Origin of the sequence: Bacillus sp. FSL W8-0183 (genome assembly GCF_038006825.1) — a bacterium.
Taxonomy (GTDB): Bacteria; Bacillota; Bacilli; order Bacillales; family Bacillaceae; genus Bacillus; species Bacillus altitudinis.
The window spans coordinates 2,990,001-3,105,343 of the sequence record NZ_JBBOVY010000001.1 but is presented as its reverse complement, the minus strand read 5'-3'; the positions used below and the strand labels follow the sequence as shown (position 1 = coordinate 3,105,343).

At 40.7% G+C, this 115,343-nt stretch carries 113 protein-coding genes, 1 tRNA gene, 2 rRNA genes, 5 pseudogenes and 1 riboswitch (2 of these 122 cut by a window edge); of the genes and pseudogenes, 75 read left to right on the top strand and 46 right to left on the bottom strand.

The features are described 5' to 3' along the window. Positions 1-468 carry the 5' portion of an NAD(P)/FAD-dependent oxidoreductase gene (locus NSQ64_RS16515; RefSeq protein WP_039168948.1) on the bottom strand. It extends 600 nt beyond the left edge of the window, so 468 of the gene's 1,068 nt are visible here — the first part of the coding sequence; it begins with the start codon at positions 466-468; its stop codon lies off the left edge, out of view. 255 nt (positions 469-723) lie between these two features. Here NSQ64_RS16515 and NSQ64_RS16510 point away from each other — a divergent pair, with 255 nt between their 5' ends. From NSQ64_RS16510 to erpA, 3 genes are all read left to right on the top strand, one after another. Beyond that, entirely contained in the window at positions 724-960 is a 237-nt protein-coding gene (locus NSQ64_RS16510) for a YuzB family protein (RefSeq protein WP_008346813.1), read from the top strand. A 270-nt stretch (positions 961-1,230) separates the two neighbouring features. Continuing rightward, positions 1,231-2,085 (top strand): diaminopimelate epimerase, encoded by an 855-nt coding sequence (dapF, locus tag NSQ64_RS16505; protein ID WP_268383119.1) that lies wholly within the window; start codon positions 1,231-1,233, stop codon positions 2,083-2,085. A gap of 73 nt (positions 2,086-2,158) precedes the next feature. Further along, the gene (gene erpA, locus NSQ64_RS16500; RefSeq protein WP_017358921.1) at positions 2,159-2,521 is read left to right on the top strand and encodes an iron-sulfur cluster insertion protein ErpA; all 363 of its coding nucleotides are present in this window, start codon (positions 2,159-2,161) and stop codon (positions 2,519-2,521) included. 231 nt (positions 2,522-2,752) lie between these two features. On the opposite strand, the gene NSQ64_RS16495 is transcribed toward erpA, so the two are convergent. The 3 genes from NSQ64_RS16495 to NSQ64_RS16485 form a co-directional block, all read right to left on the bottom strand. Then, positions 2,753-3,649 carry a DUF2268 domain-containing protein gene (locus tag NSQ64_RS16495; protein ID WP_268383123.1) on the bottom strand — a complete coding sequence of 299 codons (897 nt, stop codon included), beginning with the start codon at positions 3,647-3,649 and terminating at the stop codon, positions 2,753-2,755. After that, the gene (locus NSQ64_RS16490) at positions 3,649-4,401 is read right to left on the bottom strand and encodes a MerR family transcriptional regulator (RefSeq protein WP_205474858.1); all 753 of its coding nucleotides are present in this window, start codon (positions 4,399-4,401) and stop codon (positions 3,649-3,651) included. Before NSQ64_RS16490 ends, NSQ64_RS16495 begins: the two co-directional genes overlap by 1 nt. Positions 4,402-4,519: 118 nt before the next feature. Next, positions 4,520-4,936: a hypothetical protein gene (locus NSQ64_RS16485; RefSeq protein ID WP_268383128.1), complete on the bottom strand. Its 417-nt coding sequence runs from the start codon at positions 4,934-4,936 to the stop codon at positions 4,520-4,522. A gap of 202 nt (positions 4,937-5,138) precedes the next feature. Here NSQ64_RS16485 and NSQ64_RS16480 point away from each other — a divergent pair, with 202 nt between their 5' ends. Further along, positions 5,139-5,345 (top strand): hypothetical protein, encoded by a 207-nt coding sequence (locus tag NSQ64_RS16480; RefSeq protein ID WP_008346803.1) that lies wholly within the window; start codon positions 5,139-5,141, stop codon positions 5,343-5,345. Between the two features lie 46 nt (positions 5,346-5,391). Here the strand turns inward: NSQ64_RS16480 and yumC are convergent, their stop codons facing one another. Beyond that, positions 5,392-6,390, bottom strand: coding sequence for a ferredoxin--NADP reductase 2 (gene yumC, locus NSQ64_RS16475; RefSeq protein WP_039181175.1), 999 nt, complete (start codon positions 6,388-6,390; stop codon positions 5,392-5,394). A gap of 390 nt (positions 6,391-6,780) precedes the next feature. Between yumC and NSQ64_RS16470 the strand changes: the two genes are divergently transcribed. The 4 genes from NSQ64_RS16470 (at position 6,781) to NSQ64_RS16455 (ending at position 9,405) form a co-directional block, all read left to right on the top strand. After that, the gene (locus NSQ64_RS16470; protein WP_160758061.1) at positions 6,781-7,998 is read left to right on the top strand and encodes an NAD(P)/FAD-dependent oxidoreductase; all 1,218 of its coding nucleotides are present in this window, start codon (positions 6,781-6,783) and stop codon (positions 7,996-7,998) included. A gap of 135 nt (positions 7,999-8,133) precedes the next feature. Next, on the top strand, positions 8,134-8,259 hold the full coding sequence (locus NSQ64_RS16465; protein ID WP_008346797.1) for a YuiA family protein: 126 nt from the start codon (positions 8,134-8,136) through the stop codon (positions 8,257-8,259). 81 nt (positions 8,260-8,340) lie between these two features. Next, positions 8,341-8,661, top strand: a complete 321-nt coding sequence (locus NSQ64_RS16460; RefSeq protein ID WP_003212933.1) for a YuiB family protein — start codon at positions 8,341-8,343, stop codon at positions 8,659-8,661. 99 nt (positions 8,662-8,760) lie between these two features. Continuing rightward, a complete protein-coding gene (locus NSQ64_RS16455) occupies positions 8,761-9,405 on the top strand; it encodes a 3D domain-containing protein (RefSeq protein ID WP_341017333.1) in 645 nt (214 codons plus the stop codon). 40 nt (positions 9,406-9,445) lie between these two features. On the opposite strand, the gene NSQ64_RS16450 is transcribed toward NSQ64_RS16455, so the two are convergent. Beyond that, on the bottom strand, positions 9,446-9,922 hold the full coding sequence (locus NSQ64_RS16450) for a divergent PAP2 family protein (RefSeq protein ID WP_024719744.1): 477 nt from the start codon (positions 9,920-9,922) through the stop codon (positions 9,446-9,448). 326 nt (positions 9,923-10,248) lie between these two features. Between NSQ64_RS16450 and NSQ64_RS16445 the strand changes: the two genes are divergently transcribed. Further along, the gene (locus tag NSQ64_RS16445; RefSeq protein ID WP_008346787.1) at positions 10,249-11,739 is read left to right on the top strand and encodes a leucyl aminopeptidase; all 1,491 of its coding nucleotides are present in this window, start codon (positions 10,249-10,251) and stop codon (positions 11,737-11,739) included. A 139-nt stretch (positions 11,740-11,878) separates the two neighbouring features. After that, entirely contained in the window at positions 11,879-13,207 is a 1,329-nt protein-coding gene (locus tag NSQ64_RS16440; protein WP_024719743.1) for a Na+/H+ antiporter family protein, read from the top strand. A 47-nt stretch (positions 13,208-13,254) separates the two neighbouring features. Here the strand turns inward: NSQ64_RS16440 and NSQ64_RS16435 are convergent, their stop codons facing one another. The 3 genes from NSQ64_RS16435 to NSQ64_RS16425 all read right to left on the bottom strand — a co-directional run bounded on the left by NSQ64_RS16435 (position 13,255) and on the right by NSQ64_RS16425 (position 16,444). Beyond that, a complete protein-coding gene (locus tag NSQ64_RS16435; RefSeq protein WP_041091835.1) occupies positions 13,255-13,851 on the bottom strand; it encodes a biotin transporter BioY in 597 nt (198 codons plus the stop codon). 116 nt (positions 13,852-13,967) lie between these two features. Further along, on the bottom strand, positions 13,968-15,104 hold the full coding sequence (gene ald / locus NSQ64_RS16430; protein ID WP_017358929.1) for an alanine dehydrogenase: 1,137 nt from the start codon (positions 15,102-15,104) through the stop codon (positions 13,968-13,970). 110 nt (positions 15,105-15,214) lie between these two features. After that, positions 15,215-16,444 (bottom strand): PucR family transcriptional regulator, encoded by a 1,230-nt coding sequence (locus NSQ64_RS16425; protein ID WP_008345900.1) that lies wholly within the window; start codon positions 16,442-16,444, stop codon positions 15,215-15,217. A gap of 407 nt (positions 16,445-16,851) precedes the next feature. Between NSQ64_RS16425 and NSQ64_RS16420 the strand changes: the two genes are divergently transcribed. The 8 genes from NSQ64_RS16420 to NSQ64_RS16385 all read left to right on the top strand — a co-directional run bounded on the left by NSQ64_RS16420 (position 16,852) and on the right by NSQ64_RS16385 (position 28,226). After that, on the top strand, positions 16,852-17,145 hold the full coding sequence (locus NSQ64_RS16420) for a WXG100 family type VII secretion target (protein WP_003213769.1): 294 nt from the start codon (positions 16,852-16,854) through the stop codon (positions 17,143-17,145). 95 nt (positions 17,146-17,240) lie between these two features. After that, positions 17,241-17,480 (top strand): EsaB/YukD family protein, encoded by a 240-nt coding sequence (locus tag NSQ64_RS16415; RefSeq protein WP_008345897.1) that lies wholly within the window; start codon positions 17,241-17,243, stop codon positions 17,478-17,480. A 14-nt stretch (positions 17,481-17,494) separates the two neighbouring features. Next, positions 17,495-18,808, top strand: coding sequence for a type VII secretion protein EssB (gene essB, locus NSQ64_RS16410; RefSeq protein ID WP_008345895.1), 1,314 nt, complete (start codon positions 17,495-17,497; stop codon positions 18,806-18,808). 51 nt (positions 18,809-18,859) lie between these two features. After that, positions 18,860-23,335 (top strand): type VII secretion protein EssC, encoded by a 4,476-nt coding sequence (gene essC / locus NSQ64_RS16405; protein WP_341017328.1) that lies wholly within the window; start codon positions 18,860-18,862, stop codon positions 23,333-23,335. Further along, on the top strand, positions 23,332-26,229 hold the full coding sequence (gene esaA, locus NSQ64_RS16400; RefSeq protein ID WP_341017326.1) for a type VII secretion protein EsaA: 2,898 nt from the start codon (positions 23,332-23,334) through the stop codon (positions 26,227-26,229). The genes essC and esaA overlap by 4 nt, the downstream gene beginning before the upstream one ends. Then, positions 26,210-26,707, top strand: coding sequence for a type VII secretion protein EssA (gene essA, locus NSQ64_RS16395; protein WP_341017324.1), 498 nt, complete (start codon positions 26,210-26,212; stop codon positions 26,705-26,707). The genes esaA and essA overlap by 20 nt, the downstream gene beginning before the upstream one ends. A 97-nt stretch (positions 26,708-26,804) precedes the next feature. Further along, complete coding sequence (locus NSQ64_RS16390) at positions 26,805-27,548, top strand: (S)-benzoin forming benzil reductase (RefSeq protein WP_341018350.1); 744 nt, start codon at positions 26,805-26,807, stop codon at positions 27,546-27,548. A 144-nt stretch (positions 27,549-27,692) separates the two neighbouring features. Continuing rightward, positions 27,693-28,226, top strand: a complete 534-nt coding sequence (locus NSQ64_RS16385; protein ID WP_007500462.1) for an HD domain-containing protein — start codon at positions 27,693-27,695, stop codon at positions 28,224-28,226. Here the strand turns inward: NSQ64_RS16385 and NSQ64_RS16380 are convergent. Beyond that, positions 28,223-29,707, bottom strand: a complete 1,485-nt coding sequence (locus NSQ64_RS16380; protein ID WP_045034544.1) for an esterase/lipase family protein — start codon at positions 29,705-29,707, stop codon at positions 28,223-28,225. The two genes, NSQ64_RS16385 and NSQ64_RS16380, sit on opposite strands and share 4 nt — an antisense overlap. A gap of 180 nt (positions 29,708-29,887) precedes the next feature. Here NSQ64_RS16380 and NSQ64_RS16375 point away from each other — a divergent pair, with 180 nt between their 5' ends. The 9 genes from NSQ64_RS16375 (at position 29,888) to NSQ64_RS16335 (ending at position 36,270) form a co-directional block, all read left to right on the top strand. Further along, positions 29,888-30,124 carry a YuzF family protein gene (locus tag NSQ64_RS16375; protein WP_003213721.1) on the top strand — a complete coding sequence of 79 codons (237 nt, stop codon included), beginning with the start codon at positions 29,888-29,890 and terminating at the stop codon, positions 30,122-30,124. A gap of 184 nt (positions 30,125-30,308) precedes the next feature. Next, positions 30,309-31,412 carry an AI-2E family transporter gene (locus tag NSQ64_RS16370; protein WP_039168924.1) on the top strand — a complete coding sequence of 368 codons (1,104 nt, stop codon included), beginning with the start codon at positions 30,309-30,311 and terminating at the stop codon, positions 31,410-31,412. 68 nt (positions 31,413-31,480) lie between these two features. Continuing rightward, positions 31,481-31,702 carry a spore germination protein gene (locus NSQ64_RS16365; RefSeq protein ID WP_008345880.1) on the top strand — a complete coding sequence of 74 codons (222 nt, stop codon included), beginning with the start codon at positions 31,481-31,483 and terminating at the stop codon, positions 31,700-31,702. 101 nt (positions 31,703-31,803) lie between these two features. Further along, positions 31,804-32,025 (top strand): spore germination protein, encoded by a 222-nt coding sequence (locus NSQ64_RS16360; RefSeq protein ID WP_008345878.1) that lies wholly within the window; start codon positions 31,804-31,806, stop codon positions 32,023-32,025. Between the two features lie 95 nt (positions 32,026-32,120). After that, the gene (locus tag NSQ64_RS16355) at positions 32,121-32,369 is read left to right on the top strand and encodes a YueH family protein (protein WP_008345876.1); all 249 of its coding nucleotides are present in this window, start codon (positions 32,121-32,123) and stop codon (positions 32,367-32,369) included. A 27-nt stretch (positions 32,370-32,396) separates the two neighbouring features. Further along, on the top strand, positions 32,397-32,804 hold the full coding sequence (locus tag NSQ64_RS16350; protein WP_007500468.1) for a YueI family protein: 408 nt from the start codon (positions 32,397-32,399) through the stop codon (positions 32,802-32,804). A 60-nt stretch (positions 32,805-32,864) separates the two neighbouring features. Beyond that, a complete protein-coding gene (locus NSQ64_RS16345) occupies positions 32,865-33,416 on the top strand; it encodes a cysteine hydrolase family protein (RefSeq protein ID WP_046526549.1) in 552 nt (183 codons plus the stop codon). 17 nt (positions 33,417-33,433) lie between these two features. Continuing rightward, complete coding sequence (locus NSQ64_RS16340; protein ID WP_007500472.1) at positions 33,434-34,903, top strand: nicotinate phosphoribosyltransferase; 1,470 nt, start codon at positions 33,434-33,436, stop codon at positions 34,901-34,903. Between the two features lie 140 nt (positions 34,904-35,043). Then, positions 35,044-36,270, top strand: a complete 1,227-nt coding sequence (locus NSQ64_RS16335; protein ID WP_035701209.1) for an EAL and HDOD domain-containing protein — start codon at positions 35,044-35,046, stop codon at positions 36,268-36,270. 36 nt (positions 36,271-36,306) lie between these two features. On the opposite strand, the gene NSQ64_RS16330 is transcribed toward NSQ64_RS16335, so the two are convergent. Beyond that, positions 36,307-36,660: a hypothetical protein gene (locus NSQ64_RS16330; RefSeq protein ID WP_019744042.1), complete on the bottom strand. Its 354-nt coding sequence runs from the start codon at positions 36,658-36,660 to the stop codon at positions 36,307-36,309. Positions 36,661-37,165: 505 nt separating this feature from the next. On the opposite strand from NSQ64_RS16330, the gene degQ reads away from it, so the two are divergent. The 6 genes from degQ (at position 37,166) to NSQ64_RS16300 (ending at position 42,041) form a co-directional block, all read left to right on the top strand. Further along, the gene (gene degQ / locus NSQ64_RS16325; protein ID WP_003213123.1) at positions 37,166-37,306 is read left to right on the top strand and encodes a degradation enzyme regulation protein DegQ; all 141 of its coding nucleotides are present in this window, start codon (positions 37,166-37,168) and stop codon (positions 37,304-37,306) included. Between the two features lie 151 nt (positions 37,307-37,457). Continuing rightward, positions 37,458-38,372, top strand: coding sequence for a polyprenyl synthetase family protein (locus tag NSQ64_RS16320; RefSeq protein ID WP_341017317.1), 915 nt, complete (start codon positions 37,458-37,460; stop codon positions 38,370-38,372). Next, a complete protein-coding gene (gene comX, locus NSQ64_RS16315) occupies positions 38,369-38,536 on the top strand; it encodes a competence pheromone ComX (protein WP_108611760.1) in 168 nt (55 codons plus the stop codon). Before NSQ64_RS16320 ends, comX begins: the two co-directional genes overlap by 4 nt. A gap of 57 nt (positions 38,537-38,593) precedes the next feature. Further along, complete coding sequence (locus NSQ64_RS16310) at positions 38,594-40,906, top strand: ATP-binding protein (protein ID WP_319078320.1); 2,313 nt, start codon at positions 38,594-38,596, stop codon at positions 40,904-40,906. Positions 40,907-40,986: 80 nt separating this feature from the next. After that, entirely contained in the window at positions 40,987-41,628 is a 642-nt protein-coding gene (locus NSQ64_RS16305; protein ID WP_007500477.1) for a response regulator transcription factor, read from the top strand. A 23-nt stretch (positions 41,629-41,651) separates the two neighbouring features. After that, a complete protein-coding gene (locus NSQ64_RS16300; RefSeq protein WP_017358943.1) occupies positions 41,652-42,041 on the top strand; it encodes a hotdog fold thioesterase in 390 nt (129 codons plus the stop codon). 90 nt (positions 42,042-42,131) lie between these two features. On the opposite strand, the gene mnhG is transcribed toward NSQ64_RS16300, so the two are convergent. Genes mnhG through NSQ64_RS16265 form a run of 7 tightly spaced genes read right to left on the bottom strand, consistent with a single transcriptional unit; the run spans position 42,132 to position 47,908 of the window. Continuing rightward, positions 42,132-42,506, bottom strand: coding sequence for a monovalent cation/H(+) antiporter subunit G (gene mnhG, locus NSQ64_RS16295; RefSeq protein ID WP_003213369.1), 375 nt, complete (start codon positions 42,504-42,506; stop codon positions 42,132-42,134). Further along, on the bottom strand, positions 42,490-42,771 hold the full coding sequence (locus NSQ64_RS16290; RefSeq protein WP_008345849.1) for a Na(+)/H(+) antiporter subunit F1: 282 nt from the start codon (positions 42,769-42,771) through the stop codon (positions 42,490-42,492). The genes mnhG and NSQ64_RS16290 overlap by 17 nt, the downstream gene beginning before the upstream one ends. Beyond that, on the bottom strand, positions 42,771-43,250 hold the full coding sequence (locus tag NSQ64_RS16285; protein ID WP_008345848.1) for a Na+/H+ antiporter subunit E: 480 nt from the start codon (positions 43,248-43,250) through the stop codon (positions 42,771-42,773). The genes NSQ64_RS16290 and NSQ64_RS16285 overlap by 1 nt, the downstream gene beginning before the upstream one ends. A gap of 6 nt (positions 43,251-43,256) precedes the next feature. Continuing rightward, positions 43,257-44,735, bottom strand: a complete 1,479-nt coding sequence (locus NSQ64_RS16280; RefSeq protein ID WP_058336867.1) for a Na+/H+ antiporter subunit D — start codon at positions 44,733-44,735, stop codon at positions 43,257-43,259. Next, complete coding sequence (locus NSQ64_RS16275; RefSeq protein WP_003213576.1) at positions 44,728-45,069, bottom strand: Na(+)/H(+) antiporter subunit C; 342 nt, start codon at positions 45,067-45,069, stop codon at positions 44,728-44,730. The genes NSQ64_RS16280 and NSQ64_RS16275 overlap by 8 nt, the downstream gene beginning before the upstream one ends. Next, positions 45,069-45,500 carry a Na(+)/H(+) antiporter subunit B gene (locus NSQ64_RS16270; protein WP_008345843.1) on the bottom strand — a complete coding sequence of 144 codons (432 nt, stop codon included), beginning with the start codon at positions 45,498-45,500 and terminating at the stop codon, positions 45,069-45,071. Before NSQ64_RS16270 ends, NSQ64_RS16275 begins: the two co-directional genes overlap by 1 nt. After that, on the bottom strand, positions 45,497-47,908 hold the full coding sequence (locus NSQ64_RS16265; protein ID WP_341017311.1) for a Na+/H+ antiporter subunit A: 2,412 nt from the start codon (positions 47,906-47,908) through the stop codon (positions 45,497-45,499). Before NSQ64_RS16265 ends, NSQ64_RS16270 begins: the two co-directional genes overlap by 4 nt. 218 nt (positions 47,909-48,126) lie before the next feature. Between NSQ64_RS16265 and NSQ64_RS16260 the strand changes: the two genes are divergently transcribed. Then, positions 48,127-48,336: a hypothetical protein gene (locus tag NSQ64_RS16260; protein ID WP_019744044.1), complete on the top strand. Its 210-nt coding sequence runs from the start codon at positions 48,127-48,129 to the stop codon at positions 48,334-48,336. Positions 48,337-48,610: 274 nt separating this feature from the next. On the opposite strand, the gene NSQ64_RS16255 is transcribed toward NSQ64_RS16260, so the two are convergent. From NSQ64_RS16255 to malK, 7 genes are all read right to left on the bottom strand, one after another. Then, positions 48,611-49,948 (bottom strand): 2-hydroxycarboxylate transporter family protein, encoded by a 1,338-nt coding sequence (locus NSQ64_RS16255; RefSeq protein ID WP_017367956.1) that lies wholly within the window; start codon positions 49,946-49,948, stop codon positions 48,611-48,613. 179 nt (positions 49,949-50,127) lie between these two features. Continuing rightward, positions 50,128-51,087, bottom strand: a complete 960-nt coding sequence (locus NSQ64_RS16250) for an ABC transporter permease (RefSeq protein ID WP_008345835.1) — start codon at positions 51,085-51,087, stop codon at positions 50,128-50,130. Beyond that, the gene (locus tag NSQ64_RS16245) at positions 51,088-52,134 is read right to left on the bottom strand and encodes an ABC transporter permease (RefSeq protein ID WP_025207902.1); all 1,047 of its coding nucleotides are present in this window, start codon (positions 52,132-52,134) and stop codon (positions 51,088-51,090) included. Further along, on the bottom strand, positions 52,127-53,662 hold the full coding sequence (locus tag NSQ64_RS16240) for an ABC transporter ATP-binding protein (protein ID WP_341017309.1): 1,536 nt from the start codon (positions 53,660-53,662) through the stop codon (positions 52,127-52,129). Before NSQ64_RS16240 ends, NSQ64_RS16245 begins: the two co-directional genes overlap by 8 nt. 159 nt (positions 53,663-53,821) lie before the next feature. After that, positions 53,822-54,904 carry a BMP family lipoprotein gene (locus NSQ64_RS16235; RefSeq protein WP_017358951.1) on the bottom strand — a complete coding sequence of 361 codons (1,083 nt, stop codon included), beginning with the start codon at positions 54,902-54,904 and terminating at the stop codon, positions 53,822-53,824. Between the two features lie 395 nt (positions 54,905-55,299). After that, on the bottom strand, positions 55,300-56,007 hold the full coding sequence (locus NSQ64_RS16230) for a response regulator (RefSeq protein ID WP_024719723.1): 708 nt from the start codon (positions 56,005-56,007) through the stop codon (positions 55,300-55,302). Further along, on the bottom strand, positions 56,000-57,601 hold the full coding sequence (gene malK / locus NSQ64_RS16225; protein ID WP_017367953.1) for a malate sensor histidine kinase MalK: 1,602 nt from the start codon (positions 57,599-57,601) through the stop codon (positions 56,000-56,002). Before malK ends, NSQ64_RS16230 begins: the two co-directional genes overlap by 8 nt. 185 nt (positions 57,602-57,786) lie before the next feature. Between malK and NSQ64_RS16220 the strand changes: the two genes are divergently transcribed. Next, on the top strand, positions 57,787-58,344 hold the full coding sequence (locus NSQ64_RS16220; RefSeq protein WP_017367952.1) for a YufK family protein: 558 nt from the start codon (positions 57,787-57,789) through the stop codon (positions 58,342-58,344). Between the two features lie 44 nt (positions 58,345-58,388). On the opposite strand, the gene NSQ64_RS16215 is transcribed toward NSQ64_RS16220, so the two are convergent. The 3 genes from NSQ64_RS16215 to NSQ64_RS16205 form a co-directional block, all read right to left on the bottom strand. After that, the gene (locus NSQ64_RS16215) at positions 58,389-58,799 is read right to left on the bottom strand and encodes a thiol-disulfide oxidoreductase DCC family protein (protein ID WP_017358953.1); all 411 of its coding nucleotides are present in this window, start codon (positions 58,797-58,799) and stop codon (positions 58,389-58,391) included. An 18-nt stretch (positions 58,800-58,817) separates the two neighbouring features. Then, positions 58,818-60,719 (bottom strand): transglycosylase domain-containing protein, encoded by a 1,902-nt coding sequence (locus tag NSQ64_RS16210; RefSeq protein WP_024719722.1) that lies wholly within the window; start codon positions 60,717-60,719, stop codon positions 58,818-58,820. A gap of 108 nt (positions 60,720-60,827) precedes the next feature. Beyond that, complete coding sequence (locus NSQ64_RS16205; protein WP_220482436.1) at positions 60,828-62,006, bottom strand: MFS transporter; 1,179 nt, start codon at positions 62,004-62,006, stop codon at positions 60,828-60,830. Between the two features lie 218 nt (positions 62,007-62,224). Here NSQ64_RS16205 and kapD point away from each other — a divergent pair, with 218 nt between their 5' ends. Continuing rightward, complete coding sequence (kapD, locus tag NSQ64_RS16200; RefSeq protein ID WP_008345814.1) at positions 62,225-62,842, top strand: 3'-5' exonuclease KapD; 618 nt, start codon at positions 62,225-62,227, stop codon at positions 62,840-62,842. Here kapD and NSQ64_RS16195 read toward each other — a convergent pair. Continuing rightward, positions 62,839-63,231 carry a kinase-associated lipoprotein B gene (locus tag NSQ64_RS16195; RefSeq protein WP_144665868.1) on the bottom strand — a complete coding sequence of 131 codons (393 nt, stop codon included), beginning with the start codon at positions 63,229-63,231 and terminating at the stop codon, positions 62,839-62,841. The genes kapD and NSQ64_RS16195 overlap by 4 nt on opposite strands. Positions 63,232-63,324: 93 nt before the next feature. On the opposite strand from NSQ64_RS16195, the gene NSQ64_RS16190 reads away from it, so the two are divergent. Continuing rightward, entirely contained in the window at positions 63,325-63,501 is a 177-nt protein-coding gene (locus tag NSQ64_RS16190) for a hypothetical protein (RefSeq protein WP_008345810.1), read from the top strand. On the opposite strand, the gene NSQ64_RS16185 is transcribed toward NSQ64_RS16190, so the two are convergent. Next, the gene (locus NSQ64_RS16185) at positions 63,502-64,794 is read right to left on the bottom strand and encodes a sensor histidine kinase (RefSeq protein WP_008345807.1); all 1,293 of its coding nucleotides are present in this window, start codon (positions 64,792-64,794) and stop codon (positions 63,502-63,504) included. Positions 64,795-64,927: 133 nt separating this feature from the next. Then, on the bottom strand, positions 64,928-66,103 hold the full coding sequence (locus tag NSQ64_RS16180; protein WP_212360827.1) for a MalY/PatB family protein: 1,176 nt from the start codon (positions 66,101-66,103) through the stop codon (positions 64,928-64,930). Between the two features lie 83 nt (positions 66,104-66,186). On the opposite strand from NSQ64_RS16180, the gene NSQ64_RS16175 reads away from it, so the two are divergent. Beyond that, entirely contained in the window at positions 66,187-66,447 is a 261-nt protein-coding gene (locus NSQ64_RS16175; protein ID WP_039169729.1) for a DUF1871 family protein, read from the top strand. On the opposite strand, the gene NSQ64_RS16170 is transcribed toward NSQ64_RS16175, so the two are convergent. Further along, positions 66,444-67,268: an alpha/beta fold hydrolase gene (locus tag NSQ64_RS16170; RefSeq protein ID WP_017358960.1), complete on the bottom strand. Its 825-nt coding sequence runs from the start codon at positions 67,266-67,268 to the stop codon at positions 66,444-66,446. The genes NSQ64_RS16175 and NSQ64_RS16170 overlap by 4 nt on opposite strands. A gap of 178 nt (positions 67,269-67,446) precedes the next feature. Here NSQ64_RS16170 and NSQ64_RS16165 point away from each other — a divergent pair, with 178 nt between their 5' ends. From NSQ64_RS16165 to yugI, 3 genes are all read left to right on the top strand, one after another. Then, a complete protein-coding gene (locus tag NSQ64_RS16165) occupies positions 67,447-67,947 on the top strand; it encodes an Lrp/AsnC family transcriptional regulator (RefSeq protein WP_007500517.1) in 501 nt (166 codons plus the stop codon). Continuing rightward, positions 67,948-69,141: an aminotransferase gene (locus NSQ64_RS16160; RefSeq protein WP_039169726.1), complete on the top strand. Its 1,194-nt coding sequence runs from the start codon at positions 67,948-67,950 to the stop codon at positions 69,139-69,141. 198 nt (positions 69,142-69,339) lie between these two features. Next, positions 69,340-69,732, top strand: coding sequence for a S1 domain-containing post-transcriptional regulator GSP13 (gene yugI, locus NSQ64_RS16155; protein ID WP_024719717.1), 393 nt, complete (start codon positions 69,340-69,342; stop codon positions 69,730-69,732). Positions 69,733-69,799: 67 nt separating this feature from the next. Here the strand turns inward: yugI and NSQ64_RS16150 are convergent, their stop codons facing one another. Continuing rightward, positions 69,800-70,036: a DUF378 domain-containing protein gene (locus tag NSQ64_RS16150; protein ID WP_008345792.1), complete on the bottom strand. Its 237-nt coding sequence runs from the start codon at positions 70,034-70,036 to the stop codon at positions 69,800-69,802. A 144-nt stretch (positions 70,037-70,180) separates the two neighbouring features. Between NSQ64_RS16150 and NSQ64_RS16145 the strand changes: the two genes are divergently transcribed. The 5 genes from NSQ64_RS16145 (at position 70,181) to NSQ64_RS16125 (ending at position 75,085) form a co-directional block, all read left to right on the top strand. Continuing rightward, entirely contained in the window at positions 70,181-71,344 is a 1,164-nt protein-coding gene (locus NSQ64_RS16145; RefSeq protein WP_017358962.1) for an iron-containing alcohol dehydrogenase, read from the top strand. A gap of 119 nt (positions 71,345-71,463) precedes the next feature. Continuing rightward, the gene (locus NSQ64_RS16140) at positions 71,464-72,636 is read left to right on the top strand and encodes an iron-containing alcohol dehydrogenase (protein ID WP_058336858.1); all 1,173 of its coding nucleotides are present in this window, start codon (positions 71,464-71,466) and stop codon (positions 72,634-72,636) included. Positions 72,637-72,762: 126 nt separating this feature from the next. Further along, positions 72,763-74,118, top strand: coding sequence for a glucose-6-phosphate isomerase (locus tag NSQ64_RS16135; RefSeq protein WP_024719715.1), 1,356 nt, complete (start codon positions 72,763-72,765; stop codon positions 74,116-74,118). 317 nt (positions 74,119-74,435) lie between these two features. Further along, a complete protein-coding gene (locus NSQ64_RS16130) occupies positions 74,436-74,654 on the top strand; it encodes a spore germination protein (protein WP_025207892.1) in 219 nt (72 codons plus the stop codon). A 29-nt stretch (positions 74,655-74,683) separates the two neighbouring features. Next, on the top strand, positions 74,684-75,085 hold the full coding sequence (locus tag NSQ64_RS16125) for a YugN-like family protein (RefSeq protein ID WP_024719713.1): 402 nt from the start codon (positions 74,684-74,686) through the stop codon (positions 75,083-75,085). On the opposite strand, the gene NSQ64_RS16120 is transcribed toward NSQ64_RS16125, so the two are convergent. After that, positions 75,082-76,068 (bottom strand): potassium channel family protein, encoded by a 987-nt coding sequence (locus NSQ64_RS16120; RefSeq protein WP_041091818.1) that lies wholly within the window; start codon positions 76,066-76,068, stop codon positions 75,082-75,084. The two genes, NSQ64_RS16125 and NSQ64_RS16120, sit on opposite strands and share 4 nt — an antisense overlap. A gap of 126 nt (positions 76,069-76,194) precedes the next feature. On the opposite strand from NSQ64_RS16120, the gene NSQ64_RS16115 reads away from it, so the two are divergent. The 6 genes from NSQ64_RS16115 to NSQ64_RS16090 all read left to right on the top strand — a co-directional run bounded on the left by NSQ64_RS16115 (position 76,195) and on the right by NSQ64_RS16090 (position 80,373). Further along, the gene (locus tag NSQ64_RS16115) at positions 76,195-76,419 is read left to right on the top strand and encodes a hypothetical protein (protein WP_160758042.1); all 225 of its coding nucleotides are present in this window, start codon (positions 76,195-76,197) and stop codon (positions 76,417-76,419) included. 81 nt (positions 76,420-76,500) lie between these two features. After that, on the top strand, positions 76,501-77,175 hold the full coding sequence (locus NSQ64_RS16110; RefSeq protein WP_341018345.1) for a zinc metallopeptidase: 675 nt from the start codon (positions 76,501-76,503) through the stop codon (positions 77,173-77,175). Positions 77,176-77,223: 48 nt separating this feature from the next. Further along, complete coding sequence (locus NSQ64_RS16105) at positions 77,224-78,516, top strand: hemolysin family protein (RefSeq protein WP_024719710.1); 1,293 nt, start codon at positions 77,224-77,226, stop codon at positions 78,514-78,516. A 136-nt stretch (positions 78,517-78,652) separates the two neighbouring features. Then, positions 78,653-79,054 (top strand): secondary thiamine-phosphate synthase enzyme YjbQ, encoded by a 402-nt coding sequence (locus NSQ64_RS16100; protein WP_007500538.1) that lies wholly within the window; start codon positions 78,653-78,655, stop codon positions 79,052-79,054. Positions 79,055-79,068: 14 nt separating this feature from the next. Then, entirely contained in the window at positions 79,069-80,100 is a 1,032-nt protein-coding gene (locus NSQ64_RS16095) for an NAD(P)H-dependent flavin oxidoreductase (RefSeq protein WP_341017300.1), read from the top strand. A 24-nt stretch (positions 80,101-80,124) separates the two neighbouring features. Further along, entirely contained in the window at positions 80,125-80,373 is a 249-nt protein-coding gene (locus tag NSQ64_RS16090; protein ID WP_017358966.1) for a hypothetical protein, read from the top strand. Positions 80,374-80,394: 21 nt separating this feature from the next. Here the strand turns inward: NSQ64_RS16090 and NSQ64_RS16085 are convergent, their stop codons facing one another. Further along, on the bottom strand, positions 80,395-81,135 hold the full coding sequence (locus tag NSQ64_RS16085) for a protein-glutamine gamma-glutamyltransferase (RefSeq protein ID WP_008345763.1): 741 nt from the start codon (positions 81,133-81,135) through the stop codon (positions 80,395-80,397). A 156-nt stretch (positions 81,136-81,291) separates the two neighbouring features. Between NSQ64_RS16085 and NSQ64_RS21030 the strand changes: the two are divergent. From NSQ64_RS21030 to NSQ64_RS16060, 8 genes and pseudogenes are all read left to right on the top strand, one after another. Further along, positions 81,292-82,341: pseudogene (locus NSQ64_RS21030) on the top strand (cache domain-containing protein); the annotation flags it as partial. Continuing rightward, positions 82,333-83,283 (top strand): methyl-accepting chemotaxis protein, encoded by a 951-nt coding sequence (locus NSQ64_RS21025; RefSeq protein ID WP_370529240.1) that lies wholly within the window; start codon positions 82,333-82,335, stop codon positions 83,281-83,283. The pseudogene NSQ64_RS21030 and the gene NSQ64_RS21025, both read left to right, overlap by 9 nt. 126 nt (positions 83,284-83,409) lie before the next feature. Then, a pseudogene (locus tag NSQ64_RS21020) lies at positions 83,410-84,453 on the top strand (HAMP domain-containing protein); the annotation flags it as partial. Beyond that, complete coding sequence (locus NSQ64_RS21015; protein ID WP_445684657.1) at positions 84,448-85,398, top strand: methyl-accepting chemotaxis protein; 951 nt, start codon at positions 84,448-84,450, stop codon at positions 85,396-85,398. The pseudogene NSQ64_RS21020 and the gene NSQ64_RS21015, both read left to right, overlap by 6 nt. A gap of 179 nt (positions 85,399-85,577) precedes the next feature. Next, positions 85,578-86,615 (top strand): annotated as a pseudogene (locus NSQ64_RS21010) (HAMP domain-containing protein); the annotation flags it as partial. Continuing rightward, positions 86,607-87,554 (top strand): methyl-accepting chemotaxis protein, encoded by a 948-nt coding sequence (locus NSQ64_RS21005; protein ID WP_370539194.1) that lies wholly within the window; start codon positions 86,607-86,609, stop codon positions 87,552-87,554. The pseudogene NSQ64_RS21010 and the gene NSQ64_RS21005, both read left to right, overlap by 9 nt. Positions 87,555-87,719: 165 nt before the next feature. Further along, positions 87,720-89,708, top strand: a complete 1,989-nt coding sequence (tlpB, locus tag NSQ64_RS16065) for a methyl-accepting chemotaxis protein TlpB (RefSeq protein ID WP_341017295.1) — start codon at positions 87,720-87,722, stop codon at positions 89,706-89,708. 90 nt (positions 89,709-89,798) lie between these two features. Then, positions 89,799-90,323 carry a type 1 glutamine amidotransferase domain-containing protein gene (locus NSQ64_RS16060; protein WP_008344162.1) on the top strand — a complete coding sequence of 175 codons (525 nt, stop codon included), beginning with the start codon at positions 89,799-89,801 and terminating at the stop codon, positions 90,321-90,323. A 55-nt stretch (positions 90,324-90,378) separates the two neighbouring features. Here the strand turns inward: NSQ64_RS16060 and NSQ64_RS16055 are convergent, their stop codons facing one another. Continuing rightward, on the bottom strand, positions 90,379-91,368 hold the full coding sequence (locus NSQ64_RS16055) for a Gfo/Idh/MocA family protein (protein WP_024719702.1): 990 nt from the start codon (positions 91,366-91,368) through the stop codon (positions 90,379-90,381). Positions 91,369-91,568: 200 nt separating this feature from the next. On the opposite strand from NSQ64_RS16055, the gene NSQ64_RS16050 reads away from it, so the two are divergent. From NSQ64_RS16050 to NSQ64_RS16035, 4 genes are all read left to right on the top strand, one after another. Then, positions 91,569-91,961: a hypothetical protein gene (locus tag NSQ64_RS16050; protein WP_341017292.1), complete on the top strand. Its 393-nt coding sequence runs from the start codon at positions 91,569-91,571 to the stop codon at positions 91,959-91,961. Positions 91,962-92,026: 65 nt separating this feature from the next. Then, positions 92,027-93,169, top strand: coding sequence for an AI-2E family transporter (locus NSQ64_RS16045; RefSeq protein ID WP_024719700.1), 1,143 nt, complete (start codon positions 92,027-92,029; stop codon positions 93,167-93,169). A 124-nt stretch (positions 93,170-93,293) separates the two neighbouring features. Next, positions 93,294-94,127 (top strand): undecaprenyl-diphosphate phosphatase, encoded by an 834-nt coding sequence (locus NSQ64_RS16040; protein ID WP_024719699.1) that lies wholly within the window; start codon positions 93,294-93,296, stop codon positions 94,125-94,127. Between the two features lie 171 nt (positions 94,128-94,298). Next, positions 94,299-94,772 (top strand): hypothetical protein, encoded by a 474-nt coding sequence (locus tag NSQ64_RS16035; protein ID WP_007500557.1) that lies wholly within the window; start codon positions 94,299-94,301, stop codon positions 94,770-94,772. Between the two features lie 40 nt (positions 94,773-94,812). Here NSQ64_RS16035 and NSQ64_RS16030 read toward each other — a convergent pair. After that, positions 94,813-95,304: pseudogene (locus NSQ64_RS16030) on the bottom strand (biotin synthase BioB); the annotation flags it as partial. Positions 95,305-95,873: 569 nt separating this feature from the next. Continuing rightward, positions 95,874-96,236 (bottom strand): DUF1433 domain-containing protein, encoded by a 363-nt coding sequence (locus NSQ64_RS16025; RefSeq protein WP_171465694.1) that lies wholly within the window; start codon positions 96,234-96,236, stop codon positions 95,874-95,876. Positions 96,237-96,843: 607 nt separating this feature from the next. On the opposite strand from NSQ64_RS16025, the gene NSQ64_RS16020 reads away from it, so the two are divergent. Then, positions 96,844-96,916, top strand: a tRNA-Ala gene (locus NSQ64_RS16020). 608 nt (positions 96,917-97,524) lie between these two features. After that, positions 97,525-97,692, top strand: a pseudogene (locus NSQ64_RS16015) (peptidoglycan-binding domain-containing protein); the annotation flags it as partial. 174 nt (positions 97,693-97,866) lie between these two features. Here the strand turns inward: NSQ64_RS16015 and NSQ64_RS16010 are convergent. Both NSQ64_RS16010 and NSQ64_RS16005 read right to left on the bottom strand, forming a co-directional pair. Beyond that, positions 97,867-98,427: a hypothetical protein gene (locus NSQ64_RS16010; protein WP_268383171.1), complete on the bottom strand. Its 561-nt coding sequence runs from the start codon at positions 98,425-98,427 to the stop codon at positions 97,867-97,869. Positions 98,428-98,824: 397 nt separating this feature from the next. Then, positions 98,825-99,292 carry a hypothetical protein gene (locus tag NSQ64_RS16005; protein WP_268383174.1) on the bottom strand — a complete coding sequence of 156 codons (468 nt, stop codon included), beginning with the start codon at positions 99,290-99,292 and terminating at the stop codon, positions 98,825-98,827. A 441-nt stretch (positions 99,293-99,733) separates the two neighbouring features. On the opposite strand from NSQ64_RS16005, the gene NSQ64_RS16000 reads away from it, so the two are divergent. Then, positions 99,734-100,723 (top strand): tetratricopeptide repeat protein, encoded by a 990-nt coding sequence (locus NSQ64_RS16000; RefSeq protein ID WP_445684648.1) that lies wholly within the window; start codon positions 99,734-99,736, stop codon positions 100,721-100,723. Next, positions 100,723-100,860 carry a hypothetical protein gene (locus tag NSQ64_RS15995; protein WP_186325117.1) on the top strand — a complete coding sequence of 46 codons (138 nt, stop codon included), beginning with the start codon at positions 100,723-100,725 and terminating at the stop codon, positions 100,858-100,860. The genes NSQ64_RS16000 and NSQ64_RS15995 overlap by 1 nt, the downstream gene beginning before the upstream one ends. Positions 100,861-101,302: 442 nt before the next feature. Here NSQ64_RS15995 and cudC read toward each other — a convergent pair whose 3' ends face one another. Next, the gene (gene cudC / locus NSQ64_RS15990) at positions 101,303-101,860 is read right to left on the bottom strand and encodes a choline uptake/conversion transcriptional regulator CudC (protein ID WP_025207856.1); all 558 of its coding nucleotides are present in this window, start codon (positions 101,858-101,860) and stop codon (positions 101,303-101,305) included. Positions 101,861-102,066: 206 nt separating this feature from the next. Here cudC and betB point away from each other — a divergent pair, with 206 nt between their 5' ends. Further along, positions 102,067-103,536: a betaine-aldehyde dehydrogenase gene (gene betB / locus NSQ64_RS15985; protein ID WP_041507663.1), complete on the top strand. Its 1,470-nt coding sequence runs from the start codon at positions 102,067-102,069 to the stop codon at positions 103,534-103,536. A 27-nt stretch (positions 103,537-103,563) separates the two neighbouring features. Continuing rightward, on the top strand, positions 103,564-104,772 hold the full coding sequence (locus NSQ64_RS15980; protein WP_007500606.1) for an iron-containing alcohol dehydrogenase: 1,209 nt from the start codon (positions 103,564-103,566) through the stop codon (positions 104,770-104,772). Positions 104,773-104,813: 41 nt separating this feature from the next. On the opposite strand, the gene NSQ64_RS15975 is transcribed toward NSQ64_RS15980, so the two are convergent. Then, positions 104,814-105,293, bottom strand: a complete 480-nt coding sequence (locus NSQ64_RS15975; RefSeq protein ID WP_341017281.1) for a DinB family protein — start codon at positions 105,291-105,293, stop codon at positions 104,814-104,816. 205 nt (positions 105,294-105,498) lie between these two features. On the opposite strand from NSQ64_RS15975, the gene NSQ64_RS15970 reads away from it, so the two are divergent. Continuing rightward, positions 105,499-106,029, top strand: a complete 531-nt coding sequence (locus NSQ64_RS15970; protein WP_301231811.1) for a hypothetical protein — start codon at positions 105,499-105,501, stop codon at positions 106,027-106,029. 11 nt (positions 106,030-106,040) lie between these two features. Beyond that, on the top strand, positions 106,041-107,588 hold the full coding sequence (locus tag NSQ64_RS15965) for a flotillin family protein (RefSeq protein WP_008344044.1): 1,548 nt from the start codon (positions 106,041-106,043) through the stop codon (positions 107,586-107,588). Between the two features lie 36 nt (positions 107,589-107,624). On the opposite strand, the gene ftsW is transcribed toward NSQ64_RS15965, so the two are convergent. The 3 genes from ftsW to NSQ64_RS15950 are packed head-to-tail and all read right to left on the bottom strand — an operon-like array spanning position 107,625 to position 110,586. Further along, positions 107,625-108,752 carry a putative lipid II flippase FtsW gene (gene ftsW / locus NSQ64_RS15960; protein ID WP_445684647.1) on the bottom strand — a complete coding sequence of 376 codons (1,128 nt, stop codon included), beginning with the start codon at positions 108,750-108,752 and terminating at the stop codon, positions 107,625-107,627. A 5-nt stretch (positions 108,753-108,757) separates the two neighbouring features. After that, on the bottom strand, positions 108,758-109,912 hold the full coding sequence (gene rodA / locus NSQ64_RS15955) for a rod shape-determining protein RodA (protein WP_008344041.1): 1,155 nt from the start codon (positions 109,910-109,912) through the stop codon (positions 108,758-108,760). Positions 109,913-109,926: 14 nt separating this feature from the next. Further along, positions 109,927-110,586 (bottom strand): DUF1232 domain-containing protein, encoded by a 660-nt coding sequence (locus tag NSQ64_RS15950; RefSeq protein ID WP_268356902.1) that lies wholly within the window; start codon positions 110,584-110,586, stop codon positions 109,927-109,929. A 149-nt stretch (positions 110,587-110,735) separates the two neighbouring features. Between NSQ64_RS15950 and NSQ64_RS15945 the strand changes: the two genes are divergently transcribed. Then, the gene (locus NSQ64_RS15945) at positions 110,736-111,290 is read left to right on the top strand and encodes a GNAT family N-acetyltransferase (protein WP_024719667.1); all 555 of its coding nucleotides are present in this window, start codon (positions 110,736-110,738) and stop codon (positions 111,288-111,290) included. Between the two features lie 240 nt (positions 111,291-111,530). On the opposite strand, the gene thiT is transcribed toward NSQ64_RS15945, so the two are convergent. Further along, the gene (thiT, locus tag NSQ64_RS15940) at positions 111,531-112,106 is read right to left on the bottom strand and encodes an energy-coupled thiamine transporter ThiT (RefSeq protein ID WP_007500615.1); all 576 of its coding nucleotides are present in this window, start codon (positions 112,104-112,106) and stop codon (positions 111,531-111,533) included. A 96-nt stretch (positions 112,107-112,202) separates the two neighbouring features. Then, positions 112,203-112,305, bottom strand: a riboswitch (TPP riboswitch). A 436-nt stretch (positions 112,306-112,741) separates the two neighbouring features. On the opposite strand from thiT, the gene NSQ64_RS15935 reads away from it, so the two are divergent. Continuing rightward, positions 112,742-114,290 (top strand): 16S ribosomal RNA (locus tag NSQ64_RS15935). A 182-nt stretch (positions 114,291-114,472) separates the two neighbouring features. Further along, positions 114,473-115,343 (top strand): 23S ribosomal RNA (locus NSQ64_RS15930) (it continues 2,060 nt past the right edge of the window). Together the 16S and 23S rRNA genes form the textbook arrangement of a ribosomal RNA operon.

Genomic DNA, 115,343 nt, shown 5'->3' with positions numbered 1-115,343 from the left:
CAGCTCTACCCCGCTAAGTCCAGCACCGACGATACCAACCGTTGCACCTGCACTCAAATTGTTTAATTTGTTATACGTATGTCTTGACTGATCAATGGTTTGAATGCTGTATGTATGTTCTTTCGCACCAGGGACATTGTGATACTTGTCCTCACAGCCGAGTCCGATTACCGTATCATCATATGGAATAGGTTCACGGTCGCTAAATAAGATCTGTTTGTTTTCAATATCAATTTTTTCTACTTCCCCGTATTGAATATCCAGCTTTGGATGCTCTGGAAAAGATACTCGAATGTGATGATCAGAGATCGTTCCAGCAGCAAGTGCATAATATTCTGTTTTTAAACAGTGGTAAGGATTTCGATCAATTAATGTGATAGTAACATCATCAGGTAATTGATTTGGCAATAAGCGGTGGAGAACCCGCATATTCCCGTAACCTCCGCCGATCAAGACTAAATTTTTCATGACGATTCTCCTTTTCCCCCTAGACATTGAAAAACACTTATACTAAAAAACTTTAAGTTAAAATACCAAATAAAATTATATCGAATTTACTGTGAAACCACAATAATTGTTTCAAAATAACCTACATATTCATTACTTAGTCCTAAATAGTAAAACATTTTACGGGGAATAGGCGTAACGATTTATTGAAGCTCATGTTTTGACTAATAGAAGGAATTTCGGTAGGATAGTAAGGCAAATGTGAGGTGAAGCACAGTGTTTCCACTGATCGAATTTTGTGTAAGTAATCTTGCACAAGGGTCTCAAGAAGCAAAAGAGAAACTTGAAAAAGACCCAAACTTAGATGTAATGGAATACGGTTGTTTAAGCTACTGCGGCAAATGTATGGACTCCCCATTTGCCCTTGTGAATGGAGAATTTGTTTCTGGAGAAAATGCAGAGCAGCTAGTTGAGCGTATTTATGCTTTTATAGAGGAAAACGACATGTTTTAAATGCACCACATGGGTCATGAGGTGCATTTTTTTCATATATTCAGTTTCCATTTTTCAGGAGAAAATGTAGAAAGCGCATCCAATATGTTATGCTAATAAAATATCATCAAAATGAAGCATCACACGAGAGAAAAAGAGACATATGCATAATAAAAGCCCTTTGCCATGGCAGCAAAGAGCTTCTATGTATGAAAAACGGGGGATGATAAGATTGTCTCCTGAATCGACTCCTTTTATACTATAAAGAAACAACATTTTTGGAGGACGCTCATGACATCATTTCAATTCACGAAAATGCACGGACTAGGAAACAATTATATATACGTCAATCAGATGAAGGAACAGCTTCCAGAAGAGCAGCTGTCAGAGATAGCGATCCGCGTTTCTTCTGTTTATACAGGTGTCGGTTCAGACGGAATGATCCTCATTTGCCCATCAGATGTTGCGCCTGTGAAGATGCGCATTTTCAACAATGATGGATCAGAGGGGAAAAACTGCGGTAACGGTCTGCGTTGCGTTGCAAAATATGTGTATGAGCATCAAATCGTAACAGACACAACGTTCCAGATTGAGACATTGTCAGGACTTGTTGAAGCGACCGTTCATGTGCAGGATGGTCACGTTCAGTTAGTGACAGTAGATATGGGTAAACCTCGTTTTGAAAAAGAAGCGATGCCGATGCTTGGTGAACCGGCCAGTACAACGATTAATGAACCGCTTGATTTTGGCACGACGACCTTAAATGGAACAGCTGTTTCAATGGGGAATCCCCATATTGTTTTCTATTTAGAAGACATTGAACAGGCGCCGCTTGATTCACTTGGGCCAATTATTGAAAAGCATGACATGTTTCCAGAAGGCGTCAATGTAGAATTTGTGGAACGAGTCAGTGAAACGGAACTGCATTTTCGCGTGTGGGAAAGAGGATCAGGGATTACGCAAGCGTGCGGAACAGGAGCATGTGCTGCGGCTGTATCAACGATTGTGAATGGACATGCGAAAAAAGAAACGGATATGACCGTTCATCTAGCTGGCGGAGACCTCATCATTCGCTGGAAAGACAATGACCATGTGCTGATGACAGGACCTGCTGAAACGATTTGTGACGGCACATTTTATCTCTAAACCATTTATTTGAGAAAAGGCAAAATCACGTTTATAATTGAAAAGAAACATCCAGTCAAAAGGAGGGATGATCGTGAGTACACCAGTAACGATTACAGAAGCTGCTGCATTGCAGATTAAAGATATGATGAAAGAACATGAAGAAGAAAATGCGTTCCTGCGAGTGGGCGTAAAAGGCGGCGGCTGCAGCGGTCTTTCATACGGGATGGGCTTTGACCATGAAGTCTCAGAGAAAGACACGCAGTTCGAACAGCAGGGCATCAAGGTCCTTGTCGACTCCGAAAGCCTTGACATCATGAACGGCACCATCATTGATTTCAAACAATCACTAATGGGCGGCGGTTTCACGATTGACAATCCGAACGCGATTGCTTCATGCGGATGCGGTTCTTCGTTCAGAACAGCGACGAATACCGGTACGCCGGAAGAGTGTTAGAATTTCAGTATCAATGAATTCTGTAAATCTATTTTGAATAAAAACCTCCTCAATTAGATTATAAATTTGAGGAGGTTTTTTTATGTTCTTTTTTAAAGGTGCTTAAAATTCTAGCAAGGTTTTCAACAAGTCTATTTGAAATGATTAGATATAGCATGAACATACAGTATGTTTCGTACGATAATTAGAATTCATTATTACACCGATTTGCTTTGAAATTCATTAAAATGTTTAGCTGAAAAATAATCCGCAATTTTTTAAAATTTCATTTGTATCAAGTACGGTTGCTTTTTCAATTCCTACATTATTCATTTTCATAAAAGATTGTACAGCTTGATAACCTACTGCATAGCCTGCAAAGGGTGATAATCCGACAGGTTGATATCCTTGTTCTTTTGCAATGTTATCACCAAACATATAACTACTGACCTCAGCAAACCCTTTCGTATATAAAGCGTCTTTAATCACTTCTTTTGAATATTCTAAGTCCTGTTGATCAAAAGAAGTGACCCAAGGTCCTAGCATCTTTTCACCATAAAGTTCTTTTGCAAATGATTCAGCTAAACCTTCTATAATTAAGTAATCTCCAACCGTTACATTTCCGTAATCCCATTCAAAATAGGAAAAACGAATATTATGATGGAATTCATGCGCAATTAGAGCAGGGATCCGTGGGATGTTATAAGAGTTCGGATATATTGAGCATTGGATAAATCCCGGAATTCCTCCAAAGCCACAATACCCTTTTTGTTGTTCTAGCTTTTTCGGATCAGCTATATATAGACCAAATCTCAATTCATCAGAATTTATATGAAGGTTGTGTTTTTTGATAAAATTCATACAATAGTTCAAGGTGGTATTTGCCATTTGAAGAGCTTGAATTTCTTGTAGTTTTTTTAACGCTTGTTTACCAGTTTGTGTTTGTGATACATCAAGATAGCCAAGCATATTGGTTGCCATGATGACATCATAGCCATTTTTTTGTGTAGCTTTTAACGGAACGTTTATCATATTCCACATCTTTTCAAAAGGCCTCATCATGTTGTATCGAAAAAAGTGTTCTTTATTTTCTTTTAGCGAAAACAATTTTTCGTATTGAGCGATTGTATCTTCAATGATGATGTTCATCAGCTGGGACCTCTTTTCTGTTGATCAGCAAATACTTTCATGGCTTCACTCATGAATGAAGCCAAGCCCTCACCATATTGATCTATATTTTTTGTAAATCGTTCATCTTGAATATAAAGTTGACCTAATCCATAAAATGCCTCGAGGGAGTATTGAGTAAAGTGATTATTTAAAAATTCATACCATTCTTTGATGGCGGCTTGTACCTCTTTGGATTGAGGAGTGAGGTTGCGGAGGGATGCTAAGTTATGAAAAACTCTATCCCATCTCAAAGATAAATCATGTTGTTCATCTTTCGACAATCGACTTAATTTGAAGTTCACGTTATCAATGGACTGATTCCCCCAGCGACAGCGAGCTTCTTCTTCATATTGGTTGAATTTCATGTTCATTCCCTTGAACCTCTCTTTATTTGTTAGGTGAATTTCTCCCGTTATATGTTTTAGCGTCTTATCAATATTTTCAATCATTCTATCGAGAGTATTTCGTTTTTCCATCAACATTTTTCGTTGTAATATAAATGCTTCATGTTTATCAAATGACGGATTGTTTATGATTTCTTTTATTTCCTTTAAGTTAAATCCCAGTTCTCTGAAAAATAATATTTGCTGTAGTGTTTCAAGGTTTTCTTCTGAATAAAGCCGGTAACCAGCATCCGTGACTTCTTTTGGGGCCAACAAACCAATTTGATCATAATGATGAAGTGTACGAATACTAATATCAAACAATTCAGCGACTTCTTTTACTTTCATATTCAACACATCTCCTTATGATATTCACTATAAAGTATGACGTTACGTGAGGGTCAATAGAAAGGGATCAATGAAGGTGTAAAAAATGAAAAAAAGACACTCATTCAGCGTCTCTTTCTCAAATTGCTTCTTCTATTTTCAATAGTTCTTTATCCAAGACATCCACCAACTCTTCAGTGCTAAACAAATAAATCACCACTTCTTTATTGCCATCTTCCACATGGACTTCAACCTCAATTTTTATATTGGCCGGTTCTCCAAGATACACCACTTCAAAAGTGCCCATTTTTTTCGTTTCATTGTTTTTATTCATTTTTTGAACGTTGGTGAGTATCTGTTTGATTTCTTGATCACTCAAACCAGAATCCAAAACCGAAGTGGATACACGCTTTAAAAAAGGTTCTAGCTGATCAACATCCATATTCAATCCGGCAGCGAATTGAGCATAGTGTTTGTTATAGTCTTTTGCGAACACTTCTACTGAGCCGCCAATCATCAGTAACAAGCTTAAACTAATCATGAAACGCTTTATCATCTTTCCACCTATCCTTCATTACGATCTTCTACTTCCTATATCGGCTGAACCAATCAAACCTTCATTGATTCCATTCCTTCTTAAACAATTTGTAAATCGCTCAATTTTGTTACAGCTTGTCCTCACAACTGGCTATTTCCACTCGAAAAGAGTATCATGAGAACCAAACATAAACTGTCATCAGAAAAGAGGTTGCTGAGGTTTGAGTGAACAAATCAATTGCAGGAACTGTCATGAACTGATTCCGTATCGTTCGAAAACATGTCCATCTTGCGGGATAGACAAGCCGCTTCCGAAAAAGGAACGTGTGAAGGATCGGGTGATTTTGGTTGTGGCAGGAATTGTTGTAGTGTTACTCGCTGCAATGGTACTTGGAATGGCGAATGCCTATATTGGGATTTTTAAATAAACAAAAAAGGAGTTCCGCAGATGGAACTCCTTTTTTTGATCCGTTCTTATTTATTTTCAAATAAGCTTGTGGAATGAAGCGGCTGTACACGAGCTTTCGGGTCCATGTAAGCTTTCGCGTTGTTCACAGCAGTTGGTGCTTCACCAAATCCGCTTGCAATCAATTTGACTTTTCCTTCATACGTACAGATGTCTCCTGCCGCATAGAAGCCTTCGATATTGGTTTCCATTGTGGATTTGACCACGATAGAGTTCTTTTCGATTTCAAGGCCCCATTGTTTGATTGGTCCAAGGGAGGAAACAAAACCGAAGTTGACGATCACGTCATCCACATCTAGTACTTGTTTTTTATCGCCTTTCACTTCTTCAAGCACAATTTGTTCAATGCGGTCTTCCCCAATGAGCTCAGTTGGCACAAATGGTGTCAGCACATTGACTTTCGAGTTGTGCAAGTTTTCTACACTGTGCTCATGTGCACGGAATTTATCACGACGGTGAATAATCGATACTTCTTTTGCGATTGGCTCAAGCATCAGTGCCCAGTCAACCGCAGAGTCTCCGCCGCCAAGAACAGCAACACGTCTGCCAGCGAATTGGTTCAAGTCATTGATGAAGTAATGCAGGTTGCTTCCTTCAAATGATTCTGCTGTATCTAGCTCAAGCTTTCTCGGTTGGAATGCACCGTTACCAGCTGTAATGATGATCGTTTTTGAATAATGAACCTCTTGGTTCGTAACGAGTTTGAAGATACCATCTGCTTGTTTTTCAACCGTTTCCACAGCTTGCTCTAAGCAAATGGTTTGATCAAATTTATCCATTTGTTCCTTTAAATTATCAACTAATTCTTGTGCGCGGATTTTTGGGAAACCAGCCACATCATAAATGTATTTTTCAGGGTAAAGAGCGGATAGTTGACCGCCGAGCTGAGGAAGGCTTTCAATGATTTTCACACTTGCCTGTCTCATGCCCCCGTAAAACGCAGTAAACAATCCGACTGGGCCGCCCCCGATAACGGTAATGTCATATACCTTAGAATCTTCTTGCATTCCTTAATCCTCCCAAATGAAAATTGTTATCACTATATCATATCATACCACATATCGTCGTTTGACTTGTTTTGAAAAACTTGTCGTTTTTTGATGCCGATGCTGTGAAAAGGGGAAAAAAGAGAGAAAGACCGTTTATCCTAAGGATTTTCAGTTTAAAGCCTTGAAAAAAGGAGCAGAACTCGCTATTATTGTTAAGGGAACTAAATATTAATTTTTTATGAATTTTTGTCGGATACGGTCAAATGCTTTCGTTTTTTGTAGGTGAAAGTTCAGATTTTCACATACTTATTTTTTTGTTTAAATTTCATAAAATGCCGCAAAGCGGTTGAGAATAACGATATGTAATTCTTTATCCGTTTTACAGCAAATTTAAAAAAGGTGGATGTGATTCCAGTGAATAAACCGAAAATCGTTGTATTAGGTGCAGGTTATGGCGGATTAATGACTGTAACAAGATTAACAAAACAGCTTGGCACAAATGATGCGGACATTACTCTTGTGAACAAGCATAATTATCATTACGAAACAACATGGTTACATGAAGCAAGTGCAGGTACTCTTCATCATGACCGTTGTCGTTATCAAATTAAAGATGTGATTAACAGTTCCCGTGTCAACTTTGTACAAGCAACAGTTGAAAGCATTAATAAGGAAGAGAAGAAAGTTGTGACATCAGATGGCGAACTTTCTTATGACTACCTTGTTGTTGCGCTTGGTGCTGTTCCTGAAACATTTGGTATTGCAGGACTGAAAGAATATGCATTCTCAATCTCTAACATCAACTCTGCTCGTCAGCTTCGTGAGCACATTGAACTTCAATTTGCGACATATAATACGGAAGCTGAAAAGCGTCCAGAGCGTCTGACAATCGTTGTCGGCGGTGCAGGCTTCACAGGTATTGAGTTCCTTGGTGAGCTTGGAAACCGTGTACCTGAGCTTTGCAAAGAGTATGATATTGATCAAAAAGACGTGCGTATTATCTGTGTAGAAGCTGCACCAACAGCTCTTCCAGGATTTGATCCTGAATTGATCGACTATGCGATGAACTACCTTCAAGGTAAAGGTGTTGAGTTCAAAATCGGTACAGCGATCAAAGAATGTACGCCTGAAGGCATCATTGTTGGAAAAGACGATGATACAGAAGAAATCAAAGCTGAAACTGTTGTATGGGCTGCTGGTGTACGTGGTAACCCAATCGTTGAAGAAGCTGGATTTGAAAACATGCGCGGCCGCGTAAAAGTGTCTCCAGATCTTCGTGTACCAGAAAATGAAGATGTATTCATCATCGGTGACTGCTCATTAATCATCAATGAAGAAATTAATCGTCCATACCCACCTACTGCACAAATTGCGATGCAACAAGGTGAAACAGTAGCGAAAAACCTTGCAGCACTAGTAAAAGGTGGCACGCTTGAAAGCTTTAAGCCAGACATCAAAGGAACAGTTGCTTCTCTTGGTGAACACGACGCTGTAGGTGTTGCGTTTGGTAAAAAACTTCAAGGAACAAAAGCTTCTGCAATGAAAAAAATCATCGACAACCGTTCATTATTCATGGTTGGCGGACCAGGACTTGTTCTGAAAAAAGGAAAATTCAAGTTCTTCTAAACCGATATAGACAAAAACGTGTATCCCTGTGGTACACGTTTTTTAATGTTTTACGGAATATTTTCTCACTTGGTACTGGACAGAAAAATATGTTATGATGAATTATCAGAAAATTTAGATTAAGGAGTGAGCAATATGAATGCACAAACGAAAGAAAAAAAGTCAACTTGTCAGTATTGTTCAGGAAAAGGATACTTTCAGTTATTGCTCGGCGGATCAGAAACATGTGAGGAATGTAAAGGGACAGGAAAGAAGCATTAATCTTACGGCTTTTTCCATTGATTGACTTCATCTCTATTTCCAAGTTAAACTAATGATGGGATATTTGGGGGTGGAGATGAAGTGATCAGTTTACCAGTCGTTATCATTTCAGTTATTTTATTTTTCGTGTTATTCTTTGGCATTGGCTTTTTGCTGAATATGCTGCTGAGAATGTCATGGATTATGGCAATTTTATATCCAATTGTATGCCTTTTCATTATCAATAATCAAAAGATGATTGCTTATGTAAGAGAACCAGGCATTGCTTTTTCCGGGATAGGAGACCGCATCGTTTCTCTTGCTGCGGCAGATATCATTATTTTATTAAGTGGTTTGATTGGTGCCATTGCCTCAGGTTTTGTCATCAATGCTCTTCGTAAAAGAGGCTATCAAATGTTTTAACTCACTTGTCTATACGCAAGTGGGTTTTTTTGTTTCTCCTTTGCATAGTTTCCATTTTGTTTGGAAACAAATAGATGGGTAGAGGAGTGACAAATAGAAATGAAAACATGGATGAAACGATTGTTCATGACAGCTCTGTTTATGCTTGCCTTGATGACAAGCTTTACGGGCATATCTGGCGTAGAACCAAGTGATTTAGCTGCATGGGTGAAAGAGACCGATGCCGGTAAGCACGTATCTTCTTTTTTAAAGCATCCAAAAAGGCAGACGATGGCGGTGAAAAGTGACGATTTGCGTGCTGTTTCTCTCGAAGAAGCATTTAATTGGAACGATTATCCGAAGCAAAAGGTTGTCGCCACAGGTTATACAGCAGGTGTAGAATCAACAGGTAAGACGAAAGAACATCATGCATATGGCATTACATATTCAGGCGTCAAAGTAAAACGTGATTTATATTCAACCGTGGCAGCGGACCCATCTGTCTTTCCGATAGGAACTGTCCTGTTTATCCCCAATTATGGCTATGGTGTAGTCGCAGATACTGGGAAAGCGATTAAAGGTCATAAGCTTGATTTATATTATGAAACGGTTGATGATGTGTATAGAGAATGGGGTAAAAAAGTGCTGGACGTTTATGTGATTAAAAAGGGTGAAGGAACGCTGACAGAAAAAGACTTAAATCAGTTGAATGAAGCAGAATCGATGCAAGTGTTCCGGCAGCAGTATCAAGCCAATAAAGAATAAAAAAGCTTTGGATCTCAAAAGGTCCAAAGCTTTTTCGTTTCTACATGAAGTAATAATCTAAGATGAGTGTGAGCAAAATTCCTGTTAAGCCGCCGAAGAAGACTTCAATCGGCTTATGCCCAAGAAGCTCTTTCAATTTCTTTTGCTTCTCTTTTTCTTCCGCACTTGGGAAGTTCTTTGCCTCGGCAACAAACCGGTTAAAATCTGTGACCAGTTTGTTCAGGACAGTTGCCTGTTCTCCTGCCTGTCTGCGAACACCTGTCGCATCAAACATCGTAATAATGGCAAAGATGGCGGAAATGGCAAAAATAGATGTTCCTAGCCCGTGCTCTAAAGCAACTGCTGTTGAGAGTGCTGTTACTGCTGCGGAGTGTGAACTTGGCATTCCGCCTGTGCTTGTAATGAGCGACCAATCTAGTCGTCTAGAAATGATAAATTGAATCGGTACTTTTACAAATTGTGCAAAAAAGATGGCTGCAAGGCTGGCAAGCAGCGGAAAATTCGTCAGTACGCTCATGAACAAGAAACATCCTCTCTTTAAGAAAAAATAACGTGCGAAATGATAAAGTATTTACCCTAGTAAGATAAAAAAATGATGGCAGTAAGAACTGTTGCCAAGTCCATGTTCATTATAACATTAAAGAAAGTAGATGTGGAACGAGGAGACCATGGACAGGCTGCTATTGATCGCTGCCGCTTTTTCATGATGCCCTTCCGCGTGCCAAAATATAAATGTTCTTCAAGGGAAGACAGGCTGGCAATGATCGTATCAGCACATAAATTTTGATATAATAGAAGTTCCAATGTGAAATATGGAGTTCATTGAAGGAGCGTGTGATAAATATGTTTTTCTCGACAAATGAGTTGCAACATAAAGATACACTGGCCATCGGACTTTTTCAAAAGAGCCAATTATCAGGAAAAGCAAAAGAAATGGATGAGTTACATGGAGGAAGAATCACTGAATTATTAAAAGAAGGCGATATTTCGTCTAAGCGAAATCAGCTTTCGAAATTTTTCCCATCCCCTGAAACCGGCATTAAACGCATTTATTTTGTCGGGCTTGGGAAGGAGTCAGATTACACGTTTGAAGAGGCAAAGGAAGTGTTTGCACATTTATTTAAAAAGCTTCATCAAGATAAAAAGCAAGCAGTTTCGGTTTTGCTTGATACATTCACAGGAAAGGATCTGCCTGTTCAAGATGCAGCCCATGCCCTTTCTGAAAGCTGCCTTTTAGCTACATATGAATTACAAGATTTTAAACATAAAACGAATGAACCGGATCGCTTTATCGAATTTGTTTATGCAACAACGGATCATGATGCTGCCGAAATTCAGGCAAGTTTGAAAGTGGGCGAAGTCTACGGACAATCGGTCAATTCGGCTCGTACACTTGTGAATATGCCGCCGAACATGCTCACGTCCTCTGATCTTGCATCCTATGCGGCAGAGCTTGCTTATAAATATGAATTCGAGATTGAAATTTTAGATAAAGAACAAATGGAAGAGCTCGGAATGGGCGGTATTCTAGCCGTTAATAGAGGCTCAACAGAACCACCGAAGCTGATTGTATTGAAATATCAAGGCAAGGAAGAATGGACAGACGTCATCGGCCTTGTCGGTAAAGGTATTACGTATGATACAGGTGGGTATTCCTTAAAGCCAAGAGCAAGTATGGTGGGGATGAAAACTGATATGGGCGGCTCAGCCTCTGTTTTAGGCGCAATGGAAATCATCGGTGAACTTCGTCCAGAGCAGAATGTCATTGCGGTCATCGCCTCAACAGATAATATGGTCTCAGCAGATGCGATGAAGCCAGATGATGTCATTGTCTCACTAAGCGGCAAAACAATCGAAGTGCTTAACACGGATGCAGAAGGTCGGCTTGTTTTAGCAGATGGTGTGACCTATGCGAAGCAGCATGGTGCCTCTGTGCTTGTGGATGTTGCGACATTAACAGGCGGTGTCATTGTAGCACTTGGGAATGAGACAACAGGCGTGATGACCAATAACGATGAACTGTATGCCCAGTTTAAAGAGGCATCAGAAGAATGTGGGGAAATGATTTGGCAGCTGCCAATCACCGAAAAAGATAAAAAACGAGTAAGAAACAGCAAAATGGCTGATCTGAATAACTCACCAGGTCGTGATGGTCATGCGATCATGGCAGGTGCATTCATTGGGGAATTCGCTGAAGACACCCCTTGGGTTCACTTAGATATTGCAGGAACAGCCACGACAGAAAAACCTTCATGCTTTGGACCAACAGGAGCAACAGGCGTGATGGTCAGATCATTAGCAACATTTGTGGAACGATTTGAACCGAAGAAATAAAGACAGAAGCTCTGCCAGTTGGCAGAGCTTTTTATGTAGGACATACGCCATTTGACGAAGTAAATTTTCTATGGTAACATACGTTGGTACTTTAATTATCTACTACATTAGTAAACTAAAGGATTTCGGAGGTTTCACCATGAATGCAGTTGTTTTAGCGGTTGTTTTAATGTTGATATTAAGCTTGCTGCGGGTCAATGTCGTGATTGCGTTGGCACTTGGCGCTTTAGCGGGCGGACTTGCAGGTGGATTAGGTCTAGGGGGAACAGTTCAAGCGTTCACTGACGGTCTTGGCGGAAATGCGACAGTGGCGATTAGTTACGCACTATTAGGTGCATTCGCAGCCGCACTGACGAAAACGGGTCTTCCTGATGCCATGGTCGAAGGAGCTGTGAAGCTTCTTGGAAAAGAAGGCGATTCAAGAAGAAAAACATTATCAAAAGTGCTCATTATTCTGGTCATTTTGATTGTATCTTGTTTTTCTCAAAACGTTGTTCCTGTTCATATTGCCTTTATTCCGGTCTTAATCCCGCCATTATTAAAGGTGTTTAACGAGCTTCAAATTGACCGCAGACTGCTAGCATGTGTGATGACTTTCGGACTTACTGCACCATATATTTTACTTCCGGTCGGTTTTGGACAGATTTTTCACGGAATGCTTCGTGACAACATGAAAGATGCAGGTTTAACAGTGAATTTAGCAGACATTCCGTATGCGATGCTGATTCCTGTAGGCGGCATGGTTGTTGGCTTGATCGTTTCACTCTTTGTCTATCGTAAGCCAAAAACATATGAGAATCGTGACATTACGGATGTAGAAAAATCAGCATATACAAAAAAGAGCTTATTCTTTGCTGGACTTGCGATCCTTGTATCACTTATTGTTCAGTTATATCTCTCTCAAAGCCTTGGAGTCGAAGGGATGATCTTCGGTGCGCTTGCAGGCTTGCTTGTCTTGTTTGTAACTGGAATGATGAAACGTGATGAAGCAGATGCGCTGATTACATCTGGCATGAACATGATGGCATTTATCGGATTTGTCATGCTTGTTGCAGCTGGATTTGCCAATGTTTTAACGAAAACAGGAGATATTGAATCTCTCGTCAAGGCGTCTTCTCAATTTATCGGAAACAGCCAAAGCTTAGCGGCTATTTTAATGCTATTGGTGGGTCTGCTAGTGACAATGGGCATTGGCTCATCATTTGCAACGATTCCGATTATTACGACGATCTTTGTCCCGCTTTGTTTACACTTAGGATTCAGCCCGATGGCGACTATTGCGATTATTGGTTCAGCTGCGGCGGTAGGAGATGCAGGTTCACCTGCAAGCGACAGTACACTTGGACCAACATCTGGACTGAATATGGATGGACAGCATCACCATATTTGGGGTACATGTGTCCCAACATTCGCCTTTTATAATATCCCGCTCGTCTTGTTCGGCTGGCTTGCGGCAATTATGCTATAAATGAAAAAAGGTTCCTTACTCATAGAGTAAAGGAGCCTTTTCTGATATTAGGAAGCTGTTTGTTCTTTTCGAAAGGATGTGGCTTTTGAAACTGATCGATAAATTTTAGGTGCCAGCATCGCAAGGAGGATGGTCAGCGCGTAGTCTTTTACCATAAACCACATCATGAAGAACCATGTGGTTTGATAAGAGATTGGTGCGTTCAGCCATACATTTAATGCGATGTACGTATAAGTTGTCCCGATCACATACATCACGGTCGTTCCTGCAATGGCTGCAAATAAAAAGCGGCCAAAACCAGGGTTTTGTCTTTTTTCAAGAATGAATCCGGCAAGCCATGCAGCAGGAATGTATGATAACACAAAGCCACCGCTTTTTCCTAAAATAACGCCTAGACCCGCCGAGAACTGTGCGAATACAGGTGCACCAGCGATCCCAACAAGAGCATAGACAATCATGGCCAATGCGCCAAGTCGTCTGCCCAGCAAAAGACCAGCAAGCACACAAAAAAACGGCTGCATCGTAAGTGGGATTCCGCCGACCTGTAAAAATGGCACAATGGATGTGATATTGGCTCCGATAGCCATGAGTGCAGCAAACATCCCGACGAGCACAAAGTCAGCTGTTCTTGTCTTCTTTTGCATGATATTTCCCCCTGTCTTATCTGTACAAATAGATTAAGGGGAAGAGGTTCTTTTGTCAACTTATTTTTATTTTAGGTTAACAATAAAACCCGCCCCTGAAAAGGGCGGGCTAGATATTAAGCTTCGGTCATGGAAGAGGTTTCAAGGGCTTTACTAACAGGCACATAATCATAGCCGAGATCACGAGCGACAGCTTCATAGGTGATATGTCCATTCATCACATTGACGCCTTCAGCAATCGCCTTGTTTTCTTTGATCGCTTTTGCAGCGCCTTTATTTGCAATCTGCAGTGCGTATGGGACCGTGACATTTGTTAAAGCAACTGTCGATGTTCTCGGAACCGCTCCTGGCATATTGGCAACAGCATAATGTAAAATGCCGTGCTTTTCATAAGTAGGCTGATCATGTGTTGTGATATGATCGATTGTTTCCACAATCCCGCCTTGGTCAATGGCTACATCGACAATGACAGAACCAGGCTTCATTTGTTTCACCATTTCTTCTGTGACAAGGGTTGGTGCTTTAGCACCTGGGATGAGAACCGCACAAATGAGCAGGTCTGCCTCGCTCACTGAATCTGCAATGTTAACAGGATTAGACATTAACGTTTTCATTTGATGACCAAACTGATCGTCCAGCTGACGTAATCGTTCCGCATTTACATCAATAAGGGTGACATCTGCGCCAAGTCCGATCGCCATTTTCGCTGCATTTGTTCCAACGACACCGCCGCCAATAATGGTGACTTTCCCTCTCGATACTCCTGGCACGCCGGCGAGCAAAATGCCTTTTCCGCCTTTTGGCTTTTCTAAAAATTGAGCACCAATTTGAGCAGCCATTCTACCTGCTACTTCAGACATTGGCGTTAATAGAGGGAGTGATTTTCCGTCCGTTACCGTTTCATAAGCAATGGCTGTTACACCTTTTTGTTTTAATGCTTCAGCCAAGGAGGGCTCTGCTGCAAGGTGCAAGTACGTAAATAAGATCAGACCTTCTCTGAAATAAGCATATTCTTCAGGTAATGGTTCTTTTACCTTCATAATCATATCAGAAGATGCCCACACATCTTTCGCTTGATCAAGAATCTCTGCACCAACAGATACATAATCGTCATCAGTGAAACCGCTTCCAAAACCAGCGTTCGTTTCAATTAAAATCTGGTGTCCAGCTGAAAGCAATTGAGATGCTGCTCCTGGTGTTAATGCGACCCGGTTTTCATTGTTCTTAATCTCTTTCGGAATGCCGATGATCATATCAATTCCTCCTATGCTTATCTATTGATATTGTATGTCTAGTGTATCCTGAAAGTTTAGAAAATTCTTCGGTTGAATGAAAAAATTAAAAAACGCCTCTTTGTGAAATTTCACAAAGGGACGTTTTTTAGCTTCATATCAAGATAAATGGTCATTTTCTCATTCATGTTTTTTAAATCAATTTCTGCAATGTCCGTAATCCGCTTCAGTCTGTAATTCAATGTGTTGATATGAATATTTAACTGCTTTGCGGCGATATTGGCGTTGCTGTCACAATCAATAAACCGTTCAAGGGTCTCGACGAGGTTGGAATGATGCCTGAGATCGTAATCCTCAAGCTTTGATAAAGAGTAACTGGAATAAGACGATCCCTTTCGTTTTTCAGCAAGCACATCTAAGTATTGATAAATACCCAGTTCAGAAAAGCTGTTTAATTGTTCTGTTTCCACAGGAAAGCGTTCTTTTGTTTTTAAGACGGCCAGTGCTTCTTTATAGGATGGCTGAATATGAGTAATGTGATCGTAAATTCCACCAATGGCCGCTTGAACGTCATGGAGCTGATACCGATCAGACAACTGCTTTAGCATGCCGCTTGTGAATTGTTTAATATCTTGAAGCGGATGTTCTGTTTTTGGCGAGACAAGAATAATGAATTCGTTAAAATCAACAGTCGTTAACAGCACCTGCACTTGCTGGGTTGTTTCAAGCAGATAGGAGAGCTTCTTTTCCGTATCTTCTGTGAGTTCATCACGAAGGCGAAAAATAATAATCGCATACGTGTCTGGACACCTCATCCCAAGTCTCAAGAAGAGATCAAGCATCTCATCCTTTTCATGAATATGTCCTGTGAGCATCTTCCAAAATAGCTCCTGATTGCGTTCTTCTGTTTTCGTTTTTCGAATTTGTAAATTGAGTAATTTGTTTTTCACGGCATGTGCTGCCATCTTGAGAAGGTCCATTTCTTCATCTGAAAAAGGCTGCGTGGATTCAATTGCCCAGATAAAGCCGAGCACCTCTTTGTCTTTCCATATGGAAATGGCAACCCTGCTGGATAGACCGACTTCTGCAATTTGAGGTACGCGAAGCGGTTCATCTGTTTTAAGGAGTGTAGGAATGATACCGTCTTTCCAAAGCCGATTAATGACTTTTTCCGGTACACGGCGGGAGATAATGGTTGAAGTTCTGGCGGGATCAGTGAAATCATTATGTGTGCTATAGGCTAATAATCGATGATGAGTATCTTCTATAGTAATAGGGCAATTGAGCACATCACTAATTTGGTCTGCCACATCCTCTAAACGATCAAGGCTATACTTAAATGGATCTGTCTTTTTTGTCATAAAAAACCCCTGCTTTTTCGAATATTTCACGTACTTACATTATGAAGAGAATCAGGTACGTAAATCAACAAAAAAATGCCATAATCATTAAAAAAACAAAAAGCTTGAAAAATGAGCACATTGGTCATGCGTTGATCACAAAAAGAAATAGTACAATAATAATGTAGTAAAAAATCAATAGGCGGAAAGATTCATGGAAGTGCACGCTCTTTTATTAAGAATATATGACCAAAAAACTGTTAAATACTAGATAAAGAGCGAAAAAACAGTAATTCCATAGACTCATTTTGTAAAATAAAAACAGATTTGTTTGACTGTGTATCATTTCTGTTTTTATAATAATAACGTCAAAAAATAAGTGGATTAGCCCATTATATGGCGGCTATGCACGGGAGGTAATGAGGAATATGTCAGGAATTATTCGCGTAACCCCAGAAGAACTAAGAGCGACCGCTAAGCAATATGGTGTTGAAAGTCAAGAAGTGTTAAACCAAGTTGATCGTCTAAATAGAATGATCTCTGACCTAAAAGGAATGTGGGAAGGTGCTTCTAGTGAAGCATTCGCTGATCAATACGAACAGCTTAAACCTTCATTCATCAAAATGTCTGATCTATTAACAGATGTCAGCAATCAGCTTGATCAAACTGCAAATACACTTGAAAGCACTGACCAAGACATCGCTAGCCAAATCCGCGGCTAATCAAAGGGATTTCCTTTCTAAGTGTGAAAAGCAGAAAAAGCGCCGAGTCTGTCAGTTGATGCCGGCGCTCTTTCTATTTTGTGAGGTGGAAATTTGTGTATATCGATATTACCATCGACTTAAAAAACTATGATGGCAGTGTGTTTGATTTGAGACTATCAAATTATTTACATATTAAACAAGTCATCCATATCGCCTGGCAGGCAAAACAAATCTCACTACCTAAACGAGATGGCGGATGGGTGCGTGTAGTCAATAAGAAAGCTGTGTTTTCAGGCGAATATAAGCTGTCAGACTGTGGAATCACCACAGGAGACAGGCTGGAAATACTATGAAAGGACTTTTGTAAATGGCAGATAAAAAGAGTTCCTATTTAGAAGAACAATTAGAAGCAGTCATGAAAAAAGAGGAAGGCACTTACACCTTCATTTTTCAAAGAGAGACAATTAAACTCTTAGACGGTTTAGAAGCGGCACCGATTAAAGACATCAATCCTTCATTTAAAAAAGAGATCCAATTAACCGAAGGTGAGGTCATCATTTCAATTCAACCGCCTCCTGCCTATCAGGAATTTCGTTTCATCCATGCAAAGGATGAAAAAAGCAAATGGATTTTTTCATACCAGCTTGTCGATGCAGTGTGCAAACACGACGTGAAGCGGCTGCATCCTATTGTTTCTCCTGAAAACATTGTTTTTCATCAAGGCTTAGCGCCTGCATTTTTGCATTACGGGGTCAAAGAAAGCATCCCGCCATATGAAACCGACCAACATCGTCTGTTAAAAGAGGTCAAAGCCGTCATTCTTCGAGTGGTGGACCATGAATATCAGTTTCAAGAATATTTGGCTTATCATGATACGTTGAAATTATCTGAGCTGGCAAAGGAAATAAGTGATACACAGTCACTGGAAGAATTGTCTGCTTTGATTCAACAAAAAATAGAAGCCATCGAAGCAAAAGAAAAGACGCTCTTAACCATTCCAAAAAAGAAATGGAAGATCGAACGATACATTGGACTTGGTCTCCTTGTTCTTTTGATTCCTGCATTGGTGTATACCATTTACACGTTCTTTTTCGCCATGCCGAAACAAGAAGCGTATGTGGAAGCGAACAAATATTATCTCAACAAGCAGTACAGCCAAGTGGTGGATACGCTCGAAAAATACAAAGCCGATCAAATGCCAGTCTCTCTTCAATATGAACTGGCCATTTCGTATGTGCAAACGAATCAAGGGAATCTATTGCTTGACCAGCACAAAAAAGAAATCACGGATACGTACACATTGCAGACAGACCCGCAATACTTCCTGTTCTGGATTCATATTGGACAAGGCAATAGCAAGGAAGCTCTGGATATTGCAAGGGTGCTAGGGGACGACCGATACATATTCACAGCACTCGTCGCCTACCGCAATGAAATTCAAAATGACGACAGCCTATCTGCTGAAGAAAAACAAAAACAGCTAGATCCAATCATTAAGGAAATGGCGAAGTATGAAGAAAAAGAAACAACGGAGACGAGCACCAATGACTCCTCAGATGCAAGCCAAACAGATGAAACAGCTGAACAAAAAGAGCAGTCAAAAGCCGATCAGGAGAAAAAAGAGAAAGAATCTGATGCAAAAAAGAAAACCTCTCAGACGAAAAAAGATGAGAAAAAATAATTCTTTCGATACAACTGACAGTTGGTGCTGTCCGATGAGGAGGTGGAGCGTTTGAGTCTTCTATGGGTTTTTTATGAGGAAGATTATCAAACCGTCCGTTTAGATGAGCAGTTCAACCGGGAAGCTGTGATTGGACCTGAAATAGAGCATACAGTAACGATTCCTTCCCTTTCGTTTGATGAAGGATTGATTCGTTTATCTCCAGATGAAACGAATGACGGCTTTTCTCTTTATCAGGGCGAAAAAAAGAGAGGTCACTTACTTCCACATGAACCATATCAGGTTGGTTCACTCACACTCATGTTGATGGATTCACATCATGATCAATCCATTTATTACCTAGGAAATAGAGTCGAAGTGACTATTTCAAGTGAAGAAATAGATGAAGCGGATGTGTGGAAAGAACAAGCCTATTCAATGTTTCAAGATGCCAAATCCTTCACGTTGGAAAAAATAGAAGGCACTTGGTATGTCATTCCCCAAGATGAGACGATCTATGTGAACGGGAAACAGTTGCACGGTCCACAGCAGCTTCTTGTTGGGGATGAGCTGTTTTGGAACTTTTTGACGCTGTCATTGAAAGATGATGATTTATTGCAAGTAACAGCATTTGAACCATTTCAAACACGTTTAGAAAAAACGAGGCCGCCGAGTACCGAAACGAAACAAAAATATCCTTTATATAGACGAACACCACGTTTGATTTACGATCTGCCAGATGACCGGGTGTCTTTCAGCTTTCCTTCACAGGAGAGTGAAAATAACGGCAGAGGACTTTGGCTTGTGGTTCTTCCGCCGCTTGTCATGCTGATTGTCATGGGGATCGTGGCCCTTGTTCAGCCGCGGGGTTTCTTTATTGTCGTGTCAATGGCGATGTTTATTATGACGTTAATTACTTCGTCCGTTCAATATTTTAAAGAGAAATCACAGCGCAAAAGACGAGAAGAGAAGCGGCAACGCGTTTACTCTCTTTACTTAGAAAATAAGCGGAAAGAGCTGCAAGAGCTGTATGACCGTCAACAATTTATTTTAACGTATCATTATCCATCTTTTGAACAAATGAAATATTTGACGTCAGAAATCAGCGGGCGTATTTGGGAAAAGACGCTTGTCAGTGATGATTTTTTACAGCTGCGTCTAGGGACAGGTGCAGTTCCTTCAAGTTATGAATTATCGACGAGCGGCGGCGATATGGCCAATCGTGACATCGATGACTTAATGGAACAAACCCAGCATATGCAAAACGTCTATCGCGAGGTAAAAGATGTACCGATTACGTTCGGTCTTGCGGACGGTCCAACCGGATTAATAGGAAAACCGGCAATTGTCAAAAATGAGCTTCACCAGCTTGTCGGCCAGCTTGCTTTCTCGCACAGCTATCATGATTTGAGATTTGTTTTTATCTTTAATGAACAGGAGTATGAGAACTGGGAATGGATGAAATGGCTGCCGCACTTCCAACTTCCTCATACATACGGGAAAGGGTTTATATATAACGAACAAACACGTGATCAGCTCTTGTCTTCTATTTATGAAATTTTACGAGAGCGTGATCTGGAAGAGGAAAAAGAGAAAAAAATCTTTACGCCTCACTTTGTGTTTATCGTGACAAACCATGAACTCATTGCGGAACATGTGATTTTAGAATACCTAGAAGGCAGCCGGACGGATTTAGGCATCTCAATTATCTTTGCGGCAGAAACAAAGGAAAGCTTGGCTGAAAATATTTCAACGCTTGTTCGTTACATTAACGAAGAAGAAGGAGATATTCTCATTCAGCATAAGAAGGCCGTACGAATTCCATTTCAGCTGGATGCACATGAGCGAGCGGACAATGAGTTGTTTGCCAGAACCTTAAGAACATTAGATCATCAAGTCGGGATGACCAACTCAATTCCAGAAACGGTCTCCTTCCTTGACCTGTTTCATGCCAAACAGGTAGATGACATTGGCATTCGTGAAAAATGGCTGACATCTGAAACAGCAAAGTCATTATCTGTGCCTATCGGTTATAAAGGAAAAAACGATATTGTCGATCTGAATCTGCATGAAAAAGCACATGGCCCACATGGTCTATTAGCAGGAACAACGGGATCAGGAAAAAGTGAGTTTTTACAGACGTATATTTTATCCTTGGCTGTACACTTTCACCCGCATGAAGTGGCGTTCCTGCTCATTGATTACAAAGGAGGCGGAATGGCGCAGCCGTTCCGAAATATTCCGCACTTACTTGGTACGATCACAAACATTGAAGGCAGCAAAAACTTTAGTGAAAGAGCGCTTGCCTCTATTAAAAGTGAACTGAAGAAAAGACAGCGCTTGTTTGATCAGTATCATGTGAATCATATCAATGACTATACGAAACTCTATAAAGAGAAAAAGGCGGAACAGGCGATGCCTCATTTGTTCTTAATCTCTGATGAGTTTGCTGAATTAAAAAGTGAAGAGCCAGATTTTATTAGAGAGCTTGTCAGTGCTGCGCGGATTGGACGAAGTCTCGGTGTCCATCTCATTTTGGCGACACAAAAGCCTGGCGGGGTCATTGATGATCAAATTTGGAGTAACTCCCGCTTTAAAGTCGCATTAAAGGTACAAGATGCATCAGACAGTAAGGAAATTTTGAAAAATAGTGATGCAGCGTCGATTACCGTGACAGGTCGTGGATATTTACAAGTGGGGAACAATGAAATCTATGAATTATTCCAATCGGCGTGGAGCGGTGCACCGTATATGGAAGATGGCTACGGATCAGAAGATGACATTGCCATTGTAACAGACACTGGACTGATCCCATTATCAGGGGTAAGTACAGAGCCGACTGTGAAAAAAGAGACAGTGACGGAAATTTCCGCTGTTGTGGATGAAATTGAACGTATGCAGCAGGAGCTTGGAATTGAAAAGCTTCCGAGTCCATGGCTTCCACCGCTTGAAGAACGGATTCCGAAAACACGTTATGCATCAAGTGAAGAGCACGTCTTCCATTTCGCTCTTGTCGATGAGCCAGATCAGCAAAGCCAGCATCCACTTTCTTATCAAATGATGGAGGATGGAAATATTGGCATCTTCGGTTCATCCGGCTACGGCAAATCACTTGCTGCAACCACACTGCTTATGAGCTTCGCAGAAAGATATTCACCTGAAGAATGGCATGCATATATTTATGACTTCGGTAACGGCACCTTGCTACCGCTTGCCAAACTTCCGCATACGGCTGATTATTTCTTAATGGATCAAATGAGAAAGATTCAAAAGTCGATGAAGCGTCTTCGTGAAGAGGTTGAATATCGCAAGCGTTTATTTAGACAGCAGGAAATGAGTCATATCAAAATGTACAATGCGCTGAATGAGAAAAAGCTTCCATTCATATTTATCGTGATTGACAACTTTGACATTGTGAAAGACGAAATGCATGAACTCGAATCTGAATTTATTCAGTTAAGCCGTGATGGACAATCGTTAGGCATTTATTTCTTAATCACAGCGACTCGTGTCAACGCAGTCCGTCAATCGCTTATGAACAATTTGAAAACAAAGATTGTCCATTACTTAATGGATCAAGGAGAGGCATACTCCATTATTGGCAGACCGAAATTCAGCTTAGAGCCGATTCCAGGACGAGTCATTATCAACAAAGAAGAGCTTTACTTTGCCCAAATGTTCCTGCCAGTTGAAGGAGAGAACGATCTCGAATTGTTTGAGCATTTAAAACAAGAGATCCAGCTTCTTCATGATCGCTTTGAATCAGCTGAAAAACCAAAACCTGTACCAATGCTTCCTGATAAACTGACCATTTGGGAGCTAGAGAGTCGCTTAGAAGAACAAAAACAGCCGTATGACATTCCAGTCGGACTAGATGAGGAATCTGTTGCACCTGTTTACTTTGACTTGAAGAAGAATAAACACTGCCTCATCATCGGTCAAACGCAGCGAGGGAAAACAAATGTGACAAAGCTGATGCTTGATCAGCTATTAGTAGCAAAACCTGAGAAGCTGGCTGTCTTTGATTCGATTGATCGGGGGCTCTCTCATTATGCAAAAGAAGAGAACATTGATTACCTTGAAACAAAGGATGATATCACAGAATGGGCAGAGGAAATAGATCGTTTATTCAAGGTGCGTGAAGAGATGTACGTCGAAGCTGTGCGCCGAGGAGAGACTGATCAGTTGTCGTTCTCTCAAATTGTGCTTGTGATTGATGGCATTACGCGTTTTCAGCAGACAATCGACCCGCGTCTTCAAGATCAATTGGCTGATTTCATGAAGTCATATGCACACTTAGGCTTCAGCCTGATCGCGTCAGGAAATCATACCGAATTCAGTAAAGGCTATGATGCACTCACAAACGAAATCAAACAGGTTCGTCATGCCATGTTACTGATGAAAAAATCAGAGCAAAACATCATACCGCTTCCGTATGCAAGACAAGAACCAGAGATTCAGCCAGGCTTCGGATATTTGGTTGAAAACGGGAAAGAGAAGAAAATCCAGGTTCCTTTATGTGCGGTAGAAAGGAAGAGTGTTCAATGACAGAGCAGCAAAAAAGCTCCATCAAAATCGTGTCGACCATGATACTGATTCTCGTCTTGCCGGTTCTATTTTTCCATCTCATTGGGGATGATCCGGCAAAACAGAAAAAGAATGCCACACGTAACATTGCCGTGGTCAATGAGGATATGGGGGCGAGCGAAAGTGAAAATACCGCTCGTTTCGGACAGGATGTGGTGGCGGCATTATCAGAGCGTCCAGATTACACATGGACAGTCGTCAATCGAAGTGCGGCAGAAAATGGCCTGAAAAATAGAAAGTACGATGCAGTTCTCTATATTCCATCTGACTTCTCTAAAAATGTGCTGAGCTATGATAAGGATCATCCTGAGAAGGCATCTATCCAATTCTCAATCCAAGATCAGCTCAATGCAGTGAATAAAGAAAAAGTACAAAGAGAGCTAGAAAATGCTCAAAAGAAAATGAATGAACAAATGTCGACTTTATATTGGAGTTTTGTATCACAGGAAATCGGCAATGTCAGAGAAGAGTTTGAGCATATTGTTGGCAAAGAGGTCGAATTCCAAAACACGATGTACAACTTCTATAAGCCAAATTCAAACAAACTATCTGATGCCGTCCAGCAGCAGAAGAAACAAATAGAAGAACTAAAAAATGCGATGGCCGATTCACAAAAACAGTATAAAGACGGTTTAAGTACAACAGAAGAAGCGAAAAGTCAGCTGAAGGATTTCGTAAAAGTAGTCGATCAATATCAGCAGTATCAAGACAAACAAAAGGATCTCTTGATCAAAGCGCAATCGACAAGCAAAAAACAAATCCAGCAAGGACTCAAACAGCTTGCGGAGATTCAAAACCAAAATGCCCGCAGCTTTAGCGATCAAATGGGCGGACTCAAAACCGATATCAATGGGGTCCAAAGTCAGCTTAAAACAACGGACAGCGCAATTCAATCTGTTCAAAAGGCAAGAGAAGACGCAATCCCTAAGCAATCGTCGGGATTAACGGACCTTGTGAAGGCGTCTCAAGAAGAGCTGTTGAAGAATTATGAAGGTCAATACTTAGAGGCCTATAAAAGTAAGATCATCGCCTTGCAGAATAAGCTAGAGACAAAAAGGCAAGAGCTAATCAACGCACCCGAGCAGCCAGCTGATCCTGATGATGACGGGCAATCAGATCAAGATAATGAGAACCCAGAAGAGATTGGCATTAACTTAGATGATGAAACAAATGAACTCTCGCAAATTTCATCGGAAATGAACGATCTAGCTGATCAATTAGAAGATCAGACTGCACCTCCTACTAATGAAGATGATATTGAGGGTGAAAACGGTCAGGATGCTGTTCAGCCAGATAACAGCGGCACGAATCAATCAAAAGATGACCTAAAAGCACTGTCTAATCGTTTAGAAGAAGTGAAAAAGAAGATTCAAGAAAAAGCGGCCGCTCATAACGACCAATTGAAAGACAAAGTAAGTCAAATGAGTAAGGAGCTTGAAAGCCTCACGAAAAAAGTAGAGAAGCTTGAAAAGATGATTCTGAGGTTACAAGATCGATATAACGTCATTCCGAATGAAATCAAAAATCAGGAAACCTCTATTTTAAACAAAGTGCAAGAGCTGAAACGAGTAAACTCGCCGATTGGCAACACTTTGAATACGAAAATATTTGATCAAGAGTTTAAAACAAATTCAACAAGCACCAAAAAGTTAATGGAATACTCCAATCAACTGTCTCAGCTAGAGATGATGCTTGGGAATCTATATCAACCAACAAACAACTCATCTCTACTAGACACAAAAGGAGATGAAATCCAGTCCATCCTTTCCATCAAAAAAGAAGAAACGGAAAACTGGGATACACTCAAAAATCAAATGCTGACGTCAAATGATGATGTGTCTACCTTTATTGATGAGATGCAAAAATTCTCAGATGGCTACGCAGAATACATTTCGACTCAGCAGGCAAGTATGGAACAGGAGTTAAATGCCATTTCTGAAAGTGCGGACACAGTAGCTGAACAAATGGCTGATCAAGGAGATGCGGTGTATACGGCAGACCTTGCGGGCAGTTCGATTGTTGTGAGTGCACAGGATTCAATTGGTCAGGAAGTGCTTCGTCTTTCTGAAAATATGAGCTCGTTAACCGACCGCCAAAAAGGGGTGGCCGATTATACGAATAATATTGAAGAAAGTGTCACAACCGTTCAAGAAAAAGCAGACACGTTGAACGAAAACTGGAGTAAGAATGTCAATTCTACGAAGCTTGTTCAACAAGATTTGAAGGGTATTTTAGGCAACACTTTAGACGATCAAGGCAACAGCAACTATGTGTATAACCATTTAGCCAATCCGCTGAAAATTAGCGGCGATGTGCCAGAAGAAAAAACGCAGACTGTACCGCCAGTAGTCATTTTGGTTATTGTGATGATCAGCAGTTTGTTGATTGGCTTTTTTAGCTCGTACTATGCGTCAGCGCCAATGCTGGTCAAAGGTGCACTCTTTGGTATTTTAAATCTGCTAGTCGGGCTCATGATCAGCCTGTTTGGACTCAACATTTACAAACTAGCTGATGACCAAGCCATTCAATGGTCGATCTTTACGATTTTGCTGCTAGTGGCATGCTCTGCCTTCATTCGCACAGCTTTCCTTTTCGGTTCAATTGCCGGATGGATGGCAGCAACGGCGCTTATTTTCTTCTTTGTTGCACCGTTAATTGATTTGGTCATGCCAAACTTCCATTTTACAAATCCAGTGACAGACGTGTATCTGTCCATCCAATATGGAAATGGAGACAACTTCGGTATGGGCATCACAGGGCTACTGATTTTAACGATATTGTTCATGGTCATTCCACTAGTGAAGAAGCTATGGAAAGACAAAACAGAGGAACGTGATGTCACTCATGAGGCTTAATCTATTCGTCAAAGGGATGGCACTTGGTGTCATATCCCTTTTTCTCCTCAGTCCTGCTGCTTTTGCTGCTACAGGTGAAGATACGGATACGAATGTCAAGCCGAATGAATATCAAGAAAAGAACCTCAATATTAATTCTAGTATATTGAGGGATCAAACGAAATACGAACAAAGCAAAACAACATCTAAAGTCAAAACGGACATTCACTTTGCTGACCCGCCTAAGACCTCTGGTGGTCAACTTGCGCCGCAGCTTTTTAGTGATCTGAAAGACAATCCGCCTAAAACGCCAGCTCGTATGATGAAAGAGATGGATATCTCTTTCAGCGATTCGGCTGTATCAACGCCTTCTGGCGATGATCATGAAAAGCAGAGATCGGCGCTTCTACCAATCATTTTTGGCATCTTGATCGCCTGTGGCATCATTGTCATGATCATTCTGATTCCAAAGGTGAATGTGAAGACGGAAAAGAAATAGCCTGCCTTTTGAAAAGGGCAGGCTTTTCTTTATGCAGATTGCTTGATGTGAGACCGATTCACTATTTAAAATAGTGTTATCAAGGGAGGAGATTGTCATTCGAATTTCAATCGTCACAGGCGGATCAAAAGGATTTGGTTTAGCACTTGTCAAACAGCTACTTTCACGCGGGGATAACGTGTATACCGCTGCAAGAAGTGAGTCGCCACTATCCCATCCACACCTCACGCATTCACAGGTCGATCTCACTGATGAGGAATCGGCTGCAAAGTGGCTTCAGGGCATCTTGTCCTCGCAAACTCTCGCAGACGCTGATGACGTCTTGCTTGTCAATAATGCAGGAATGGTCACTCCTATCAAACGTGCAGGGCAAGGCGAAGAGGATACGCTTCATCAGCATTATACGCTGAACCTTGTCATCCCTGTTTTGCTCAGTCATGTGTTTGTGAGGGAGACACAATCTCTTGAAGGGAAGAAAACCATCGTGCATCTTTCTTCTGGAGCAGCTAAAAATCCGTACAAAGGATGGAGTGCCTATTGCAGCTCAAAAGCAGGGCTTGATATGTTTATGAGGACTTTACATGAGGAACAGCAGGACGAAGCATATCCTGTCACCACGTTTTCCTTTTCACCCGGTACGATTGATACGGATATGCAGGGAGAGATTCGGAAATCCTCCAAACAGGACTTTGAACAAATTGAGCGGTTTCAGCAATTACATGAAACAGGTACGCTAAAGAGCCCAGATGAAGTGGCCGGTATTTTACTAGACCTTCTAGCTGATGACCCAGCTGGCGGTTGTGTATACGATGCCCGTGAGTATGGAAAAAAGCAGTCATAACGGCTGCTTTTTTCATATTGTACAAGCAAAGACAGCTTATCGAGCATAAGCTAATCTTGAGACTCATCGGAAATATGACAGAACATTTGAGTTTCTTTTCAGAATATGTTAGGATGCTAAAAATATAGATAAGGAGGGGTTTCCATGAGAAAGGTTACATTAATGGATGTTTACACCCATCCAGTCGCTCAAAAATATTTAAATCGTTCAGGAAAAGCCCACGCCATTGCTTGTGCTTATCACGCATTCAAACTGGCGATGCAGGCGGGGATTAACCCGGATCTTGCTGTGAAAGCAGCACTCTTGCATGACATCGGCCACTATGAATGGTATACAGCAGGCGGAGAATGGGATTATGAGACATATAGACGGAATGATATTCATGCCATTAAAGGGGCAGAGCGGGCACATAAACTGCTCATACGGCTAGGCGAGGAACCAAAAGCAGCCAAAGAGATTGCCCTTGCGATTTTGCTTCACACAGATTCATATTTGCCAGAGGGTGACCTGCATAAGGACACACTCCAGCAAATTGTGAAGAAAGCAGATGAAATGGACGAAGAGCCTGGTGGACACCACCATTACAGACAAATAGATGAATCACTTGCGCTCAAAAAAATTGCTGATTTGGATGAGAAGGTGCAGCAGGCGCTTCAGCCCATGAAACGCTCTGTTTAATATGGAATATCTCCATGAATCGTTCCGTGCTGATCCACATACAATGTGCGAATCACAGTACGGTTAAATGCCGATGTCCCTGACGCAGTGAGACCTGTGTAATGAACCGTGACGGAATAAGCACCTTCTTTTTTCAATTGAACGGCTGATGAAGAGCTCGTTTTCAGTGGATGATCCTTCTCGGCATCTTTAAAATAAATGGTCTCTACAGTTTTGCTTAATCGTTTAATCAGCTTGCTTGAATGTGTCGATGCATCTCCTGATTTCGCTGCAGCGATTTTGATTTCTTCATTCAATGGTGAATCAAAGGATACAAGTAGCAAATAAGGATCCTTTTTTCCTGAATTTGATCGAATCGTCCATTTTCCTGGAACGGGTTTATTGATTTGCACATGGTGTGAATAGGCGCCTTCATATGGGAATGATGCTTCCGATGTCGTCAAATTGGTTAAGACATCGCCATTTGGCGCAACGATTTCCGGATTGGCTTCCTGTCTTTCATTTAACCACTGAATCGATAGGCCATTCGTTCCTTCCTCTACATAGAACGCTTCTGTTTTATCCTTTTCACTTTCTCCACCTTTCACATAAACGTTTGTATTTAGCTCCGAAGAGACTGGTTCTTGCTCTTGTTCGTCTTCACTTTCAGCGCTTGCGGTACTTGCACGCAGCTGTGCCTGAAATACGGGGAACATGCTTGTGCCGTTTTTGATCGAAAAGTGATCCCACTTTCCTGTTAAAATATTGTTTGCATATGCTAGCTTTGTGCTGCTGACCGTCACAGCGCCATCGTTTGCCCCAAAGCTTTTTAAATACATGCCGCCTAAATAAAGCACTCCGCCAAAGGTTCCCCATTCTGAACCAGAATAGGTCACATATTTATGAGGAAACGTCTCCAACCGGTCGGTTTCACTTCGAAAAGCTGCCATCATCCCGGTTTGCAGAGAATAGAGCGCGTCGCTCTTTTGTCCAAGGATTTGCGCAAGCCAGCTTCCGCCTTTGCTATAGGCTAAATCCGCAAGCGGCGTCCCATAATGTGGAGAGCCAAGTGTGATGACTTTCTCTACATATGGATGAGCGTTGTAATACACGAGTGCAGCCTGCGTATCCACTCCGCCTTTACTATGACCGATTATTATCAGTTTTCTGCCGAAAAATTCATAGATTTCTTTTAACTTTTCTGCTAATAGTTTCCCATTCTTTTTCATGTCCTGATCTGGATATAAATCTATGAACGCGCTTTCGTATCCGTTCAGAACAGCTTGTTTTGCCATATCGTTTCGATCAGACCATGTGGAGGAAGAACTGTTTATGCCATGTACAAAAACAAGTGGGGGTTTTGACAGGTCTTTTTGTACCGGTTCTTCTCCTTTAAACCACTTCCCTGGTGTACCAGGTGCATCTCCAATTGTGCCTGCGTGCGCATAACTTGCAGAGGATAGTAAGAGCATGACAGCAACGATACAGATTAATTTTTTCAAGATCATTCACCTCTTCAAATAATTTAAGATGTTGGCAGCACCAATCTATTATACTTCTAAAAATTGTAAAAAAATACGAAATGTAAAAATACGGTAATAATGTTGTAGGTTTGCTGAGTGACACTCACATGGGTCATTGCATACGCTGTGGGTAAATACACAAGTAAAGGGGCAGGTAGCATGGCACAACAAGGAAGTCCACAGCTTGTTTCATTAGTTGATCCATATGTTTATCAAACATTGCAGAAAGTAGTCGGTATGAGATTGATTGTTCAAACAGTGAAAGATACAGTACGTGGAAAGTTGAAGGAAGTGATGCCGGATCATATTGTGATTGAGGCGGGGGCAAAATCAGTGTTTTATGTGCGGATCCAGCAAATCGTGTCGGTGATGCCTGATCACAGTGAAAGAGTGTAACAAGCAGACGCACAGGTGTCTGCTTTTTTCAATGCTTACAGAATGTATATCTGGAAAAAGAGCATGATATACCAATTGTTCTTTTTTTTTCAAAAAATATGGTTCTAAAACAAGAAGCAGTTGACAGAAGGTGGGTTGAATAGTAGTTTTTTAATAAGGTCAATACGTAACAGGAGGAGCATCTTTGTTAAAATCTAAAGTTCATTTTTGGACATTCCAAATATTACTGGTTTTACTGATTGTGTACGTATCAACAAAAGTTTCGTTTTTATTTCAGCCGATCATTTTATTTGCTTCAACGTTGTTTGTTCCTATTTTACTGGCAGGTATTCTCTTTTTCATCTTTAATCCGATTGTTCGATTTTTGTCGAAGAAGATACCTAGGACGCTCGCCATTCTGATTATTTATCTTCTATTCATCGGGCTTATCACGTTTATTGTCAATGCTGCTGGACCTGTCATTGTCACGCAGGTGGGTGGACTTGTCAAAAGCTTCCCGGGGTATGTCACGGACATGCAGAAATTTATCAACGATTTCTCGCATTCTAAAACATTTACGTGGATGATGAACCAAGATTATGTGTCTGTTTCGAAGTTTGAACAGTCGATCGTTTCGACATTAAAAGATTTACCGGAAAATATTGCTTCAAGTATGTCGGCGGTGTTTGGCGTGATTGCGAATATTGCCCTTGCTGTCATTACCGTTCCATTCATTTTATTTTACATGCTAAAAGACGGGCATAAGTTTCCGGACAAGCTCGTTCAATTTTTGCCAATGCCTTACCGTAAGGAAGGATTGAAGATTTTTAAAGAATTAAACGATACGCTTGCTGCTTACATACAAGGACAAATCGTTGTTTGTTTATTTGTCGGAGTTGCTTGTTTTATCGGATACTTATTAATTGGTGTGAAATATGCGCTCATTCTCGGCATCATTATTGCGGTGACAAATGTCATTCCATATCTTGGGCCATATCTTGGTGCGGCACCAGCTGTGCTCATTGCTTTTCTTGATTCGCCTGGAAAAGCGGTTGTGACTGTTATTGTCATTCTTGTTGTTCAGCAGATCGATGGAAACGTCATTTCTCCATTGATCATTGGAAAACGCCTCAACACACATCCGTTAACAATTATCTTGCTATTAATTGGGGCAGGAAGTTTTGGCGGAATCCTTGGCATGATTTTTGCCGTCCCTGTCTATGCGCTGCTGAAAGCCATCACACTCAATATTGTCAGATTGGTTCAGCTGCGTCAGCGCTCTCGAAAAGAACAGCATTTAAACGTTTAGGGCAGATGCACAACTTTTCCTTTTTTGCATAACATAACTCACATAAGCGAATAGGGAGGAGAAGGAAGATGCCTGCGATTGTTGGACCCATCCATATTGAGTCTTTAGGCGGAAACGGCTCGGCTACTTTTGGTGACGTTCTCGCCATTGCCCCTTTGGCTGTAGATCACTCGACCGGTGGAGCGGGAGCTTTTAATTCAGGTGATTATATGTCCCTGACAAGCGATCCGAATGCCACCATGCTTTGGGACTTTACACTGTTTGGCCAGCCTCAATCATTTAATGCATAAAAGACAGCTGATCATAGGACATATCAGCTGTCTTTTTTATGTTGGATAGACACGTATTGTTCCGCTAGGCATATGATGAGGGTAGTAAAGGTGGTGGAAAGATGCCAGCAATTGTTGGACCCATTCATATTGACCGTGTCATAGGAAACGGTTCTGCACATTTCGGCGATGTGTTTGCCATTTCGCCAAAAAGTGTGGATCATTCCGCTGGTGGTTCAGGCACCTATAATGCAGGAGATTTTGTTCAATTCTTCAACAATCCGAACGTCACATTTGTTTGGGATTCAAACCTGATCAGCCAGCAAAAGAGCTTTAACGCATAGCCAGCTTTGAAAGGGTCTCCTTTTCAGAAGCTGTCTTTTTTTATGGTACAATGGATAGAAGAAGGAAGAAGAAAAAGGGGGGTAAAACACATCAAATGAAAATAAGAAAAGCGCATCTGACAAGCGGGCAACCAACAACCTACAATGTATATTTACATGAAAATAAAAAAGAATATAAAACGCTTGTCGCTGTACCTGATATGGAATGGAGTATTTCGATCGCGTATGAAGACGAAAAAACGCAGCTTGAGCAAGCACTAGAACAATCTTTAAACAAAAGAGTAGAAATAGACGAAGCCCGTGAACTTGCACAAAAAATTGTGCACTGGGTCACAGAAATGTAAATTCAGAAACCAGGAGTGAACACAGCAATGAAAGAAGAATCCGTAGACTTTTATTTGCAGCAAGGGATATTTGGACATGCTGAAACAAAACCAGATGAACGAAGAATGTTTCTCGGCTCATTAAGAGAACGTGCTCTTCTCGCTCTGACAAAAGGGCAAGTATCGAGACATAAATCGTATCAAGAGGTAGAGCAAGTATTGAAGGCAAACCGAGAGGCCACTGTTCTTTTAAATGGTGAATTGTCATATGCTTCTTATTCTCCATATGTCAAAATGGCAAATGCCGCTGGTTGTTCTTTTAAAGTGGTCAACCATCACGAGTCACATTCACCTTTTGGGCTTGTGATAGAGGTGCCGCATGCGATCAATCAAGAGCATATCTATATAGAAGATGAGCTTTTTCAAAAAGCTTTTTCTCGTGAATCTGTTGAATAGGTTTCCCTAGTGAAATGAATAAGCTATAATGATTCAAAAGAGCATATGGGAGAGATGCGGATGGGCAAAGCATTGATTTGTATTGATTATACAGTTGATTTTGTTGCAGACGATGGAAAACTGACGTGCGGAAAGCCTGGACAGGCGATTGAGTCGAAGATCACAGAGATCACTTCTTCATTTATTGATGAAGGACACTTTGTTGTTTTTGCCGTCGATCATCATGAAGAGCAAGATCCATATCATCCAGAGACAAAGTTATTTCCGCCCCATAATATTCGCGGGACAGAAGGAATTGAACTTTACGGAAAACTAAGTTCACTATTTCACACGTCAACACATTTAAATCATGTCTATTATATGGAAAAAACAAGATACTCTGCTTTTGCAGGCACTCAATTAGAAATGAAACTGCGCGAGCGTGGCATCACTGAACTTCACCTAGCCGGAGTGTGTACCGATATTTGTGTACTTCATACAGCTGTTGATGCGTACAATAAAGGCTTTGAACTTGTGATTCATGCGAATGCCGTAGCGAGTTTTAATGAAGCGGGGCACGAGTGGGCGCTTTCTCACTTTGAGCATACGCTTGGTGCGAAAGTGGTTAAGTAAGGGAAGGAGAATGGAAGTTGGAGCATCGGTTTATTGACGACAGTTTATCACTACATACAGATCTTTATCAAATTAACATGGCAGAAACGTATTGGAGAGACGGCATTCATGAGAAGAAGGCAGTCTTTGAACTCTTCTTTAGAAAGCTTCCATTTGACAACGGCTTCGCTGTATTTGCTGGTTTAGAGAAAGCGATTGAATATTTATCGGACTTCTCCTTCACCGAGAGCGACCTTGCATATTTAAAAGATGAACTCGGTTATAAAAGCGATTTCATTGAATACTTAAGCGGATTGTCTTTTACAGGGACACTTCATTCAATGCGAGAAGGAGAAATTGTCTTTGCGAATGAACCTATTATGCGCATCGAGGCAACACTTGTTGAAGCGCAGCTAATTGAAACGGCACTGCTCAACATCGTGAACTTCCAGACGCTAATTGCAACAAAGGCGGCTCGTATTAAAGGAATCATTGAAGATGAGACAGCATTAGAATTCGGAACAAGACGTGCGCATGAAATGGATGCAGCCATGTGGGGAGCAAGAGCAGCACTGATCGGCGGATTTCAGGCAACAAGTAATGTCCGTGCAGGTAAACGCTTCAATATTCCCGTATCAGGCACACATGCCCATGCCCTTGTACAAGCATATCGTGACGAATATACTGCATTTAGAAAATATGCCGAAACACATACAGACTGTGTCTTTTTAGTGGATACATATGATACGGTCAGATCAGGCATTCCAAATGCGATTAAGGTAGCGAAAGAATTCGGTGATAAAATCAACTTTATTGGGGTCAGACTTGATAGCGGAGACCTTGCCTACTTGTCTAAAAAGGCGAGAACGATGCTGGATGAAGCTGGATTCCATGACGCCAAAGTCATTGCATCAAGCGATCTTGATGAACACACCATTATGAACTTAAAAGCACAAGGTGCAAAAATTGATGTATGGGGTGTTGGAACGAAACTGATTACCGCGTTCGATCAGCCAGCTCTTGGTGCTGTATATAAGCTTGTATCGATTGAAGAAAACGGTCAGATGAATGACACGATCAAAATTTCTTCTAACCCAGAGAAAGTGACAACACCAGGCCGTAAACGAGTGTATCGCATTATCAATCAATTGAATCATCACTCTGAGGGAGACTACATTGCCCTTGAAGAAGAAGATGTTCAAAGTGAAGATAAGCTGAAAATGTTCCATCCAGTTCATACATTTATCAGCAAATTTGTGACAAATTTTGTGGCAAAGGACCTTCATGTCCCAATTTTTGAACAAGGGAAGCTGGTGTATGATAATCCAGATATCCAAACGATTCAAGCATATGTGCAGGACAGTCTCGGACTCTTCTGGGAGGAATACAAACGAATCAGCAAACCAGAAGAATACCCTGTCGATTTGAGTCAAAAATGCTGGGATAATAAGATGCAGTTTATCCATGATGTGAAAAATAAAATCAAAAAAGAGCTTTATGAAAGCTGATTACCCCGGGAAAGGAGATCATCAAGCCAGATGGTCTCTTTTTTTTCATGTTGGACGATTCAAAATGAACCTTATGGGCAATCATTTGGTATACTGAAAGCACATCTTGTTTGTCATTGCATAAAGGAGGAATGGAGCAGTTGAGGGTGTTTGTTGCAAGGCAGCCTATTTTTAACAGAAAAGAACAAGTCGTATCATACGAGCTGCTTTATAGAGATAGTGAAACCAATACATATAGCGCTGAAGATGGTGATCAAGCGACAACGGACCTCATTATCAATAGTTTTTTAAATATTGGCATCGAAACACTGACAGAAGGAAAACGATGCTACATCAATTTCACCGAAAGCTTGCTTTCGTCTGATCTGCTCACTTATTTTGATCCACATCAGCTTGTGATCGAAATATTAGAAAATGTACCGATTACCCCGGCACTTATTATGAGATGTAAGCAATTAAAAAAGTGGGGATACACGATTGCGCTCGATGATTTCTTTCTGAGCGGAACACATTTTCATGACAAGTTACTCGATGAACTCCTCTATTGCATTGATATTTTAAAAATTGATTTTCTGAAAACAACATGTGAAGAACGAAGAGACATTTTACATACATATAAAAAGTATCGACTTCGATTCCTTGCTGAAAAGGTAGAAACGCGAAAAGAATATGAAGAAGCGTTAGAAGCTGGCTTCCATTTGTTTCAAGGATATTTCTTTAGTGAGCCGCACGTCATTTCGGGACGAGCCTTATCGACTAGCTTCCACGCATACCATCAGCTATTGAATGAGCTGAGCAAGGAGCAGCCGAATATTCAGACCGTGACGCACTTTATAGAAAGTGATCTTTCCCTTTCATATCAATTATTAAAAATGCTGAATTCTGGCGGCATGAGACGTCTTTATCAAATCAAGAGCATTCGTCAGGCGATTATCCTGCTTGGGTTTAATGAAATACGGCGATGGATCTTTATCCTTTCATTTAAAGAACTGAATGTCCAAGCCAACTCAAGCCAAAAGGAAATCATCAAAATGTCGTTCATTCGTGCCAAAACGTGTGAACTCATTGCTAGTCGGACTGAACGAGAGCATCCCGCTTCTTATATGCTAACAGGTATGTTTTCACTCATTGATACGCTTGTCAGGGCGGACATTACTGAACTTGTGAAAGAACTGCCTCTTTCGGATGAAGTAGGTGAGGCACTGCTTGGCTATGAAAATGACTATTTCCTTGTGTTAGACGTTGCCAAACGTATTGAACGAAATGAATGGGATGATGAGATGTTAGGTGGAAGTCTCCCTAAGCAGGAAGCCTACGGCTGTTATATAGAAGCCATTGAATGGTGTCATAAAATGTTTGAATCTTAAGAAAAGCCGCTCACACTAGAGCGGCTTCTTTCTTTGTTATCCCCACTGTAAAAGTAGAAAAAGCCTGCTGGAAGAGAGGGATAAGTAGATACGGATGCCTTCTGGACTAAAGCGGATATCGATATTGCTTTTCACCCCAATCTGCTTCAGCATTCGAATCACACTTGCGGTGTCAGCACGTTCAGCAGCTTCCATGATTCGCTGTCCAAACGAAAGCGAACCGGAAATCTGCTGTGTAATGAGGGATGCATCAGCCACGAGACGGGTTGATTCCTTTGCAGCCTTTTGAAACGCATGAGCATCTACTGGAGGAAAAGTCATGGGTGTTCGCGGGTATGCGTTCCCCATTGCGGGAACCTGCAAAGGCGGATAAGGAACATAGTAAAACACATGGTCACCTCTTCTCTCATTGAAGTGAATTTGGACGGATATCTGTTCTAAATGTATGAAGAAAATCCGAATAAAGAATCAAAATGATCTTTCTACCTTTGCATATTCATCATAAAAATAGGTACTTTTGCGGTCAATTTCGGTGAATGTCGCCAAAAAATTGCGGTGTCTACAGTAGAGCCTGTCGTCTGACCTATAACATGAAAAACCGAGGAAACAGAGGGGATCGTACGTTCTGTATCATGAGAATTGTGACGAATGATGCCTGTTCATGTCGCAAAAATGACGTATTTCCTTTGAAATTGAGATAAAAGTATCATTTGAAAAGTCTGAAAATGATGAAAAAAGACCTATTGAATTTTGCGGTATCACGCACACATTTTGTGCATACTTTTCGGTGAAAAAATACTCAATAGCATTTACACTGTTAGTAACAGATCAAATACTTATGACCCAATCAACATACACAAATACATTGATCTTCCAAAAAAGGAGAGTGGAATCGATGGAAAAGTATGAAATCGAAGAACTTAAACAACTATTATGGAAACTTGAAAACGAAATTAGAGAAACAACGGCTTCTCTTCATAACATTAACAAAAGCATTGATCAATACGACAAATATGAATATGTGAAAATTTCTTAAAGACTTGATAACCATCAAGTCTTTTTTTTATCCAAATACATACAAAAAAAGGATATATTATTATATAATTGTTAAATAGTGATGTCAGTGGACATTTGCTTATTTCTTTTTAGTAAAATAAGAGGCGAGAGGGTGAGGATCAAGATCGAGTATGCTAAACTATCTAGAGAATACAAAAATCAAGCAGAAAATGTCTGATTTTATTCAACATGCAGTCAGGCAAAATGATTTACAAAAGCTGCTTCTCGAATTTACAGATATAAAGAATGAATTTCCTTTTGGGCAATTGGCTTACCAACATTATGAGGCATTTGGCGGACAAGACAAGCAAGCGATTACAAAACTGGCAGCAGGGATTGAACTTCTCATCTTATCTGCCGATATATTAGATGATATTGAAGATCAGGATAATGATTCGTATCCTTGGATGAACGTCAACCAAGGGGTGGCCGTGAATGCTTCTACGTATTTGTACACATCAAGCATTCAGTTCATTACATCTTTATATGAAAATAATTCTCAACTGATAGAGAAATTATTCCATCTTATCAAGATGTCAATGGAAGGACAGCATGAAGATTTACGTCATATGTATGGAACAGAAGATGAGTGTTTAGAGGTTTTAAGAAAGAAATCAGGATCATTAACAGCTCTTTCTAGTGTGCTGGGGGTTTATTTAGCGACAAGGGAAATCAACGAAATCGTCGAATCTTATTCAATATATTATGGTGTTGCTGAACAGATCAGTAACGATTTTTTTGCGTTATTTTCAAAAACAAACGGAGATTTGCAAAAAAAACAAACACTGGCGTTTAGTTATTTGCATAGAGAGTTTAATGATGCCAGTCAAGAGCTGCTTGCGTTCTTTTCTGGCCGTCTAGATGAGTCGGAGCTAAAGTCATTTCAGCTGAAGCAGAAATTACTTGAAGCTGGTTTGACTCAGTACATGGTATCTATGAGAGAGATTATGCTGTTAAAAATGAGGCAGGGAATGGAACAACTTGACTTACCTACAACAAAGAAGGAACAACTATATGTATTTATGACGAAGGAGGGCAATGATTGAACATTCAAAATATCATTGCATATTTAATGAAAAATCCAGGTGTGATTGATGAGTTGAAATCTGGAAATGCAAGCTTAATTCATGCTGATGCCCAAACCACTGCAGTTATTATAAAAAGTGTGAAAAAGGGATACATGAGTACGAGATACATCTGGGAATATTAATTTTAAGTTCAATATTGCATTATCATTTTACGATCTTTTCTTAAGGATGTTTTAAAAATGAAGCTTACCTATACAAAATGGTCCACAATTTTTGTGTTTTTGTCTTTTTTATTTGTGATCTATATTTCTTATATATATGTTTTTGATATTTTTAATGGAGCACGCGTAGAAAAGAATGGACACGGTCAAACGGAAGTAGTTAATGTTGAATATCTTTCTTTAGCTTATTCTTCAGGCTTAAAAGAGGGAGATATAATATTAAAGATAAACGGACAGTCTAATTTAATTCAAGACCATATGATCAATGGTAAGCTTAGAAATGTACAAAGGATTGATATTCAAAGAGGCAACCAAATCATTTCGCTTAAAAATAAGACGTTGATTGGCAGAGAAAGTTTGTTTGTCTATTTAATTCCTCTTCTTCTCTATTCAATATGCTTATTCTGTATCTTTTTTATTATTAAAATCAATAAGGAACCACAACGAAAATCTGCTTTTCTATTAATTTTGTTCCTATTATCAATTTGTGTCGGGTATTTGAGCGCAGGTACTTCAGGAATTGGAGATAAATTTAGCCATTATGTTCTTTTTTTGTGTTTATCTAGTGTGTCCATCTTATATATTCACTTTATCTATCAATATTTCAAGGAATTTGATGTTCACATAACGAATCTCAAATTAATTAAGTGCTTATACCTTATACCAATTTTTAATCTTCTCGTACATAGTGGGGTTTCTGTGTCATCTGAATGGAGAAAGTTTGTTCCAAGTATAAGTTTGTTGTTTTTTTTCGGAACGGTATTAACAGCACTTTTTTTAATAGTCAGAGGCATGAAGAGATATAAAGAAACAGAACATGGTTCCGTATTAAAGTTTTTTGCCATTATGAATATTCTATCGTTCTGTCCATTTATTTTCTTTTTTGTCATTCCCTATGTGTTTTTTGATAAGTATTTGATAGATCCTTTTATTCTGACATCTGTTGTTTTGTTAATTCCTTTTTCACTTGTTTATCAATTCGTGACAAACAAAATTTATAATATGAACTTCTTGATCAGCAGACTGAGGTACTATGGATTTCTCGCCATTACTCCGACTATTTTTGTCGTTGTGATATTTTATATTCTACAGAAACCAGAAGACCTGAAGTACACACTTAAGCTCGCAATAATCACCTACACTTTAATGCTAGGAGTCTTTTACTTCAAAGAAATCATCGATTTCCGTTTTCGCCTGAAGCGTTTTTCGGAAAAGCATAACTATCAGGACAGTGTGTTTAAATTTACACAGCTTATTCGTGAGGCGTCGTCACTTCATCAAGTGCTGTTTCATTTGAAGTACACCATTTTGGAAGTGCTTGTGGTGAATAAAGCCTTTGTGCTTGAAGTGAAGGCAGATGGACAAATAGAAGAGATTGATGAATCGACAGATGACAGCAGCCTGTGGAAAGAGTATGTCGATCAATTTCAAGACATTTTAGGCGAAGTAGGGAAAATCATTGAGTTGGATAAAGGGTTTATGATGAAAATTGGTGAGCGGGGCGGTCACTCGTTTGTGATTTGCTGTTTATCTAATTTACGGACACCTAAGCTGACCCGCGATGAAATCTCATGGCTGAAAACATTGGCATTTTACACAAGTGTCAGTTTAGAAAATGTCGTCAAGATCGAAGAACTGATGGAGCATCTTGAGGATTTGAAACAGCGGGAAGCCAATCCCGCCTGGCTGAAGAAAGTCATGTTCGCCATGGAAGAGAAGCAGCGCTCAGATTTAGCGAGGGATCTTCATGATTCTGTGCTGCAGGATTTGATTTCACTGAAGAGACAGTCCGAGATGTTCTTAACCAATTTCCAAAACAACCAATGCCCAACATCTATTGAAAATTCATTGATCTCATGGAATGAACAAATGTCTAAGGTGATTCAAACCACGAGAGAAACATGTCATGAACTTCGGCCGCAGCTCCTCTATGATTTGGGGTTAGTGAAGGCAATTTCGAAGCTGACTTCGCAAATTCAAGAGGAAGCGCCATTTCATATTAGGCTGAATACAACCCGCTTTGATAAAGAATTGGACATTGATATTGACTCACAGCTGAATATTTACCGGATTGTGCAGGAGCTGTTATCCAATGCGGTGAAGCATTCTAAGGCCAGCCAAGTCTTAGTGATGCTCATTTGTATTAAAGATCAAGTTGTTCTCCATTATGAGGACGATGGAGTCGGATTTGATGCAAGCCAGCTTGATCAGCACACGATGAGCATGGGTCTTTCTGGCATAAGGGAACGAGTCAAAGCTCTAAATGGAAAGCTTCAAATTCACACAGCACCTGAAAAAGGGCTCAAGGTGAAAATTGAAATGGAATTGTAACGATTTCTTAAGGAATAAGACTTGGCATCTGCCAAGTCTTTTATATAAAATGGAAGTGAGTGATTTAAAGGGAGGAAGACATGAAGAAGATATTGGTCATTGATGATCATCCGGCTGTCATGGAAGGGACAAAAAGCATATTAGAATCAGATCAGCAGCTATCAGTCGATTGTTTAAGTCCTGATGCAGAAGGCGCCTTTTTAAAGACGCATGACTTTTCCATCTATGATGTGATCTTGATGGATTTAAATCTCGGGGATATCAATGGAATGGACATTGCGAAACAAATTCTAGAAACGAATCAACAAGTGAAAATTATCATTTATACAGGATATGAAGTAGATGATTATTTCGAAGAGGCCATTCGAGCTGGATTGCATGGTGCAATAAGTAAAACAGAGACAAAAGACAAAATTATTGAATACATACACCGCACATTGCAAGGAGAAGTTGTCATTCAGCTATCCTATTTAAAGAAATTGATTTCACAGCAACAAGAGAAGCCAGAACAGGCACAGCAGACGGATCATGAGCTGTTAACAGAGCGTGAATGTTTAATCTTAAGAGAAGTGGAAAAAGGGTACACAAACCAAGAGATCGCCGATGTGCTTCATTTGAGCAAACGCTCGATTGAATACAGTTTGACCTCCATCTTTAATAAGCTGAATGTTGGATCTCGAACGGAAGCGGTGTTAATTGCAAAATCGGAAAGTGTCCTGTAAACGTGTGAAGGGAGAGGGCCTTGATGGATGTGAGTGGTTCAAATACACTGCTTGAGGCACTGGGGATTGAGATTGTGGAATGCAATACGTCACGATGCGTGGCGACAATGCCAGTCGATCACCGAACAAAACAGCCATTTGGATTACTGCACGGAGGAGCATCAGCTGCTCTAGCAGAAACAGTGGCAAGCATGGGTGCTGCTGCTCATTTGGATTTAACGAAGCAGGTCTGTTCAGGTATTGAAATCAATGCCAATCATTTAAAATCTGTACGTGATGGAGTGGTGACAGCTACAGCTGTTCCTGTACATGTTGGACGGCGTACAATGGTATTCCAAATCGATATAAAAGATGATCGAGACCGTCATATCTGTACGTCAAGATGTACACTCGCTGTCATTGATCGCATATAAAAAAGCTCCCGGTGCAGCGGAAGCTTTTTTTAATACCCTTTTATGAACATGCAGGTAAAGTGAACAAGACCTGAATGTCAGGTTCTTCATTTATAAATAAGAGTCTTCTTTTCGTTTAATGACAAAGTTACGGAAACCGCCATAATCATCTTGGACACTTCGTTTGTCCATTTTCACACCAGTGTTGTAAGCGGCTCTTCCGATCAAATGAGCGCCGACTGGTGCGGTCAGAAAGATAAAGACAATCCCAAGCAGGATTTTCGCAGAGATGATCCCTGCAAGAAACCATTCATGAAAGAACACACCAACTAAAATGAGAACAACACCAAGTGTCGATGCTTTTGATGCAGCATGCATACGTGTGTAAACATCCGGCAGGCGAAGGACACCAATGGCTGAAATCAAGCAGAGGATGGCGCCAAGCAGAATAAAGAAAATCACGATCGCTTTAGCGATGACGATCATTTTCAATCACTTCCCCTTTCTCAAGGAATTTGGAAAAAGCGACAGTGCCGATAAAGGCAAGAATACCGAGCAGTAAAATAATTTCAAAGAACGTAGTGGTTTTCAGTAAGATAGACACGATGGCTGTCATCCCAATTAAATTGATTCCTATCGCATCAAGCGCACTAACGCGATCAGGGATAGAAGGTCCTTTGATGACCCGTATGACAAAAAGCAAAGTAGACAGCGCAAGAATTCCAAGTGACATTTGCAAGATCAGTTCCATTACTTACCGCTCACCTCCTGAATCGCTTTTTCAAATGATACCCGAATATCGTGGATGGCTTTTTCAGCATCTTCAATATCCATCGCATGAATATATAAAATCGAACGATCATCCGAAATATCGATGACCAGTGTACCAGGTGTTAATGTAATCATATTGGCCAGTATGGTGATTTCCCAATCTGTTTTTAAATCTGTACGAAAGGCGAAAATACCAGGCTTGATCTTAAGCTTTGGAGATAACACTGTCTTGAGTACACTCAAATTAGCAAGAAGTAGCTCTCTGATAAAAATGATGACGAGCTTGAAAATCGCATAAAGGGCATAGCCGTAAAAACGTTGCGGGAAGAATCGCCGTAGCATAAAAATGGCGATCATCCCTAGTGCAAAGCCTGATACAAAGTCTGCAGCTCTGTATGTATCATTCATAAACATCCATGTAAAGGCGAGGAGAGCGTTTAATAATATTTGAAAGGCCATGTTCATCTACTCCTTCAGCACAGCTTGAATATATTTTTCTGGTGTTGAAAGCATTTCCGCAGCTTGATTGATATAAGGTGCAATGAATTCTGTGCCTAATCCAATCGCAAGCGATAAGATAACAAGCAGTACCCCAGGATACACCATTCCTCTAATGGATGGCTTTCTTCTTCGCATATCCTGATCCTCTCCCCAAAACGCGAGCATGAAAATCCTCATAACAGAATAAAGGACAAGAAGACTGGACAGTAAAACAAGGATAGAGAACGTCATGTACCCAGCAGAAAACCCACCTTCAACAATTTTCAGCTTGCCAACAAATCCACTAAGCGGAGGAATACCCGCAAGTGATAAAGCCGATATGAAGAACATCCAGCCGAGTAGAGGCTGGGATTGAATCAGCCCACCCATTTTTTTCAGATGATTGGTTCCAGCATACACAAACAGTGCCCCTGCGAGCATAAATAGAGCTCCTTTGATCACCATATCGTGAATGAGGTAATAAATGGCGCCTTGAAGTGATGCCGGTGTATTGGCCGCAATCCCAAACAAAATGACACCAACAGCTGTGACAATGTTATAAATCACAATTTTTTGCACATCAGAATAGGCGATAGAGCCAATGACACCGAATATAACCGTTAGAGCGGCTAGCCAGGCCATAATTGTATGTGTAAAACCTGTATCATGTATAAAGATGAGCGTAAAGACCCTGGCAATCGCATATAGCCCGACCTTTGTCAGCAGTGCACCAAACAAAGCTGAAATCGCTGCCGGCGGTGCATGATAAGACCCTGGCAGCCAGAAATAAAGCGGGAAGACCCCAGCTTTTAAGCCAAATACGATCAGGAACAGAATGGCAATCACGGTGATTAACCCTGTTTGCCCAGATTCAGCTATTTTCACACTTAAATCAGCCATGTTCAGTGTGCCTGTGACTGCATATAAACACGCTACGCCAACAATAAATAATGCCGATGAGATAATATTAAACACAATGTATTTCAGTGATTCACGAAGCTGAGGCTTTGAACCACCCAGAACAATGAGCATATAAGACGCCATCAGCAACAATTCAAAGAAGACAAACAGGTTGAAAATATCTCCCGTTAAAAAGGCACCACTGACGCCAGCTAACAAGAATTGGACACCAGAATAATAGAACAGCCGCTCTCTTTCTTTCCCAATCGTTTGAAAGGAAAAAAGAACTGTGACAAGTCCAACAATGGAAGCGGTCAAAACAAGAAGTGCAGCAAACTGATCGGCCACAAGGGCAATGCCAAACGGTGCTTTCCAGCCACCCAAATAAAGGGTTTGTATGCCGTTTGTGAAAATCGTTTGGACCAAATAGACATTACAGATAATGGCTAAAAGAGATGCAAATACACTAAAGCCTCTCGACAGCATGGTGTTTTTATTCATAAAAATCAATAATGTAGCAGCTAGTAATGGTATTAATATAGGCAGGATCACGAGATTATTCATGCTGATCATTTCCTCTCATTTGATCCATGTCATCTGTTCTCAGCTCTTGGAAGGCACGGAAGGCCATCACGAGCAAAAAGGATGTTACACCAAAAGCAATGACAATAGCTGTTAAAATTAATGCTTGTGGCAATGGATCTACATAGGATGTGAGCCCCTCTTTCAAAATAGGAGGTGCTCCCTTTTTTAAGCCGCCCATTGTTAATAGAAGCAAATGGACGCCGTGACTTAAAACGGCAGTACCGACGATGACCCGCAGAAGGCTTTTTGAAAGCATTAAATAGGTCGCTGCCATAAAAATGATTCCGACGATAATAGACATTAGAAATTCCATTATTCCTTCTCTCCAATCGTTTGAATAATGGTCATGGTGACACCAACAACAACTAAATACACACCGATATCAAACAGGACCGCTGTCGCCAGTTCTGTTTTCCCTAGAAACGGCAGTTGGAAATAATCAAATGCATGGGATAGGAAAGGTGCTCCGAACAGAAAAGATCCCATGCCTGTTAGGATGGCAACGAGCAAACCGACACCAGCCACATAAATAAAGTCAAATGGTAAAATGCGTCTGACTGTTTTAAGGTCATAGGCTAAAAGCAGAAGGACGACAGCACCAGCACTCATCAAACCGCCAATGAATCCTCCGCCAGGATTGTTATGTCCTGCAAGAAATAGGTGAAGTGAGAAAAGCAAGATGATGAATGCTGTAATTTTAGTAGTGACTTGTAAGAGCATATCATTCGTATCAATCTTTCTCATCGCCGTACGCCTCTCTTCCGTTTTCCTTGTGCTTTTACCTTCAATAATCCATAAATACCGAGTGCCGCAATGGCCAGCACTGTAATCTCAAAGAGTGTATCAAAACCCCTGAAATCTACAAGAATGACATTGACAATATTGTCTCCGCCAGCCAGTTTGTAGCTGTTTTCAATGAAGTACGTTGAAATCGTGTCAAGAGACTGCTGGCTTGTTGAAGCGAAAGCAAGACAGGTGACAACGACTCCAACACCTAATGAGATGATCAAATTTGTTAATTTAAATCTTCGTGTTTTTTGCTTCAGACTCAGCTTTGGCAAATGATAGAAGCAAAGTAAAAACAGCGCGACAGAAATGGTTTCAATAATGAGCTGTGTCAGCGCAAGGTCAGGTGCTCTGAAAATCACGAAGAATAGTGACAGCGTGTAGCCCATAACACCTAGCGCAATAATAGCTGTTAAGCGTGAACGAGCAAATACAGTCGTGACTGTCGCTGCGACCATCACAAGTGAAAGGATGACTTCGTACGTGCCGATTGATGCAGCGTGCTCAGTTTGAAATGAGAAGGCTTGTTTGTAGAACATCACGCTGCCAAGCACGATAATCATAAAACCAAATACATAGACAAGATAGTCACGAAGGAATCCTGTCATATAGCTGTTTGTTAGGCGGTAAGCCCCTTTTTCTACACCTATAAGCGAACGATCATACAAAGCGTTAAATGACCATTTTTCCTTAAATATGTTGTACATTGGGCGCCATTTTGACAGCGTTAAATAGCCAATGGTACCGAGCGCAACTACACCAATTGTCATGTAAAGCTCTGGCTGGAATCCATGCCACGCTTCAATTTTTACGGCAAAGCGGCTTCCTGTTTGAATGGCTTCTGGAATGATCGCTTGAATGGCAGGTTCAATGACAGAATAGGCAAGAATATTAGGGAAAAAGAAAAATGTGACCACAAGTGCAGCTAAAATAATTGGCGGGATCAGCATACCAATCGGTGCTTCATGCGGTTTTTTCTCCAATTGATCGACATTCAGACGGCCTCTAAATGTTTTGAAGACGATCATCATACTGTAGATGAACGTAAACACACTAGCGAGCCAAGCGATAGCAGGGAAGACAGCCCCCCATGTTGAAACATCCGTAAAGCTGATGTCAGAAATCCGAATCATACTTGTGAAAAATAGCTCTTTACTTAAAAATCCATTAAAAGGCGGGAGTCCAGCCATCGAGAATGTACCAATTAACGTAATTGTAAAGGTAATTGGCATGATGGTCATTAATCCACCTAATTTGCGAATATCACGTGTACCTGTTTCGTGATCGATAATCCCTGCTGCCATAAAGAGACTTCCTTTAAAAGTCGCGTGGTTAATGAGATGAAAAATAGCAGCAAGAACGGCTGCGCCAAAAAAGGCAGGGTTGTTTTCATGAATGGCAGCTGCGCCTACCCCTAGCATGAGCATAATCATACCGAGTTGACTCACTGTCGAGAAGGCCAGAATGGCTTTCAAATCATTTTGCCGAACGGCGTGGAAAGATCCCCAGAATAGTGTGATAAGTCCGACAATCGAAATGGTCCAAAACCACACCTCTGATATTGCAAAAATCGGACTAAAGCGGGCAACCAGATAAATACCGGCTTTGACCATAGTAGCAGAATGCAGATAACTGCTTACAGGGGTTGGTGCTTCCATAGCATCAGGCAGCCAAATATAAAATGGGAACTGCGCTGATTTCGTGAAGGCCCCTAGTAAAATGAGAACCATCGCAGGGATGAAATAAGGTGATACCATAATGAGCTGAAGTTGATTGACTGCTTCGCGAATACTGAATGAATCAGTGATCAGGTAAATGAGGATGAAGCCGCCAAGCATAGCTAATCCGCCAAACACAGTAATAAGCAGTGATTTGGTTGCTCCGTAACGAGAACGCTCACGCTTATACCAATACCCAATTAAGAGGAAAGAAGAGATACTTGTTAGCTCCCAGAACAAATAAAGTACGACCATGTTATCAGAGAGGACAACACCGAGCATAGCGGTCATAAACATTAATAAATACGTATAGAAAGAGCCAAGCTGTTCTTTTTCCTTTGATAAGTAGAAAATACTGTACAGTACCACAAGTGCACCAATACCTGTGATGAGTAAAGCAAATAACAGGCTGAGACCATCTACATACACAGTGAAATTCATCCCTAGAGAGGGAATCCATTCAGCTTGTGAGAACAACGTTCGTCCATTCGAGGTGATCTGGAGCATTTGGATGAAATAGGTAAATAAAAGAATAGGCAAGATGAGAACAAACCATCCTGTATGTATACGCCTTACGTATTTAAAGAGAAAAGGGACGACAAAGGCAAGTAAAAAAGGTGATAGGATGGCGAAGTGAATAAGCTGCAAGAAATGAACCTCCTTTGATCAATATAAATTCACGTTCTAAAGAACTGGTAATTAAAATTATAGCGTAAATACAGACATAGTGCATTGGTTTGAACTGATTTACGACAAATTGAATTTGTTTTGAGTTCTTTTGACCACAAAAAATATTTTATCAAAAATGAAACTCGTTGTATATTGTTTTGTATTTCGTACATGCTTTTCTTAAAGGAGCTGATCAAATGAAACGAAAGATCGCCATCAGCTTAAGCATATTCTGCACGATTTTAGGAGGAGCATTCTTGATTGAACGAAATGATCAAAAAAGGTGGCAGGCCGGGAGTGAATGGCCGCTATTTTCTGAGCAACTCCTCCATATGACCTATCCGCAGGCGAAACAGTATCCTTTTCAGCCTCGGGAGTATATACGAATTGTATTAGCTGATGAATGAGGATGTATGGGAGAAAAGAAATATAAAAAAAGCATGTCCCTTACGAAAAGGACATGCTCAGCGTGTAGACAAACCCTCGCATTCTTTGTCAGTCCTGCGCTCCGGTGCTCACGAATGTCAAATTCGCTCTGCTCCGGTGCTCGTCCTTCCTAGACTGCAAAGGTTTTCTATCACGCTGAAAAGAAGACAAAGGGCTAAAATAAAGTACATTTTAGCCCTTTGTCAATTATCTGAGCATGTCCCTTATGAAAAGGACATGCTTTTTGTTTCTTTTTTAAGTAAACATTCTGAGTAAGATTGTTGCGCAAATAACGGTTGCTGCTCCGCCAAGACGTGTAGAGACTTGAGCGAAAGGCATAAGGCCCATTCTTCCAGAAGCTGAAAGAATCGCAACATCACCAGTACCGCCTAATCCACTGTGACAGCCAGTCACAATGGCAGATTCAACTGGATACATGTTCATGAATTTACCAACAAAGTAACCAGAACCAACCATGCCTAGAACAACAGCAATACATACACATACGAAAGGAATCGAAATAACAGTGGCCACATCATCAAGTGGAATGTATAGAATTCCTAAACCAACCATTAGAGGCCATGTAAAGCTTTTCGATACAAACTTGTAGAACTGCTGTGAGCCGTTTTGCAAATGCTGAGGCATCACGTTTAAGTATTTGATTAATGCAGCAAGAACAATCATTAAGATTGGACCTGGAATATGAACAAAACTTTCTAATAAGCCGCCAAAGATAAAGGTTGTACAAGCAACAAGTACACCTGCACCCATTAAGCTGAAGTCAACTTTAGTATCCATGTCAGGCTGTTCAAAGATTTCATTTGCTTCTTTTGATTTAACAAGTCGTCCATTCCCGTTTAGTTCAGGACGTTTTTCACCAAGCTTTTTCATTGCGCCAGCACAAATGATGGCAATGACGTTCCCAATAACAGCAGCCGGAATTAATTGAGAAATTAATGACTCTGCTGATACACCAAGAATTTGTGAATAAGCAATTGATAATGGCAATATCCCTTCACCGACACCACCGGCAATAATCGGTACAATGATAAAGAAGAACGAATGATGCGGTGTGTAACCAACTAGAAGACCCACTAGAATTCCAGCAGCTACAGCTGTAATTGTACCTGCAACAAGAGGAACAAACATACGAATGAGGCCTTGTACTAAAACAGTTCGTTGCATCCCAAGAATACTACCTACTACAAGAGCAGATATATAGAAGTATAGGAAGTTCGACGTTTTCATCAGAGACGTAACCGCTTCCAACGAGTTTGGATTCAGAACATGAAAAAAGACCAGGAACGATGGTACGAATAAAGAAAGAATCGCCGGTCCACCAATATCTTTTAAGATTGGAATACGTTGTCCTACATCTCCTAGGAAAATCCCCAAAATCATAATAACAGCGAAACCACCAAGCATATTTGCTGGAATTTTATTAAAATAAGCGGCAGTTAAAATAATCGCTGCAAGTACTATATACACAGGTAGATCAATAACACCAATTTTCCAAGAAAGAATTTTTCGGAAAACGCTTTTATTATTGTCAGAATCGTTTGTAATCGATTTCAATTGTTGTGTATTAGCCACATAAACACCCCCAAATGCTATTTGTCTCAATTGTAGAAGATTCTGTGACACTCATCTATTTATTAAACTAAATTAAGTGTAATAAAAGTAAAATAAACGGGGGTTTTGTCGTTTTTATCATACAAAAATCCCCTGAAGATAGTTTGTCCTTCAGGGGATTGATCATACATGGTATTTATTTATCGTTTTCCTTTTAAATAAGGGGTACCAAGTGCTTTTGGTGCGTCTGCTCGTCCAATGAAGCCAGTAAGAGCTAGGATCGTCAGCACATATGGTGCAATGAGCATGTACACGTTCGGGATATCTTGAAACAGCGGAAGCAGAGAGCCAATGATGCTTAAGCTTTGTGCAAATCCAAAGAATAAAGCAGCGCCCATAGCGCCAAATGGGTGCCATTTCCCGAAAACAAGGGCGGCTAACGCAATGAAGCCTTGTCCTGTAATGGTGGCGTGTGAGAAATCAAGAGCGATGGTCGATGCATACACAGCTCCGCCAAGACCGCCAAATAGACCACTAATGAAGACGCCGATATAGCGCATCCGGTATACCTTGATTCCCATTGTATCAGCTGCCATTGGATGCTCTCCGACTGCACGAAGTCGCAAGCCAAACGGCATTTTAAATAAAACAAACCAAGCGACAACCGCAAGAACTAATGCGAGAATGGACGTATAATACACATCTTTAAAGAAAATATCACCAATGATCGGAATGTCACTTAAAAGGGGAATATCTCCTTTATAGAAAGGTTCTGTAATTTTATCCGTTTGTGCTTTTCCATAAATCAGTTTGACAACAAACAGCGTAGCACCAAGGGCAAGCATGTTAATCGCAACACCACTGACCGTTTGATCTGCTCTGAACGTAATAGTGGCAACAGCGTGAATGAGTGAGAACACGCCGCCAATGGCCATACCAACAAGTAGACCGAGCCACGGGGTCAAGGCACCAAACGTATCAGCAAACATTAAGTTAAAGATAATACTAGAAAATGCTCCGACGACCATCAAACCTTCAAGACCGATATTGACGACACCTGATCTTTCTGAAAAGACGCCTCCAAGAGCGGTTAAAATAAGTGGTGCAGCATAAACGAGTGTAGCCGGGACGATGATTTCAAGAATTTGCAGAAATCCCACTTATTTTCCCCCCTTTTTCTTCAATTGTTGAATGACAAGACGGATGATATAGCTTGAGGCAACGAAAAGAATAATGATCGCAATTACAATATCAACGACCTCAGTCGGTACGCCAGATTCAAGCGGCATGTTTAAAGCACCGACTTTCAATCCACCAAGCAATAATGCAGCTAAGACGACACCAATAGCTGTATTTCCGCCTAATAAGGCAACAGCGATTCCGTCAAAACCAACGCCAGTGAAGGCATCTTTTATTGATGCATATTCAAAGGTTCCGAGCCCTTCCATCGCACCTGCAAGACCTGCAAAGGCACCAGAAATGAGCATGGAATATATAATGTTTTTTCTCACATTCATTCCAGCATATTGGGATGCGTGTTGATTCATACCAACAGCACGCAATTCAAACCCTTTAGAGGTTTTTTGGATAATGATCCACATAATAACGGCAGATAGGACAGCTACAATGATTCCGTTATGCATGCTTGAAAAATCAGTGATTTTTTCAAAAAAATCAGAGTGTAATGAGGCAGTCGAATTAATATTATCTGTTTTATCTTTATGATCTGTAAGAACATTTGTAATAATAAAATTAGTCACATGAAGTGCAATGTAGTTCATCATAATAGTGACAATCACTTCATGAACATAAAAACGTGCTTTTAAAAACCCAGGAATAAAGCCCCATAATGCACCAGCAGCAGCTGCTGTGATCAGTGCAAGAGGCAGGTGGATATACGCAGGTGCATGGACGGTTGTTCCTATCCATACAGATGCAATCCAGCCAATGAGAAGTTGACCTTCTACCCCGATATTAAAGAGGCCTGTCCGAAATGCAAAGGCAACAGCAAGTCCTGATAAAATATAAGGCGTGACTTGTCGGATGGTTTCTCCCATATAATACGTTTCACCGAAGACGCCATTCCAAAGGGCGCTATAACCTTCGATGACACTATAACCGCTTGCCAGCATAATGATGGCCCCAACGAAAAGACCAAGTACAATGGCTATAAGCGGAATCAGCAGATTTGTTAAGCGATTAGACATTTGCTTCTTTCCCCACTTCCTGTTGCGTACTTCCAGCCATTAACAGACCGAGTTCTTGCTCTGTTGTTTCTTTTGGATCAACAATGGCAACAATGCTGCCCTCGAAAATAACGGCAATCTTATCACTGACATTGATAATTTCATCAAGCTCAAAAGAGATGAGCAGAACGGCTTTGCCTGCATCCCTTTGTTCAATCAGACGTTTATGAACAAACTCAATGGCTCCGACGTCAAGTCCGCGTGTCGGCTGTGCGGCAATTAATAAATCAGGATTTCGGTCCACTTCACGGCCAATAATGGCTTTTTGCTGGTTACCCCCTGATAGCGCACGTGCTTCTGTATATTCACTAGGTGTCCGTACGTCGTATTCAGCAATGATTTGTTTTGCTTTTTGGTAAATATTTTTTATATTCATCAAGCCAAACTTCGTATATGGACGCTGATAATACGTTTGTAAGGAAATATTTTCTCCAATTGAAAAATCAAGGACAAGTCCGTGCTTATGACGGTCTTGAGGAATGTGTCCGATACCAGATTCTGTGACCTTACGAGGCGGGAGATTTTGAATGGCTTTCCCGTTTAGCATGATCGTGCCAGATTCGGATTTTTTCAGACCTGTAATAGCTTCAATTAATTCAGATTGACCATTTCCGTCTACACCCGCAATTCCGACAATCTCACCAGCTTTCACTGATAAATTGAGTTGTTTCACAGCTTCAATTCCTCGCGCATCTTTGACAGTGAGATCTTGAATTTGCAAGACTTCTTCAGCAGGGGAGGCTGCTTTTTTGTCTGTTTTAAATGAGACTTCGCGGCCGACCATTAAGCTGGCAAGCTCGTCTTTGTTTGTGTGTTCCACATCAAGTGTACGAATACCTTGCCCTTTTCGGATAATGGTCACGCGATGACAGGCATCCATAATTTCTTTTAGCTTGTGGGTAATTAAAATAATGGATTTGCCTTCATTGATTAAGTTTTTCATAATTTGTATGAGTTCTTTTATTTCTTGAGGTGTTAAGACGGCTGTTGGTTCGTCGAAGATCAAGATGTCAGCGCCGCGGTATAGTGTTTTTAAGATTTCTGCTCGCTGCTGCATACCGACTGAGATGTCAGATACTTTAGCGGCAGGGTCTATTTTCAGTCCATAACGGTCAGAAAGTTCCTGCACTTGCTGAATGGCTTGTTCTTTGTCAATCTTTCCAAATTTCTTTGGCTCTTTTCCTAAAATGATGTTTTCAGCCACAGTAAATGTATCAACTAGCATAAAATGCTGATGTACCATTCCAATGCCTAAATCACTTGCATCATTTGGACTTGAGATTGTAACCGGTTTTCCGTGTACCTTGATTTCACCTTTTTCAGGCTGATACAGTCCGAAAAGCACGTTCATAAGCGTTGATTTTCCAGCGCCGTTTTCACCAAGCAGCGCATGAATTTCGCCCTTTTTTAGCTGTAGCGTAATGTTATCATTTGCTACAATGCCAGGGAATTCTTTGCGTATATTCAACATTTCAATGACATAATCCACAGGTTTAACCGCTCCTTTTTTAGGGTGCTGATGAAGATAAAAACTAGCAAAAGAAAAGCTGCAAAACAAGGCTGCAGCTTTTCTTTTACCACCTTTTACGAATAAAGAGGAGGTAAAGGAGAGGCAAGGGGATAGGGCGCGCTTATCCCCTTGCACAAATTAAGCTTTAAAATCTTTTAGTTCATCACGTGTTGCAGGGATTTTCACTTCACCCTTGATGATTTTTTGTTTCCATTCTTCGATTTTCTTCAATACATCTTTATCAAGATTCTCTTGAGATGGAGAGATGTCAACGCCGCCTTCTTTCAGACCGTACGTGATGACTTCGCCACCAGGGAATTTACCTTCTTTTGCTTTTGTTGTTAAGTCTTGTACCGCTGTGTCTACTTTCTTAATCATAGAAGTAAGAGTGACACTTTGTTTTGTTCCAGGTACTTTACCTTCGTCATACTGGTCTTTATCAACACCAATGACCCAAACATTTCGATTTGGATCTGCCTTTTTTAAATTGGTTGCTTCTGTAAAGACACCCGTTCCAGTACCTCCAGCTGCATGATAAATAATGTCAACGCCAGATTTGTACATACTTTCAGCTGTTGCTTTACCGATGTCTGCTTTATCAAATGCACCAGCATATTTCACTTCAACTTTTGCTTTTGGATTAGCTGCTTCAACGCCTGCACGGAAACCAACTTCGAATTTTCTGATTAATTCAGAATCAACGCCGCCAACAAAACCAATTTTGTTTGATTTTGTAGAAAGAGCCGCTGCAACACCTACAAGGAATGACCCTTCGTTTTCGTTAAATGTAATACTAGCTACGTTCTTCTTATCAACAACTGCATCCACAATTGCAAATTTGGAATCTTTTCGCTGATCAGCTATTTTAGAAATGGCACTCTCCATTTTATAGCCGATACCATAAATCAGGTTAAATTTTTGTCTAACAAGTGTATTTAAATTTGTTGGATAATCTGCATCCGTTTTGGATTGTAAGTAATCAAAGCCGTTTTTACCTTTTGTTAAATTGTTGTCTTTCCCAAATGCTTGTAAACCTTCCCAAGCTGATTGGTTAAACGATTTGTCATCGACACCACCGACATCAGTTACCATTGCAACAGTGAATTGATCTTTATCTTTTTTGTTTTCACCGCTGTTTGAGCCAGAGTTGCCGCATGCTCCAAGGATGGTTCCTGCTGCTACGACTAAGGACAATGCAAGTCCAATTTTGCGCTTCTTCAAAACATAACCCCCTATAAAATTTAAAAGTTTCAGAAAAGTCTCGCGAAAAAAGACCGACTCTTGCCTTCTCCTATTCTTGTGAAAAGGGTATTTTATCCTGCATTCTTTTAAAATTGATGGAAACAGGAGAGAAGATGTAAGACATCAGACTTATATCTCGTTGAACTAATCAATCATAATTTATCATTTCCCATCGAATAAATAAATAGAAATTTGTTTTATTTTTAAAAAAATGTTAAAAGGCTAAATTCGATGTCTTTTTATGTGCTGAAATATGATATAATGCCGCTTTTATGATGCGCTCTACTACAGTGGAACCACTGATATCAAGGGGTTTGTGACATCGTATGCCATAAAAAAACATCTGGCCTTTGTGAAAGGTCAGATGTGTCCAATTAAAGATATTGCTGAATCAAATTCATGTTGCTTGTATTCAGTTTATATTGGAAAACAGGGCGGCCGATTGTCCCGTATGCCATCTCCACATCAACCACTTCGATATCCTCAAGAAATTTCAAGTATTTTCTAATTGAAACTTGAGAGATTTCAGTATGATTGGCTAGGTCTTCGGTCGTGAAAGCCTGCTGACCGAATGATTGAATGCTTGTCCAGATGAGTTTGAGTGTGCTCTTCGTCAGGCCTTTTGGCAGCAGGACTTTTTCCGCCTCTGCTTTTTTATGAAAAAGCTTCGCGTCTAAATCATTTTGAGAGATGCTGTTCATCGTTTGGTATAGGGCATGTTTTCTTTTATATTCTGCCAGTGCTGATTGGAAGCGTTCGAACTCAAAAGGTTTGATTAAATAGTCGACAGCTCCGTTTCGCATCGTTTGCTGTACGACATCCACTTCATTTGCAGCTGAAATGACGATGACGTCAACGGAATGATTTTTCTCACGAATTTCTGATAATAGGGCGAGCCCATTTTGTCCAGGCATATAAATATCAAGCAATACAAGGTGAATGATTTCTGATTTTAAGATGTCTAGTGCCTTTTGAAATGAGGTGGCAATCCCTTTTAATTCAAATCCTTCTATTTGGGTCAAGTAGCGTTTATTCAGCTCCCCGACCATTGGGTCATCTTCTACGATCAACACATTAATCATGTGAATCCTCCTTTTGTTTATATGGAATACGGAGACTAAAGGTCGTTCCTTCTCCTTTTTCGCTTGTGACGATCATATGTCCGTTCAGTTTTTTGATGCTTTGGTCAACAAAATAAAGGCCAAATCCTCTGTCTTCTCCTTTTGTTGAAAAGCCTTGATCAAACATAATGTCCTGTTCTTCTTTTGTCAGACCGACCCCTGTGTCTGTAATTTCAATATGAAGCTGCTCTTGGACATATCTGAATGAGATGGAGATATTTTTATTCTCTGTATGGGAAACGGCATCGAGTGCGTTATTTAACAGATTACCGATGACCGTAATAAGGTCATGTGTGACGGCTGGGTCCTCCGAGTTTGGTACCTGTGTACTGCAATTGACTTCTAAAGCTGCGCCTTGTTCTCTGATGTAGCTTTGTTTTCCTAGTAAAAACCCGGCTAAGACTGAGTTTTTCACATGGTTGATGATTTCATTTGTTTCTGTCTGCTGATAAATTGCAATATCTTTAATATAGGTGCCAAGGTCATCATAGTTCTTTAGCTGGACCAATCCTAAAATGACATGGAGCTTGTTCATAAATTCGTGTGACTGGGCACGAAGTGCATTGGCATACATCTTCACCCCGCTCAGCTGTTCAGCCAGGTGTTTGACTTCTGTTTTGTCACGGAAGGTTGCGATCGCTCCGACAATTTCCCCTTTTACCGTAATCGGCACCTCATTAAAGACAAGCTCCAGTCCGTTCATTCTGACATCGCGATCAAGCAGCGGTTTCCGTGTTTCGATTACTTGCTTTAAGCCGCTTGAAGGAAGAAGAGCCTGTACATCTTGTTCTCTAGGGTCAACCATAATGCCCATATTATGAAAAAGACGTTTAGCTTCTGCATTTGCCAGCTTGATTTTACCGTGCTGATCAACGGCAAGAATGCCTTCTTTTGTTGATTCTAGCATAGCGCTTCGTTCTTTTAATAATGTGGCAATTTCATCTGGCTCTAGTCCAAACATAATCTTCTTTACTTTACGTGCCACAATGAGTGCGCCGATAATGCCAGATAAAAGGCTAAGCGATGTGACAAAGTAGAGCGGGAGCAGGCTTTGATGAATAATTAAATCAATTTCCTTTAATGTAATCCCAACTGCCACAGCCCCGAGCTGCTTGCCATCTTGGTTGTAAACAGGAACAAAGGCACGCATGGACTTGCCAAGTGTTCCAGATGCGGTACTAATATGTTCTTTACCCTGTAATGCCGGTTTTTCATCACCGCCAGCAAACCGCTTCCCAATCTTTTGCGGATTCGGATGTGTTTTGCGGATACCGTTCATATCCATGACGACAACGAATTCGGTTTTGGTAATACGCTGAACACTTGTTGTATATTTTCGCAGTGCTGTATATGATTGATCTTTTTCCAATGATTTTGCTGTGATCGGAGCCTCTGCGACCATTTTGGCAGTGGAGAGGGCGATATCACGTTCCTGCTGATGAATATTTTTGGCTGTTTCTGACCAGATCGTAAAGAATGTGATACAGAGGGAGATCAGGACAACAATACAGACAAAGATCGTCAGCCGTGTTTGCAGTCTTAAAGTTTTTTTCACGAGTATACCCCTAACGCGCAATTTTTTCGTAATAGTAATACTTTAACGGGAAAATGTAAGTTTGTGAAGGAATGTACGTGCAAAATCACAAATTTGATTTAGATTCCAGTTTACTTGGAAAGCATCTTGTCAATCCGTTTTAAGTGAGCCATAATAAAAATGAGCTTATGAGAAAGGATCTATTTATGAAAAATACATATTTGACTGGATATTTTCCGCTGATTTCAATTTTGCTATTCAGCTCTGCCTTTTCTATTTTTACAGTAGGTATCACGACTGACTTCTTGACCCAAGCAGGGATTTTAAAAGGAATGCTGGAATTTTTCTCTGAACAGGGCATTCGTCTTGCTTTATTTGCCGCATTTGCACTTGTTTATTTTATGATTTTATCTGCTTTAAAGCTCATTGCAGATACGGTGTTAGAGTTGGCGCTGCTCTTTTTTGCAAAGGACCCTGAAGGGGAGAACTTAAAGAAAATTCGGATTGCATCGGTTGTCTATTTGTTTGCCAGCTTACTTGCATTTCTATTGACGCAGCAGCTCATTTTGCTTGTTGGGCTTTTTGTTTTAGCAAGTCTCGTCTATTTTATCTGGGTTGTGGTACGCATTTATCAATCACTTTCCATGCTGAATTTAATTGGGTTTATGATGTTTAATCTGCTGTTTTGGGCCACGTTTTTGATCGGCATTTTGTACTTATTTATTAAGCTTTATAACAGTGTGATGGCGAGTCTGCCAGCTTAATCAGACGAAAGAAAGCATCCTCCGATTTATGGAGGATGCTTTTTTTATGGAAGAAACCGCTTCTGAATATCAGGTGTAGGCATCATACAGGATGTTTTTTGACCAAACCATTTGTAGCGATTCTTTGCAATGAGCTGATAAAACCAGTCACGGATTGGACGAGGGATCGCGAGGAGTAAATAGCTCCATCTGTATATCCCTTTTAAATGCCGCGCGGCTTTTAAGATGCCTGTTGACTTCATATAAAGGGTCCCATTTTCAATATAAATGAATGAATTGAACTCATCTAAAGGCAAGCCGTTTTCTTTTAAAATACGCTGCCCTGTATCTGATTGTAAAGAAGCAAACATCATCCGCTCATTCGGGTCGCGCTTGATGATAAACTGAACAGCACCACTGCACACGTTGCAGACACCGTCAAATAAAATGAAGTGAGAGGGTTGTGTTGAATGCATCGCAATCAAACCTCCTGTTTATCTAGCGTATTGCATAGTTTGTTTCCAAATACGTAAGTGCGGGCTTGAACTATAAATAGATTCAACGGTTCCTCTATCTCTTCCTACCCATACACCCATTGTGTATTGATCTGTCAGGCCAACAAACCAAATGTCTTTGTAGTCATTGGATGTCCCTGTTTTTCCCCCAATGTAAGGAGAATTGAAATTCGCCTTTTTCCCTGTTCCACTTTTCACAACAGAAGCAAGTAGCTTGCGCATTGTTTCATTTGTACGCTGAGAATAGATTTGCTTCGGCGACTCTTTCCACTTGTAAAGGGTTTTGCCGTTTAAGTCTGTGACCTTTGTAATGGAGTGATTTCGCGTATAGGCACCTTGATTGCCAAACACGGTATATGCATCGGTTATTTCTAGCGGCGAGAAGCCTTTTGTAAATCCTCCAAGTGCAGAAGGGAGGCGGTAATCATCTGCGACAATATGTTCGAATGAAAACTTTTCTAAATAGCTGAAGCCTTTTTTGACACCGACTGTATCAAGCATACGAATCGCTGGTGTATTGTAAGAGTTCTTAAAGGCTGTTTCAAGTGTTACAGTTCCATACGTTTTATGATTATAGTTTTGCGGGCAATATCCGCTACTGCAAAACTTGCCGGCACTGATTTTGCTTGATGCCGTGGCACCGGTTTGATCAATATAAGGGCCATAATCTAACAGCGGCTTAATGGCGGAACCTGGTTGTCTTTGCGCTTGATAGGCGTAGTTGAAATCAAACTTTTTATAATTCTTCCCGCCAGCAAGTGCGACGATTTGATGGGTTTGGTGGTTAATGACTGCTGAACCGCCTTCCACACCTTGATAAGGTAATTGTGCATTGAGCTGATAGACCGCTCTTTGTTGTAAGGAAGGGTCTAGTGCTGTATAAATCTTCACACCATCTTGAAGCAATGCACTGACCTTTTCTGATAATTCTTTTTGAATTGCCTTTTTTGCGCCAGCTGTTTTGGCTTTTTTCAATCGTTTTGTAAAGCCTTCCTGATCAGACACCAGATCGGTAAATTCTTCATTGGCGTATGTCACATAGTCAGGGTAAAGATTTTTCTTTTCACTTAAGGACAAGCTGATTTTTTCTTTCACTGCTTTTTTGTATTGCTTCTTAGTAATGACACCATCTTTTTCTAAAATACCAAGCAGCCGTTCCTGGCGTTTCTTTGTATGTTTGAATTGTTTCAATGGGTCATACAGCGTAGGGTTGTTAGGAATCGCAGAAATAAATGCCATCTGTGCAAGTGTCAAAGAACTAAGCGGCTTATCAAAATAGTAATTAGCCGCAGAACCGACACCGTAAACCCCGTTACTGAAATAAATCGTATTTAAATAGCTTTCGAGAATTTCCTCTTTTGTAAATTTTCGCTCGAGCTCATAGGAATAGAGCAGTTCTGTAAACTTTCGGCTGAATGAACGTTCATGACTTAAATATAAATTACGGGATAACTGTTGTGTGATGGTGCTAGCGCCTTGGCTAATGCCATGGTTTTTCACATTTGCAGCAAGGGCACGAATCACGCCCATAAAGTCAATGCCTTTATGGTCATAAAAGTTGCGGTCCTCTGATCGGAGGAACAGCTCCTTGACGGAATCAGGAATTTTATCGTACTTCACGAAAACACGGTTCTCATCGTTTGATACGATCTCAGAGATAAGAGAACCATCTCGATCATACATATAACTGTTTTGGGAAAAGTCTACCTTTTCCAGCTTGATTTTTTGATCAAGCACTTCGTTAACAGGTTTTACACTTGCGGCTTCTTCCTTTGATAGATAAAAAGTCAGAACAAATAATGGAATGAGGGCAACAAGTAATAACCATCCAATGATTGCACGAAACATGAGGTCACTCACTTTCTTCGGATTTCTAGCCATATCGTACCATTCTTTTGCGATTACGAGAAGGTTATTTTTAGAAAAGAATAGACGTGAAGTCTAGTAAACAAGGCATTTAGACAGAAGAAAAGAGTATCTGATGATGGATCAGACACTCCTCTCTTTTGTCTTTGATTGTGAGCGGACCGCCCATAAAAATAATGCCCCGAAAAGGAAAATGCCGGCGGTAACATAAAAGACAGCTGGAATTCCGTAATGACTCGCCACAATGCCGCCTATAACGGGTCCGACGACATTTCCAAGAAAGCGGAAGCTGACATTGTAACCAAGCACTTCCCCTTGCATAGAGGCAGGCGCTTTGATGCGAATGTAGGCCGTCGTACAAGGAATGATGCCACCTAGTGCCATCCCGTATAAGAAACGGAAGATGACTAACATCCCGTAGGAATCTGCCATCGCTTGCGGGATAAATAAAATGGAGGAGAGGATGAGAAGGGCAAGCAGCACCTTATCGTGACCAATACGATCTCCAAGGTCTCCCCATTTCCGTGTAAACAGCAAATTGCCAAGCCCCGTTGCAGAAAACGCCAGACCTGCATAAAAGGCAAGGTTGACTGGGCCGTGTAAATCATGAATGTACAAGGCTAAAAGCGGCTGAATACTAAAGTTCCCGACTTGCGTAATGAATGTGAGAAGCATGGTGACGACAAGTAAAGGCTGTTTGAAAATATGGACAAGGACGTCCTTCCGTGAGTAAGAAACCCGTTTTGCTTCTTTTGAACGGATCGGCTGTTCTTTCACACCGAAGATAATGACAATCGCTGACACATATATGACAGCAGCTGTTAAGAAAAATGTATAAATGAATCCGACACTGTCTGCCATAAATCCACCCATTAATGGACCAAATAACCCTCCGGCGACATTACTCATCTGCATCGTACCAAGGGTCTTACCGGCTGTTGCCTTTTCGGTCTGTGCAGAAATCAGTGCCATCGAAGTCGAAATAAAGCCTGTCACAAGCCCCATGAAAAGCCGTAACGCAAATAGTTGATAAACGGTTTGAACAAGCCCCATTAATAAAATGCTTGTTGCAATCCCAATGCCGTTAATGAGCAAAATCTTTTTATAGCCATGCCGGTCACCAATCCGTCCCCAAATTGGAGAAATGAGAAAGGCTGTTAAAAACGTAACCCCAAAGACATAGCCGCTCCATCTTTGAACAAATTCATTCGAATAACTGCTATCAAGGGACTCTATGTAAAGTGATAAAAAAGGGACGATCATTGTAATGCTGGCAGATACAAAAAAGTTCACAAACCACATGATGTACAAGTTTTTCTTCCTGTTTGTGATAAAGACCACCTTCTTTATTTATTTCGTGTTCCTTAATAATTATAAAGGAAAATAAACGATCTTTCATCTGATGAATAGGTTGGGCATAGTGAATCTGCATTATTTTCACGAAAATGAAGTGATTTCAAAGTCCGTCTTAATATAATAGTAGCAGGATGGAAAACAGACGAGAAAGTGGGGTGAGACTGATGGAACAGAAGACGCTGCTTGTGGTCGATTTTGAATTTACGATGCCTGATGGGAAATATCATCCGCAAAATTTTTTCCCGGAAATCATTGAGGCCGGTGTCGTTAAAGCATCAAATGAAACGATCATAGACACATTCTCAAGCTATGTCAAACCGAAAAAGTTCCCGAAGCTGACAAAGCGCTGTAAATCGTTCCTTGGCATTACGCAGCAGGATGTAGAAAGCGGGATTTCTTTTGAGGCGTTTATCGAGAAGCTCGTGTCACTCGATGGGGGAGAAGACTGTGAGATTATCACATGGGGAAATATGGACATGAAGGTACTGAAGCAAAACTGTATGCTCAATCATATTGGCTTTCCTTTTAAGGGGAATCAAAGGGATCTGGCTTTTGAATATAAAACCTTTTTTGGGGATAGAACACTCACAGGACTTCGGAAAGCAGCTAAGGAGTACGGCAGTGAAGGAGCTGGTAAGCATCATAAAGCACTCGATGATGCCATGACCACTTATCAGCTGTTCACCCTTTTTGAAAAAGATCGATCCTATGTGGAAAATCCGCAAACAACCAAAATTGGTGAACTCATTGACTTCTCTCACTTTTTTGATTCGGCAGATTAGCGGGCGTCTTCTGGAAAATAATCTTTTTCAAGAGAAGAGAGGCACGCTCTTGATTTTTCAGCCCACTTGGAATCATCCGCACTGAGCCCTTTTTTCAATTTGTCTACGGCGTCTTTCAGTGATACTTGATAATCAGGTATGTCGCCATCATAAGGCTTGACCATATGATGAGGGATGTTCGTCTGTTCCTTAAAGGCCAAAGCCCGTCTTTCCTGAAAAAAAGGTACGTCCGCTTCTTTTGGATGATGCAGGTCACCTTGAGTGGGGTGTGTTAAAACCGCTTTTACTTGAACGAGATAAGTAGATGGTTTAACGGCTGTCACTTCCCCAATGTAAACACCTGTTTTGTAAAAACCTTTCACGATTTGTCCAATCTGAATGTCTGTCATATGAAATTCCTCCATTTCCTTCGCATAAGAAGGTATTTCCTTTCTTTTAGCCAATATAGTGAAGTAAACGAGCAAAAGGGGGAAGAGCGGAACATGTCGTTCATCATATTCTTTCTACTGTATTTTCCTGAAGATAAAAGGGAGTATATCCCTGCGGCAATCACGACGGTGCTTTTCTTTGCTGCTGCATTTATTTGCTTTCGTCTGATCGTTCGTGCTTCTAAGAAGCAGGAGCAGATCGATGAAAAAAGGACAAAAAAAATGGATTGATCATTTTCTTCTTGTATCTTCAGGAAACTTCACGGTGACTGTTGTACCAGACTGCAATGAGCTTTTGAAACGAATGGTTCCATGATGATTTTCAATGATGGAAAATGTCACTGTCAACCCAAGCCCTGTTCCTTTATTTTTCAATGTGTAATAGGGTTCACCAAGCTTTTTCATTTGACTTTCTGACATGCCTACACCGTTATCAACGAAATAAAGGCAGATTCGATGATTTTCTTTTGAAGCAAATAGTTCGATTTTACCTTCGTGTTCGGGCGCTGCTTCGATTGCATTTTTGATTAAATTAATCATGACTTGTTTGATTTTCGTTTCATCACCTTGGATGTATAAGTCTGGTTCAATCGATTGATGAATCGTGACCGACTTAAAATTCGCATAGGATGTCATCAGCGATGCACACTCTTCAAGTAATTTAGATAAATTGAGAGACTCAATTTGATAATAATTTTGTTTCGCAATATCAAGATAGCTCGTAATAATATCCTGCGCACGGTCAAGTTCAGATAAAACGAGATTTTTATAATCTTTATTGGTTGACGGCTCTTTCGTATTGTCACTTGAAAAGAGCAGTTGGATAAATCCTCTCACCACCGTCAGTGGATTGCGGACTTCATGGGCGACACTTGCTGCAAGTTCACTCACAATCGTCAGTTTCTCTGATTGGACAAGCTGTGTTCTCATTTGCGCATTCTCTTTCACAAACTCAATGGAATAAATACTCAGCACAAGAAAGAATATGTAGTAAAGAGTTGAGAAAAATAATTCGAGCAGCTTTTGTTGCATAATGAATGCAGGGCTGTACTCAATTAAGCTGACCACAAGCAGTCCAATGTAAATAAACATCCCTTTTGATAACGCAATTAGGACTCCGTATAACAGCTTTCTCTGCTTAGAATATTGGCGCCATTTCCGGTAAAGCAGGAAAGGAATGAAAAAGTAAATCGGTACAACAATCAATCCAACCCATAAAAAAGAGCCATACATCACGAACTTTACGGTTGAACTAACTAAGATAGCAACGATTCCGGCGGTATATCCCCCGTATAAAATAGCCAGTACAAGGGGAATCGATTGAAGCCCAGTCTGCAAATCTAAAATCGAACCAACTGGATACATAATACATAGTGCTGATGAAATGGATGCAAATATGGTGATGAGCAGTTTATTCGTTTTAGGGAAATGAGCAGGGGTCCGGCTTAGCCATAGTGCATGATATAAAAAGATTGGAAATAGAATAAAAGATACATGGAGCAGAAAATCCTTGAACATTTCCATTTAAATGCTCTCCTCGTAAATAATTGTAATTCCTCTCATTATATCATTTCATGTACAAAGTAGATATGATAATAGGAGGGTTTTTTTCTTTAAAAAGAACACCCGTTAGGATGTTCTTTTGATAGAAATGGTTTTATTCGGATGATAGAGTGAATGCTTGATGAAGGCGCTTCAGACCTTCTTTTACTGTTCCGGCAGGACAGCCTAGATTCATTCGAATAAAGCCGTCTCCTTCGTGCCCATATACGTTTCCGAGCTCTAGTATGACCTTGCCCTTTTTCAGCAGATTACGTTTCAATTCTGCTTGAGTGAGCTCATAATCACGAATATCCAGCCACAATAGATAAGAAGCATCTGGTTTCATATAACGCATGTTCGGCAGATATTCATCAATATAATCCATTGCGATCTTCATATTATTTTCGAGGTAAAGAACAAGTGAATCAAGCCACTCATCTCCGTGGCGATAGGCCGCCTCCATGGCAGGAATCGCAAAGGCATTCAGTTTGGACAATCCATTTCTTTGCAATTCATTGGTGAAAAGGGTTCTTTTTTCTTCATCAGAAATGATAATGGCAGATGCCTGAAGACCAGCTAAATTAAATGTTTTACTCGGTGCAATACACGTTACCGTGATGTTAGCTATCTCATCAGAAAGGCTGGCAAAAGGCACATGCGGCTGTCCGTAAAGCATCAGATCCGAATGAATTTCATCTGACACGACGGTGACACCGTACTGTATACATAGATCTCCTACACGCTTTAATTCCTCTTTTGACCAAGCTCTCCCTGAAGGATTATGCGGATGACAAAGAAACATCAGCTTTGCTTCTGGTCTGCTTAATTTTTTCTCTAAATCATCAAAATCCATCATGTAACGGTTGTTTTCTATTTTTAAAGGATTGGTTGAGACGATACGTCCGTTTCTTTCAATCATTTGATAGAAGGGCGTATACACCGGTGACTGAATGACCACTTCATCATTCGGAGCTGTAAAGGCTTGTACCGCAAAACTAAGTGCTGTCACGATACCTGGTGTGAAGGTGACGGCATCTGTTTGTATCGTCCAACCGTGTCTTCTTTTGAGCCAGTCAGCTACTGCTTGCTGCGTTTCCTGATCCTGAAATGCATAGCCGAATACACCGTGATCTAATCGTTCTTTTAAAGCATCAAGCACGACTTGGGGCGCTTTAAAATCCATATCTGCTACCCACATTGGCAACGCATCTGTTGTCAGGAACAAAGACTCTGCTTGATCCCATTTGACTGATTTTGAACCTTTACGTATGATCTGTTCGTCGAAATTCATGAAACCCACCTCTAGCCGTTTTTCAACCACTCTTGGTTGTGCTAAAATAAACATCACAAAATTTATTATAAGCGGTGATCCCCATGAAAGATAGTCAAGCTGTAGAAGAGATGATTCAAATCATTAAGGCATGGGACCCTTTTCAGTATGGAGAGGACTTTTACGAAACGGAGCCTGCTGACGTCATCAGTGCCTTATACGACGCAGAAGACCCGTTATCTTTCGCGAAAGACATTCAAGCCATTTACCATCACTCATTTGATCAGCTTCTTCCGATGGAAAGCTGTCAGCATATCGCAAATCAGCTTTTTATCATAAGAGAAGGTAGCTCCTGCTCGTTTTAAGACAGGCTGAAATGACCAATTTGATCAGACACAAAGACCGGATTTTCCTCAGGGATGAGGTGCCCGGTTTTTTTTAATGCGTGAAAGGTTGAATGCGGCAGATCCTTGTGCAGTCTTTCGCCAATTTGAATAGGAACGATCCGGTCTTCCTCCCCCCAAATCAGCAGGACAGGTGTCTCCATTTTCTTTAAGACATCCGACGCTAAATCGCCTTCCCTGTGCCGAATCAAACGAAAAATACCTCTGAAAATTTGGTCATCTGAAAAAGGCTTTAAATATCCGTCCACCATCTCTTGATCAATAATCGAATGATCATGCACAACAGCGGTTAAATTTTTCATAATACCTTGCTTGAACAACTTTCTTTTTAAATAGAGATAAAAATAAGGAATATAAGTGCTGTAAACAAGCGACTTTTTGGACTTATTCATATACCCTGAACTGCATAAAAGAACGGCTTTTTCAAATAGGTCGGGACGCTCAGAGGCAGCATATAAAGCAATTTGTCCCCCCATGGAATGCCCCACGAGGATCGCATGCTGAATCTGCAAATAACCAGCTAGTTCAATGATGATTTTTGCCATGTTGCGATAGCTGTAAATGAACGTATTTGATTTTTCGGACTGCCCGAATGGAGGCAGATCAATCGCAATTAAATTGAAGTCTTGTTTCAGAAGCGGGATGAGCTTTCGATAGCTGAAGGTAGATGAGAAAAGGCCGTGAATCAAAATCAATGTCTTCTTACCTTCATTTGGATAGTGTTCGTAATAGATATCTAAACCGAATTTACTTTTCATATAGGATGGCTGTACAATGTCCACACTCATCAACTCCGATATTTGATACTCACTCTCTGTTAGGTGACTGTATTGTACCCTAAAAAGTGGATTTTAAGCTACGATTAGAATCTTTTCCCTGCTTAGCATAATGGGAAAAACGTGCTATAATGTTCAGAAGATTTTTTAAAACTAGCTTTTTACAATCAGAGGTGTGAAATCAATGAAACTAACCGAAAAAGAAACTGAAATATTAGAGATTTTAGATGAAAACAGCCGCGCCGATTTAAATACAATTGCAAAAATGGCAGGTGTGACATCAGAAGAAGCAGAAGCCATTATTCAAAAGCTCGAAGATCAAAAAGTCATTATTGATTATTCGACCATGATTGACTGGCGAAAAGTAGACGGACACGAAGGCGTTACAGCGATGATTGATGTGAAAGTGACCCCAAAAAGAGGCGTCGGTTTTGATGAAATTGCTGAACGCATTTACAGGTTCCAAGAAGTGGAGTCCGTGTATTTAATGTCAGGCGTGTATGATTTATCTGTTGTGATCAGAGGAAGATCCATGTCTGATATCGCCCGCTTCGTATCTGAAAAATTATCGACACTTGATTCTGTTGTTTCAACCACTACCCACTTTATTTTGAAAAGATATAAGCATGATGGGAAAGTCTTTGAAACAGGGGATGATGACAAAAGAATCGTGGTGTCTCCTTAAATGAAAAAGTCTTATTTATCTGAAACGGTACAAAGCATTCAGCCGTCAGGTATTCGGAAATTCTTTGATTTGGCAGCCACAATGGAAGGGGTTATCTCCCTAGGGGTCGGCGAACCGGATTTCGTGACAGCTTGGAATGTGAGAGAAGCCAGTATTATGTCTTTAGAGCAAGGACTGACCTCTTATACAGCAAATGCTGGGCTGCTCTCTTTGCGAAAAGAATTGAGCCATTATTTATATAAGCGGTTTCACATTGAGTACAGTCCTGAAGAAGAACTCATTATTACCGTTGGCGGCAGCCAGGCGCTTGATTTGGCCTTTCGCGCCATTTTAAACAACGGGGACGAAGTAATCATCCCAGAGCCTTGTTTCGTCGCATATGGGGCTCTGACGACACTTGCGGGCGGTGTACCGGTTTATTTAAGTACATCGGCTGAAAAAGATTTTAAAGCCGATTCTGCTGATCTTCGTACGAAGCTGACGCCGAAAACAAAAGCCATCTTGCTATGCTCTCCATCAAACCCAACAGGGTCTGTTTACTCGAAAGAAGAGCTTGAAGATATTGCTCAGTTTGCAAAGGAGCATGATCTTTTAATCATCACAGATGAGATTTATGCAGAGCTGACGTACGATGAAGCTTTTACGAGTGTGGCGGCGATTCAAGATATGAAGGAAAGAACGATTTTGATTTCCGGTTTTTCCAAAGGGTTCGCTATGACAGGCTGGCGCTTAGGCTATGTGGCAGCACCGCCAGTCCTCCGTGATGCCATGCTGAAAATACATCAATATTCTATGATGTGTGCACCAGCTATGGCACAATATGCCGCAGAAGAAGCATTAAAAAATGGACTTGAAGATGTGGAGAAAATGAAGAAAAGCTACAGAAGGCGCCGTAATTTGTTTGTCGGCTCTCTCAATGAACTTGGACTCACTTGCCACCAGCCAAACGGAGCGTTTTACGCTTTCCCGTCCATTAAAAGCACAGGAATGACTTCAGAACAATTTGCTGAGGAGCTGCTGCTTAGCGAGAAAGTAGCGGTTGTCCCTGGAAATGTATTCGGTCCAAGTGGTGAAGGACATATTCGTTGTTCATATGCGTCGTCACTCGATCACTTGCAGGAATCACTTTCAAGAATCCAGCGTTTTTTACAAAATAGACAAGTGAAAGAAGAAGCACCTGCTATCTTAAAATAAAAAAAGGCATCAATCCATCTGGACTCATGCCTCTCAAATTAGGGGGGAATACTAGAAAGCATTCTTGTTTTCAGGTATTCCCCCTTTTGAACTGATCTAAACCCAATTAAAAAATATTTTGCGTAAAAGAGCGTTCTGTGATATAGTTTTTAATTGCGTATAAACGAATATTAAAACATTTATTTAGGAGTTGTTATCATGGCGACAAAGTTTGAAGTAGGCAGTGTTTACACTGGTAAAGTAACAGGATTACAAGCGTATGGTGCGTTTGTTGCATTAGATGAAGAAACTCAAGGACTTGTGCATATTTCTGAAGTAACACATGGCTTTGTAAAAGACATCAACGAGCACCTTTCAATTGGTGACGAAGTACAAGTAAAAGTTCTTTCTGTTGATGAAAATGCAGGTAAAATCAGCCTTTCTATCCGTGCGACACAAGATGCACCAGAAAGAAAAGAAAGCAAACCAAAGAAACAAAGACCACAGCAAGCGAAAGAAGAAGCTGCTGCACCACAAGGTTTCAATACACTGAAAGATAAACTTGAAGAGTGGATTGAGCAATCTAACCGTAAAGACCTTATCAAGAAATAAAAAAAGCACCGCTTCAAACGGTGCCTTAGGCTGCCTCGTTTAGGCGGCCTTTTTTATGTCTTTTTGTTTAGCGAACCTCTGGATTTGGCTCGTCACGGCGGACAGCTTCTTCACTAGGTTTGAACAACAGACCAAGATTGACAAGACCTGCAATTCCAACAAGACCATAAATAATACGTGATAATGCAGCACCTTGACCGCCAAAGATCGCTGCTACTAAGTCAAATTGAAAAAAGCCGATTAGTCCCCAGTTAATAGCACCGATAATCGTGAGCACGAGGGCAATACGCTGAATAGCACTCATCGTGATTCCTCCTTTCGCTACAGTATCAATACATTTATATTTTGCAGATTTTTAGCCAAACTATGCGTAAGAAAATGGATGAAAGCAAATTACTTTACTTTTGGAATGAAAGAGGCGCATAATGTAGCGCGAGGAGGAGATCACATGGATCGATTTACTTATTGGAACCCAACGAAATTAATTTTTGGAAAGGGAGAAGTATCAGCCCTTTCAGATGAACTAAAACACTACGGAAAAAACGTATTGCTTGTATATGGTGGAGGCAGCATTAAACGAAATGGCCTTTATGACCAAGTTGTCAGCATCTTAAAAGAATCAGGAGCTGCAATCACTGAGCTTGCTGGTGTTGAGCCCAACCCGCGCTTAACAACGGTTAGAAAAGGGGTTGAGCTTTGCAAAGAGAACCAAATTGACTTTATATTGGCAGTCGGCGGCGGTAGCGTGATTGACGCAACAAAAGCGATCGCAGCTGGTGCGAAATACGATGGAGATGCTTGGGATATCGTCACTCGTAAGCATGTCCCAATGGAAGCTATCCCATTTGGTACAGTATTAACACTTGCCGCGACAGGTTCTGAAATGAACTCTGGCTCCGTCATCACAAACTGGGAAACAAATGAGAAATATGGATGGGGCAGTCCAGCTGTCTTCCCTAAATTCTCTATTCTTGACCCAGTCAATACATTTACTGTGCCAAAAAACCATACGATTTATGGCATGGTCGACATGATGTCTCACGTGTTTGAACAATATTTCCATCACACGGAGAATACACCTTACCAAGATCGTATGTGTGAAGGACTTCTTCGTACGGTCATCGAAACAGCACCAAAGCTGATCAATGATTTGGAAAACTATGAGCTTCGTGAAACGATTTTATTCACAGGCACCATTGCACTAAATGGAATGCTTTCAATGGGCGCACGCGGAGACTGGGCATCTCACAATATTGAGCATGCGGTATCCGCTGTGTATGACATCCCTCATGCAGGCGGTCTTGCGATCTTGTTCCCGAACTGGATGAAGCATGTCATTCAAGAAAACCCAGGTCGCTTCAAGCAATTAGCAGTGCGTGTATTCGATGTAGATCCTGCGGGCAAAACAGACGAAGAAGTTGGCTTAGAAGGAATCGAAAAACTTTCTGCTTTCTGGACAAGTCTAGGCGCACCAAACCGTTTAGCTGACTATGACATCAACGATGAGAAAATTGATCTGATTGCAGACCGTGCAATGGCACGTGGTGAATTTGGTCAATTTAAAAAGCTGAACAAAGAAGATGTTCTAGCTATTTTAAACGCTTCTTTATAATCGAACATGGAAAAGATAGCTGCTTTTAAGCAGTTATCTTTTTTGAGTTCTGCATGTACATATGTTACAGTAGTCTTTCATGTTTTTGGATATAAATGTTTTAAGGAGATGTAGAACAGATGGAAAACTTTATTTACTATAATCCAACGAAATTGATGTTTGGAAAAGGACAACTAGACGGACTAAAAAGCGAACTCGCTCGTTATGGAAAGCGAGTGCTTCTTGTATATGGTGGAGGCAGTATTAAGAAAAATGGTCTTTATGATAAGGTTATCAGCGCTTTAAATGAAGCAGAGGCTGACGTATTTGAACTGTCAGGAGTCGAACCGAACCCTCGTCTCACTACAGTGCAAAAAGGGATCGACATTTGCCAAAATGAGAACATTGATTTCTTATTAGCAGTTGGTGGGGGAAGTGTCATCGACTGTACAAAAGCCATTGCAGCTGGAGCAGAATATGACGGGGATGTTTGGGACATTATCTCAAAGAAAACAACCGCTCAAAAAGCATTGCCGTTTGGCACAGTGCTGACACTTGCGGCAACTGGTTCAGAAATGAATCCAGACTCTGTTATCACAAACTGGGAAACAAATGAAAAGTACGTGTGGGGCAGTTCAGTCACGCACCCTGCTTTTTCAATTTTAGATCCTGAGCACACATATTCTGTGCCAGAGAATCAAACGGTGTATGGCATGGTTGATATGATGAGCCATGTATTTGAACAATACTTCCATAATGTCAAAAACACCCCTCTACAAGATCGGATGTGTTTTGCTGTTCTTCAAACAGTCATCGAGACAGCGCCAAAGCTACTTGAAGACTTACAAAACTATGAGCACCGTGAAACCATCCTTTATGCAGGAACAATTGCTTTAAATGGCACGCTGCAAATGGGTTACTTTGGCGACTGGGCATCACATACGATTGAGCATGCAGTATCAGCAGTCTATGACATTCCGCATGCAGGTGGACTTGCGATCCTCTTCCCAAACTGGATGCGTCATACACTTGATCATAATGTCGAACGTTTTAAAAACCTCATGTTGAACATGTTTGACATTGAGACAGAAGGAAAATCGGATCGTGACATCGCATTAGAAGGAATCGACAAGCTGTCAGCCTTCTGGACAAGCCTCGGTGCACCGAGTCGTTTAGCGGATTATGATATTGGTGAAGATCAACTGGACAAAATTGCTGACATCGCAGCAAAAGAAATGGAATATGGTGGTTTTGGTAACTTTATGAAACTTGACCGTGATGACATTTTAGCGATTTTGAAAGCTTCTCTATAATTTGGATGGCCGCTTCTCTTCATGAGGAGCGGCTTTTTGCTGTACCAATGACGATCACTTGATTTCAATAGCTAGTTCCGCTAAAGTGAAAGGGACAGAACTAACGTAATGGAGGGCTTACAAGCGATGACACATATTCAATTTGACTACTCGAAAGCGTTACCTTTCTTTCAAGAACATGAGCTTACATATTTAAAAGATTTTGTGAAGGTGGCCCATCATAATATTCATGAACAAACGGGTACTGGCAGTGATTATTTAGGCTGGGTTGACTTACCGAAGCAATATGATCGCGAAGAATTTGCCCGCATTAAAAAAAGTGCAGAAAAGATTAAATCTGATTCTGATGTATTACTCGTTGTTGGAATTGGTGGTTCTTATCTTGGCGCACGTGCGGCCATTGAGTTTTTAAACCATTCTTTCTATAATAGTTTGCCAAAAGGCAAACGCAAAACACCGCAAATCATCTTTATTGGAAACAACATCAGTTCTTCTTATTTAACAGATGTAATGGATCTGCTAGAAGATGCCGATTTCTCCATTAATGTGATTTCAAAATCTGGTACAACAACAGAGCCAGCCATTGCGTTCCGTATCTTTAAAAAGCTCCTTATCGAAAAATATGGTGCTGAAGAAGCGAAAAAACGCATCTATGCAACAACTGACAAGGCACGCGGGGCACTCAAAACATTAGCAACTGAAGAAGGCTATGAATCATTTATCATCCCTGATGACGTTGGCGGACGCTATTCCGTCTTAACAGCAGTTGGTCTATTGCCAATCGCTGTAAGCGGTGCAGACATTGATCAAATGATGGAAGGTGCTGCCAAAGCAAGTGAAGACTTCGCATCATCTGAGCTCTCAGAAAATGCGGCTTATCAATATGCGGTTGTCCGTAATGTTCTTTACAATAAAGGACGGACAATTGAAATGCTGATTAACTATGAGCCAGGCTTACAGTACTTTGCGGAGTGGTGGAAGCAGTTATTCGGCGAAAGTGAAGGGAAAGATGAAAAAGGAATCTATCCTTCATCTGCGAACTTCTCAACGGATCTTCATTCACTTGGTCAATATGTACAAGAAGGAAGAAGAGACTTGTTTGAAACCATCGTGAATGTAGACAAGCCACGACATGAACTTGTCATCGAAGCAGAAGAACAAGACCTTGATGGGTTAAACTATCTTGCAGGAAAAACGGTTGATTTCGTTAATAAAAAAGCATTTGAAGGCACAATGCTTGCTCATACGGATGGAAAAGTACCGAACCTGATTGTGACAATTCCTGAAATGGATGCTTATACATTCGGATATCTCGTGTACTTCTTCGAAAAAGCTTGTGCGATGTCTGGGTATTTACTAGGCGTCAATCCATTCGACCAGCCTGGAGTAGAAGCGTATAAAGTGAACATGTTTGCTTTATTAGGAAAACCGGGCTTCGAAGAGAAAAAGGCAGAACTTGAGAGCCGTCTCAAACAATCATAAGAATAAAAGGCACATCTTTGCATAAGGTGTGCCCCAGATTGTTGACAAAGGGCTAAAATGAACTGTATTTTAGCCCTTTGTCTTCTTTTTAGCGTGATAGAAAACCTTTGAAGTCTAGGAAGGACGAGTACTGGAGCGGAGCGAATTTGACATTCGTGAGCACCAGTGCGCAGGACTGACAACGAATGCGAGGGTTTGTCTACACGCTAAGGCACATCTTTTCATAAGGTGTGCCTTTTTTTATGTTCTCATGGTGTCAGTGCAAGCCTCCCTAAGCTCTGTACATAGAATAATCAATGGAGGAGGTTGATGAAGCGATGAGAACAAATCATATTTATATCCATGACATTTCCGGGCAGGCCATCGTTAACTTTGGGAATGTTGGACGGATTTGTCCAATGAGTGCTACGAAAGAAACATCAGGAGCGGGCAGTGCGAACGAGACAAATGCATCATCCAGCCAAAGCTTATTTGATGCTGCTTTTACAAACAATGTGCAAATCACGAAAGGCAAATGTATGAATTCCTCTCTTTAACGAACCCTATACAAAAAGGAGGGTTCTGTATGATTCATGTACCATCTAGGCTGACTGGTGAAAGCTTTTCACTGTACCATTTAGAAGAAAACATGAAGCCGCTCGGATATGTCATTAATGGGAATTGGGATTATGATCATGGATATTTTGATTATAAAATTGACAACCGTGACGGCTATACCTTTCTCAGAGTTCCGTTTACAGCCGAGAAAGGACAGCTGGATCAGCCAGGCGTTGTGGTGAAAATGGGACATCCATTTCTCTTAAAGCATGTCTATCAAGATAAATTAGATGACCATGCGATGGTTGGAAATGTAGGGGCATCTTTTAACCAATTCCAAGAACCGAAAGAGAAAGACGGAGATGTGTCAAAGGCTTATGCCGAAATTGGCTTTTCACTCGTCAAAGAATTAGAAGATGTACTGCTTTAAAAGCTGATCAGCTCATCCTCTGGATGAAGCTCATATCCAAAAGGAGGATTCATCATGGGTCCTTCTTTTTTTTGTACGCCTACAATGATCACATGATGCTCTAAAAAGTGATGAAGTGCCGTTAAGAATGTCTCTCCAGCTAATGAAGCCGGTACTGGAATGATGGTGATCTGTTTATGGAGGGTCATGTTTCTTTTTATTTTTAACGCCATGAGCTGTTCTTTTAAAAGAAAATGCTCCACCATTAAATGATTCACGGCATCAGAAGTATGGATGACTTGATTGGCGCCAGCCCGCTCAGCATTTTTCACATAGCGATCGGTTAAAATTTCAATTAAACAATATAACGAAGGGTTTAATCCTTTTGCCGCAAGCAAGGTTAAGACACTCTGCATATCAGCCGTCACTTCATTTTCATGCTGGTCGGCGGTAATCATCAATGTATCAGCACTCATAATATTTGCTCTGCGAAGTGTGGCATCCTCTGTACCATGGCCTTTAATAAAATGGACATTCTCTAAAAGAGGTCCTTCCTTTAAGGAATCATCAATGAGTACAATCGGCATGGCGGGATCAATGGTTTGAAACGATTGAAGCAGTTTGTTCGTTTTCTCATTCCAGCCGACAATGATGAGATGTCCCTTCCCCTTGAAAGCCACCTTTCCCTCTACATAATGGTGCTGTTTGCTAAATACAGCGGCAGCAAGCGTGGCAAAATATGCAGTGACAAAGCTGGCGCCGATCAAAATAAGCGCCATCCCTGCTACTTGCCCAGGCATGGTTTGCGGCACAAAATCACCATAGCCTACCGTCGCGACTGTAATGAGAGCCCACCAGATCCCATCAAAGATCGTATGATACTGCTTTGGTTCAAGTATGACGATTAATTGTCCAAAAAAGAGAAGCAAGAAACAGATGATGATCGCAATGCGAACATAAAGAGGCCATCTTAGCCAGGCAATGAAGATACGGTTTGATTTCATCGAACTCGTCCTTTCAGGGAGACTGCTAATGTCAGTATGCCCGATTAGGAAACAATTTTTCATCATCGTCATGTATTGAAACAGAACCCATATCTTAAAATAAGAGAGAAGAAGGAGGGAATGCGAATGTCGTTTGTTCAAAAGACCGTACTTCTTTTTATTGGCGCACACTTTTTATCATCTGCGGTGATTTTACTCGTGTTTGATTTAAATGCGGTGAACCATTTTATGAATAATTTCTCGTGGCTTCGTTTTTTTCAAGACCTATATGGAACAGTGACATTTTATACAGCATGCATCGGAATGTTCTTCTTTTTCATTGGTGTAGTGATTCCCCTTAAAAAGACCTAGTGCTTTTTGCTGTACACGTTACATAAAAGTCATTAAAATTGTAAATAAATATATAAAATAAAAAGGAAGCTGATGAGCATGCTGTTTTTTTATTTTTTAACATTTGCCGCATTGGGATTGTCTTTTTGGGCACAATTTAAAGTAAAGAATAATTTTGAAAAGTATTCAAAGGTTGAAGCTGCCAGTATGAAAACAGGTGCTGAAACCGCTCGATATATTTTAGATCGCAACGGGTTATACGATGTACCCGTTGAACCGGTAAGAGGAACTTTGACTGATCATTACGACCCGACGCAGCGTGTGGTTCGTTTATCTGAACCAGTGTATTATGGCTATTCCATTTCGGCCATTTCAGTCGCATCACACGAGGTTGGACATGCCTTGCAGCATCAGGAATCCTATGGTGCGCTTGTCTTGAGACATAAGATCTTCCCTGTCGTGAACTTTGCATCTGGTGTTGCCCCGCTTCTTTTCCTAGGTGGATTATTGCTCGGCAGCCTTAACTTAATCGGGCTTGGGATCGTTCTGTTCTCAGCTGCTGTGTTCTTTCAGCTAGTGACATTGCCTGTTGAGTTTAACGCAAGTTCTCGTGCAAAGAATATCATTGTTTCAGAAGGAATCATTAGAAGCAGTGAAGAAAGAGGCGTGAACAAGGTGTTAAATGCCGCAGCTCTTACGTACGTAGCAGCGGCCCTTGTCTCCCTGTTTGAATTGCTCCGTTTTGTAATGATCTTCCTAAATGGCCGTAATGATTAATTGACGCCAGAGGAGGTGAGCCCTTACCCGTGTTAGGTAAGGGTTTTTTTGTATATTTTAAACGTATTTTTAGTCCTATTACTCATTGCTGCGACAGCATTTTTTGTTGTCACTGAATTTGCGATTGTGAAAATTAGAGGCTCAAAAATCAATCAGCTGATTGAAAGCGGTGATAAGAGAGCCATTCATGTTCAGAAACTGACAACCAACCTTGATGAATATTTATCTGCCTGTCAGCTTGGCATTACCATCACGGCATTAGGCTTAGGGTGGTTAGGGGAGCCAACAGTGGAACATTTCCTGCATCCGCTTTTTGAAAAGGCAGGGCTTCATTCCGCTTTGACAGACATCATATCGTTTATCATTGCCTTTGTGATCATTACGTTTTTGCATGTTGTCGTTGGGGAACTTGCTCCCAAAACGATTGCCATTCAAAAGGCAGAAGCCGTCAGTCTTGTGACGGCAAAACCTCTTATTTTTTTCTATAAAGTCATGTACCCGTTTATTAAAGCATTAAATGGGGCTGCACGAGGCATTGTGAAATTATTTGGTTTTCATTCTGTCAAAGAACATGAAGTGGCGATCAGTGAGGAAGAATTGCGTCTCATCCTGTCTGAAAGCTACGAAAAGGGCGAGATCAACCAATCTGAATACAAATATGTCAATAAAATATTTGAATTTGATAACCGAGTGGCGAGAGAGATCATGATCCCGCGCACAGAAATCTCTGCCATTGAAATTGAACAGAGCCTGGAAGACGTGACGCATTATATGCTGAACGAAAGGTATACACGTTATCCTGTCATTAAAGAAGACAAAGATCATGTCATTGGTGTGATCAATAGCAAAGACGTATTTAAAGCAAGTTTTCTCAATCAAGAGGTGTCCATTGAAGACTTAATGCGCCCTGTCATTCGTGTCATTGAAAGTACACCGATTCAAGAACTGTTGATTTTGATGCAAAAGGAACGGATTCATATGTCGGTGCTTGTAGATGAATACGGCGGAACAGCAGGTCTCGTCACAGTTGAAGACATATTAGAAGAAATTGTGGGCGAGATTCGAGATGAATATGATCAAGATGAAACCCCGCATATTGTGAAAAAAGGTGACTTCCACTATGTCATGGATGGAAAAGCCTTGATCGATGAAGTAAATGATTTATTGGATTTAGCGATTGAAAATGATGATGTTGATACAATTGCCGGCTGGATGATGACGCATAAAATTGATTTTGACATTGGTGATATCATTGAAGCAGAAGGCTGTGAATTTAAAATTGTCGATGCAGAAGATCATCATATTCGAACCATAGAAGTAAAAAAGGTTCACTTTTCCTAAAAACCTCGGAGCTATTGACGAGGTTTTTTTGCTTGGTAAACTTTAGGTAAGAAGATTTGTTTCTGCCAACCGGCAGTGATTGGTTTCACATAAAAAGGGTATGGTTTTATAGACATGATCAAAAGGAGCCAGTGAAATGAAAAAAATCAACGTACAAACAGACAAACACGATGACATGATAGACATTACCCATGAAGTTCAGCAATATGTCCGGGAAACTGGGATTCAAAACGGAACGGTTATGGTCTATTGTCCACATACGACGGCTGGAATCACCATTAATGAAAATGCCGACCCAGACGTCAAACGTGATATGCTGCGCCGGCTTGACGAAGTCTTTCCGTGGGAACATCCAAAAGATCGTCATATGGAAGGCAATACAGCAGCGCATATGAAAGCTAGTTATATGGGAGCATCTCAGCACGTTCTTGTCCATCATGGTGATCTTGTGCTTGGAACGTGGCAGGGAATCTATTTTTGTGAGTTTGACGGACCGAGACATCGTCACTTTTATGTACAGGTGTCATCTAACGAGTAAGGGCGGGGGAGAAGATGGGAGAATTCACAGCGTTACTTCAAATTGAACATGGCATCATTCAAGCACCAATGGCAGGAGGAGCGGTGACGCCGCAGCTTGTCACCGCTGTTTCACAATATGGGGGCCTCGGCAGCTTAGCAAGTGGTTATGTACAGCCTGAAAAGATGAGGCAGCAAATCAGACAGGTCAAACAGCTGACATCTCGTCCATTTCAAGTGAATGTGTTTGTCCCTGAACCCATTTCAGAAACGAAAACAGAAGATGTATCATTTTGGACAGATCGGCTGCCTGTCATACCAGAAGCACAGATAATCCCTAGCGAAGAAGAATTATGGAAGGACTATGAACAAAAAATCAACATTCTTCAAGAAGAAGAAGTCCCAGCTGTGTCGTTTACATTTGCCTGTCCAAACGAACAAACAATTCATCACCTGAAACAAAAGGGGATCTTTCTCATCGGAACAGCTACAACAAAAAAAGAAGCACTGCTTTTAGAAGAAAAAGGAATGGATGCCATTGTTCTTCAAGGAAGCGAAGCAGGAGGGCACCGAGGCACCTTTTTACCTTCAAAGGGAGATGCTCTGCAGGGACTTTTCTGCCTGATCAGTGATGTCAAGTCTGTCTGTCATATCCCATTGATTGCAGCTGGAGGTATCACAGACAGGACCACTATGAAAGCAGCACTAGCACTTGGAGCAGATGCGGTTCAAATAGGGACACGATTTTTAGCGAGTCAAGAAAGTGGTGCGGCAGATGTGTACAAAAAGGCGCTGTTACAGGCAGAAGGCAGTGAAACAGCGATGACACGGCTTTTCTCTGGAAAAAAAGCCAGAGGTATTGTCAATCAGTGGATGGAGGAAGAAAGACGAAATGAAGACCGGGTTCTTCCCTATCCTATACAGCATGTATGGACAACACCGATGCGAAAAGCGGCAGCTGCTACAGGAAACCCAGAACAAATGGCTCTTTGGGCAGGTCAGGGGGTTGGCCGTATTCATTCCATTTTAACCGTTGAAGAGATCATGCATGAACTCACGCAGATATAATTTGATGATGGGTGGTGTGACAGGATGGAAATCTTAAAACATTCATATCGGAAAAAAGGACAAATTGAATTTCTATTTGATGATTTTCCGCACTCCCCTGCCGTTCTTACCCCCATTCGTCATTACTATTTCGTTCGTTATGTGAAATGGAATCAGCACGACCCTCCAGTCACAAGAAACGATCTAGAAGAAATGGAAATCCTAGCAAACACAATGCTTGGCACGCTCCATGATTACCGAAAACGTAAGGCATATAAAGGCCCCTTGTCATAACCTATAGACAAGAGGCCTTTTTTAGCTGCCAAACATTTGCCTGAGATAAATAACATCCATCCTAGTAGTCTGCGGCAGTAAATAAGCGGACTGAACCGCCCCTGGCCGTCTTCTGGCATTTAATTTATCGATAATCTCTGCAGCTGTTAAGATCCCAAGCCCATGCCCATAATATTGATCTTCCCCTAAGTAAATCACATTTTCTCCGCGCCATTGAGACTGTTGATAGCTAAACTCTGGATTCTCGAAATATAGGCAATCCCCATAAATAAAATCATTTCCGCGCTCTGTATAAATGGACAATGTATCATAGTGCCAGTCATACAGTGTTAAACTTCTAAGTCTTCGATTGAACTTCTCGTCTCCTACCGTTTGCAAGACTCCCATATAAAACACAATGACAATCGCTGTGGCACATTCAAAGGCATATTTTGAGCCATTTTCAAAGATGTCTTTAATCCCTGTAGATGGCTCGACTTGATAGCGCAGTTCTAACGCTCCGGCCTCTGATACACGCCAATAGGCGTCATTCGCACGGGACCTTTGAAAGATAGCAAATGAGGCACCGCTCTTATTCAAATCTCTTGCCGCATTCATGATATTCGATCTTAAAGTCACCTCAAATAACAAATCAGATGCCTGCCTATAACGGAACGTATCATTTGAGGCTTGTAACTGCATCAAAATGATCCGCTTTTGTCCTTCTAGCTGAAACGATGCCAGCTGCTCATTTGTCACTGGCTGTCCTGAAAGGATAATCATATGAAAAGCGCCCCCTTTTGTATTAGCGTATGCGGGATGCTTGGGCAAGGAATCAATTTGTGAAAATAAACAAAAAGTCATCCTTTTTATTTGAAAAACATGAAAATAATATGAAGCTGTCCGATATAAAACATAACGTTTAAAAGGAGGAAAAACATGAAAAGTATCATAAAATGGTTGAAAAAACCATCGATTTCTAAAAGGCTGATTATTTCATTCACACTTGTTCTCGTCTTGCCTATCATTACACTCAGTACGATTTCATATCAGATTGCCAAAGAAGAATTAGATCATGAAATCATGTACGGAGCAAACGCAAGAGTCAATGAGCTGAATGACATGATTGAGCAAAAGCTTTTGAATAAGGAGAACGCAGTCAAACTGTTTACCGAAACATCCAGTGCTGCAGACTTTAAAAAGAAAAACCAGGACGAACTGTATGAGCATTTTGAGATATACAGTAAAATCAATGAAGATGATGTGGTTGGGTTTTATGCAGCAAGTAAAAATCGTGACTTTATTCAGTTCCCTAAAGTAGACATGCCAAAAGGCTATGATCCAACAACTCGTGATTGGTATAAAGCGGCGATGCAGGACGAAAAAGGTGAACCTGTGGTCACCAATCCATACATCTCTGCCACAACAAACGGCATGGTTGTCACAATCGCTCAGCGTCTGAAGGACGGGTCGGGAGCCATTGGGATTGATATTGATGTTCAGGATATCGTCGATAAAATCAAAGATATTAAAATTGGACGAGAAGGATATCCAATTATTGCAAATAAAAATAAACAGATTGTCGCTCATCCAGAAGAAAAATCAGGATCTACAGTGACTGAAAATATTTCATCAATCCTTTACAGCAGCAAAGAAGGAACATCAACTTATGAGAATAAAGGAGAGCAAAAACGTCTCGTTTTTGTGACAAATGATTTAACAGGTTGGAAAATTGCTGGAACGATGTTTGTATCAGAAACAGAAGAAGCAGCACAGCCAGTTTGGAATTCTGCCATTATTCTTTTAATTTCTTCTTTTATCCTTGGCGGTATTGCGATCTTCTTTATCGTTCGCTCCATCACAATTGGACTTAGAAGGCTTGTTGATTTCTCAGAAAAGGTGAGTGAAGGGGATCTAACGGAAACCCTCGAAACCAAATCGAAGGATGAAATAGGAGACCTCACAAGAAGCTTTAGTAAGATGAGTGAATCTTTGCGTGAAGTTATCCGAGCGGTCCAGCAATCTGTCGACAATGTAGCTTCAGCGTCAGAAGAGCTGACTGCTAGTGCCAGCCAAACAAGTCAGGCGACAGAGCATATCACCATGTCGATTGAACAATTCTCAAATGGGAATGAAGCACAAAATGAGAAAGTCGAATCTAGCACGAATCAGCTTGTCGCAATGAATGAAGGATTACAAGGTATGTCACAAACTTCATCAGAAGTGACTGCTGTCTCCATTCAATCGACAGAAGCGGCTGGACAAGGCGGACGTATCGTTGAAAGCACAGCGAATCAAATGAAACATATCGATACATCTGTACAAGAAGCCGAACAAGTCATGAAAGAATTAGAATACAAATCTAAAGATATTACGAGTATTTTAAATGTCATTAATGGCATCGCAGATCAAACGAATTTACTTGCACTCAATGCAGCCATAGAAGCAGCAAGAGCAGGTGAATCAGGGCGCGGTTTCTCTGTCGTAGCAGAGGAAGTCAGAAAACTAGCAGTCCAATCCGCAGATTCAGCGAAAGAAATTGAAAAGCTGATCCAAGAAATTGTGTTGGAAATTTCCAAATCTCAAGAGATGTTCAAAGCTGTCAACCGAGAAGTAAATGCAGGACTTGGGATGACAGAAGAAGCAAAAGAAAGCTTCCAAAACATCTATGAGGCGGCAGAAGGTATGTCGAAAAAGCTCACTCAATTAAATGATACAGCGGTTGACCTATCAAGCGGATCAAAACTTGTATCACAAGCCATGCAAGAGATGCGTCAAGTTTCAAGAGAAAGTGCGGCGAACATTCAAGATATTGCGGCATCTGCTGAAGAACAATTGGCATCTATGGAAGAAATTTCGTCCTCTTCTGTCACACTTGCCAATATGGCTGAGGAACTAAAAGAGCTGACAAGTCAATTTAAAATTGATTAAAAAACGATGAAAAAATATCCAGAATTGTCTGGGTATTTTTTTTATTTTTAAACGTCATTTCCAGCCCTCTAAAAATAAACCTTTCATCCGATAATAACTTTAGAGAAGTAAAGGGGGAAAGAGAAAATGGGAAAAATGATCCAATGGTTCAAAAAACCATCCATTTCTAAAAAATTAGTTATTGCCTTTTTGGTAGTCCTTATACTGCCAACTGTTGCACTGACCATTAGTGCGTTTTTCACATCAAAGACAGAGTTAGACAAACAGATTATGGGCAGTGCGATGAGTCAGGTCAATGCATTTGATACCTTAATCGATGAGAATATTGGGAACAAGGCAGAGGCTGTGACCCTGTTTACAGATGATCTCAAAGCGGCTAATCTTCAAGAAAAAAATAGAAAAGCTACCATTAAAGAATTGCAGCAATATGGAAAAATTAATGAAAAAGATGTCTCTGCCATTTATGCAGGTTCAGAAAAGGGTTTGTTCATGCAATACCCAGTTCAAAAAATGCCTGATGGCTATGACCCGCGAGAGCGTCCATGGTATCAAGAGGCCATGAGTGCTGATGGTAAACAAGTCATCACGAAGCCATATGTCGCAGCATCTACAGGTAAAATGGTCATCACCATTGCCCAAAAAACGAAAGATGGCTCAGGGGTGATTGGTCTTGATATGGAAATTGACAGCCTCATTCAAAAGCTAAAAGAAATCAAAATAGGTCAAAAAGGATATGCTTTCATCATGGAGAAGGATAAAACCGTGTTAGCAGATCCAACCCAAAAGCCAGGAAGCAAAGTCAATGAGAATTTGGCGAACATTATTTTTAAAAACAAACAAGGAAACGGCAGCTATACACTCAATGGAACAGATAAAAAGGTAGCTTATGTCACCAATGAACTAACCGGCTGGAAAATCGGCGGCACGATGCTCGTATCAGAAGTAGAGGATGCAGCTAAACCCGTTTTCAATACAGCCATTATTGTGTTCAGTGTGACACTGATCGTAGCAGGAACCCTCATCTTCTTTATTGTCCGCTCTATTTCAAATAGATTATCCAATCTGGCCCGTTTCTCGAAAAAGGTCAGCGATGGTGATTTACGTGATAAACTTCAGATTCAATCAGATGATGAAATAGGACAAGTTGGTAAAGGCTTTAATACGATGATTGACTCATTAAGATCCCTCATTGGTGCCGTCCAAACCTCCGTTGAAAATGTCGCTTCTTCATCAGAAGAACTGACCGCAAGCGCAGGACAAACAAGTAAAGCAACAGAGCATATTACATTAGCCATTGAACAATTCTCCACTGGTAACGAAAGCCAGAATGATAAAGTGGAATCAAGCTCAGAAGAGTTAGAAGAAATGAACAGAGGCCTTCAGAACATGAATGAATCGGCCGAATCGATTACCGCTTCATCCATCAAATCAACAGAGATTGCAGGAGAAGGCGGACAGCTAGTAGAAAAAACCGCTTCTCAAATGAACGTGATTGATCAATCAGTGAAAAAAGCAGAGAATGTCATCAGTGCGCTAGAAAGCAAATCAAAAGATATTACCCAGATTCTTGGTGTCATTAATGGCATCGCAGATCAAACGAATTTACTTGCGCTGAATGCAGCAATTGAGGCAGCAAGAGCTGGAGAATCTGGTCGAGGTTTCTCCGTTGTAGCAGAAGAAGTAAGAAAACTTGCTGTTCAATCTGCCAACTCAGCGAAAGAAATTGAAAACTTAATCAAAGAAATCGTTCAAGATATTGATGTATCACAAGAAGTATTCACAGCAGTAAATCAAGAAGTTCAATCAGGCTTAAGCTTTACTGAACAAACGAAAGTCAGCTTCCACAATATTTTCGACATGACCAAAGAAATCTCAGATCAGCTCCAAACAATGAATCGAACAGTTGTCCAGTTGTCAAAAGGATCTGCACATGTTTCTGAGGCTGTCCGTGAGATTGCAGACGTATCCCGTGAAAGCTCCGCCAATATCCAAGACATTGCCGCTTCAGCTGAAGAACAGCTGGCATCAATGGAAGAGATCAGCTCATCCTCTGCCACCCTTTCTTCAATGGCAGAAGAATTACGTGATTTGATTAGCAAATTTAAAGTCGAATAAACCAAATGAAAAGAACCTCCAGCTTTTTGGGGTTCTTTTTTTGAAGTGAATAAATCGAAAGGAATAGGTAAATATGCTTATTTTGGTGGTTTTTTGAACATTACACCTTGAAAAATAATCCGTATTACCTAAGAATAGAGGGGGATGATCCCAAATCATAAATCAAAAGGAGTAGAGTCATGAAAAAAATCAACTTTTTTAAGCACTTTACGATGTCAAAGAAATTAATTACTGCATTCTTAGCGATTCTCCTAGTGCCCATTCTTGTGTTGGCCGCATTTTCCTATGAAGTGGCGTCTAAGTCTCTCAATGATGAGATTATGTCTAGCGCTGCAAATGGTGTGAATCAATTAAATGAACTGATCAATAAAGATGTACAGCCTAAAATTGATATTGTTTCATATTTATCTAAATCGGTGAAAAAAAAGGAACTGGCCTCTAAAAATAAGGATTTACTTAAGGTGAAATTAGAGCAACTATCGGAAACAGACGACGATGTCGTAGAAGTATTTGTTGCAGATCAGAATGGTAAACTAACTGAATATTCCGAGATTCATAAAGGCAGTGCCAAAAGCGCAAAAAATGAACCATGGTTTCAACAATCAATGGGAGATGACAAACTCATCATTTCAGATCCTTTTACAGACAAGTCATCAGATGACCTGCTCATCACAATATCAGAACAGTTAGCAGATGGTTCTGGTGTTATCGGCATAAATGTACGATTGAACACAATTGTGAAAGATACAAACAGCATCAAAATTGGTCAAGAAGGTTATGCGTTTGTCGCTACCTCAGACCAACGTTACATTGCTCATAAAACGGAAAAGGCCGGGACGAAACTGACAGGCGATTTCATCGAAAAAATGTATAACAATAAAAAAGGCAGTTTCGAATATGAATTCAACGGACAGCCGAAGCAAATGTTTTATGACACAAATGAAGCGACAGGCTGGAAGCTCGCGGGAACAATGTATGTCAACGAAGTGAAAGAAGCCGCGCAGCCAGTGCTTGACTTAACCATGATCATCCTAGCTGCTGCGATTGTCATCGGTGGAATCGCGATTTATTTTATTATTAAATCAATCCGAAAACCACTCATAGAGCTCTCTGAATCGGCTGAGAAAATCAGTCAGGGGGATCTTACCCAGCATATTGAGGTGCGCACACATGATGAAATCGGCAAACTTGCACAGAGCTTTAACGATATGTCGGCAAAGCTGAAACAAGTCATTCAAGCCGTCCAGAATTCAATTGAAAATGTTGCTGCCTCATCTGAAGAATTAACGGCTAGCGCAGGACAGACAGCCCAAGCAACTGAGCATATTACCTCATCTATTGAACAGTTCTCAAACAGCAATGAACATCAAAATGAGATGATTGAAAAAAGCTCTGTCCAGCTAAACGACATGGATCGCAGTTTATCACATATGGTCAACACGACTTCTCACATGATGGAATCATCTATCGAGTCTAGCAAAACCGCTCAGGCTGGTGGAGAGCTCGTTCAAAAAACAGCAGGTCAAATGCAAACGATTGAACAAGCAGTGAAAGAAGCAGAGCTTGTGATTGCAGGGCTAGAACAGAAATCTAAGGACATTACAAGCATTCTTGGAGTCATCAACGGCATTGCAGATCAGACGAACCTCCTCGCTTTAAATGCAGCGATAGAAGCCGCACGTGCAGGTGAGGCAGGAAGAGGCTTCTCTGTGGTCGCAGAAGAAGTCCGCAAGCTGGCAGAGCAATCAGGCAGCTCTTCAAAAGAAATTGAAAGCCTAACGAACGAAATTGTAGATGAAATTGAAAAGTCGCAGAAGATGTTTAGACAAGTAGCAGGTGAAGTTCAATCTGGATTAAACATTACAGATGAAACGAAAGTGAGTTTTGAGAAAATCACCCATAAGACATCAGAAATGACAGAACAAATGAAACAAATGAACGGATCAGCCCAAGAACTTTCTCATGGCTCAAACGATATTTCACAAGCAGTCAATCAAATCAAAGAGCTTTCACGTGAAAGTTCCGCAGGTTTCCAAGATATTGCGGCTTCAGCAGAAGAACAGCTGGCATCAATGGAAGAGATCAGCTCATCTTCCGCCACTTTATCTCAAATGGCAGAAGAACTGAGAGAGCTCATCAAACAATTTAAAATATAAGAGTCATAGTAGAACCCCTGACGTTTTGACGTCAGGGGTTTTTCCGTTATTTGCACATAATTTGGGTATTTTGGACTTATCTAGACTTTAATAAGTTAAAAAAGTAAAGAACCTAGTAGTACTTCCGATATATATACTATCTTACTAAAAGGAGTTTTCTTTTTTATGAATTTCATACAGTATTTCAAAAAACCATCGATATCAAAAAAGCTCGTTTTCTCTTTCTTATTTATTCTTTTATGCCCAATTATCGTATTGGCATTCTCTTCATATCATACGGCGAGCACCTCTTTAAATGATCAAATCATGCAAAGTGCAAAGGAAAATGTAGAACAGCTGGACAAAAACATTACGAAGGTTGTAAAAGTAAAAACAGACGCAGCCGATTTCTTTAGCAAATGGATTACGGAGAAAAAGCTGGGGCAAAAAGGAACGACTGATATTCAAGGACGCTTTGAGCAGTTCATGAGCATGAATGATGACACAGAAGGCATCTTTGTTGCTTCAAGTGATGGAAAAGTGTTCTCAAGATATCCTAATCAAAAAATGCCTGCTGATTATGTCGCAACTGAGCGGGATTGGTACAAAGATGGCTGGGCGAAAAACGGTGAGCTGTCTGTTTCCGCTCCATATCCAACCGCATCAACTGGTACGCTTGTTGTGACGATTTCTAAAAAACTTGAGGATGGTTCTGGTGTTATTGCCATGAACCTGAACATTGCGAATCTAGTAAAAGAGTCTAATAGTATCAATATTGGTAAAGAAGGTCATGCTTTTATCGGAAGCCCAGATCGAACATACGTGGCACACCCAACGAAAAAAGCAGGAACAAAATTAACAGGTGATTGGGTAGACAAGCTTTATACACAAGACAAAGGTTCAATGAGTTATATGTTTGAAGGAAAAGAAAAGCAAATGGAGTTCACAACAAACAAATCGACTGGTTGGAAAATTGCCGGTACAATGTTTGTCAATGAAGTAGAAGAAGCGGCGCAGCCAGTTTTCAACATGGCGGCCATTATATTAGCTGGTGCGCTCATCATTGGCGGGATTCTCATCTTCTTTATCATCCGTTCCATTACAAAACCACTTTCCATGCTTGTCTCATCTTCTAAGAAGATTAGCGAAGGAGATTTAACAGAAAAAATTGATGTTAAATCAAAGGATGAAATTGGTCAGCTCGGTACAAGTTTTAATGAAATGAGTGAGTCACTCAGAGACGTCATCCAAGCTGTACAGACATCTGTTGAGAACGTGGCGTCATCGTCGGAAGAACTGACGGCAAGTGCAGGTCAAACGACAAAAGCAACCGAACACATTACATCATCCATTGAAACATTCTCGAACGGAAACGAAAATCAAAGTGAAATGGTGGAACAAAGTGCAGCCCACTTGAAACAAATGAACGAAGGGCTAAATGAAGTTGCACAAACATCTGATGTCATTACAGAATCATCGGTTCAATCAAAAACAGTCGCAGAAACAGGCGGACAGCTTGTTGAACAGACAGTTGGCCAAATGAAAACGATTGATCATTCAGTGAAAGAAGCTGAAAGTGTGATTAACGGATTAGAGCATAAATCAAAAGATATCACCAACATTTTAGGTGTCATTAACGGTATAGCAGATCAAACGAATTTACTGGCTCTGAATGCAGCCATTGAAGCAGCACGTGCGGGTGAGTCAGGCAGAGGCTTCTCGGTTGTAGCAGAAGAAGTCCGTAAGCTGGCGGTTCAATCATCAGATTCTGCAAAAGAGATTGAAAAACTCGTCAAAGAAATTGTCTCTGAAATAGAAACGTCTCAAAATATGTTCAAATCTGTGAATGAAGAAGTAAAAAATGGCCTATCAATTACAGACCAAACAAAAGAAAGCTTTTCACAAATCAATCAGCAAACGGCAGAAATTGCGACAAGAATCAATGAAATGAATACGACAGTTCGTGAGCTTTCAAAAGGATCTGAGCAAATTTCTAAAGCAGTGAATGAAATTGCAGATGTATCAAGAGAGAGTTCAGCAAGTATTCAAGATATCGCGGCATCAGCAGAAGAACAGCTGGCATCAATGGAAGAGATTAGTTCTTCTTCGACGACGCTTTCCCAAATGGCGGAAGAATTGCGTGACTTAATTAAAAAATTCAAGATCAGTGAATAATGGAAAGTGGTTCTCCTCAAGGGGAACCGCTTTTCTTTTTAAGAGATGATCTCGTACAATAGAGGAAATCCGAAGAAAAGGAGAGATGTTATGCGTTTATCAAATAAGAAGGTCATTGCGTTAGTCAGTGATGATTTTGAAGATTTAGAGCTATGGTATCCCGTTTTGCGATTAAGAGAAGAGGGGGCAACTGTCCATCTCGTAGGCGAAAAAGCAGATCATGAATATATCGGGAAGTACGGAGTGCCAGCTGTATCAGATGCAGACTTCTATTCCATTCAAGCAGATGATTATGATGCGGTTCTCGTTCCTGGGGGATGGGCACCGGATAAACTGCGCCGATATCCAGAAGTATTAGACATCGTTCGTACGTTTGATGCAAAGGGCAAACCGATCGGACAAATCTGTCATGCCGGATGGGTGCTCATTTCAGCTGGTATCCTGAAAGGTAAAAAAGTGACGAGTACACCTGGTATTAAAGATGATATGACGAATGCTGGAGCGGAATGGTTTGATGAAGCCGTTGTGACAGATGGTCATATTGTATCAAGCAGACGCCCGCCGGACCTTCCGCCATATGTGAAAGCATTTGCCGATGTATTAGCGGCAAACTAGATTCACACGAACAAACAAAGGGCTGTAAAACGCCCTTTGTTCATTCAATGCCTCATTACATTTGTCTGTCGGCTGGATAGATAATGCCCATTTGTCTTCTCGCCTCGTCCATGACGGACATGGTTTGAACGGATAAGGCAAATGTATTGACTGGCGACTGTCCCTTTTTTTGCTTGATGCATTGAATGAAGTGATCGATTTCATAATACATAGCAGGTTGATCATCTTTGAGAGAAATATCGGTTTGCTTTCCATTTCGATCATGGATGGTGATACGAGAAGGACGGTGAAATTGATCAATCACCATTGTGGCATCCTCCCCTTGAATTTCAGCAGATACATGAGACGTTGAGATTTTTGAATGAAAAAGCAGTGCTTGATGCCCTTCATATTGTAAAAGTAATGAACCGCTCCCATCAACTCCAGAAGAAAGTGTATAGCCTCTCGCGGTGATTTGATGTGGCAGCCCGAATAAATAAATGATGGGAAAGACAAGATACACGCCGATGTCCATTAAGGAGCCATTGGATAATTCCGGTTTAAAAGCATTTGGAATCTCACCGTTTCGGTAGGCATCGTATCTTGAGGAATATTTACAGTAATGAGCGATCACTTGCCGAATGGGGCCTAGTTGATCAAGATGCTGTTTGATTTGAAGAAAATTCGGCAGAAATGTGGTCTTCATCGCTTCCATTAAGCACACCTGATATTTTTTCGCAGCAGCAATCATTTCTTCAGCCTCTTTCCGGTGAGAGGCCAATGGTTTTTCACATAATACATGTTTTTGATGCGCCATCATCAGCATCGCTTGCTCTTTGTGAAGGGCATTTGGACTTGCGATATACACAGCATCAAACGCATCACTTGCCGCCATTTGTTGTAAATTAGTAAAGACAGTATCAATGCCATACTTGTCTGCAAATGCCTGTCCTTTTTCAGCAGACCGAGAATAGACGGCCGTACATGTAAAATCCGCCACTCCTTCACCAGCCTGTAAGAATCGATCTGTAATCCAATTCGTTCCGATGACAGCAAATCGAATCATCACATTCCCTCCTTCTGCTTTTCTCTGATTATACATGCTTTGAAAGCGTTTGTATGAAAGAATCTTCTTTTTTATTGAAAAGCGGATGAAACCTTTACCTTAGCTGATGCGTCTTACATAAAGAATATAAATGTACGAAAAGTGGATAGTTTCCTCCTTCATTCGGGTAATACTTGAGAAGGAGGGAGGAGGAAACGAACATGAAGCGCATCCTACATATAGGAAGTACATACGCATTCGCGCTTTTATTTATAGCAGCCGGTGTTTTTCATGTGATAGAGCCAAGCGGCTTTGCCCGCATGATGTCTGGATGGCCATTTCCCTATGGCATCATTTATGCCACCGCATGCTTGGAATGGCTGCTGGCCTTTTTACTGCTTCTTCCAAACGTAAGGATTGTGGCAGCAAAAATGATCGCTGTCTATCTGGTGCTCATTTTCCCTGCGAACCTATTTGCTGCGAGAGAAGGGATTCCATTTCCAGGGCAAGAGAGCACAGAACAAGCCTTGTTATGGATGAGATTAATCGGACAACCGATTTTGATTGGATGGGCCATGTCCATTGCGAAACGTGAAAAAAAGCTAAAACAATGATCACAAAATGATGATCAAGTAGTGTACAATTTACTAATAAAATAGCCCGTGTTTGGAGGAAAGATATGAATTCTATGCAAATGTGGAGCAGTCGATTTAGAAAATTTTTTCTTGATAACAAGTTTGTTCTCTTTTTACTCATCCTGCTATTAATAGGGTTGAATATCCTTGTTTTCATGAAAGCATCTTTTATTTTCACACCGCTCATTGTACTCATCAAAACCATTGCCTTACCGATTATTTTAACGGGGGTTGTGTATTATTTATTAAATCCAATTGTGAATTTATTAGAGAGATTTAAGGTCAAACGGATCTTTTCGATTTTGCTTTTATATATCGTCATTATTGGGATCATTACAGTGACCATTGTATCTATTATTCCTTTTTTACAAGCACAAACGATGAGTCTGTTTCATAATCTGCCAAAATACGTTGATACGGTAGAAGAACAGATTCGACAACTAACAGGAAGCAACTTCATTAATCAGGCGCAGAAAACGATGAATTTTAACGTCTCTGAATTGGTGAGTAAAGCGTCAAGTCAAGCAACGAAGATTTTGGAAAGTACTTTTACCGGAGTCGGCACTTTCTTAGGGGCGCTTACTGAAATTATCATCTCGATCGTGACGGTTCCGTTCATTCTGTTTTATCTATTAAAAGACGGCAAAAAACTGCCTGACTATTTCTTGAAATTTATTCCGAATAAGTTTAGAGAGCATACACATATCGTGCTTCACGAAATGAACCATCGCTTAAGCTCTTATATTCTTGGACAGATCATTGTCAGCTTCTGTATCGGTGTTCTTCTTTTAATCGGTTATCTGATTATTGGACTTGACTATGCGCTGCTTCTAGCGATTATTGCGGCATGTACAAGTGTAGTGCCTTACCTTGGGCCAACAATTGCCATTACACCAGCGATTGTGATTGCACTTGTCACATCACCTATTATGCTACTGAAACTGATCATTGTCTGGACAGTGGTTCAACTTATCGAAGGGAAATTCATTTCTCCTCAGGTCATGGGGAAAAACCTGCATATCCATCCGATCACAATTATCTTTGTTCTATTAACAGCAGGTAAATTGTTCAGCGTAGTCGGCATCATTGTCGCGATTCCGACATATGCCGTTCTGAAAGTGATCACGACCCACCTGTTTGATTGGTTCAAAATGCGATCCAATTTGTATAAAGAAGAAAAGGTTTGATGTCATAATCTTTTTTAGAAAAAAATATAGTATCATAAAGACGAGCTTTCGAAAAAGAAAGCTTGTCTTTATGTGGACATAGATGTTTGCCTTCAAAAGATCAGAATTGAAAGGAAAGAAAATCATGAATCTATGGGATTTATTCGTGGCACTGGTTTTAGGAATTGTCGAAGGATTAACTGAGTATGCACCTGTCTCGTCTACAGGGCATATGATCATTGTTGATGATCTTTGGCTAAAATCAAAAGACATCATTACGCCAGAGGCTGCAAACACATTTAAAGTCGTGATTCAGTTAGGTTCTATTTTAGCTGTCATGATCGTGTTTAAAGATCGTATTTTGAACTTGTTAGGCTTAAAGAAAAATATCACAGAAGAACAAAAACGCAGCGGACATAAGCTGACCATTGCTCAAATTGCTGTTGGACTCGTCCCAGCCGTCATTTTAGGATTCTTATTTGAAGATTATATTGATAAATATTTGTTTGATGTGAGAACGGTCGCTGTCGGTTTGATTTTAGGGGCTGTGCTGATGCTTGTCGCTGATTGGATCAATAAACGTAAAACAGAAACAAGCTCTGTGGATAATATGACGTACAGACAAGCGCTGTATATCGGGTTATTTCAATGTTTAGCACTATGGCCAGGCTTCTCGCGTTCAGGTTCTACAATAGCAGGTGGTGTTATTCTTGGTCTGAATCACCGAGCGGCGGCTGACTTTACGTTTATTATGGCCATGCCGATTATGGCGGGAGCAAGCCTCTTAACACTTGTTAAAAATGCCGAATATTTAACAACAGACATGCTTCCATTCTTTATTGTGGGCTTTGTGAGTGCGTTTATTGTGGCTCTCTTTGTTGTTCGATTCTTCCTAAAACTGATTAATAAAATCAAACTTGTGCCTTTTGCGATCTACCGAATCATCCTAGGTCTGATTTTATTTATCCTGTTTATGTAATGATGGAAAACTACTCTTTTAAAAGAGTAGTTTTTTTGTTGTTTTGCCCTTTTAAACAGTAAAAACAGCCTCTTAATTGGTAGAAAAAGAAGTTTTTTCTTAAATTAGTGTTTAAGTGACAAAGAAAAGGGTAGTACATAGACATACCAATTAAAGGAGGAGTTAGAAAAAATGAGGAAAACAAGTAAATTTTTTGTTAGCTCTATGATTGCTACGTCAATGGTTGCTGTCCCTTTATCTCTTACGACTTTTGGTCAAAAGGCTGAAGCTGCTACGACAACAGGTGTCGATGGAAGTGTCTCGATTGATCCAGTAGCCATTGCCGATAAAATTGAACAAGCAGTAAAATCATCTCAAAATCGTGATGGATTTGTAAAAAATGCGGCATACAGTGCATTCTATGAAGCAGGTCAAAATTACAACGTAGTTGTTCAAAACTTAAGCCAAGATCATGACTTTAGCGGACTGAACAATGTTGTTTATTATGATAGTGTTGAATATGACGGCATTACGTTTGGTATTTGGGTATTTGAAGATGGTACGTTTGTCAACAATGGTGACGGCGGCTATATTAACTGGACTTTTGTTGGTAGCTTTGACCGCGAAGAAGGAAGCGGTACTGTCGATTTCCATAAAAGATTCTAATCTCAACGTCAAAAGTCTGCCGATCCATCGGCAGACTTTTTTAAAGCGCACATTCTTCTATTTCAAAACCTAAATCTTCAATGATGTGATGATCGGTTTGAACTTGCTGTCCTTTTGTCGTTAAATAATCGCCTACGAAAATAGAGTTCGCTGCATATAATGCGAGAGGCTGAAGCGTTCGCAAATTAAACTCTCTTCCGCCAGATACTCGAATTTCCTTAGCCGGGTTGATAAATCGCATCAGTGCCAAAACCTTCAACGCTTTGATCGGATGTGTGCGTTCTTGATGTTCAAGAGGCGTTCCTTCAATTGCATGGAGAAAGTTGACGGGAATCGAATCCGCATCAAGGGCTCTAAGCGCAAAAGCCATTTCGACAATTTGTTGATTGGTTTCGCCCATGCCAATAATAACCCCTGAACATGATGACATCCCTGACTGTTTGACCTTATCAATGGTCGAAAAGTGGTCATGATATGTATGATTTGTCGTAATGTGAGCATGATGATCTTGATGTGTATTGATATTATGGTTCATAACCGCTAACACGGCAACAGGTACAAAAGCAGATTTCTTAAGTGTTAAACGAAGAGCCCAAGACTATACCTACTATAGATGACGCTGGTGTGATTTCAGCATCTATTTCAGGCAAACCAATCAATTAACAAATGGACAGCTTATTCTAGTGGAGGTTACAATGGGGAAGGAAGCATTGGGATAAACACATTTAAGGAAATGATCAAAACTTAAGAGGAAACAAAGTCAATGTTACGGGAAGCAATCAATTGAATTACATAAGTCTATTGACCTGTTTGTTTGGAAAAGGATAAAATTACATAAATATATCAACATATAGGGAAAGAGGTTTAATTGTGGGAATAGCTATAGTACCTATTATACTTGCTCTACTCTTTTGTATTTTCTATTTTTTGAAACAGGATCAAAAAGTCATCTTTTTTCAGGATGTGTTCTGTTTCTAGTTGTACTCGCTGCAATTTTTGTTGCTTTAATTATGTTTATGGGTTCTTGAATTTATAAGTAAATAAATAGTACCGTTGAATTCCTTCGAGGTACTATTTACTTATTTTGGCGATGTATCTTTTTTAATACTCGCATACTTTATCTTCGCATTCAGGTTTTTCTTTAGCATCAACAGTAAATGAACCTACTTCATCATTTGCCTTATCATATATTCCCCATATTTCTTTTTTTTTATTACCATTGAGGTAACCATTAATTTCAATGCCACCCATTGGGTTTATCATATAATCATTAGTATAATCAATTCGTTCAACATCAGTATAGTTTGTTTTAATAAAGTCAGTCATTCTTTTTTTTGCCAAGGAATAAAATTCTTCTTTTTTAGCTTCTTGGGCTTCTATTTTTTTTTGGTGTTGTTCCTTCAAAAATATCCCTCCAACCGTTATAATTACCAGACCTATTAGGATTATTATGTATTTTTTCATATAACCATCCTTTCTGTCTTGCATTTTACATGAGTGAAGGGGGATTGTACATGAATACAAAGACTGGCATACCTAATTTATAAAATGAAGAAGTTGATATTAAACGAAGACTTAATTCCTTAGCGGCGATAAGGGGGATTAAGACGAGGCGAAGGTCTTGCACTTGAATGGCATTTAGATGTGGACTGGGATGCTAGTGGATTTAAAATTAATCGGTCACTATCAAAGACAATTCAAGTTAAAACGCATGTGAAAGACTTCAATTCCAATACATGATTTGCGTCACACGGTTGCTTTATTGATAGAGATGGTGTGAAAGCAAAAGTGCTATTCAAAGATGTGCCGGACATGCTAGCGCCAGAACAACATCTGATATATATGTTCATGTAACAGATGAAATGAAAAAGAGTGCAGCGAATCACTTTAACAGGTTTAATCCAAAATATCTGAGAAAACACAAAAACAGAGATAGAAAACTTTCGTCCCCAAGGTTAAAAATAATGCATAGTACAAAATTGAGAAATTTCTCATCAAACATAAAAAAAGTAGTCTTCCCCCTTGTATTCTATGGGAGAATTAAATATAATGTTATTTGTTGAAACATCCCGGGGCATTAGCTCAGCTGGGAGAGCGCTACGCTGGCAGCGTAGAGGTCAGCGGTTCGATCCCGCTATGCTCCATATATGATGATCATTGATACATAGCCATTCTTGAGATAATCGGGAGTGGCTTTTGTATGTTTAAAAACAAAAAGGTAACATCTCTCTGTCTACAAATTTAAGCTTTATTTCCATTACAAAAACGGGTTCAGTCCCATCCACTGGATAGGGATTTTTTTGTTTATTTTAATTTACAAAGGACTCAACCAGCATTGAAAGTAAAAAATGAAGGATTTGGAATTAAAAGACCTTCTTAATTGTGTCAAAGTACATAAATATCCAGAAATATATTTAGATAATAACTTACAAGTAATTTATATAGGTGATAATCTTACAGAGTTTGGGTACCAGTTTGAATTAAAGCATATAGAAGAGTTACTAGTCTATTTTTTAGATATCCCACAGCACCACTATTTTATATCATTAGAAGGTGATTGGTGTATGTGCATTTCTTATGAAAACTATTTGGATTTCGGTTTTAGTTTAAACAAGAAATAATTTTAAGTGTAACGTATAGGAAAAATAAAAGATTATTAGGAAGTAAAAAAACTTGATTGGCTTGTCTATCAAGGTTTTTGCGTTTATTGGACTCCCTGCTGAGAAAAAACGATAAAAAGCCGACAAAAAGGGCTGTATATTTCTACCCTGATAAAGGAGCAAAAAATAACGGCATTGACGGCTACTATGGTCCAAAGACAGCAAATGCGGTCAAGCGGTTCCAGCTTATGCATGGGCTTGCTGCCGATGGCATCTATGGTCCAAAGACAAAAGCGAAGCTAGAAAAGCTATTAAAATAAAAAAAGACCTTTCTCCATATGGAGGAAGGTCATTTCTTTATTTCGTCTAACAGTTCAATAATTTTTTGATTAGACTGTTTCTGTTCACGGAGCAAAGAAACAATGTTACCTGTAAACCCAATTAAAATGATCAGTAAGATAATTATTATCCACAGAAGCAATACTAATTCCCCCTTACGGCTCTATTAAGGTCCTAAAAGTCGAGTAACTCTTATTGTTTAAACCATCCTCAATTTTACCTGTCTTATACGGAGAAGGAAATAGGACAATTTGATAGTTTTGTTTTTCTTTAACAATAGGAATATTAACTTCGTAAATATTAGTTGATCCCCCTTTTACAGAAATAAATGATACAGTCTTGTTATTGAATTTCACTTGTTTTGTACCTGAAAAAGCAACTACAGCATAATCTAGGTTCCTATCATTTGCATTGAAGATTTGTAGGAATGCTTTTTCATTAGCTTTGGATTTAAATAGAATCTTATTTCCTCGTTCTTGGGAGGTAAGGAATGCTTCCTCTCCTGATAGTTCTCCAGTCGTTTGTAAGGGGGGAAGGTGTTCAACGTGTTGGTGATTTTGATTGTTTTTAATGTATCTTAGGGTGATAATATCTTGGAGTCCTGAACCAATATCTATATTCTCAGTCTCTAACTGGAATTCTGCTTCAGGGATAATCAATAAACTTAACTCTCTGTGATTAGGGGGACTTTCAAATTCTAATTGAATTTTTTTCACAGTGTTTTTATTCATTGTGAATGTATAAGAGTTTGAGCGCTTTTTGTTGTCAGCTTTGAATGGTATAGTTTGAAAATCTGAAAGAATTACTAGGCTGTATTTTCTTTTTACACTTAGATAATGGCTAAAGGATAAGACTTTTTTGTATGTTCGTCCTTTCTTGGCTCCAATATCTAATGTGTCTAGGATTTCCCCGTTTACCTCATATAAGCCATAAGAAACTGTTTCTGATCCAGGGCCTGTAATATCTTCTTGTTCGTCATTATATTTTTCAATAGGTGAAGGAGTAGCTGGAACACTTTCTTTTTTTTATCAGAAATGCAACCAGTGAATAAAAAGCATACTCCTATAACCAGAAAGCAGTTTAAGAACTGAATTCTAATCTTCATGTATATTTTTATAGAAGATCAAATATGTCAAATTTCTTTTGATGAGTAACAGTTTTATAACCGTTTCGCTCATATTTAGTATTGCCGTAAGACGATCCTTTACAACCCCATCCGCCAGTTACTCCACCTAATGCTTCTGCCCCAGCATAGTTTGAGTTACTATTTGAATCTGTAGCACTTTTAGTAAGAGCGCCTTTTTGGCTATACAATCTTGATTTGGCCTCAATTTTGTTAATTTTCATCTTTGCCTTTGCTTTAGTAAGCATTGAATACTTACATTTCCATGCGCCATCGCCGGATCGTAATTTTTTGATTTCCATATTTGAGGTGTAATCTTTTGCTAATATATTAGCATTCTTGTCACCTACTTCTGTTTCAAGAATTGATGCTGAACTCTGAGAAAATTCCTCAACAGTGACCCACTCTTCTTCAGTGTTACTTAATGTTGCATCTGCTGATTTAGGTAAAGAAAACATTGAGCTAGAAACTAAAGCAAGAGTGGCGGCTTAAAACAACTTTTTTCATACATGAAAACTCCTTTTCTGTAAATTTGATACACCGCAATTATACGTGTCTAACATTTTTTGTGAATGAACAAAAAGACTTGTAGATTCGACAATTCATTAATTTATCCCTGTTTTTACAGTCCAAAAAAAACAGGACAAAACTCCTTGCGGGACAACGAAACATGATTTTGCGTTAGAATGAAAAAACTTCTATATATTATATTTTATGGTAAACATATGTTAATATTTGTTTGAGTATTTAGAATTTGGACAGAAAGAGGTGTTTATTATGAGTAAACTTGCTTCTGAGTATGTTGCTAATATCTTAAATGAATGGTATATGGCTATAAAACAGCAAGATGTTGAGGTTGCGAGAAATATTTCGAAGAGGGCAGGGCTCTGTTTGATGAAATGGAAGAAGACCAAGAAGTATTGATGTATTATTCTTTGCTTGAAGAGAGACATAAAATGATGCTTCACCAGGACAAAGGTAAAGAGTTCCCAAAGCACTCGTATTTCAGTAAGAAACATAAGAAAGAAATTCGAAAAACAGATAATATGATTGAGTATTATTTCTTTTTATTTGAAGCTCTATACGAATCACACAATCGTAATTATGGTAACGCAATTAGTCTTTTTAAAATCGCTGAGAAAAAACTTGCAAATATTCCCGATGATATTGAAGCTGCTGAATTTTATTCAAAGGTAGCCTCTCTTTATATGATGCTTGGTCAAAACATAGTATCTTTAAATTATATAAAGGATGCAATGCACATTTATAAAAGAAATGAGGGTTACAAAAAAAAGCTTGCGACGTCTATGATGGTTGTGGGGCATAACTATACAGAGCTGGGCCAATATGATAAAGCTGAAGATATTTATTTCGAAGCAATACGAATTTCCAAACAACTTGAAGATCCTTTTTTTGAGGCTATGATCCATCATAATTTAAGTATCACTTATTCAGCTGCTAAAAGACCTCAAAATTGCATAAATGCTCTGAAAAAAGCATTTAGAAATGATGAATGGAAACAGTCGGTTTATTACATAAACTCCCTCTATATGATCACAAAAGAACTCTTCATAATAGGACAATCCGATCAAGCTATTTATTATTACAAAAAAGCACAGGAAAACTTAAATGAAAAAGAGAATAAAGTGTATGAGGCTAAAATAAACATTATTTATGAGTTGTTCCAGAAAACTCCTGAAGAGAGCGTTAATAAGTGCAGGAGCTACATTCATTACTTATTTGAACAGAATGATGCGGATAGTGTGCGCGATCTCGCTTTAATCATTTCGCAATATTATGAGGCGAGAAGTTATATTCAAGAATCTCTGGAATTCTCTAATCTTGCTATTTTAGCCGAGAGGAAAATGAAGCAGTTGGAGGGTGTCTAATGAAAAACTTAATTCTTTGTTTAGCTGCTCTAGGCGCGATAGTAGCGGCTAGTTATGCGGGCTCAATGAATGCTCATGTTACAGAGAAACCGGTCGGAACTTATATGTTATTAGCAGAAAAACCAGTCGGTACTTAATAAAACCCTTCTCATCTTAGAAGGGTTTTTTACTTTTAAAGGAATCGTTGGAACGTAAGTTTGCTAACGTGTTGGATTATTTTCAGCATCTACATTTCTTTTAATTTTGCTTCTGCTGCTTTCATTGCTGTTGTAATTGATCGGAATACAACTTCTGAAAACGTATAGGCAAAAATAAAACAGACCCTACATGGTCTGTTTTTTTATGGGGACGGATCGGGGACCAACCCTTTCAGTTTTGTTCAGAAATGAAAATCTTTATTCAGAAAGGCTCATCATAGAACCTTATTAAAACAGTCTTTTTCAGTGAATATAAGTTTGTTTTGGGTGATGTCGTTCACCCTGCCAGCGTAGCACTCTCCCATCTGAGCCAATGCCTCGATGTGTTAAGACATAATCACCCCTCCTGTAAAATTCAAGCTGTAAAACACAAACACCCCGGCTATTTTTCTTTCTGATCAATCGGAATATAGTCAAAGATGTCTCCCGAATGAACCGAGTGGGCTAATCGTCTAAGCCAATCATAATAGGCTTTTGAGCTTTCAAGCTGTTCAATGAGCTGTTTCGCTTCCTCTCTTTCATGTTCCGCCGCCTGCTCATCACGAGCTACATCTTGAAGGCGTTCTTGCGCTTCTTCAATCGCTGCTAGATTGACCTCAACCTCTCGTTCCCATTTTTGCGGGAAGAAGTTCATGAAAAACTTAAAAAAGTCTTTCTCAGCAACAAAGCTGTGTTTTCTTCGGCCACGGTGAAAAGTCTTTTTGACAATATTCATGTCTTGCAGTTTTTTCACACCCGTACTCATACTAGGCTTACTCATTTGCAGCTCTTCACGCATTTCATCCAGCGTCATTTCCTCATTTAAATACATCGTCCCATATAGAATACCCGCACTTCTAGTAATGCCATAGAGATCCATTGTTTCAGCGATGGAATCAATGACGAGATCCTTAGCAGCTAAAATGCGTTCTTCTGCTTGTGGCTGTTCCTGCTTTTTCATCTTGTCCCTGCTTTCTATTAAGTGAATTCAATACGTTCAAAAAAATCTTTATGGACTATATGTTAACGAAAGAATGCAAAATGTCAAAATAAATGAAACATATCTCCCTTTGACAGAAAAATTTGAACATGTTAAGTTAATTATGTTCAAAACGTTAAATTTTTATTTAACAAATTTACCAAAGAGAATCAGAGGAGGTTCCTTCTATGAGTCAAACACTATTTATCGATGGACAATGGGTTGGCGCTAAGAGTGGCGATACAAGAGATATCATCAATCCATTTAATCAAGAAGTGATCGCGACAGTCAGTGAAGGATCAAGAAATGACGCGCAGTTAGCCATTAAGGCAGCAAGAAAAACCTTCGATCAAGGTGATTGGGCAAACATGCCTGGACTTGAAAGAGGAAATATTGTGTTCAAAATTGCTGAATTGATTAGGCGAGACCTAGATGAATTAGCCAAATTAGAATCACTTGATACGGGTAAAACATTAGAAGAAAGCAAAGCTGATATGGACGATATTGCGAACGTGTTCCAATATTATGCGGGGCTTGCTGATAAGGATGGCGGGGAAATCATTGCATCGCCTATTCCAAACTCAAAAAGCGAATTAGTCCGAGAACCTGTCGGTGTATGCGGTCAAATCACTCCTTGGAACTATCCATTGCTTCAAGCGAGCTGGAAAATCGCTCCTGCCCTTGCAGCTGGAAATACAATCGTACTAAAGCCAAGTGAAATTACACCATTAACCACGATCAAAGTTTTCAAACTTATGGAAGAAGCGGGTGTTCCAGCAGGCGTTGCCAACTTAGTGCTTGGACCTGGAGCAACTGTTGGAGATGAGCTGGCTGTCAATGACCAAGTCGATTTAATTTCATTCACAGGCGGTATTGAAACAGGTAAGAAAATCATGCAGGGAGCCAGCGGGAATGTGAAGAAAATCGCCCTAGAGCTCGGCGGGAAAAACCCGAATATCGTCTTTCAAGATGCTGATTTAGACGTAGCGGTTGACCAGGCAATGAATGCTGTGTTTTTCCATGCAGGGCAAGTGTGTTCAGCAGGTTCACGCTTGTTAGTGGAAGAATCCATTCACGATGAATTTTTAGAAGAACTGGTGAAGCGTACGAAAAAAATCAAGCTAGGCAACGGCTTTGATGAAGGAACCCAGAGCGGACCGCTTATCTCAGCTGAGCATCGAGAAAAAGTAGAAAAATACGTCAGCATCGGTTTAGACGAAGGCGCAACATTAGAAACAGGTGGGAAACGACCTGATGCAGAGGAGCTTCAAAAAGGATTCTTCTACTTGCCGACGATTTTCTCAGGCTGTACATCAGACATGCGAATTGTACAGGAAGAAGTGTTTGGACCAGTCCTCACTGTCGAATCCTTCCGATCAGAGGAAGAAGTCATCGAGCTGGCAAATGACACGATTTATGGTTTAGCAGGAGCGGTGTGGTCTTCTGATATCGGCAAAGCCGAACGAGTGGCTCGTCAATTAAGATTAGGCACGGTATGGATCAACGACTTCCATCCTTATTTTGCCCAAGCACCGTGGGGTGGGTATAAACAATCAGGTCTTGGACGTGAATTAGGACGTACGGGCCTTGAAGAATATACGGAACTAAAACATTTATATCGAAATACAAAACCAGAAGCGGTTCATTGGTTTAAATAAATATCACTTATCTGGAGGAGATTCTATATGACGTTAAATATGAAAATTGAAAGCATGCAAAAATTCCATACGTTTGAAATTCCGACTGTCATCAAGCACGGCATTGGTGCAGTGAAACATGTTGGGGAAGAAGTGAAAGCATACGGCGTTTCAAAGGTATTGCTTGTCACAGATCCTGGTATTTATCAAGCAGGTGTTGTAGATCCAGTGATTGCTTCATTAAAAGAAGCGCAAATTGATGTGGTTCTATTTAATAAAGTAGAACCAAATCCGCCAGTCCGTCTAGTGAACGAAGGATCTGCGTTATATGAAAAAGAAGGCTGTAATGGTTTAGTCGCAGTAGGTGGCGGAAGCTCAATGGATACAGCGAAGGCTATCGGTGTGGAAGCGACTCATGAAGGATCAGTTCTTGATTACGAAGCGGCTGAGGGGAAAAAACCGCTTGAAAATAGAATCCCTCCGTTAACCACAATTCCGACAACGGCTGGTACAGGTTCAGAGGTCACGCAGTGGGCAGTGATCACTGACGAAGAAAGGGAATTCAAATTCAACACAGGTGGACCGCTCATTGCAGCTCACCTAACAGTGATTGATCCTGAGCTTCATGTATCTATGCCGCCGCATGTGACGGCAATGACGGGTATCGATGCGCTTGCGCACGCGATCGAATGCTATACGATGAAGTTTGCTCAGCCAATTACAGATGCGGTAGCGCTCATGGCCATTGAATATGCTGCTCATTATATTCGCCGTGCCTTTGCCGATGGAGAGGATTTGGAAGCAAGATATGGTATGGCACAAGCTGCGATGCTTGCCGGACTTTCCTATGGCAGTGAATCAGCTGGCGCAGCCCATGCGATGAGCCAAACGCTTGGAGGGATTATTCCAGTCGCACATGGTCAATGTGTAGCGGCAATGATGGGACCTGTCATGGAGTATAACTGGAAAGGGTACCCAGAGAAATTCGCTCGAATTGCGCAAGCATTCGGTATTGATACAAGCAGAATGACAACAGAGGAAGCTGCAAAAGCAGCAGTGAATTGGATGTATGATTTAGTGGAAGACCTAGAAGTTCCTTCATTAGAAGAACAAGGTGTACCAAAAGATATGATCGACCGTTTATCTAAAGAAGCAATGAAAGATCCGCAAACAGTTGGAAACCCAAGAGACCTGAACGAAAAAGCTTACAACTGGATTTACGCTCGCTGCTTTGATTTAACACCTAAAACAGTGTAACAATGAAAAAAGGCTCCCAAAAGGGAGTCTTTTTTTACATCTTATAGCTGTTCTTTAATTTCTTTAATTTGATGAATATGGCGCTTTTCATGTGCGCCGATAAAATCAAGGTATTGCTTTAATGAAAGTTCTTCAAACACAGGATGTGCAATCACGCGTTTGAAATCTTCCTCTGTAAACGTTGATAAAATTTGATTTAATTTCTCACGAGCTGTATCAAGCTCATCTTTTAAATGTGGAGGTGTCACATGCTTGCGCTCTGGCTCAACAATACTAGGCGCGGTGGCTTTTTTTGAACGATCCTCCGCCATTTCCACCGGCTTTGGCTCATATTCTTTAATCGGTGCTTTTTTCCCCTCGGCAGCTAGATGTTTTGCTGCAACTAGGTCCATCTTCTTTAAATGATCTGCAACTTCTTGAATACTCCAAGTATCATCAGATAATTTTTGATTTAATTGTTCTTCGCTCAATCCTTGCAGCTCTTGCCACAATTCTTGTCTTGCTTCATGTAATAAACTCATTTCTCTCACCTCAAGATCAAATTTTATCATACTGGTACAAGACAATCATTCTTTAGCTATCCGAGAAATCCTTTAATGAATTGTGATGAAAAATGAAACCTTTACAAAAGTGGTTCGTATTACCTGTTAGAAGGAATACACTTGGATGTGAGCATGGTCTAAATGAATGAAAAGCTGCTCATTTCATAAAGAAAGGGTGAGGAAGATGGATGTATTTGGGCTGCCTCTTCAGACGCTGTACTTATACATATTGATGGTATCAGGAATCCTGACGCTTGTTTTCGTCTTTTTTGGCGATGTATTTGATGGATTGTTTGAAGCGATTCCTGTCCCGTTCCTTCAACCAACATTGATCCTCGCATTTCTTACCTTTTTCTCGGCTGGAGGATTTATCTCTGAAAAAACAGCAATTGTAGGAAGTGGACTTGGCGCCGTATTATCTGCCATCCTCGCAGTGATTCTCGTTACTTGTTTAAATGTATTTGTCTTAGTCCCGCTTTCCTCTGCTGAAGAATCTCTTTCATATACGGAGGCCGACCTAAAAGGAAGAACTGGGGAGATCATTGTATCTGTACCAAAAGATGGGTTTGGAGAAGTGCTGTTAATTAGTAACAGCGGAAAAATCTCAAAGCCTGCCGTCAGTTTCGACGAAGAGGAGATTCCATATGGAACCCGGGTGCTGGTCGTCGAAGTGAACAAAGGCGTGTTATCTGTTATACCAAATGAAGAAATCTAGGAGGGAATGCTATGCCAGGAACAACCATATTAATTATTATTGGAATTGTGCTTGTGATTCTCATTGCACTTATTGGTGTATTTGTTTCGAAATACCGGACAGCTGGTCCAGATGAAGCATTAATTGTCACAGGAAGTTACCTCGGAAGTAAAAATGTCCACGTGGATGAAGGTGGAAACAAGATTAAGATTGTAAGAGGTGGAGGTACCTTTGTACTCCCTGTTTTTCAACAAGCAGAGCCGCTCAGCTTACTATCTAGCAAGCTAGATGTTTCAACGCCTGAAGTCTATACTGAACAAGGTGTACCGGTCATGGCGGATGGAACGGCCATCATTAAAATTGGCGGATCAATTGAAGAAATCGCCACTGCGGCAGAGCAGTTTTTAGGGAAAACAAAAGAAGATCGTGAAAATGAAGCAAGAGAAGTACTAGAAGGACACCTTCGCTCCATTTTAGGGTCAATGACAGTTGAAGAGATTTATAAAAACAGAGAGAAATTTTCTCAAGAAGTACAGCGTGTCGCTTCTCAAGATCTAGCGAAAATGGGTCTTGTCATTGTATCGTTTACAATCAAAGATGTCCGTGATAAAAATGGCTATTTAGAATCACTAGGTAAACCTAGAATTGCTCAAGTGAAACGCGATGCAGATATTGCGACAGCAGAAGCAGATAAAGAAACACGTATCAAACGTGCAGAAGCAGATAAAGATGCGAAGAAATCTGAGCTTGAGCGTGCCACTGAAATCGCTGAAGCAGAAAAAATCAATGAGCTGAAAAGAGCAGAATTCAGACGTGAACAAGATACAGCAAAAGCAAGCGCTGACCAAGCGTACGATCTTGAAACAGCTCGTAATCGTCAGCACGTAACTGAACAAGAAATGCAAGTCAAAATCATTGAACGTCAGAAGCAAATTGAATTAGAAGAAAAAGAGATCCAGCGTCGTGAGCGTCAATACGATTCTGAAGTGAAAAAGAAAGCAGATGCGGACCGTTATGCTGTTGAGCAGTCGGCTGCGGCGGAAAAAGCGAAGCGTCTTGCAGAAGCAGATGCGAAGAAATACAGCATTGAAGCAATGGCAAAAGCAGAAGCAGAGAAAGTTCGGATTGACGGGCTTGCCAAAGCGGAAGCCGATCGTGCAAAAGGGGAAACAGAAGCAGAAGTCATTAGGTTGAAAGGACTTGCGGAAGCAGAAGCGAAAGAGAAAATTGCAGAAGCATTCGAACAGTATGGTCAAGCGGCGATTCTTGATATGATTGTGAAAATGCTACCTGAATATGCGAAACAAGTATCTGCTCCACTTTCTAACATTGATAAAATTACAGTTGTTGATACAGGTGGTAACGGGGAAGGCAGCGGCGCCAACAAAGTGACCGGCTATGCGACAAACCTTATGTCCAGTCTTCAAGAAAGTCTGAAAGCTTCCTCTGGAATTGATGTCAAAGAAATTATTGAGAATTTCTCTGGCAAAGGCAATGTGAAACAAAGCATCCAAGAACTGACGAATGAAATCAAACAGCCAAGAAAAAAAGAAATCGCTGATCGCCAAATAGAAGAATAAAAATCAAAAGACACCTTCTGATTGAGGGTGTCTATTTTACTTGGGCACATGCCGGTGTCTTTTGATAGATGAAGAGAGATTGACAAGAATGCCTGCAGATATCATCATGAACACCAATGAAGATCCGCCGTAGCTAATAAAGGGAAGAGGAATGCCTGTAATGGGGAGAAGTCCAAAGACAGCTCCTAGATTAAAGGCTGCTTGAATCATGATTTGAAAAGTAAGCCCGATCGTTAATAGCTTTCCAAATGGATCTTGTAAACCTTGAACGATTCGAACGGCGCGATACATGATGAGTAGGTAGGCACCCATCACAAACAACAGCCCCATGATTCCCAGCTCTTCACTAATGATGGCCAATATAAAATCTGTATGGGCTTCAGGAAGAAATCCTAGTTTTTGAATACTTCCGCCTAAACCATTCCCGGTCAGTCCCCCTGAATCCATGGCGAGATAAGAATGGATCAGCTGATAACCATCTCCATCTTCATACATGAAAGGATCACGAAAAGAAGTGATCCGTTTCAAACGATAAGGAGCGGTCACAGCAAAAAAAGTGATCCCTGCCGCAGCCGTCGAACCTAGTAGAATGAGGTGGCGTGTTTTAAGTCCAGCACATAATAAGACGATACCGCAGCTCAATAAAATAGAAACTGCTGTACCTAAATCTGGCTGTTTTAAAATCAATAAAAAAGCTAGACTTAAAAGAAGAAGTGGAGGCAGTACTCCTTTTTTAAAGGATGTGATGTACGCTTGTTTCCTTGCATATACATAGGCAAAATAGATGATCATCACTAATTTCACAGCCTCAGACGGCTGGATGATCAAAGAGCCCAATTGAATCCATCGCTGTGAATTGTTTTTGACAACACCGATTCCAGGAAGCAGGACAAGGAGAAGACATAACAATGACAGCATCACAAGCCACCGAATCCATTTACGGTAAGCTTGATATGGAACCAGGGCCGCAGCGATGAAAAAGAAGAACCCAATCAAAAGCCATTGCCACTGTTTCATGAAGAAGTAGCTGCCCTGTCCATATTTTATTTCGCCTAAAGGATAACTCGCACTGTACACCATCAGTAATCCAAAGAAACAAAGACAAACAATCGTCCCAGCAAGAATGTGGTCGATTTTTTTTAGGTGAGAAAGAATCAATGACATCACCTTCAATCCCAGTTACGTCCAAACATGTAGGATGAGGACCTCAGATTGACACTAAACACAAGGCCAATGGCGATCATATTGGTTAAAAGTGCACTGCCCCCATAGCTGATAAAAGGAAGGGCAAGACCAGTCACAGGCATTAGCCCTACTGTCATCCCAACGTTTTGGAAGACTTGAAAGACGATCAGCCCAACCACCCCAGCACATATATAAAGCCCATAAAGGGTATTCGCATGCATAGCCACATGAATCATTCGATAGACCATCATAAGATATAAACAGATCAATAGGGAGGCGCCGATAAAACCAAACTCCTCGCCAATGACTGCAAATATAAAATCTGTATGGGCTTCAGGGATATTTCCCCCTTGTACTTGATTTCCTTTTGTATACCCGCTTCCTGATAATTGCCCTGACCCAATGCCAAGCATTGCTTGTTTCAGTTGATACCCATATGTCGAATCAAATTCATCTGGGGAGAGCCACCCATAAATGCGATCAAGCTGATGAGGTTTAATCACTTTTGTAAAGTGCTCAAAATGTTCATTGTGCAAGTAGGTCAAAAATGCAAGAAGCGCGAGAAAAGAAGCGATTAATGCAGCGATCATCTTACTTGAAATGCCTGACACAAGCATCAGTGTAAAAGCAATAGACAAGATCACAAGTGCCGTCCCCAAATCTGGCTGAATTAAAATCAGGAAAAAAGGAACAGCGGTCCAGCATATGATGTTCATTGTAGGAATCATGCTTTCTTTAAACGAAAAGCGCTGATGTTTGTATCGATTTAAAATAGCCGCTAACAGAAGAATGACAAAAATTTTCATAAATTCTGATGGTTGCACTTTCATGGGCCCCAAGCTGATCCACCTTTGGGATCCATTTTGATTCGTGCCAAAAAAATGAACGAGAATGATGAGGAAAAGACCACCTGCAAATAATCGAAAAGATAACCGCTCAAGCAGTTCATAATCAAAGTAAGCAACTGCCGCCATAAGGCCAAAGCCGACGATATACCAGAAAACTTGTCTTTTGACGAAATAAAACATATCTTGCGTTTCATACTGTCCCGATCCGCTATATACAGCCAGCAGGCTGATCACAAAGAAGCAAATGACAGTGAATAATAATGCGAAGTCAATGCTGTTCTGTTTTTTCATGTCTCCGTCACCTGCTATGACCTATTTGTCAGCTGGTTTAATACGACCTGCACCGCTGCAGCGTCATCAATATAGCCGATCGGAAAAATATAATCTGGTATTAAATCAACGGGCATAATGAAGTAAAGTAATGCGCCTCCCATCAACATCAATTCTCGAGAAGTACCCCGTCCGCTCATGAACGAGCTGTACATGCTTTTCAATTGATCAAGAAATGGTCCAACACCACTTATCGTATCTATCTTTTTTTCAAACTTTGCTGAGATCGTTTCTTTTCCCTCTTCTGATTGACTATAGGTCTCATATTCATTTAACTTCTGTTTCAATTCATTCTCGCTGAACGTCCCGTCATAGACATCATGATCTTTCAGCGTTCGCTCAATCTCTTCTACTGCTTGAATGAACGTATTACGGTGAACTCTTTCGTTTTTAATTGAAAATCCAGCCGTGGCCAATAGATGATCTAAAGAAATGTGTAGAGCATCTGAAAGCCGCTGTAAATGGTTCAAAGTCGGTTTTCTTTTTCCGTTCATGATTCTAGACAGTGTGGCTTTATCAATTTCTGTTTGTGTACTGAGTTCTCTTAATGAAAGAGAACGTATTTGCAGTTGTTCTTTTAAAAACTGCCGAAGCTCAGTTGTTTTAAATTCCATCTCTTTCTTCACCCTTTTCATAAAGTTCAACTCTTCAATAGAAGAAGTCGTACCCAATATATAGGGGTGTTGACAGAATGTCAACGAATATCCATTAGAGATTGATTTTTATAAAATAGCAACTTATCATATGAAACATAGAGTAAGAAATGGCTAAAAGGGGTGTGCAGATGAAGGTTAGACATGCAGTACATAATGATATTCCTAAAATTGCCGAAATTCATGTGAAGAGCTGGCAAACGACTTATCACGGCATTATTTCACAAGAGTATTTAGATGCTTTGAATGTAGAGGAGCGGGAAGAGAGCTGGAGAAGCAGGTCGCTTGAAGGCACGTTTGTCGCAGAGGATGCTGACGGAGTATTTGGTTTTGCTTCCTTCGGAAAACAGCGTGATGAGAGATATTCAATATATGATGGTGAGCTTTATGCCATCTATTTGTTGCAGAGGAAACAGAAATCAGGAGCGGGTATGGCTTTGATTGCAAAAGGTGTGGATTATTTAATAGAGAAAGGCTATCAGAATATGCTGCTCTGGGTATTTGAGCAAAACTCAGCGAAGCAATTTTATCAAAAACTTCAACCTAGTTTTGCCGTCACCAGCCAGTTTGAGCTGGCTGGTGAGAACCATGAAGAAATAGGGTATGGATGGGAACTGTCTGTCCTAAGTGATCATGTTCAACAGATTATATCGTCAGCTTCCAGTAATAATGAGAGAAAAAAGTAAAAAGGGTGGCGAGTAAAATATAAGATATAAAAGGAGAAGCCTCTACTTTTCCTTTCACACCTGCTATTTTTAATGCCTCATAGAAACTGGCCAAAAAGTAGGCGATACTGAGGATGTAACAGCACAGCATAATGGAGTAAGGATTCATTGTCGTACCTCCAGCATGAAATCTTCTACTATTAATAGATTCAATAGAGCAGCAAATTATGCATAAAAAAATAACCCGCTGAAACAGCTGGGTTATTTTTGTCGAGGAAAAACCAAACGAGATGCACTAGGGATGAGTAAACAAAGAACAATACTACAAATGATAAATGAAGGAATCATATATGTGCTGTTATAAACTAATGAATACACCCATCCTGGTGTTCCTTTTGGTGCATAATGAGAAAAGAAAACAACACCTGAAATAAAGAACGTCAGCAGTCTGAAGAAACTGGCGACAAATACAGCTAGGATAATATAGAAGAATTGTTTCTTTCGCTTTTTATCCTGAATGGCTTTTTTAATTGATCCTGAGAATAGCCCGCTTAAACAAATCACAACAGATGCGACAAAGTAATCGAGAAATCCTTGTACAGGTGTAGCAATAATAGGATTGTTCATCAGCTGCAGTCCTGCGATTAACACACCGATAATAAATCCAGCAGACACGCCCCATCTAATGGACATGAGAATGACAGGAATCATGATCAGTGCAATTGACCCGCCGTTTGGCATTCTTAAAAAGAGACCTGATAAATAATCTAAAACAAGTGCAAGAGAAGTCATGATGGCGATCTCCATCAGTCGTACTAATTGATTTGATTGTTGCATAAAAAAATCCCCTTTTCACGAATTGTGCAAGGAGAGACCATGTCAGGATGAGTATGTGATTCATAGAAAAACATATCGGCTTGCATACATGCATGTGTGCAAGTGATTCCACATTCCTACTTCAGTATTAACTGACAGGTTCAAAGGGTCAGAACAACGAATTGTTCACTCTCAGCACGAAGCTCCCCCTGCGGTTATTAAATTTCAATCTATTATAAATATACTAAAGACCTACAGGATCAACAATAGTGAATTACAGAGTTAAGCCCTTTTTGTACAAATATATAGGAAGAGATCAGGAAAAATAAATTATTTAGAAAAAATACTTGTTTCTTCTTTTAAAAGGTGTTATATTTGTATTCGCCGCTGAAACAGCGCGGTTGAGAAATAACATTCAAGAAAAAAGTTGTTGACTTCATCTTGATAGAATGTTATATTAATAAAGTCGCTTCTGAGCGATAACGAAGATGATCTTTGAAAACTAAACAAGACAAAACGTACCTGTTAATTCGAGTTTTTATAAAAAAATCCTATGATACATCATAGGTAGTCAGTCAGACTGACGAGGCAGGAAATGATCACATGCTAAGTTCGCTACATCGTGTAGCAACGCATGTGTGATATGCATCCTGCATACCTCGGAGAGTTTGATCCTGGCTCAGGACGAACGCTGGCGGCGTGCCTAATACATGCAAGTCGAGCGGACAGAAGGGAGCTTGCTCCCGGATGTTAGCGGCGGACGGGTGAGTAACACGTGGGTAACCTGCCTGTAAGACTGGGATAACTCCGGGAAACCGGAGCTAATACCGGATAGTTCCTTGAACCGCATGGTTCAAGGATGAAAGACGGTTTCGGCTGTCACTTACAGATGGACCCGCGGCGCATTAGCTAGTTGGTGAGGTAACGGCTCACCAAGGCGACGATGCGTAGCCGACCTGAGAGGGTGATCGGCCACACTGGGACTGAGACACGGCCCAGACTCCTACGGGAGGCAGCAGTAGGGAATCTTCCGCAATGGACGAAAGTCTGACGGAGCAACGCCGCGTGAGTGATGAAGGTTTTCGGATCGTAAAGCTCTGTTGTTAGGGAAGAACAAGTGCAAGAGTAACTGCTTGCACCTTGACGGTACCTAACCAGAAAGCCACGGCTAACTACGTGCCAGCAGCCGCGGTAATACGTAGGTGGCAAGCGTTGTCCGGAATTATTGGGCGTAAAGGGCTCGCAGGCGGTTTCTTAAGTCTGATGTGAAAGCCCCCGGCTCAACCGGGGAGGGTCATTGGAAACTGGGAAACTTGAGTGCAGAAGAGGAGAGTGGAATTCCACGTGTAGCGGTGAAATGCGTAGAGATGTGGAGGAACACCAGTGGCGAAGGCGACTCTCTGGTCTGTAACTGACGCTGAGGAGCGAAAGCGTGGGGAGCGAACAGGATTAGATACCCTGGTAGTCCACGCCGTAAACGATGAGTGCTAAGTGTTAGGGGGTTTCCGCCCCTTAGTGCTGCAGCTAACGCATTAAGCACTCCGCCTGGGGAGTACGGTCGCAAGACTGAAACTCAAAGGAATTGACGGGGGCCCGCACAAGCGGTGGAGCATGTGGTTTAATTCGAAGCAACGCGAAGAACCTTACCAGGTCTTGACATCCTCTGACAACCCTAGAGATAGGGCTTTCCCTTCGGGGACAGAGTGACAGGTGGTGCATGGTTGTCGTCAGCTCGTGTCGTGAGATGTTGGGTTAAGTCCCGCAACGAGCGCAACCCTTGATCTTAGTTGCCAGCATTCAGTTGGGCACTCTAAGGTGACTGCCGGTGACAAACCGGAGGAAGGTGGGGATGACGTCAAATCATCATGCCCCTTATGACCTGGGCTACACACGTGCTACAATGGACAGAACAAAGGGCTGCGAGACCGCAAGGTTTAGCCAATCCCACAAATCTGTTCTCAGTTCGGATCGCAGTCTGCAACTCGACTGCGTGAAGCTGGAATCGCTAGTAATCGCGGATCAGCATGCCGCGGTGAATACGTTCCCGGGCCTTGTACACACCGCCCGTCACACCACGAGAGTTTGCAACACCCGAAGTCGGTGAGGTAACCTTTATGGAGCCAGCCGCCGAAGGTGGGGCAGATGATTGGGGTGAAGTCGTAACAAGGTAGCCGTATCGGAAGGTGCGGCTGGATCACCTCCTTTCTAAGGATATATGGAGCAGCGTACGTTTTTCGTCTTGTTTAGTTTTGAAGGATCATTCCTTCAAACATGTCTCTAGCGAGACAGGATTGTTCTTTGAAAACTAGATAACAATAAGTAATACATTCACATTGAATGCAATGCAAAGTTCATCACACATAGTGATTCTTTCTAAAGTAAGAAATGGTTAAGTTAGAAAGGGCGCACGGTGGATGCCTTGGCACTAGGAGCCGATGAAGGACGGGACGAACACCGATATGCTTCGGGGAGCTGTAAGCAAGCTTTGATCCGGAGATTTCCGAATGGGGAAACCCACTGCTCGTAATGGAGTAGTATCCATACTTGAATACATAGAGTATGAGAAGGCATACCCGGGGAACTGAAACATCTAAGTACCCGGAGGAAGAGAAAGCAAATGCGATTCCCTGAGTAGCGGCGAGCGAAACGGGAACAGCCCAAACCAAGAGGCTTGCCTCTTGGGGTTGTAGGACACTCTATACGGAGTTACAAAGGAACGATATAAGCGAAGAGGTCTGGAAAGGCCCGCCAAAGAAGGTAACAGCCCTGTAACTGAAATGTTGTTCTCTCCAGAGTGGATCCTGAGTACGGCGGAACACGTGAAATTCCGTCGGAATCCGGGAGGACCATCTCCCAAGGCTAAATACTCCCTAGTGACCGATAGTGAACCAGTACCGTGAGGGAAAGGTGAAAAGCACCCCGGAAGGGGAGTGAAATAGATCCTGAAACCGTGTGCCTACAAGTAGTCAGAGCCCGTTAACGGGTGATGGCGTGCCTTTTGTAGAATGAACCGGCGAGTTACGATCCCGTGCAAGGTTAAGCAGAAGATGCGGAGCCGCAGCGAAAGCGAGTCTGAATAGGGCGCATGAGTACGTGGTCGTAGACCCGAAACCAGGTGATCTACCCATGTCCAGGGTGAAGTTCAGGTAACACTGAATGGAGGCCCGAACCCACGCACGTTGAAAAGTGCGGGGATGAGGTGTGGGTAGGGGTGAAATGCCAATCGAACCTGGAGATAGCTGGTTCTCTCCGAAATAG

Coding starts and splice junctions, on each gene's coding strand:
- dapF (WP_268383119.1), top strand. CDS start 1,231: ATGACATCATTTCAATTCACGAAAATGCACGGACTAGGAAACAATTAT.
- NSQ64_RS16495 (WP_268383123.1), bottom strand. CDS start 3,649: ATGAACATCATCATTGAAGATACAATCGCTCAATACGAAAAATTGTTT.
- NSQ64_RS16490 (WP_205474858.1), bottom strand. CDS start 4,401: ATGAAAGTAAAAGAAGTCGCTGAATTGTTTGATATTAGTATTCGTACA.
- NSQ64_RS16485 (WP_268383128.1), bottom strand. CDS start 4,936: ATGATAAAGCGTTTCATGATTAGTTTAAGCTTGTTACTGATGATTGGC.
- yumC (WP_039181175.1), bottom strand. CDS start 6,390: ATGCAAGAAGATTCTAAGGTATATGACATTACCGTTATCGGGGGCGGC.
- NSQ64_RS16465 (WP_008346797.1), top strand. CDS start 8,134: ATGAATGCACAAACGAAAGAAAAAAAGTCAACTTGTCAGTATTGTTCA.
- NSQ64_RS16455 (WP_341017333.1), top strand. CDS start 8,761: ATGAAAACATGGATGAAACGATTGTTCATGACAGCTCTGTTTATGCTT.
- NSQ64_RS16450 (WP_024719744.1), bottom strand. CDS start 9,922: ATGAGCGTACTGACGAATTTTCCGCTGCTTGCCAGCCTTGCAGCCATC.
- NSQ64_RS16445 (WP_008346787.1), top strand. CDS start 10,249: ATGTTTTTCTCGACAAATGAGTTGCAACATAAAGATACACTGGCCATC.
- NSQ64_RS16440 (WP_024719743.1), top strand. CDS start 11,879: ATGAATGCAGTTGTTTTAGCGGTTGTTTTAATGTTGATATTAAGCTTG.
- NSQ64_RS16435 (WP_041091835.1), bottom strand. CDS start 13,851: ATGCAAAAGAAGACAAGAACAGCTGACTTTGTGCTCGTCGGGATGTTT.
- ald (WP_017358929.1), bottom strand. CDS start 15,104: ATGATCATCGGCATTCCGAAAGAGATTAAGAACAATGAAAACCGGGTC.
- NSQ64_RS16425 (WP_008345900.1), bottom strand. CDS start 16,444: ATGACAAAAAAGACAGATCCATTTAAGTATAGCCTTGATCGTTTAGAG.
- NSQ64_RS16420 (WP_003213769.1), top strand. CDS start 16,852: ATGTCAGGAATTATTCGCGTAACCCCAGAAGAACTAAGAGCGACCGCT.
- essB (WP_008345895.1), top strand. CDS start 17,495: ATGGCAGATAAAAAGAGTTCCTATTTAGAAGAACAATTAGAAGCAGTC.
- esaA (WP_341017326.1), top strand. CDS start 23,332: ATGACAGAGCAGCAAAAAAGCTCCATCAAAATCGTGTCGACCATGATA.
- essA (WP_341017324.1), top strand. CDS start 26,210: ATGTCACTCATGAGGCTTAATCTATTCGTCAAAGGGATGGCACTTGGT.
- NSQ64_RS16385 (WP_007500462.1), top strand. CDS start 27,693: ATGAGAAAGGTTACATTAATGGATGTTTACACCCATCCAGTCGCTCAA.
- NSQ64_RS16375 (WP_003213721.1), top strand. CDS start 29,888: ATGGCACAACAAGGAAGTCCACAGCTTGTTTCATTAGTTGATCCATAT.
- NSQ64_RS16365 (WP_008345880.1), top strand. CDS start 31,481: ATGCCTGCGATTGTTGGACCCATCCATATTGAGTCTTTAGGCGGAAAC.
- NSQ64_RS16360 (WP_008345878.1), top strand. CDS start 31,804: ATGCCAGCAATTGTTGGACCCATTCATATTGACCGTGTCATAGGAAAC.
- NSQ64_RS16355 (WP_008345876.1), top strand. CDS start 32,121: ATGAAAATAAGAAAAGCGCATCTGACAAGCGGGCAACCAACAACCTAC.
- NSQ64_RS16350 (WP_007500468.1), top strand. CDS start 32,397: ATGAAAGAAGAATCCGTAGACTTTTATTTGCAGCAAGGGATATTTGGA.
- NSQ64_RS16345 (WP_046526549.1), top strand. CDS start 32,865: ATGGGCAAAGCATTGATTTGTATTGATTATACAGTTGATTTTGTTGCA.
- degQ (WP_003213123.1), top strand. CDS start 37,166: ATGGAAAAGTATGAAATCGAAGAACTTAAACAACTATTATGGAAACTT.
- NSQ64_RS16320 (WP_341017317.1), top strand. CDS start 37,458: ATGCTAAACTATCTAGAGAATACAAAAATCAAGCAGAAAATGTCTGAT.
- NSQ64_RS16310 (WP_319078320.1), top strand. CDS start 38,594: ATGAAGCTTACCTATACAAAATGGTCCACAATTTTTGTGTTTTTGTCT.
- NSQ64_RS16305 (WP_007500477.1), top strand. CDS start 40,987: ATGAAGAAGATATTGGTCATTGATGATCATCCGGCTGTCATGGAAGGG.
- NSQ64_RS16300 (WP_017358943.1), top strand. CDS start 41,652: ATGGATGTGAGTGGTTCAAATACACTGCTTGAGGCACTGGGGATTGAG.
- mnhG (WP_003213369.1), bottom strand. CDS start 42,506: ATGATCGTCATCGCTAAAGCGATCGTGATTTTCTTTATTCTGCTTGGC.
- NSQ64_RS16290 (WP_008345849.1), bottom strand. CDS start 42,771: ATGGAACTGATCTTGCAAATGTCACTTGGAATTCTTGCGCTGTCTACT.
- NSQ64_RS16285 (WP_008345848.1), bottom strand. CDS start 43,250: ATGGCCTTTCAAATATTATTAAACGCTCTCCTCGCCTTTACATGGATG.
- NSQ64_RS16280 (WP_058336867.1), bottom strand. CDS start 44,735: ATGAATAATCTCGTGATCCTGCCTATATTAATACCATTACTAGCTGCT.
- NSQ64_RS16275 (WP_003213576.1), bottom strand. CDS start 45,069: ATGGAATTTCTAATGTCTATTATCGTCGGAATCATTTTTATGGCAGCG.
- NSQ64_RS16270 (WP_008345843.1), bottom strand. CDS start 45,500: ATGAGAAAGATTGATACGAATGATATGCTCTTACAAGTCACTACTAAA.
- NSQ64_RS16260 (WP_019744044.1), top strand. CDS start 48,127: ATGAAACGAAAGATCGCCATCAGCTTAAGCATATTCTGCACGATTTTA.
- NSQ64_RS16245 (WP_025207902.1), bottom strand. CDS start 52,134: ATGTCTAATCGCTTAACAAATCTGCTGATTCCGCTTATAGCCATTGTA.
- NSQ64_RS16230 (WP_024719723.1), bottom strand. CDS start 56,007: ATGATTAATGTGTTGATCGTAGAAGATGACCCAATGGTCGGGGAGCTG.
- NSQ64_RS16220 (WP_017367952.1), top strand. CDS start 57,787: ATGAAAAATACATATTTGACTGGATATTTTCCGCTGATTTCAATTTTG.
- NSQ64_RS16215 (WP_017358953.1), bottom strand. CDS start 58,799: ATGCATTCAACACAACCCTCTCACTTCATTTTATTTGACGGTGTCTGC.
- NSQ64_RS16210 (WP_024719722.1), bottom strand. CDS start 60,719: ATGGCTAGAAATCCGAAGAAAGTGAGTGACCTCATGTTTCGTGCAATC.
- NSQ64_RS16205 (WP_220482436.1), bottom strand. CDS start 62,006: ATGTGGTTTGTGAACTTTTTTGTATCTGCCAGCATTACAATGATCGTC.
- kapD (WP_008345814.1), top strand. CDS start 62,225: ATGGAACAGAAGACGCTGCTTGTGGTCGATTTTGAATTTACGATGCCT.
- NSQ64_RS16195 (WP_144665868.1), bottom strand. CDS start 63,231: ATGACAGACATTCAGATTGGACAAATCGTGAAAGGTTTTTACAAAACA.
- NSQ64_RS16190 (WP_008345810.1), top strand. CDS start 63,325: ATGTCGTTCATCATATTCTTTCTACTGTATTTTCCTGAAGATAAAAGG.
- NSQ64_RS16185 (WP_008345807.1), bottom strand. CDS start 64,794: ATGGAAATGTTCAAGGATTTTCTGCTCCATGTATCTTTTATTCTATTT.
- NSQ64_RS16180 (WP_212360827.1), bottom strand. CDS start 66,103: ATGAATTTCGACGAACAGATCATACGTAAAGGTTCAAAATCAGTCAAA.
- NSQ64_RS16175 (WP_039169729.1), top strand. CDS start 66,187: ATGAAAGATAGTCAAGCTGTAGAAGAGATGATTCAAATCATTAAGGCA.
- NSQ64_RS16165 (WP_007500517.1), top strand. CDS start 67,447: ATGAAACTAACCGAAAAAGAAACTGAAATATTAGAGATTTTAGATGAA.
- NSQ64_RS16160 (WP_039169726.1), top strand. CDS start 67,948: ATGAAAAAGTCTTATTTATCTGAAACGGTACAAAGCATTCAGCCGTCA.
- yugI (WP_024719717.1), top strand. CDS start 69,340: ATGGCGACAAAGTTTGAAGTAGGCAGTGTTTACACTGGTAAAGTAACA.
- NSQ64_RS16150 (WP_008345792.1), bottom strand. CDS start 70,036: ATGAGTGCTATTCAGCGTATTGCCCTCGTGCTCACGATTATCGGTGCT.
- NSQ64_RS16145 (WP_017358962.1), top strand. CDS start 70,181: ATGGATCGATTTACTTATTGGAACCCAACGAAATTAATTTTTGGAAAG.
- NSQ64_RS16140 (WP_058336858.1), top strand. CDS start 71,464: ATGGAAAACTTTATTTACTATAATCCAACGAAATTGATGTTTGGAAAA.
- NSQ64_RS16135 (WP_024719715.1), top strand. CDS start 72,763: ATGACACATATTCAATTTGACTACTCGAAAGCGTTACCTTTCTTTCAA.
- NSQ64_RS16130 (WP_025207892.1), top strand. CDS start 74,436: ATGAGAACAAATCATATTTATATCCATGACATTTCCGGGCAGGCCATC.
- NSQ64_RS16125 (WP_024719713.1), top strand. CDS start 74,684: ATGATTCATGTACCATCTAGGCTGACTGGTGAAAGCTTTTCACTGTAC.
- NSQ64_RS16120 (WP_041091818.1), bottom strand. CDS start 76,068: ATGAAATCAAACCGTATCTTCATTGCCTGGCTAAGATGGCCTCTTTAT.
- NSQ64_RS16115 (WP_160758042.1), top strand. CDS start 76,195: ATGTCGTTTGTTCAAAAGACCGTACTTCTTTTTATTGGCGCACACTTT.
- NSQ64_RS16100 (WP_007500538.1), top strand. CDS start 78,653: ATGAAAAAAATCAACGTACAAACAGACAAACACGATGACATGATAGAC.
- NSQ64_RS16095 (WP_341017300.1), top strand. CDS start 79,069: ATGGGAGAATTCACAGCGTTACTTCAAATTGAACATGGCATCATTCAA.
- NSQ64_RS16090 (WP_017358966.1), top strand. CDS start 80,125: ATGGAAATCTTAAAACATTCATATCGGAAAAAAGGACAAATTGAATTT.
- NSQ64_RS16085 (WP_008345763.1), bottom strand. CDS start 81,135: ATGATTATCCTTTCAGGACAGCCAGTGACAAATGAGCAGCTGGCATCG.
- NSQ64_RS21025 (WP_370529240.1), top strand. CDS start 82,333: ATGAGTGAATCTTTGCGTGAAGTTATCCGAGCGGTCCAGCAATCTGTC.
- NSQ64_RS21015 (WP_445684657.1), top strand. CDS start 84,448: ATGATTGACTCATTAAGATCCCTCATTGGTGCCGTCCAAACCTCCGTT.
- NSQ64_RS21005 (WP_370539194.1), top strand. CDS start 86,607: ATGTCGGCAAAGCTGAAACAAGTCATTCAAGCCGTCCAGAATTCAATT.
- tlpB (WP_341017295.1), top strand. CDS start 87,720: ATGAATTTCATACAGTATTTCAAAAAACCATCGATATCAAAAAAGCTC.
- NSQ64_RS16060 (WP_008344162.1), top strand. CDS start 89,799: ATGCGTTTATCAAATAAGAAGGTCATTGCGTTAGTCAGTGATGATTTT.
- NSQ64_RS16055 (WP_024719702.1), bottom strand. CDS start 91,368: ATGATTCGATTTGCTGTCATCGGAACGAATTGGATTACAGATCGATTC.
- NSQ64_RS16050 (WP_341017292.1), top strand. CDS start 91,569: ATGAAGCGCATCCTACATATAGGAAGTACATACGCATTCGCGCTTTTA.
- NSQ64_RS16045 (WP_024719700.1), top strand. CDS start 92,027: ATGAATTCTATGCAAATGTGGAGCAGTCGATTTAGAAAATTTTTTCTT.
- NSQ64_RS16040 (WP_024719699.1), top strand. CDS start 93,294: ATGAATCTATGGGATTTATTCGTGGCACTGGTTTTAGGAATTGTCGAA.
- NSQ64_RS16035 (WP_007500557.1), top strand. CDS start 94,299: ATGAGGAAAACAAGTAAATTTTTTGTTAGCTCTATGATTGCTACGTCA.
- NSQ64_RS16025 (WP_171465694.1), bottom strand. CDS start 96,236: ATGAAAAAATACATAATAATCCTAATAGGTCTGGTAATTATAACGGTT.
- NSQ64_RS16005 (WP_268383174.1), bottom strand. CDS start 99,292: ATGTTTTCTTTACCTAAATCAGCAGATGCAACATTAAGTAACACTGAA.
- NSQ64_RS16000 (WP_445684648.1), top strand. CDS start 99,734: ATGGAAGAAGACCAAGAAGTATTGATGTATTATTCTTTGCTTGAAGAG.
- NSQ64_RS15995 (WP_186325117.1), top strand. CDS start 100,723: ATGAAAAACTTAATTCTTTGTTTAGCTGCTCTAGGCGCGATAGTAGCG.
- cudC (WP_025207856.1), bottom strand. CDS start 101,860: ATGAAAAAGCAGGAACAGCCACAAGCAGAAGAACGCATTTTAGCTGCT.
- betB (WP_041507663.1), top strand. CDS start 102,067: ATGAGTCAAACACTATTTATCGATGGACAATGGGTTGGCGCTAAGAGT.
- NSQ64_RS15980 (WP_007500606.1), top strand. CDS start 103,564: ATGACGTTAAATATGAAAATTGAAAGCATGCAAAAATTCCATACGTTT.
- NSQ64_RS15975 (WP_341017281.1), bottom strand. CDS start 105,293: ATGAGTTTATTACATGAAGCAAGACAAGAATTGTGGCAAGAGCTGCAA.
- NSQ64_RS15970 (WP_301231811.1), top strand. CDS start 105,499: ATGGATGTATTTGGGCTGCCTCTTCAGACGCTGTACTTATACATATTG.
- NSQ64_RS15965 (WP_008344044.1), top strand. CDS start 106,041: ATGCCAGGAACAACCATATTAATTATTATTGGAATTGTGCTTGTGATT.
- ftsW (WP_445684647.1), bottom strand. CDS start 108,752: ATGTCATTGATTCTTTCTCACCTAAAAAAAATCGACCACATTCTTGCT.
- rodA (WP_008344041.1), bottom strand. CDS start 109,912: ATGAAAAAACAGAACAGCATTGACTTCGCATTATTATTCACTGTCATT.
- NSQ64_RS15950 (WP_268356902.1), bottom strand. CDS start 110,586: ATGAAAAGGGTGAAGAAAGAGATGGAATTTAAAACAACTGAGCTTCGG.
- NSQ64_RS15945 (WP_024719667.1), top strand. CDS start 110,736: ATGAAGGTTAGACATGCAGTACATAATGATATTCCTAAAATTGCCGAA.
- thiT (WP_007500615.1), bottom strand. CDS start 112,106: ATGCAACAATCAAATCAATTAGTACGACTGATGGAGATCGCCATCATG.